General features: G+C 46.1%; 114 protein-coding genes and 10 tRNA genes (1 of these 124 running past the window's edge). 67 read left to right on the top strand and 57 right to left on the bottom strand.

What is annotated here, in order from left to right:
* Positions 1-220 carry the final stretch of a molecular chaperone DnaK gene (dnaK, locus tag L5M28_RS01650; RefSeq protein WP_105251655.1) on the top strand. The gene continues 1,700 nt to the left of window position 1, outside the view, so 220 of the gene's 1,920 nt are visible here — the last part of the coding sequence; its start codon lies beyond the left edge, outside the window; its stop codon occupies positions 218-220.
* A 110-nt stretch (positions 221-330) separates the two neighbouring features.
* On the top strand, positions 331-1,467 hold the full coding sequence (dnaJ, locus tag L5M28_RS01645; RefSeq protein ID WP_113941183.1) for a molecular chaperone DnaJ: 1,137 nt from the start codon (positions 331-333) through the stop codon (positions 1,465-1,467).
* A gap of 1,245 nt (positions 1,468-2,712) precedes the next feature.
* Here dnaJ and L5M28_RS01640 read toward each other — a convergent pair.
* Entirely contained in the window at positions 2,713-2,991 is a 279-nt protein-coding gene (locus tag L5M28_RS01640) for a DNA polymerase III subunit epsilon (RefSeq protein WP_263172723.1), read from the bottom strand.
* Positions 2,992-3,533: 542 nt separating this feature from the next.
* Between L5M28_RS01640 and L5M28_RS01635 the strand changes: the two genes are divergently transcribed.
* The 8 genes from L5M28_RS01635 to L5M28_RS01600 all read left to right on the top strand — a co-directional run bounded on the left by L5M28_RS01635 (position 3,534) and on the right by L5M28_RS01600 (position 13,751).
* Positions 3,534-4,865, top strand: coding sequence for a DEAD/DEAH box helicase (locus L5M28_RS01635; protein WP_263172721.1), 1,332 nt, complete (start codon positions 3,534-3,536; stop codon positions 4,863-4,865).
* Positions 4,866-5,002: 137 nt separating this feature from the next.
* Positions 5,003-5,587 carry a GNAT family N-acetyltransferase gene (locus L5M28_RS01630; protein ID WP_263197286.1) on the top strand — a complete coding sequence of 195 codons (585 nt, stop codon included), beginning with the start codon at positions 5,003-5,005 and terminating at the stop codon, positions 5,585-5,587.
* Positions 5,588-5,736: 149 nt separating this feature from the next.
* The gene (locus L5M28_RS01625) at positions 5,737-6,546 is read left to right on the top strand and encodes a M48 family metallopeptidase (protein ID WP_168822741.1); all 810 of its coding nucleotides are present in this window, start codon (positions 5,737-5,739) and stop codon (positions 6,544-6,546) included.
* Positions 6,547-6,764: 218 nt separating this feature from the next.
* Positions 6,765-7,382 (top strand): FKBP-type peptidyl-prolyl cis-trans isomerase, encoded by a 618-nt coding sequence (locus L5M28_RS01620; protein ID WP_006083907.1) that lies wholly within the window; start codon positions 6,765-6,767, stop codon positions 7,380-7,382.
* Positions 7,383-7,453: 71 nt separating this feature from the next.
* Positions 7,454-8,266 (top strand): 4-hydroxy-tetrahydrodipicolinate reductase, encoded by an 813-nt coding sequence (gene dapB / locus L5M28_RS01615; RefSeq protein ID WP_006082785.1) that lies wholly within the window; start codon positions 7,454-7,456, stop codon positions 8,264-8,266.
* Positions 8,267-8,434: 168 nt separating this feature from the next.
* Positions 8,435-9,595, top strand: a complete 1,161-nt coding sequence (gene carA, locus L5M28_RS01610; RefSeq protein WP_113941188.1) for a glutamine-hydrolyzing carbamoyl-phosphate synthase small subunit — start codon at positions 8,435-8,437, stop codon at positions 9,593-9,595.
* Between the two features lie 27 nt (positions 9,596-9,622).
* The gene (gene carB, locus L5M28_RS01605) at positions 9,623-12,847 is read left to right on the top strand and encodes a carbamoyl-phosphate synthase large subunit (protein WP_105251663.1); all 3,225 of its coding nucleotides are present in this window, start codon (positions 9,623-9,625) and stop codon (positions 12,845-12,847) included.
* Between the two features lie 172 nt (positions 12,848-13,019).
* Positions 13,020-13,751 carry an RluA family pseudouridine synthase gene (locus tag L5M28_RS01600; RefSeq protein WP_263202232.1) on the top strand — a complete coding sequence of 244 codons (732 nt, stop codon included), beginning with the start codon at positions 13,020-13,022 and terminating at the stop codon, positions 13,749-13,751.
* 66 nt (positions 13,752-13,817) lie between these two features.
* Here L5M28_RS01600 and L5M28_RS01595 read toward each other — a convergent pair whose 3' ends face one another.
* The 4 genes from L5M28_RS01595 to L5M28_RS01580 all read right to left on the bottom strand — a co-directional run bounded on the left by L5M28_RS01595 (position 13,818) and on the right by L5M28_RS01580 (position 18,262).
* Positions 13,818-14,591, bottom strand: a complete 774-nt coding sequence (locus L5M28_RS01595) for a substrate-binding periplasmic protein (RefSeq protein WP_263202230.1) — start codon at positions 14,589-14,591, stop codon at positions 13,818-13,820.
* A gap of 216 nt (positions 14,592-14,807) precedes the next feature.
* A complete protein-coding gene (locus L5M28_RS01590; RefSeq protein WP_263140021.1) occupies positions 14,808-15,896 on the bottom strand; it encodes a methyl-accepting chemotaxis protein in 1,089 nt (362 codons plus the stop codon).
* 265 nt (positions 15,897-16,161) lie between these two features.
* Complete coding sequence (mgtE, locus tag L5M28_RS01585) at positions 16,162-17,535, bottom strand: magnesium transporter (RefSeq protein ID WP_263202228.1); 1,374 nt, start codon at positions 17,533-17,535, stop codon at positions 16,162-16,164.
* Between the two features lie 19 nt (positions 17,536-17,554).
* Positions 17,555-18,262, bottom strand: a complete 708-nt coding sequence (locus L5M28_RS01580) for a hypothetical protein (protein ID WP_263202226.1) — start codon at positions 18,260-18,262, stop codon at positions 17,555-17,557.
* A 784-nt stretch (positions 18,263-19,046) separates the two neighbouring features.
* Between L5M28_RS01580 and L5M28_RS01575 the strand changes: the two genes are divergently transcribed.
* Entirely contained in the window at positions 19,047-20,237 is a 1,191-nt protein-coding gene (locus L5M28_RS01575; RefSeq protein WP_263202224.1) for an endonuclease/exonuclease/phosphatase family protein, read from the top strand.
* A gap of 301 nt (positions 20,238-20,538) precedes the next feature.
* On the top strand, positions 20,539-21,729 hold the full coding sequence (locus L5M28_RS01570) for a class I SAM-dependent rRNA methyltransferase (protein ID WP_263202222.1): 1,191 nt from the start codon (positions 20,539-20,541) through the stop codon (positions 21,727-21,729).
* Positions 21,730-21,926: 197 nt separating this feature from the next.
* On the opposite strand, the gene rpiA is transcribed toward L5M28_RS01570, so the two are convergent.
* Entirely contained in the window at positions 21,927-22,589 is a 663-nt protein-coding gene (gene rpiA, locus L5M28_RS01565) for a ribose-5-phosphate isomerase RpiA (protein ID WP_028761507.1), read from the bottom strand.
* 250 nt (positions 22,590-22,839) lie between these two features.
* On the opposite strand from rpiA, the gene L5M28_RS01560 reads away from it, so the two are divergent.
* From L5M28_RS01560 to L5M28_RS01545, 4 genes are read left to right on the top strand one after another with little or no spacing between them, the layout of a single operon-like run.
* On the top strand, positions 22,840-23,772 hold the full coding sequence (locus tag L5M28_RS01560; RefSeq protein WP_105251669.1) for a DUF808 domain-containing protein: 933 nt from the start codon (positions 22,840-22,842) through the stop codon (positions 23,770-23,772).
* Between the two features lie 35 nt (positions 23,773-23,807).
* The gene (locus L5M28_RS01555) at positions 23,808-24,740 is read left to right on the top strand and encodes a 3'-5' exonuclease (protein ID WP_263202221.1); all 933 of its coding nucleotides are present in this window, start codon (positions 23,808-23,810) and stop codon (positions 24,738-24,740) included.
* On the top strand, positions 24,737-24,895 hold the full coding sequence (locus L5M28_RS01550; RefSeq protein WP_173497483.1) for a hypothetical protein: 159 nt from the start codon (positions 24,737-24,739) through the stop codon (positions 24,893-24,895). The genes L5M28_RS01555 and L5M28_RS01550 overlap by 4 nt, the downstream gene beginning before the upstream one ends.
* Positions 24,896-24,935: 40 nt before the next feature.
* A complete protein-coding gene (locus L5M28_RS01545) occupies positions 24,936-25,880 on the top strand; it encodes a hypothetical protein (RefSeq protein WP_263202220.1) in 945 nt (314 codons plus the stop codon).
* A gap of 108 nt (positions 25,881-25,988) precedes the next feature.
* Here the strand turns inward: L5M28_RS01545 and L5M28_RS01540 are convergent, their stop codons facing one another.
* Positions 25,989-26,327 carry a PBPRA1643 family SWIM/SEC-C metal-binding motif protein gene (locus L5M28_RS01540; protein WP_263178946.1) on the bottom strand — a complete coding sequence of 113 codons (339 nt, stop codon included), beginning with the start codon at positions 26,325-26,327 and terminating at the stop codon, positions 25,989-25,991.
* A 381-nt stretch (positions 26,328-26,708) separates the two neighbouring features.
* Here L5M28_RS01540 and L5M28_RS01535 point away from each other — a divergent pair.
* From L5M28_RS01535 to L5M28_RS01525, 3 genes are all read left to right on the top strand, one after another.
* Positions 26,709-26,785: transfer RNA gene (locus L5M28_RS01535), tRNA-Trp, on the top strand.
* 671 nt (positions 26,786-27,456) lie between these two features.
* Positions 27,457-28,668 carry an NnrS family protein gene (locus L5M28_RS01530; protein ID WP_263202218.1) on the top strand — a complete coding sequence of 404 codons (1,212 nt, stop codon included), beginning with the start codon at positions 27,457-27,459 and terminating at the stop codon, positions 28,666-28,668.
* Positions 28,652-30,061 carry an ammonia-forming cytochrome c nitrite reductase subunit c552 gene (locus tag L5M28_RS01525; protein WP_263202216.1) on the top strand — a complete coding sequence of 470 codons (1,410 nt, stop codon included), beginning with the start codon at positions 28,652-28,654 and terminating at the stop codon, positions 30,059-30,061. Before L5M28_RS01530 ends, L5M28_RS01525 begins: the two co-directional genes overlap by 17 nt.
* Positions 30,062-30,347: 286 nt before the next feature.
* Here the strand turns inward: L5M28_RS01525 and L5M28_RS01520 are convergent, their stop codons facing one another.
* On the bottom strand, positions 30,348-31,925 hold the full coding sequence (locus L5M28_RS01520) for an ATP-binding cassette domain-containing protein (protein ID WP_263202214.1): 1,578 nt from the start codon (positions 31,923-31,925) through the stop codon (positions 30,348-30,350).
* A complete protein-coding gene (locus L5M28_RS01515) occupies positions 31,922-33,523 on the bottom strand; it encodes an ATP-binding cassette domain-containing protein (protein WP_263202212.1) in 1,602 nt (533 codons plus the stop codon). Before L5M28_RS01515 ends, L5M28_RS01520 begins: the two co-directional genes overlap by 4 nt.
* A gap of 319 nt (positions 33,524-33,842) precedes the next feature.
* On the opposite strand from L5M28_RS01515, the gene L5M28_RS01510 reads away from it, so the two are divergent.
* The 9 genes from L5M28_RS01510 (at position 33,843) to L5M28_RS01470 (ending at position 44,449) form a co-directional block, all read left to right on the top strand.
* Positions 33,843-35,960 (top strand): TonB-dependent receptor, encoded by a 2,118-nt coding sequence (locus L5M28_RS01510; protein ID WP_263202210.1) that lies wholly within the window; start codon positions 33,843-33,845, stop codon positions 35,958-35,960.
* A 92-nt stretch (positions 35,961-36,052) separates the two neighbouring features.
* Complete coding sequence (locus tag L5M28_RS01505) at positions 36,053-36,763, top strand: TetR/AcrR family transcriptional regulator (RefSeq protein WP_263185616.1); 711 nt, start codon at positions 36,053-36,055, stop codon at positions 36,761-36,763.
* Between the two features lie 72 nt (positions 36,764-36,835).
* Complete coding sequence (locus tag L5M28_RS01500) at positions 36,836-37,777, top strand: ABC transporter permease (RefSeq protein ID WP_317629991.1); 942 nt, start codon at positions 36,836-36,838, stop codon at positions 37,775-37,777.
* A complete protein-coding gene (locus tag L5M28_RS01495) occupies positions 37,774-38,724 on the top strand; it encodes an iron chelate uptake ABC transporter family permease subunit (protein WP_263172689.1) in 951 nt (316 codons plus the stop codon). Before L5M28_RS01500 ends, L5M28_RS01495 begins: the two co-directional genes overlap by 4 nt.
* A complete protein-coding gene (locus L5M28_RS01490) occupies positions 38,721-39,503 on the top strand; it encodes an ABC transporter ATP-binding protein (RefSeq protein WP_014611499.1) in 783 nt (260 codons plus the stop codon). Before L5M28_RS01495 ends, L5M28_RS01490 begins: the two co-directional genes overlap by 4 nt.
* Positions 39,500-40,501 (top strand): siderophore ABC transporter substrate-binding protein, encoded by a 1,002-nt coding sequence (locus L5M28_RS01485; protein ID WP_131523219.1) that lies wholly within the window; start codon positions 39,500-39,502, stop codon positions 40,499-40,501. Before L5M28_RS01490 ends, L5M28_RS01485 begins: the two co-directional genes overlap by 4 nt.
* Positions 40,502-40,655: 154 nt before the next feature.
* Positions 40,656-40,946, top strand: a complete 291-nt coding sequence (locus tag L5M28_RS01480; RefSeq protein WP_028761491.1) for a DUF2607 family protein — start codon at positions 40,656-40,658, stop codon at positions 40,944-40,946.
* Between the two features lie 85 nt (positions 40,947-41,031).
* Complete coding sequence (locus tag L5M28_RS01475) at positions 41,032-43,203, top strand: TonB-dependent siderophore receptor (RefSeq protein WP_263202208.1); 2,172 nt, start codon at positions 41,032-41,034, stop codon at positions 43,201-43,203.
* Positions 43,193-44,449: a DUF1624 domain-containing protein gene (locus L5M28_RS01470; RefSeq protein WP_263202207.1), complete on the top strand. Its 1,257-nt coding sequence runs from the start codon at positions 43,193-43,195 to the stop codon at positions 44,447-44,449. The genes L5M28_RS01475 and L5M28_RS01470 overlap by 11 nt, the downstream gene beginning before the upstream one ends.
* Before the next feature lie 93 nt (positions 44,450-44,542).
* Here L5M28_RS01470 and dpsA read toward each other — a convergent pair whose 3' ends face one another.
* Positions 44,543-45,010 (bottom strand): DNA starvation/stationary phase protection protein DpsA, encoded by a 468-nt coding sequence (gene dpsA, locus L5M28_RS01465; RefSeq protein ID WP_028761488.1) that lies wholly within the window; start codon positions 45,008-45,010, stop codon positions 44,543-44,545.
* Between the two features lie 243 nt (positions 45,011-45,253).
* Here dpsA and L5M28_RS01460 point away from each other — a divergent pair, with 243 nt between their 5' ends.
* The gene (locus tag L5M28_RS01460) at positions 45,254-45,619 is read left to right on the top strand and encodes a hypothetical protein (protein ID WP_028761487.1); all 366 of its coding nucleotides are present in this window, start codon (positions 45,254-45,256) and stop codon (positions 45,617-45,619) included.
* 47 nt (positions 45,620-45,666) lie between these two features.
* A complete protein-coding gene (locus L5M28_RS01455) occupies positions 45,667-46,254 on the top strand; it encodes a GNAT family N-acetyltransferase (RefSeq protein ID WP_411569164.1) in 588 nt (195 codons plus the stop codon).
* A gap of 207 nt (positions 46,255-46,461) precedes the next feature.
* Here L5M28_RS01455 and lipA read toward each other — a convergent pair whose 3' ends face one another.
* The 14 genes from lipA to leuS form a co-directional block, all read right to left on the bottom strand.
* Positions 46,462-47,427 carry a lipoyl synthase gene (gene lipA, locus L5M28_RS01450; RefSeq protein ID WP_028761485.1) on the bottom strand — a complete coding sequence of 322 codons (966 nt, stop codon included), beginning with the start codon at positions 47,425-47,427 and terminating at the stop codon, positions 46,462-46,464.
* Entirely contained in the window at positions 47,424-48,077 is a 654-nt protein-coding gene (lipB, locus tag L5M28_RS01445; RefSeq protein WP_028761484.1) for a lipoyl(octanoyl) transferase LipB, read from the bottom strand. The genes lipA and lipB overlap by 4 nt, the downstream gene beginning before the upstream one ends.
* Before the next feature lie 93 nt (positions 48,078-48,170).
* The gene (gene ybeD, locus L5M28_RS01440) at positions 48,171-48,437 is read right to left on the bottom strand and encodes a DUF493 family protein YbeD (protein WP_006082758.1); all 267 of its coding nucleotides are present in this window, start codon (positions 48,435-48,437) and stop codon (positions 48,171-48,173) included.
* 121 nt (positions 48,438-48,558) lie between these two features.
* Positions 48,559-49,734 (bottom strand): serine hydrolase, encoded by a 1,176-nt coding sequence (locus L5M28_RS01435; RefSeq protein WP_028761483.1) that lies wholly within the window; start codon positions 49,732-49,734, stop codon positions 48,559-48,561.
* Between the two features lie 141 nt (positions 49,735-49,875).
* Positions 49,876-50,721 (bottom strand): septal ring lytic transglycosylase RlpA family protein, encoded by an 846-nt coding sequence (locus L5M28_RS01430; protein WP_263202205.1) that lies wholly within the window; start codon positions 50,719-50,721, stop codon positions 49,876-49,878.
* Entirely contained in the window at positions 50,705-51,781 is a 1,077-nt protein-coding gene (gene mltB / locus L5M28_RS01425; protein WP_263202203.1) for a lytic murein transglycosylase B, read from the bottom strand. Before mltB ends, L5M28_RS01430 begins: the two co-directional genes overlap by 17 nt.
* Before the next feature lie 16 nt (positions 51,782-51,797).
* Positions 51,798-52,904, bottom strand: a complete 1,107-nt coding sequence (gene rodA, locus L5M28_RS01420; RefSeq protein ID WP_028761480.1) for a rod shape-determining protein RodA — start codon at positions 52,902-52,904, stop codon at positions 51,798-51,800.
* On the bottom strand, positions 52,901-54,757 hold the full coding sequence (gene mrdA / locus L5M28_RS01415; protein ID WP_263185626.1) for a penicillin-binding protein 2: 1,857 nt from the start codon (positions 54,755-54,757) through the stop codon (positions 52,901-52,903). Before mrdA ends, rodA begins: the two co-directional genes overlap by 4 nt.
* A 61-nt stretch (positions 54,758-54,818) precedes the next feature.
* Positions 54,819-55,289, bottom strand: a complete 471-nt coding sequence (rlmH, locus tag L5M28_RS01410; RefSeq protein ID WP_006082752.1) for a 23S rRNA (pseudouridine(1915)-N(3))-methyltransferase RlmH — start codon at positions 55,287-55,289, stop codon at positions 54,819-54,821.
* Positions 55,289-55,618, bottom strand: a complete 330-nt coding sequence (rsfS, locus tag L5M28_RS01405) for a ribosome silencing factor (protein ID WP_006082751.1) — start codon at positions 55,616-55,618, stop codon at positions 55,289-55,291. Before rsfS ends, rlmH begins: the two co-directional genes overlap by 1 nt.
* A gap of 107 nt (positions 55,619-55,725) precedes the next feature.
* The gene (nadD, locus tag L5M28_RS01400; protein WP_263195659.1) at positions 55,726-56,376 is read right to left on the bottom strand and encodes a nicotinate-nucleotide adenylyltransferase; all 651 of its coding nucleotides are present in this window, start codon (positions 56,374-56,376) and stop codon (positions 55,726-55,728) included.
* Positions 56,377-56,400: 24 nt separating this feature from the next.
* On the bottom strand, positions 56,401-57,432 hold the full coding sequence (gene holA / locus L5M28_RS01395) for a DNA polymerase III subunit delta (RefSeq protein ID WP_028761477.1): 1,032 nt from the start codon (positions 57,430-57,432) through the stop codon (positions 56,401-56,403).
* Positions 57,433-57,449: 17 nt separating this feature from the next.
* A complete protein-coding gene (gene lptE / locus L5M28_RS01390) occupies positions 57,450-57,944 on the bottom strand; it encodes an LPS assembly lipoprotein LptE (RefSeq protein WP_115334065.1) in 495 nt (164 codons plus the stop codon).
* A gap of 100 nt (positions 57,945-58,044) precedes the next feature.
* A complete protein-coding gene (gene leuS, locus L5M28_RS01385; RefSeq protein WP_263202300.1) occupies positions 58,045-60,624 on the bottom strand; it encodes a leucine--tRNA ligase in 2,580 nt (859 codons plus the stop codon).
* 121 nt (positions 60,625-60,745) lie between these two features.
* Here leuS and L5M28_RS01380 point away from each other — a divergent pair, with 121 nt between their 5' ends.
* Entirely contained in the window at positions 60,746-61,246 is a 501-nt protein-coding gene (locus tag L5M28_RS01380; RefSeq protein ID WP_173497496.1) for a zinc ribbon-containing protein, read from the top strand.
* A 101-nt stretch (positions 61,247-61,347) separates the two neighbouring features.
* Here the strand turns inward: L5M28_RS01380 and L5M28_RS01375 are convergent, their stop codons facing one another.
* The 7 genes from L5M28_RS01375 to miaB form a co-directional block, all read right to left on the bottom strand.
* The gene (locus tag L5M28_RS01375) at positions 61,348-62,007 is read right to left on the bottom strand and encodes a class I SAM-dependent methyltransferase (RefSeq protein ID WP_263166991.1); all 660 of its coding nucleotides are present in this window, start codon (positions 62,005-62,007) and stop codon (positions 61,348-61,350) included.
* Positions 62,008-62,195: 188 nt separating this feature from the next.
* Positions 62,196-62,699, bottom strand: coding sequence for a type II secretion system protein (locus L5M28_RS01370; protein WP_263202200.1), 504 nt, complete (start codon positions 62,697-62,699; stop codon positions 62,196-62,198).
* Between the two features lie 10 nt (positions 62,700-62,709).
* A complete protein-coding gene (gene lnt / locus L5M28_RS01365; RefSeq protein ID WP_263202198.1) occupies positions 62,710-64,284 on the bottom strand; it encodes an apolipoprotein N-acyltransferase in 1,575 nt (524 codons plus the stop codon).
* Between the two features lie 6 nt (positions 64,285-64,290).
* Entirely contained in the window at positions 64,291-65,166 is an 876-nt protein-coding gene (corC, locus tag L5M28_RS01360; RefSeq protein WP_006082742.1) for a CNNM family magnesium/cobalt transport protein CorC, read from the bottom strand.
* Between the two features lie 40 nt (positions 65,167-65,206).
* Positions 65,207-65,668, bottom strand: coding sequence for an rRNA maturation RNase YbeY (gene ybeY / locus L5M28_RS01355; protein WP_105251690.1), 462 nt, complete (start codon positions 65,666-65,668; stop codon positions 65,207-65,209).
* Complete coding sequence (locus L5M28_RS01350) at positions 65,658-66,707, bottom strand: PhoH family protein (protein ID WP_028761469.1); 1,050 nt, start codon at positions 66,705-66,707, stop codon at positions 65,658-65,660. Before L5M28_RS01350 ends, ybeY begins: the two co-directional genes overlap by 11 nt.
* Positions 66,708-66,921: 214 nt before the next feature.
* Positions 66,922-68,346, bottom strand: a complete 1,425-nt coding sequence (gene miaB, locus L5M28_RS01345) for a tRNA (N6-isopentenyl adenosine(37)-C2)-methylthiotransferase MiaB (protein ID WP_006082739.1) — start codon at positions 68,344-68,346, stop codon at positions 66,922-66,924.
* Between the two features lie 365 nt (positions 68,347-68,711).
* Between miaB and L5M28_RS01340 the strand changes: the two genes are divergently transcribed.
* The 10 genes from L5M28_RS01340 to L5M28_RS01295 all read left to right on the top strand — a co-directional run bounded on the left by L5M28_RS01340 (position 68,712) and on the right by L5M28_RS01295 (position 73,015).
* A complete protein-coding gene (locus L5M28_RS01340; RefSeq protein ID WP_263202196.1) occupies positions 68,712-69,989 on the top strand; it encodes an FAD-dependent monooxygenase in 1,278 nt (425 codons plus the stop codon).
* A gap of 165 nt (positions 69,990-70,154) precedes the next feature.
* Positions 70,155-70,742: an aminoacyl-tRNA hydrolase gene (pth, locus tag L5M28_RS01335; protein ID WP_028761467.1), complete on the top strand. Its 588-nt coding sequence runs from the start codon at positions 70,155-70,157 to the stop codon at positions 70,740-70,742.
* 130 nt (positions 70,743-70,872) lie between these two features.
* Positions 70,873-71,964, top strand: a complete 1,092-nt coding sequence (gene ychF / locus L5M28_RS01330; RefSeq protein ID WP_028761466.1) for a redox-regulated ATPase YchF — start codon at positions 70,873-70,875, stop codon at positions 71,962-71,964.
* A gap of 208 nt (positions 71,965-72,172) precedes the next feature.
* Positions 72,173-72,249 (top strand) — tRNA-Met (locus L5M28_RS01325).
* Between the two features lie 94 nt (positions 72,250-72,343).
* Positions 72,344-72,428: transfer RNA gene (locus tag L5M28_RS01320), tRNA-Leu, on the top strand.
* 60 nt (positions 72,429-72,488) lie between these two features.
* Positions 72,489-72,563 (top strand) — tRNA-Gln (locus L5M28_RS01315).
* 23 nt (positions 72,564-72,586) lie between these two features.
* Positions 72,587-72,661, top strand: a tRNA-Gln gene (locus tag L5M28_RS01310).
* A 2-nt stretch (positions 72,662-72,663) separates the two neighbouring features.
* Positions 72,664-72,740 (top strand) — tRNA-Met (locus L5M28_RS01305).
* A gap of 75 nt (positions 72,741-72,815) precedes the next feature.
* A tRNA-Leu gene (locus tag L5M28_RS01300) sits at positions 72,816-72,900 on the top strand.
* A gap of 40 nt (positions 72,901-72,940) precedes the next feature.
* A tRNA-Gln gene (locus L5M28_RS01295) sits at positions 72,941-73,015 on the top strand.
* Between the two features lie 201 nt (positions 73,016-73,216).
* Here L5M28_RS01295 and L5M28_RS01290 read toward each other — a convergent pair.
* Positions 73,217-73,933 (bottom strand): hypothetical protein, encoded by a 717-nt coding sequence (locus tag L5M28_RS01290; RefSeq protein WP_263195730.1) that lies wholly within the window; start codon positions 73,931-73,933, stop codon positions 73,217-73,219.
* 470 nt (positions 73,934-74,403) lie between these two features.
* Here L5M28_RS01290 and L5M28_RS01285 point away from each other — a divergent pair, with 470 nt between their 5' ends.
* The 7 genes from L5M28_RS01285 (at position 74,404) to secF (ending at position 81,125) form a co-directional block, all read left to right on the top strand.
* Positions 74,404-75,000 carry a PepSY-associated TM helix domain-containing protein gene (locus L5M28_RS01285; RefSeq protein WP_263202195.1) on the top strand — a complete coding sequence of 199 codons (597 nt, stop codon included), beginning with the start codon at positions 74,404-74,406 and terminating at the stop codon, positions 74,998-75,000.
* Positions 75,001-75,016: 16 nt separating this feature from the next.
* Entirely contained in the window at positions 75,017-75,529 is a 513-nt protein-coding gene (locus L5M28_RS01280) for a DUF2271 domain-containing protein (RefSeq protein WP_263195665.1), read from the top strand.
* Positions 75,530-75,584: 55 nt separating this feature from the next.
* On the top strand, positions 75,585-76,403 hold the full coding sequence (locus tag L5M28_RS01275) for a DUF4198 domain-containing protein (RefSeq protein WP_263195666.1): 819 nt from the start codon (positions 75,585-75,587) through the stop codon (positions 76,401-76,403).
* Between the two features lie 299 nt (positions 76,404-76,702).
* Entirely contained in the window at positions 76,703-77,179 is a 477-nt protein-coding gene (gene greA, locus L5M28_RS01270; RefSeq protein ID WP_028761461.1) for a transcription elongation factor GreA, read from the top strand.
* A gap of 385 nt (positions 77,180-77,564) precedes the next feature.
* On the top strand, positions 77,565-78,179 hold the full coding sequence (locus tag L5M28_RS01265) for a hypothetical protein (protein ID WP_263195667.1): 615 nt from the start codon (positions 77,565-77,567) through the stop codon (positions 78,177-78,179).
* Between the two features lie 226 nt (positions 78,180-78,405).
* Entirely contained in the window at positions 78,406-80,220 is a 1,815-nt protein-coding gene (secD, locus tag L5M28_RS01260) for a protein translocase subunit SecD (RefSeq protein ID WP_105251696.1), read from the top strand.
* Positions 80,221-80,222: 2 nt separating this feature from the next.
* Positions 80,223-81,125 (top strand): protein translocase subunit SecF, encoded by a 903-nt coding sequence (gene secF, locus L5M28_RS01255; RefSeq protein ID WP_263185638.1) that lies wholly within the window; start codon positions 80,223-80,225, stop codon positions 81,123-81,125.
* An 88-nt stretch (positions 81,126-81,213) separates the two neighbouring features.
* Here secF and yhbY read toward each other — a convergent pair whose 3' ends face one another.
* The gene (gene yhbY / locus L5M28_RS01250) at positions 81,214-81,513 is read right to left on the bottom strand and encodes a ribosome assembly RNA-binding protein YhbY (protein WP_006082725.1); all 300 of its coding nucleotides are present in this window, start codon (positions 81,511-81,513) and stop codon (positions 81,214-81,216) included.
* Positions 81,514-81,603: 90 nt separating this feature from the next.
* On the opposite strand from yhbY, the gene rlmE reads away from it, so the two are divergent.
* The 14 genes from rlmE (at position 81,604) to rpsO (ending at position 94,996) form a co-directional block, all read left to right on the top strand.
* Positions 81,604-82,233, top strand: coding sequence for a 23S rRNA (uridine(2552)-2'-O)-methyltransferase RlmE (gene rlmE, locus L5M28_RS01245; protein ID WP_006082724.1), 630 nt, complete (start codon positions 81,604-81,606; stop codon positions 82,231-82,233).
* Between the two features lie 29 nt (positions 82,234-82,262).
* Positions 82,263-84,236: an ATP-dependent zinc metalloprotease FtsH gene (gene ftsH, locus L5M28_RS01240; protein ID WP_263202193.1), complete on the top strand. Its 1,974-nt coding sequence runs from the start codon at positions 82,263-82,265 to the stop codon at positions 84,234-84,236.
* 212 nt (positions 84,237-84,448) lie between these two features.
* Positions 84,449-85,282 (top strand): dihydropteroate synthase, encoded by an 834-nt coding sequence (folP, locus tag L5M28_RS01235; RefSeq protein WP_263202192.1) that lies wholly within the window; start codon positions 84,449-84,451, stop codon positions 85,280-85,282.
* Positions 85,283-85,362: 80 nt separating this feature from the next.
* Entirely contained in the window at positions 85,363-86,700 is a 1,338-nt protein-coding gene (gene glmM / locus L5M28_RS01230; RefSeq protein ID WP_028761454.1) for a phosphoglucosamine mutase, read from the top strand.
* A 194-nt stretch (positions 86,701-86,894) separates the two neighbouring features.
* Positions 86,895-87,677, top strand: a complete 783-nt coding sequence (tpiA, locus tag L5M28_RS01225) for a triose-phosphate isomerase (RefSeq protein ID WP_242325959.1) — start codon at positions 86,895-86,897, stop codon at positions 87,675-87,677.
* 1 nt (position 87,678) lies between these two features.
* Positions 87,679-88,014, top strand: a complete 336-nt coding sequence (gene secG, locus L5M28_RS01220; protein WP_028761453.1) for a preprotein translocase subunit SecG — start codon at positions 87,679-87,681, stop codon at positions 88,012-88,014.
* Positions 88,015-88,025: 11 nt separating this feature from the next.
* A tRNA-Leu gene (locus L5M28_RS01215) sits at positions 88,026-88,112 on the top strand.
* Positions 88,113-88,194: 82 nt separating this feature from the next.
* Positions 88,195-88,271, top strand: a tRNA-Met gene (locus tag L5M28_RS01210).
* Positions 88,272-88,444: 173 nt separating this feature from the next.
* Positions 88,445-88,900, top strand: coding sequence for a ribosome maturation factor RimP (gene rimP / locus L5M28_RS01205; protein WP_006082718.1), 456 nt, complete (start codon positions 88,445-88,447; stop codon positions 88,898-88,900).
* Positions 88,901-88,929: 29 nt separating this feature from the next.
* Entirely contained in the window at positions 88,930-90,429 is a 1,500-nt protein-coding gene (nusA, locus tag L5M28_RS01200; RefSeq protein WP_028761452.1) for a transcription termination factor NusA, read from the top strand.
* Positions 90,430-90,454: 25 nt separating this feature from the next.
* Positions 90,455-93,097 (top strand): translation initiation factor IF-2, encoded by a 2,643-nt coding sequence (gene infB, locus L5M28_RS01195; RefSeq protein ID WP_173497503.1) that lies wholly within the window; start codon positions 90,455-90,457, stop codon positions 93,095-93,097.
* A 57-nt stretch (positions 93,098-93,154) separates the two neighbouring features.
* Positions 93,155-93,613: a 30S ribosome-binding factor RbfA gene (gene rbfA, locus L5M28_RS01190; RefSeq protein WP_105251700.1), complete on the top strand. Its 459-nt coding sequence runs from the start codon at positions 93,155-93,157 to the stop codon at positions 93,611-93,613.
* On the top strand, positions 93,613-94,578 hold the full coding sequence (gene truB / locus L5M28_RS01185) for a tRNA pseudouridine(55) synthase TruB (protein ID WP_263178963.1): 966 nt from the start codon (positions 93,613-93,615) through the stop codon (positions 94,576-94,578). The genes rbfA and truB overlap by 1 nt, the downstream gene beginning before the upstream one ends.
* A 148-nt stretch (positions 94,579-94,726) precedes the next feature.
* Positions 94,727-94,996, top strand: a complete 270-nt coding sequence (rpsO, locus tag L5M28_RS01180; RefSeq protein ID WP_028761447.1) for a 30S ribosomal protein S15 — start codon at positions 94,727-94,729, stop codon at positions 94,994-94,996.
* A 191-nt stretch (positions 94,997-95,187) separates the two neighbouring features.
* Here the strand turns inward: rpsO and L5M28_RS01175 are convergent, their stop codons facing one another.
* Entirely contained in the window at positions 95,188-97,242 is a 2,055-nt protein-coding gene (locus tag L5M28_RS01175; RefSeq protein ID WP_263202187.1) for a putative bifunctional diguanylate cyclase/phosphodiesterase, read from the bottom strand.
* A gap of 195 nt (positions 97,243-97,437) precedes the next feature.
* Between L5M28_RS01175 and pnp the strand changes: the two genes are divergently transcribed.
* From pnp to L5M28_RS01160, 3 genes are all read left to right on the top strand, one after another.
* Positions 97,438-99,537 carry a polyribonucleotide nucleotidyltransferase gene (gene pnp, locus L5M28_RS01170; RefSeq protein ID WP_105251702.1) on the top strand — a complete coding sequence of 700 codons (2,100 nt, stop codon included), beginning with the start codon at positions 97,438-97,440 and terminating at the stop codon, positions 99,535-99,537.
* A gap of 192 nt (positions 99,538-99,729) precedes the next feature.
* Complete coding sequence (gene nlpI / locus L5M28_RS01165) at positions 99,730-100,632, top strand: lipoprotein NlpI (protein WP_173243270.1); 903 nt, start codon at positions 99,730-99,732, stop codon at positions 100,630-100,632.
* Positions 100,633-100,994: 362 nt separating this feature from the next.
* Positions 100,995-102,203 carry a tyrosine-type recombinase/integrase gene (locus L5M28_RS01160; protein WP_263202186.1) on the top strand — a complete coding sequence of 403 codons (1,209 nt, stop codon included), beginning with the start codon at positions 100,995-100,997 and terminating at the stop codon, positions 102,201-102,203.
* Here the strand turns inward: L5M28_RS01160 and L5M28_RS01155 are convergent.
* The 23 genes from L5M28_RS01155 to L5M28_RS01045 form a co-directional block, all read right to left on the bottom strand.
* The gene (locus L5M28_RS01155; protein WP_263202184.1) at positions 102,200-102,412 is read right to left on the bottom strand and encodes a helix-turn-helix transcriptional regulator; all 213 of its coding nucleotides are present in this window, start codon (positions 102,410-102,412) and stop codon (positions 102,200-102,202) included. The genes L5M28_RS01160 and L5M28_RS01155 overlap by 4 nt on opposite strands.
* Entirely contained in the window at positions 102,409-102,585 is a 177-nt protein-coding gene (locus L5M28_RS01150; protein ID WP_263202182.1) for a hypothetical protein, read from the bottom strand. Before L5M28_RS01150 ends, L5M28_RS01155 begins: the two co-directional genes overlap by 4 nt.
* Positions 102,582-102,830 (bottom strand): hypothetical protein, encoded by a 249-nt coding sequence (locus L5M28_RS01145; protein ID WP_263202181.1) that lies wholly within the window; start codon positions 102,828-102,830, stop codon positions 102,582-102,584. The genes L5M28_RS01150 and L5M28_RS01145 overlap by 4 nt, the downstream gene beginning before the upstream one ends.
* Positions 102,827-103,099: a hypothetical protein gene (locus L5M28_RS01140; protein WP_263202179.1), complete on the bottom strand. Its 273-nt coding sequence runs from the start codon at positions 103,097-103,099 to the stop codon at positions 102,827-102,829. The genes L5M28_RS01145 and L5M28_RS01140 overlap by 4 nt, the downstream gene beginning before the upstream one ends.
* Entirely contained in the window at positions 103,099-103,566 is a 468-nt protein-coding gene (locus L5M28_RS01135) for a hypothetical protein (RefSeq protein ID WP_263202178.1), read from the bottom strand. Before L5M28_RS01135 ends, L5M28_RS01140 begins: the two co-directional genes overlap by 1 nt.
* Positions 103,567-103,575: 9 nt before the next feature.
* Positions 103,576-104,145, bottom strand: coding sequence for a hypothetical protein (locus L5M28_RS01130; RefSeq protein WP_263202176.1), 570 nt, complete (start codon positions 104,143-104,145; stop codon positions 103,576-103,578).
* Positions 104,142-104,603 carry a hypothetical protein gene (locus L5M28_RS01125; RefSeq protein ID WP_263202175.1) on the bottom strand — a complete coding sequence of 154 codons (462 nt, stop codon included), beginning with the start codon at positions 104,601-104,603 and terminating at the stop codon, positions 104,142-104,144. Before L5M28_RS01125 ends, L5M28_RS01130 begins: the two co-directional genes overlap by 4 nt.
* 109 nt (positions 104,604-104,712) lie before the next feature.
* Positions 104,713-104,877: a hypothetical protein gene (locus tag L5M28_RS01120; protein ID WP_263202174.1), complete on the bottom strand. Its 165-nt coding sequence runs from the start codon at positions 104,875-104,877 to the stop codon at positions 104,713-104,715.
* Complete coding sequence (locus L5M28_RS01115; protein ID WP_263202173.1) at positions 104,874-105,518, bottom strand: phage N-6-adenine-methyltransferase; 645 nt, start codon at positions 105,516-105,518, stop codon at positions 104,874-104,876. The genes L5M28_RS01120 and L5M28_RS01115 overlap by 4 nt, the downstream gene beginning before the upstream one ends.
* Positions 105,519-105,585: 67 nt before the next feature.
* Complete coding sequence (locus L5M28_RS01110) at positions 105,586-105,903, bottom strand: hypothetical protein (protein WP_263202172.1); 318 nt, start codon at positions 105,901-105,903, stop codon at positions 105,586-105,588.
* Positions 105,900-106,379, bottom strand: a complete 480-nt coding sequence (locus tag L5M28_RS01105) for a DUF3268 family zinc-finger domain-containing protein (RefSeq protein ID WP_263202171.1) — start codon at positions 106,377-106,379, stop codon at positions 105,900-105,902. Before L5M28_RS01105 ends, L5M28_RS01110 begins: the two co-directional genes overlap by 4 nt.
* Positions 106,380-106,382: 3 nt before the next feature.
* A complete protein-coding gene (locus L5M28_RS01100; RefSeq protein ID WP_263202170.1) occupies positions 106,383-106,598 on the bottom strand; it encodes a hypothetical protein in 216 nt (71 codons plus the stop codon).
* 56 nt (positions 106,599-106,654) lie between these two features.
* Complete coding sequence (locus L5M28_RS01095; protein WP_263202169.1) at positions 106,655-107,767, bottom strand: hypothetical protein; 1,113 nt, start codon at positions 107,765-107,767, stop codon at positions 106,655-106,657.
* 85 nt (positions 107,768-107,852) lie between these two features.
* A complete protein-coding gene (locus L5M28_RS01090) occupies positions 107,853-108,443 on the bottom strand; it encodes a 3'-5' exonuclease (RefSeq protein WP_263198976.1) in 591 nt (196 codons plus the stop codon).
* Between the two features lie 63 nt (positions 108,444-108,506).
* Positions 108,507-109,379: a hypothetical protein gene (locus L5M28_RS01085; protein ID WP_263202167.1), complete on the bottom strand. Its 873-nt coding sequence runs from the start codon at positions 109,377-109,379 to the stop codon at positions 108,507-108,509.
* On the bottom strand, positions 109,354-109,755 hold the full coding sequence (locus tag L5M28_RS01080) for a hypothetical protein (RefSeq protein ID WP_263202165.1): 402 nt from the start codon (positions 109,753-109,755) through the stop codon (positions 109,354-109,356). Before L5M28_RS01080 ends, L5M28_RS01085 begins: the two co-directional genes overlap by 26 nt.
* Positions 109,752-111,029, bottom strand: coding sequence for a PD-(D/E)XK nuclease-like domain-containing protein (locus L5M28_RS01075; protein ID WP_263202163.1), 1,278 nt, complete (start codon positions 111,027-111,029; stop codon positions 109,752-109,754). Before L5M28_RS01075 ends, L5M28_RS01080 begins: the two co-directional genes overlap by 4 nt.
* Positions 111,026-111,361, bottom strand: coding sequence for a hypothetical protein (locus tag L5M28_RS01070; protein ID WP_263202162.1), 336 nt, complete (start codon positions 111,359-111,361; stop codon positions 111,026-111,028). The genes L5M28_RS01075 and L5M28_RS01070 overlap by 4 nt, the downstream gene beginning before the upstream one ends.
* Positions 111,340-111,750, bottom strand: a complete 411-nt coding sequence (locus L5M28_RS01065; protein ID WP_263202160.1) for a hypothetical protein — start codon at positions 111,748-111,750, stop codon at positions 111,340-111,342. Before L5M28_RS01065 ends, L5M28_RS01070 begins: the two co-directional genes overlap by 22 nt.
* 67 nt (positions 111,751-111,817) lie before the next feature.
* Positions 111,818-112,174 carry a hypothetical protein gene (locus L5M28_RS01060; protein WP_263202159.1) on the bottom strand — a complete coding sequence of 119 codons (357 nt, stop codon included), beginning with the start codon at positions 112,172-112,174 and terminating at the stop codon, positions 111,818-111,820.
* A gap of 150 nt (positions 112,175-112,324) precedes the next feature.
* Entirely contained in the window at positions 112,325-112,570 is a 246-nt protein-coding gene (locus tag L5M28_RS01055) for a hypothetical protein (protein ID WP_263202157.1), read from the bottom strand.
* Between the two features lie 690 nt (positions 112,571-113,260).
* Positions 113,261-113,749 carry a hypothetical protein gene (locus L5M28_RS01050; RefSeq protein WP_263202156.1) on the bottom strand — a complete coding sequence of 163 codons (489 nt, stop codon included), beginning with the start codon at positions 113,747-113,749 and terminating at the stop codon, positions 113,261-113,263.
* Between the two features lie 38 nt (positions 113,750-113,787).
* The gene (locus tag L5M28_RS01045) at positions 113,788-114,492 is read right to left on the bottom strand and encodes a S24 family peptidase (protein ID WP_263202155.1); all 705 of its coding nucleotides are present in this window, start codon (positions 114,490-114,492) and stop codon (positions 113,788-113,790) included.
* A 108-nt stretch (positions 114,493-114,600) separates the two neighbouring features.
* On the opposite strand from L5M28_RS01045, the gene L5M28_RS01040 reads away from it, so the two are divergent.
* Both L5M28_RS01040 and L5M28_RS01035 read left to right on the top strand, forming a co-directional pair.
* Positions 114,601-114,789 carry a Cro/CI family transcriptional regulator gene (locus tag L5M28_RS01040; protein WP_263202154.1) on the top strand — a complete coding sequence of 63 codons (189 nt, stop codon included), beginning with the start codon at positions 114,601-114,603 and terminating at the stop codon, positions 114,787-114,789.
* Positions 114,790-114,799: 10 nt separating this feature from the next.
* Positions 114,800-115,034: phage regulatory CII family protein (locus L5M28_RS01035; RefSeq protein WP_263202153.1), on the top strand; the 235-nt coding region annotated here is incomplete at its 3' end.

The raw sequence follows: 115,034 nt of genomic DNA, 5'->3' as shown, positions 1-115,034 counted from the left end.
TATGGCCGCTGTTGACACTGCCAGCAAAGGCAATGACAAAGAAGCCATTGAAAAGGCAACTCAAAACTTGATCGAAGCATCTGCTAAGCTGATGGAAATCGCTCAAGCTAAGTCTCAAGCTCAAGGCGGCGACAATGCCGACGCGGGCAAACAGGCTAACGCTGCTGCCGATGACGTTGTCGATGCTGAATTCGAAGAAGTGAAAGACGACAAGAAATAATGACTTGTTTTCAATCAAATAGATTGATTTCAAAGCGTTAATTTCTAGGCGGGCGTTACGGGGCAACCCTAACGCCCGTTTGTTCAACACCAGCTGAGAAGCATGAGATTATGTCAAAGCGAGATTATTACGAAGTATTAGGTGTCAGTCGTGACACCAGCGAACGTGAAATTAAAAAGGCCTACAAACGTCTGGCCATGAAATTTCACCCAGATCGCAACCCAGGCGACAAAACCGCAGAAGCTAACTTTAAAGAAATTAAAGAAGCCTACGAGATCCTAACCGACGCCGACAAAAAAGCGGCCTACGACCAATTTGGTCATGCGGGTGTGGATCCTAATCGCGGTGGCGGTGGTTACGGTGGTGGTCAAGGCGATTTCGGTGATATTTTCGGTGATGTCTTTGGCGATATTTTCGGCGGTGGACGTCGTGGTGGCGGTCAACGCCAAGCGGCCCGCGGCTCAGATTTACGTTACAACCTAGAGTTATCACTGGAAGAAGCCGTTAAAGGCTTAACCAAAGAACTGCGTATCCCAACGCTGGCGACTTGCGATCTATGTGAAGGCAGCGGCGCTAAAAAAGGCACCTCTGCAACCACTTGTGGCACCTGTCATGGTCAAGGCCAAGTCCAAATGCGCCAAGGTTTCTTTGCGGTGCAGCAGCCTTGTCCAACCTGTCATGGCCGCGGTAAGATCATCAAAGATCCTTGCACTAAGTGTCATGGCGATGGCCGTGTTGAAAAGAGCAAAACCTTATCGGTTAAGATCCCAGCCGGCGTTGATACGGGCGACCGTATTCGTTTAGCGGGTGAAGGCGAAGCGGGTGAGTTTGGTGCGCCTCCAGGGGATTTATACGTTCAGGTCAGCGTGCGTGAGCATGCGATTTTCGTCCGTGATGGCAACAACCTTTACTGCGAAGTGCCGATATCCTTCAGTAAAGCGGCCCTAGGCGGTGAGATTGAAGTGCCAACACTGGATGGTAAAGTCAGCCTGAAGATCCCAGCCGAAACGCAAACGGGCCGTATGTTCCGTTTACGTGGCAAAGGCGTCAAGTCGGTTCGCAGCCATGCGGTAGGCGACTTGCTCTGCAAAGTGGTTATGGAAACCCCAGTTAACTTAAACGATCGTCAAAAAGAACTGTTACGCGAATTTGAAGCCACCTTAACTGGTGAGTCGAAAAAACACAGCCCAAAGGCTGAGGGCTTTTTCGATGGCGTGAAAAAGTTCTTTCAAGATCTGAATAGCTAACTTGGTTTCGCTGCTAATGATATTAGTAGCGCGCTAGATGAATAAAGCCCTGCAATGGTTAACCTTGCAGGGCTTTTTTATGTCACAAATCTAGTTTGATATTTCGATTCTTTTTAAAAGAAAAGTCAAAGTCGTGGGGCTTCACCCCACACCCGACCAAGGAGGACTGCTCGTCCTATCCTCCTTGGATGCTCCATGACGCCCCTAACGGAGTTGAAAGCCCCTTGTGCTCATTGTCAAATTTGCTATCGCTTCCGAAGGATGCGTCCCTGCACCTGCGAAAGCTAGCTTGCCATCCATGGCAAGACTCACGCAATTTGTCTATTCGCCCTGCGGCAACTCCGAGGGGATGGTGTATTCCTTGGATCTTGGTGTTATTTAACGATGGCTTGTTGAATTTAATGATGAGGTTAGCTTCTCAATCAGTAATGAATCTCTGTAGTAAATTGAGGCGGCACTAAATAAGGCATCCCAATTTTCATATATAGTGTTTAGTTTGATGTGGTTATTCCACTCTGTAGACTTTAGAGCGTCAGCGTTAAAGTTTGGGATTTTCGCTGCAATTACTAGCTCTTCAAATGTTAAGAAGTTAGAACAACCTTTAAGGAATTCTGAAGTAAGGATATTTGAGAGCATACAACTCATAGGCTTATCTTTGTCGAGACGAATTTGATTAATGCAGGGGTTACATATAAGAAATAAATCCTGCCGAATTACAATAAAGTTCTTTCTATCGTAAGAGGAAAATGACCTCTTGCAGTGTTGACATTGGTGTGAAAATTCACCTAGTGGTGAGACGACTAACCCGATTTCATTAAGTATTGACTGACAAGAGTTGCATACAAAACCTGAGTGTCCTAGAAGGTCAACTTTAAATTTTTCTGATTGATAGTTGATAAATGTATTACATCTTGCACAGATACAATTGGACTTTGAGGAGTAGTGAAAAATTATCCAGATAAGTGTAATTAATGGGCCTACTATGGTTAATAGTGTTGTTAGCACATTATTCATCTATTTGACCTAATATGACAAAATATCTGATATATCGATAAGCATACCCTATGGTGGGAAATAGAAGAAATCTTATATCTTATGAGCCGAAGACATTTTTATTGGCTATCGAATAATATCGTGGGTGATGCCCCACGACGTTGATTTTGATTTGGATTTAAAAATCCAAACGAAGTTTGGAGATAGGGTATGCGTGAGCCATCAATGATGATCAATGGCTCTTTTGAGAAGTTACTCTTCTGTATTAGTAAATGCGGCTTCTACTTTCTCTAACTCTTGCTCGGTTTTCAGCTGAAACGCTTGCTGCTTTTTAAGTTTGGCTTCTTCTTCAAGAGCGGCTTCTCTTTGTTTAAATTCGTGTCTCTCTGGTTTAGTTAGAAACTTAAACGCGAGCTTGTTGCCCAGCACGTAGGCGACCACGTCTTCGCCTTTTGTGCGGCGTTCATCGACGCGTTGTGAAAAACGGGCGTTATCGCGGGCTTTACGTTCTTCGGCATTTAACTTACTCATAATCTTTTCTCCTCATTTAGTTAATCACGGTAGTGTTCCACTACGTTCAGTTAAACAAATGAGTTGTGTTGCACATTCATAAAGCTGATTGGGCGGGATTCTACCATAAGCGCTCACGAAAGCTGTGGGATTAAAATCTACCATCCCATCACCTGCGTTAACTTTGCGCACATAAGAAAGATGCGGCTAGAGTCTCTTTTAAGATAAACCATGAACACCGAAGTGACAGGCATTCACCTATTCCTGCGAACTGGCCGTTAGACATGAACCTTGTCGGCAGGGGAGATCCAAGAGGAGATTGCAGTTGATTCTCTTTAGGTCGGCTATTGATTTGACCTTTGGTTTAGAAATTCAAACGAAGTTTCAAACTAGACTTTCTTAGTGGCGTAACGCAAATGCCGTAACTGTATTGTTGCAAACCGTACCGTTACAAACCGTACCGTTGCAAACTGGTCAAGGCTTGCGTAAAAGCCGAAACAACATTGGTATTCAAAGGCAACTCTCAGTAAACTTTCGCTCCCATGTTTTGATCCGGTGCTGTGATGACCTTTCCCGAGCTTTCTTCTTCCCCTGAGTCGTTAACTTTTGCTGAGCTTGGCATAAATTCGGCGTTACTAAAGGCCTTGCCTGCAAGTCTTAAACATCCGACAAAGGTGCAGCAACTCTCGATTCCGGCCATTCTTGCAGGACGGGATTTGTTAGCCTTAGCACAAACTGGTAGCGGGAAAACCTTAGCCTTTGGTTTGCCACTCCTACAACAAATTTTGTTGCAACAGCAAACACAGTTGCAGGGCACAAAGTCTGTACAGCCTCCAAATGCACTGGCGTTAGTGCTGGTGCCAACACGGGAATTAGCGCTGCAAGTGACTGAGGCGCTGCAAACAGTGGCGAGTCAGTTATCGACTTCGTTGAACATTCAGCTTCTGTGTGGTGGAGTCGCGCTGGAAGACCAATTAGCCGAACTTGCAGCCAAGCCGCAGGTGTTAGTGGCAACCCCTGGACGTTTACTGGACTTATGCAAACAGTCCCACGTCAGCCTCGATTCGATAAAACATCTTGTGCTGGATGAGGCTGACCGTCTGTTGGAAATGGGGTTTTGGCCCGATGTGCAAAAGCTGATGGCGTTTATGCCTAAGCTTAAGCAAACCTCGTTGTTTTCTGCCACCTTGCCCGAGGCTTTGGATACATTGGCGGGCAAGCTACTGGTGAATAAGCCGCTGCGGGTCGAAGCTCACAAGGTGAATTCAGTGGCTGGTGAAATCGAAGAACAACTCTATTTAGTCAACAAGGGCAGCAAAGCACAGGCATTGATTGCTCTGTTAAAACAGTATCAATGGCCGCAGGTGTTGGTGTTTATCAGCGCCCGCGATGATGCCGATGCCGTCGCTAAACGGCTCGCTAAAGCGGGGATGAAAGTTGCCGCGCTGCACGGTGAAAAAGAGCAAACCGTTCGCAGCCAAACCTTGGCCGACTTTAAAGCCAATCGTATCCAAGTATTAGTGGCGACAGATTTGATGGCGCGCGGCATTCATGTTGATGCCTTGCCTGTCGTCATCAATTTGGATTTGCCCATGAGTGCGCCTGTATACGTGCACCGCATTGGCCGCACCGCGCGCGCTGGCGAAAAAGGGCTGGCGATTTCCCTCGTGTGCCACGGTGAAATGGCGACCTTAACGGCGATCCGTAGTTTAACCGCGCGGGAGTTACCGCTGGCATTATTGGCTGACTTTCCGGTAACGGATAAGCCGAGTGAAAATACCAGTGATGGCACCACTGAGAGCAAAGTTGAGCGTAAGCGACCACCACGGGATAAACAGGCGAATCGCCGTAGCATCAATAAGCACAGCGCCAAAGAGTTTAAAGGTAAGCGCTGAGCTTGAAGCTATTCATAGCGTTCAAGTTTGGCGTGCCACAATCACTAAACAGATAACAGAATAAAGCGCATTGGCCGCTGTTATCACTTTCGCTCTGGGTGTAACTTAGTGACTTATTTACATTAAGGAGCTAAGTCATGGGATCGACATTGGCGTTAAGCAAAGCACTTCATAAAGTGGTGAATAACGGTTTAACGACCGAGCACTTTGTACTTAGGCCATTCCAGCGAGCGGATCTTGAGGCTTTTACCGCCTATCGAGCCGACCCTAAGGTCGCCAAATATCAAAGCTGGACGGATTACCGCTATAGCGATGCACTCGCGTTGTTCGAGAAGATGGATTATGCACAATTTGGTGCGGTTGATACTTGGTTTCAGCTTGCGATTGTTACTGGCGCGTTGGGAACAACACCGACCCAATTAGTTGGCGATCTGGCGCTGCACTTTATTGATGAGCAGCAGGTAGAAATCGGCTTTACGATTGCGCCTGAACATCAAGGTAAACATGTTGCTTTTGAGGCCGTCAGCGCATTGCTGGATTACCTCTTTATTGAATTGCATCAGCATAGAGTTATTGCCATCACCGATGCACAAAATCTTGCCTGCTGTCGCTTACTCGAAAAACTCCGCTTTAGGCGCGAAGCCCATTATGTGAAAAACATCTTCTTTAAAGGCGCGTGGGGCGATGAGTTCGTCTATGCCTTGTTAAAGGAAGAGTATTAATTCCTTTTAGGTGCAAAGTATCGCTAACGCGCGCCGCCAGTGTTTCTCTATTTGGCTTATCTTGTCTATCTCAGTAAAATCTTGCCATTAGTTGAGCCCGTGTTGGCTCAAAGATCTTCACGCCCGTCATGGGATTTAAGGAGTGCCACATGAAATCAATGCGTTTAGGCTTAGTGGGTATGGCGGTCGTGCTCGGATTATCGGCCTGTGCGACCACGCAATCGCCAACGGGGCGAGGGCAGACCTTGTTGTATTCAGCGGCGCAAATGCAGCAGATGGGCGATTCCTCCTTCGAGGAAATGAAAAAACAGCAAAAAGTGAGTAGTGATAAAAAGCTGACGCAATACGTCAATTGTGTCGCTAATCGTATTACTGCAGTGCTGCCGGACCAAACCCAGCGCTGGGATGTGGTTTTGTTTGACTCAGAACAAGTCAACGCTTTTGCTCTGCCGGGTGGGCATATTGGGGTTTATACCGGATTGCTAAAGGTTGCTAAGGGGCCAGATCAGCTTGCCACGGTGCTCGGTCACGAAGTCGCGCATGTGTTGGCGCAACATGGTAACGAGCAGGTTTCCCGTGGGCAGCTAACGGGCGTTGGAATGCAGATTGCCGATGCGGCGCTAGGGGCGAGTGGTGTGTCGAATCGCGACTTATATATGTCGGCGTTAGGACTCGGTGCTCAGGTGGGGGTTATTCTGCCTTTTGGTCGCGCCCAAGAGAGCGAAGCCGATATCATGGGCGTAGAGTTAATGGCTCGAGCGGGTTTCAATCCGGCTCAGAGTGTTGAGTTATGGCAGAATATGTCGAAGGTGGGCGGTAGCCAAGGGCCGGAGTTATTATCGACCCATCCATCAAACAGTAATCGCATTGCTCAGCTGCAACAATTGCAAGCACAGATGCAGCCACTTTATGCCAGTGCTAAAGCGCAGGTGAAGAATCAATGTGTGGCGCCGAAATAAGCTGAAGTCTATTAAGATCTAAGTGCCCGTTTGGTGAGTGTTCGCTGTCGTTTGCGCAGAGATATGTGTCCTTAACCTATTTATGCTTTTGGATAAATACGCAATAAGTGTGTAAAAAAGCCTCCTTAGTTAAATAAGCAGTCAGTTTATCAGCATAGCTCGCTGAACTATGGTAAACTGGCGCGCAAAATTCCACTGATAATTGAGAGTCGTTAATTATGTCTGATAAATTCAGTACTGTTGAACAGCAAGCAAGCTACGGTGTAGGCCGTCAAATGGGTGAGCAACTGGCCGCCAATTCTTTTGATGGCGTGGATATTCCAGCCGTTCAAGCGGGTTTAGCCGATGCGTTTGCCGGTTTAGAAAGTGCTGTGTCTATGCAAGATCTGCAAGTTGCTTTCACTGAAATTAGCGGTCGTATTCAAGCTGCTCAAGAGCAAGCTGCTGCTGCTGCGTCTGCTGAAGGCGATGCTTTCTTAGCTGAAAATGCTAAGCGTGATGGCGTGACTGTGACTGACTCTGGTCTGCAGTTCGAAGTATTAGTCCAAGGTGACGGTGCTACTCCAACTTACGAAGATACTGTTCGTACTCACTACCATGGTTCTTTCATCAATGGTGATGTGTTTGACAGCTCTGTAGTTCGTGGCCAACCTGCTGAGTTCCCAGTTTCTGGTGTTATCGCTGGCTGGACTGAAGCACTGCAACTGATGCCAGTAGGCACTAAGTTGAAATTATTTGTGCCACATCACTTAGCTTACGGTGAGCGCGGCGCGGGGGCATCGATTCCTCCTTATTCAACTTTGGTATTCGAAGTTGAATTATTAGATATCATCTAATATTGAAAAAACGCCTAAGCCTGTCTTAGGCGTTTTCTTATGGAATACAAAGAAAGATTGAGGAGATTGAAATGAGTGGACAAGTGAGAGTGGCAATCGTCGGTGCCGGTGGTCGTATGGGACGCACTCTTATTGAAGCGGCCTACAATCACGACCATATTTTACTGGGTGCCGCCATTGAGCGCGCTGGCTCTAGTTTAGTGGGCGTGGATGCGGGTGAGCTAGCTGGTGTGGGTAAATTAAAGGTCATGATCATGGATTCGCTGGATTACGCGACCGATGATTTTGATGTTTTGATTGATTTCACTGCGCCAGACGCCAGTATTGTCCATTTAGATTGGTGTGTGCGCCATAAGAAAGCCATGGTGATCGGCACAACCGGTTTCAATCATGCTCAAAAAGAACAGATCAATGCCTTTGCCGAGCAAACGCCGGTAGTGATGGCGCCGAATATGTCTGTGGGTGTCAACCTGATGTGGAAATTGCTCGAACTGGCTGCCGAAGTCATGGGTGATTACACGGATATCGAAATTATCGAAGGTCACCACAGACACAAAAAAGATGCGCCGTCGGGTACAGCCCTGAAAATGGGTGAAGTGATTGCTAAGACCTTAGGTCGCGATCTTGAGAAATGTGCAGTGTATGGCCGCGAGGGGATCACAGGTGAACGTGACCGTGAAACTATCGGTTTTGCGACTATTCGTGCCGGTGACTTAGTCGGTGAACATACGGCCATGTTTGCCGATATCGGTGAGCGTTTAGAGATCACCCATAAAGCCTCGAGCCGTATGACCTTTGCTAACGGCGCTATGCGCGCCGCCCACTGGCTCGTGGAGCAAAAGCCGGGCTTGTATGATATGCAGCAGGTTTTAGGTTTGCATTAATATTAAAAACGCCGATATGGCGTTTTTTTTTGCACCCAGTTACCAGTGGGTGGACGGTTTCGCGTTTTTACTGTAAACTCGCTGGAATTTGTCAAAATTTCGTAAATTAGCGGAAATTGGTATCTTAACATAACATAAAAACATTATATTTCAGTGGCTTGGCTCTTTATGGAGGTCGCGTTGACAAAGTCTGCCTTACTCGTACTCGAAGATGGAACTGTATTCTCTGGCACAGCAATTGGTGCCGATGGTCTCTCTGTTGGTGAAGTTGTTTTTAACACTTCCATGACAGGATACCAAGAAATTTTAACTGATCCATCCTACTCACGCCAGATTGTAACATTAACCTACCCACACATAGGCAACACTGGTACCAATGATGAAGATATTGAATCCGATGGGGTTCACGCTTGTGGTCTTATCATTCGTGATCTTCCGCTCATCGCAAGTAGTTTCCGTAATCAACAAAGCTTAAGTGATTATCTCAAAGCGAACAATGTCGTTGGCATAGCAGATATCGATACCCGCAAGTTAACTCGTATTCTCCGTGAAAAAGGTGCTCAAGCCGGTTGTATTATGGCAGGTGCAGACTTAGACGAAGCAAAAGCGCTCGCCGCTGCCAAAGCTTTCCCCGGTTTAAAAGGCATGGATCTCGCTAAAGAAGTCACGACTAAAACTGCCTATCCATGGCGTAAAGGTAGTTGGCGTTTAGTGGGCGGCTTACCAGAAGATACGCCAGCAAATGAGCTTAAATACAAAGTAGTAGCCTACGACTACGGCGTTAAGCAAAACATTCTGCGTATGTTAGTGGATCGCGGTTGTGACGTTACCGTAGTGCCAGCTAAAACTTCAGCTGCCGAAGTGTTAGCGATGAATCCCGATGGTGTGTTCCTTTCGAACGGCCCTGGCGATCCAGAGCCATGCGATTACGCGATTGAAGCGATTCAACAAATTCTGAAAACCGACACGCCGATTTTCGGTATCTGTTTAGGTCATCAGCTACTCGCACTGGCCTCAGGTGCAAAAACCTTGAAGATGAAGTTTGGTCACCACGGTGCAAACCACCCAGTGAGCAATATCGAGAAAGGTAACGTGATGATCACCAGCCAAAACCACGGTTTTGCTGCCGATGAAACGACCTTACCAGCCAACATTAAGGTGACGCATAAGTCGCTGTTTGATGGTTCACTCCAAGGTATCCATCTCACGGACAAGCCCGCGTTCAGCTTCCAAGGTCATCCTGAAGCGAGCCCTGGCCCGAACGATGCCGCCCCGCTGTTCGATCACTTTATCGAGCTAATCGACATATACCGTCAGAACGCCAAGTAGTACGCTAGCTAGGAGAAGAGAGAAGCAATGCCAAAACGTACAGATATAAAGAGTATTCTTATCCTAGGCGCCGGCCCAATCGTGATTGGTCAGGCATGTGAATTTGACTATTCTGGCGCACAAGCGTGTAAAGCGCTGCGTGAAGAAGGCTACCGTGTCATTCTGGTGAACTCTAACCCTGCCACCATTATGACTGATCCAGAAATGGCCGATGCCACTTATATCGAGCCGATTCACTGGGAAGTGGTCCGTAACATTATTGCTAAAGAACGCCCAGATGCGATTCTGCCAACCATGGGCGGCCAAACCGCACTGAACTGCGCATTAGAACTTGAAGCCAAAGGCGTACTGAAGGAATTTAACGTCGAGATGATTGGCGCGACTGCCGATGCTATCGATAAAGCTGAAGACCGTAGCCGCTTTGATAAAGCGATGAAAAGTATTGGTCTTGATTGTCCGCGCGCGGGCATTGCCCACAATATGGACGAAGCTTATGGCGTACTTGATCAAGTGGGTTTCCCTTGCATTATCCGCCCATCTTTTACTATGGGTGGCTCGGGTGGCGGTATCGCTTACAACAGGGAAGAGTTCGAAGAGATCTGTTCACAGGGCTTAGAGTTATCGCCAACGAGTGAACTGCTGATCGACGAATCACTGATCGGTTGGAAAGAATACGAGATGGAAGTGGTCCGCGATCGCAACGATAACTGCATTATCGTCTGCGCCATCGAAAACTTCGATCCTATGGGTGTGCACACGGGCGACTCTATTACAGTTGCACCCGCGCAAACCCTGACTGATAAAGAATACCAAATCATGCGTAACGCCTCTATGGCCGTACTGCGTGAGATTGGTGTTGAGACCGGCGGTTCGAACGTACAGTTTGGTATTAACCCGAAAGATGGCCGTATGGTTATCATCGAGATGAACCCACGTGTATCGCGCTCTTCAGCATTAGCATCAAAAGCAACGGGTTTCCCAATTGCGAAAATCGCTGCTAAGTTAGCAGTTGGTTTCACTCTTGATGAGCTGATGAACGACATCACTGGCGGTCGCACGCCAGCGTCATTCGAGCCTGCTATCGATTACGTTGTGACTAAAGTGCCACGCTTTAACTTTGAAAAGTTTGCCGGCGCGAATGATCGCTTAACAACCCAGATGAAGTCTGTGGGTGAAGTGATGGCGATTGGCCGTACTTTCCAAGAGTCACTACAAAAAGCCTTACGTGGTTTAGAGGTTAGCCGTAACGGTCTAGATCCTGTCACAGATATGTCTAAACCTGAGGCGATGTCGCGTATTCGCCACGAGCTGAAAGAGCCTGGTTGCGACCGTATTTGGTACATAGCCGATGCGATGCGTGCGGGGCTGAGCTTAGATGAAATCTTTAAACTGACCAATATCGACCCTTGGTTCCTCGTGCAAATCGAAGAGCTGGTTCAGCTCGAAGGTGTTGTCGCTGAAGCGGGTCTGGCGGGTCTGGATATCGACTTACTGCGTAAGCTGAAACGTAAAGGTTTTGCCGATGCGCGTTTGGCCGATGTATTAGGCGTGAACGAAGCCGAAGTGCGTAAGCTGCGTGATAAGTTCGACCTGCACCCAGTCTATAAGCGTGTGGATACCTGTGCGGCAGAGTTTGCGACAGACACAGCTTACATGTACTCAACGTATGAAGAAGAATGTGAAGCTAACCCATCGACCCGTGACAAAATCATGGTGTTAGGTGGCGGGCCAAACCGTATCGGTCAAGGTATTGAGTTCGATTATTGCTGTGTGCACGCGGCGTTAGCGCTACGTGAAGACGGCTATGAAACCATCATGGTGAACTGTAACCCTGAAACCGTTTCAACCGACTACGACACTTCAGACCGTCTGTACTTCGAACCCGTCACACTGGAAGACGTATTAGAAATCGTCCGTATCGAGAAGCCAAAGGGCGTTATCGTGCAGTACGGTGGTCAAACGCCATTGAAATTGGCCCGTGCCTTAGAAGCCGCTGGCGTACCTGTCATTGGTACTAGCCCAGATGCCATCGACCGCGCCGAAGACCGTGAGCGTTTCCAGCAAGCTATTCAACGCTTAGAGATGAAGCAGCCTGAAAATGATACCGTGACTACGGTTGAAGGTGCTGTGATTGCCGCTGAGCGTATCGGTTATCCGCTAGTTGTGCGTCCATCCTATGTACTGGGCGGCCGCGCGATGGAAATCGTCTATGATAAGCAAGATTTGCTACGTTACTTCAACGAAGCCGTGAGCGTATCGAACGCGTCGCCAGTATTGCTCGATCGTTTCTTAGATGATGCGATTGAAGTGGATATCGACGCAGTATGTGACGGTGAAATCGTGGTGATTGGCGCGATTATGGAGCATATAGAACAAGCGGGTGTTCACTCAGGTGACTCAGGTTGTTCGCTGCCGCCATACACGCTAAGCCAAGAAATCCAAGATCGTATGCGCGTTCAAGTCGGCAAGTTGGCGATGGAACTCGGTGTTGTCGGCCTGATGAACGTACAGTTCGCCGTGAAAGATAACGAAATCTATATGATTGAAGTTAACCCACGTGCTGCCCGTACTGTGCCATTCGTGTCCAAAGCGACCGGTGTGCCTTTAGCTAAGATCGCCGCGCGTGTGATGGCGGGTCAAAGCTTAACGTCGCAAAACTTCACTAAAGAAGTGATCCCACCTTTCTACTCAGTGAAAGAAGTGGTGTTGCCCTTTAATAAGTTCCCGGGTGTTGACCCACTGTTAGGCCCTGAAATGCGCTCTACCGGTGAAGTTATGGGTGTGGGCGATACGTTCGCCGAAGCCTATGCTAAGGCGCAGTTAGGTGCGACTTCTGAGGTGCCTAAGTCGGGTCGTGCATTATTGTCTGTGCGTAACAGCGATAAGAAACGCGTTGCCGATTTAGCGGCTAAGTTAATTGAGCTCGGTTACCAAATCGATGCGACTCATGGTACTGCGGTTATCCTAGGCGAAGCGGGTATCAACCCACGTTTAGTGAACAAAGTGCACGAAGGGCGTCCACACATTCTCGATCGCATCAAGAATGGTGAATACACTTATATCGTGAACACTACCGAAGGTCGCCAAGCGATTGAAGATTCTCGTCAATTGCGCCGCGGTGCACTGCGTTACAAAGTTAACTACACGACGACCATGAATGCTGCATTCGCCACTTGTATGGCCCATGCCGCCGATGATCGTACTAACGTGACTTCAGTACAAGAACTGCATCTGCGCGTATTGGCTAAATAAGCCACAGCGTTAATGTCGTTAATTAGAGGGCCGCATAACTTAGGTTATGCGGCCTTATTATTTAGGCTATATCTGTTTTGCTAAGTTTATTAGTCTGTTTTACTGAATGGTTTAGCTTGTTGTGATCGCCCATTGATCTACTTTTCACCTACTTATGTTGCCTGAGAAAATTATGTCAGCGCCAGCCGATAGCCTTGCCAAAGTCGATACTTTTATTGCGCCGCCTTGCCTCGGGCAAATACGCGTGCTCTATCAAGATAGCGATATTCTACTGATTGATAAGCCGAGCGGATTATTGAGTCTGTCGGGAAAGAATCCGCTTAATCTCGACTCAGTGCATTATCGTTTAGTGCAGGATTTCCCGACGGCCACTTTGCTGCACAGGCTCGATTTTGGCACTTCCGGTATCATGCTGGTGGCGCTGAATAAAAGCGTGAATGGTTTGCTGACAAAACAGTTTCAGGCGCGCACGGTTGAAAAGTGTTATACCGCCTTGCTGCACGGGCATTTAGCCGCTGACAGCGGGGTGATTAATCTGCCGATCGCTAAAGATGTTGAGCATTTCCCACTGCAGAAGATCTGCCATAGCACAGGCAAAGTTGCGATCAGTGAATATCAGGTGCTGGAACGATTAACCGAACCTTTCGCCACGCGGGTCGAATTTATCCCTGTTTCTGGCCGAACCCATCAACTGCGGATCCACAGTCAGCAATTGGGTCACTCAATACTGGGGTGCGATCTCTACGGCGGCGTGGGTGAGTGCGTGACTGATAAGGCTGATGCAGATGAAGCTGATATCACTAATACGACGAGCAGCAGATTAATGCTGCATGCGACCTGCTTAGCGTTTAATCATCCTATCACGGGTGAGCGTATCGACTGGGTTTGTGAGTGTCCTTTTTAAGCGCTTTTAAAAGAGCAATAGAGTTTAGCTCTCAGCATTCAGCACTTAGAATTTAGATCAATGTGTTTAGTTGCTAAACCCGATACGTTCGGTTTGCATGGGCGGCGCATCGTTGGGGAGCCAAGTACGGTAAATCGTTGCGAAGGTGCCATCTGCTTTTATCGCTTCTAGGCTGTTTTTCCACTGTTCGATCACATCATTGGGCGTGCCTTGTGAGAAGGCAATGTAAAGATGATTAGCACTAATCGTGAAGAGTGACTCTACATCATCAATGCTCGCGCCTGCATCCGACAGAATACTCGGCGCGGTGAGATTGGCATTACACCAAAGATCGACACGTTGCTTCATCAATTGTTTTGCACTCAATAAGGGCTCGGATGAGGCCGCAACATTCGTAAATCCCAGTTCGAGCAATAGGCGTTCTTCCACCGAGGCACGATAGACACCAATTGCCTTAGCTGTCTTTGCATCCTCTATAGTGGTTATTTTTATACCGCTATTTTTTAAGGCATAAAAATTAGTCGTGCCGACAGCAACAGGCCCAATCATAGTAAACATTTGCTCCCTTTCTGCTGTGCGCGTCATAGTAAACAACACAGTATTAGGTTGCTCGGTCAGCATTTTCCAGCCGCGAGCCCAAGGTACGACCTTGATTGGCTCTGGGTTGTTTATGCGCTTTTGAATTTCTTGTACTACCTGTACAGCTAAACCATCGGGTTTGCCATCGACAGAAAAGCTGATTGGTGACCATTCTTCGGTATAGATGTTGAGCGGCTGCGCGCGAAGAGAAAATGCGCTGCTAAGGGTGAGTGATAGGAATAAACTTGTGACTAATTTCATTAATAACCCTAAAAATTAGAATGTTATAATTGAGTCTCACTGCTTGCTCTTGAAACGATTAAAGATGAAGGCTGTGCTCAAATCAAGTATAGCTAGGGGTTCATTTTCTAAGATTAAATTTACTATACCGTTTTGAACGATAAAAAAAGAGCGCGAGTATGGCGCTCTTAGGTAGGCTTATTTATGGGTGATAGCTTATCTTTCTGTGCCTATATATCACGCTCGATATACATCTCGCATAAGGTTATCAATGCAATGCACAACACGCATACTGGCGTCTTCCATTGAGTGCAGTTGTTTGACCATCTCAGGCAAATTACCTTTTTGTCTCGCATTGAGCGCTGCCTTTCCTGCCTCGTGTACCGCTTTATGTGGTGCATCTAATGCTTTGAAGTTACTTAAATGCTGATAATTCTCGGCACCAAATCCTTTGAAATACCATTGCCCTAGGCGGCACTCAGTGTGTGAGTTCACATTGTGGTTATGCTGTGGTTTTTCAATTAATTGATAAACGCTACTTTTCCAGACTGCGTGGTCGAGCTTAGTGGTATTCAAGAATGACGCTGTGGCTGCGTTATGGATAACGTGCTGCATTTGTTTTGAGCGTTGCAGGACATCTTCAACGACTTGGCCAATTTGGGTTGATGAGGTGGCTACATCAACGGCACTGCTTTGATTATTATGAACAATTTCTTTAATCTCAGCCGCTTGCGCGACGATTTGTTTCACGAGCTTTTCAATATGGCTACTGGCTTCATGGGCTTTGCTTGCAAGCTGGCGCACTTCATCGGCCACCACGGCAAACCCCCGTCCCGCTTCGCCTGCACGGGCGGCTTCAATGGCGGCGTTCAATGCCAGCAAGTTTGTTTGTTCTGAAATTCCTTGAATTGCCGCGACAAATTGATTGATTGAAGAGGTCGTAGCATCGAGTTCTGTGACAGCTTTCATGCTGTTCGATGCTTGATCATTAATATAAGTCGCTCTAGTGCCTAAATTGGCAATGGCCACACGGGTTTGGTCAAAAACGTGATTGAGTTCAGACAGTGATTCTTGTTCTGCTGAGAGTAATTCGGCACTGCTGGCTAAGCCTTCGCGCACGGCATTAAGCATATCTCCGCCTAGGTTTTGGCAGGCGATCACTTCAGTGTAGTGGTCTGCATTTTGGCGAGACTGTTGCTGCATGGTCTCATTTTCACGGATCATGCCACGCAGTTCATCTATTTCATTTTGGTGTTGGCGTTCTAGTTGGATGAGTCGCTCTTTAAGCGCCTGATTTTCAGCTTTGAGCTGGGAATTAAACCACATATAAAACCTCTCAAGTCGCTAGGACTATCACTATTGCTTATCGACTTACTGTGACTGGGCTCAGCGGTAAATACTGCAATGTTAATAAAAAGTAAAACGATTCAGGTATGGAAATATTAACTGATCTTTAAGCTTTATTCTTAATTTTTTTAAGGTTATTGAAGCTTTTATGCTTTGCCATAAATGGGTTAGTACTATCGAATGATAAGTGAACCACGCTAAGGTTAACTTAGCTTGGTTCACTTTGAGGTCTTAGGTCTTAGGCCTATGGCATTGGTAAGTCGAGCACCATAGTGGCGATACTGAAGTACACGATTACACCTATGATATCGGCGATGGAGGTGATGAGTGGCGCGCTCGCGGCCGCAGGATCCATCTTTAATTTGCTCAGTAAGAAAGGCAGAGACATACCAATCAAGCTGCCAATAATCACCACAATTTGCATTGTGAGTGCCACAACCAGTGCGATTTCAGGTCCGCCGCGCCAAAAGCCTAGCAAGGACACTGCCGCTGCCATGCTGGCTCCTAATAATCCGGCGACAAATAATTCACGCCCTAGCATAGATAACCAGTCTTTGATTTTAACTTCTCCAGTGGCTAGACCGCGTACCATTAAGGTGGCTGATTGCGAGCCTGCATTACCACCGCTATCGATAAGTAGTGGTAGGAAGAAGACTAAAGAGACATAACTGGCAATGGTGTCTTCGAAGAAGGCGATCCCCGCTCCCGAGAAAATATTACCAAAAACCAAGATTACCAGCCAAACCACGCGCTTACGGTAAAGTAAGCCTATGCTGGCTGTCTTGAGGTTATGGTCAATATTGCCGATGGCCGCAGTTTTTGTGAACTCAAGATCCGCCTGTGAGCTGGCGATATCCATAGCATCATCATAGGTGACGATACCGACGAGCTGACCTTTGCCATTGACTACTGGCAGCGCCATTAAGTCGTAATGGGCGATCATCTGCACCGCTTCTTCGCGAAAGGCATTGGCATCGAGCGCGACAGGATCGGGTTTCATAAAGTCGACCACTCGCTCGTGCGGCTGCGCCAGCAATAGCTGCCTTAAAGATACAGTTCCTATTAAGCGGCCTAACATATCCACCACATAGGTTTGATAAATCGTTTCTTTATCTGCCGCTTCAGTACGTAGGGTAGCGATGGCTTCTGCCGCAGTATGGCGGCTATTCAGTAATGTGTAATCCGAGGTCATGACCGCGCCGACTTTAGCTTTATCATAGGCGGCGAGGGTGCGCATATCTTCCCGTTTGGCCAATGCTAGCGCAGGTAAAATCGCCGCTTGCTGGGTTTCATCGAGCAGATTATAGAGGTCGGCACGTTCATCTGCTGCCATGTGAACCAGTAGCGCAGATAGCGTGGTTTTATCTAATTGCTGTACTAAGCTGGCTTGCAATTCATCGGTCAGATAGCGAAACAAATTGGCGCAAACCTTAGGTGAGGCCAGTTGCAATAATAGGACTTGTTGAGCTTGATTAAAGACGTTAAATACGGCTGCAATATCGGCAGGGTGGCGTTTTTCGGCTAATTCAGCCATGGCGCTGGCACTGCGTTGCTCGATAATCATTTGCAGGTTATGGATGATTTTTTTAGTGTTGTTTGTGCTGTTATTCATGTTCATAGTTCATTCTCTCAACGATCTAGTGACCAAAGTAAAAAGTGATGTCTGCGCCAAGTTGCAGCGCGTTGCCACGAAGGGCATTGCCTAAGCTCAATTCCAGCTGTAGCTGTTGTTGCGGTGTGTGTTGATAAGCGAACTGATAGGTAGTCTCGCTCAATTCTTTTTGATAAATCTCGGCTATCACGCGATGGTGACTACTGAGTTCATACGCTGCCGCGATACCCACAAGTAATTGGGTTGATTGATTAAATTCATGGGTAAAACCTAAATTGGCATAGAGACTGACATCAGAATCGCCTAAGGTTTTGCCAAAAATGCCGAAGACTTCGGTGGCTAATTCGTTACTGGCATCGAGGTTTTTCTGCAAGTTGATTACCAGTGCGCTGTGCCAATCATCCTGTTGCTGCTCTGGATCTGAGAGGGAGTTTACGTTGAGCGGCAGCTTAATGCCGACTTCAGCTTGCTCCCCACGATTATCGTCATTGGCATTGGACGCTAATCCTAAATGCCATTCCCATTGATTGCGGCTGCAAGTCGTGGCCGCGTTTAATTGTGGACGAGCATGATCCGACCTAGGTTGTTGCCAGCCCATTTCTAATTCACAGCGCTCTGCGAGGGCAGGATCATCCACTTCGAGATGGGATGCCGCCGCACTCATGCTGTAGTACAAGCTGATACTTGCGCAGGATAAAGATCGCAAAATTGATGTGTTGTTTATGTAAGCCATATTTAGGCTCCTCAGATGTAAACCCATAGATGTAAATCCATAGAGAAAACGAAGTCCACTGAGGCAAAAAACTTGCTTTGAGATGCAATAAATACACATAACTGAACCCCAGCAAAATGCTGGAATTGCTAAAGCGCAGCCATAGGCTCAGGCTTATTGTCTGTGATTGATATTTTGGGGGAGGCTGAGTGAAGAATGGTTCACACTACTACCCTGCTTAGCAGGTAGCAGCAAATATTGCGGGCTAGTGCTAGGCGTTAAATCCTGTCTTTTGGACAGGGCATCTACTGTCGCTTATGTGTGTGCCCACAGTGGGTCTCCGCAATGATTAAAGTCGCCACATTCTAAGGGACTGAAATGTAAAGTCAACCGCACATGTTATTACATATGTTTTTGTTTGAATTTACACTTTAAGTAAAAGTTAGTTTTATGATCATTCTTGGGCTTGCGTGATTTTGTTGGGAGTGCTGGTGGATTTGCGTGCCAATCATTGCTGTGTGATTGTTTGTTTTTTGGATGGTAGCGGTTAATTTTTGTTGTCGGATTTAACTCTGATATTGAATTGTGGTTTTTAACGGTATGACTTATTTCAGTAAGCTGTATTTGAGTCGCCAGAGATGAGTTAGCACTTTATCCATAATGGGGATTTGGCATTAGTGCACTTCGGGTATACCCTTGTCGTGCCTGCGGTGAGTCATTGTGCTCACTCAGATTAAGTCAGATTAAGTCAGATTAAGTCAGATTAAGATAGTTTGCTGTATTCAGATTTTGGGGGTATTAAGCTGTGGCACACAATATCGATGAGTTGGAATCAATGGCTGCACCTATCGATCATAAATGCACCGCGAATATCAAGATCGCCAGTATCAATCTGTTTAACTTTATTGAGCCGCCTTTGGCTTACTATGATTTTGAAAATATCTATAGCCATGGGCAATGGCAGAAAAAGTGTCAGTGGTTGAGTGAGTTTCTCGCACATCGCCAGCCCGATATTGTGGGATTTCAAGAAGTGTTTAGCCCTGAACCGCTCAAACGAATCGCTCGCGAGCAAGGTCTAGGGTATTTTGCGGTCGTTGATGAGCCAACTCTTATCAGTGATTACATTTATCGCAGCCCTGTGGTCGCGCTTGCCTCCCGGTATCCCATAGTGGAAATCAGCAGTGTCGAACCTGATGTGCGTTTAGTGGCAGCCATGGGATTATCGAGTGAATTTGCCTTTAGCCGTAAGGTGCTGCGCGCAACCGTTGAAGTGCCACACATCGGCAAGTGTGACTATTATGTGGTGCACTTTAAGTCAAAACGCGCCGGATTAGCACTTGAACCTAAGCTATTTGAACATCAACCTCTCGGACATCAGCCACTTAGTTTAGATAATTTAGCGCCCGCAGCGAGCATGAAACTGCATTCAGAAACCCAATTACTGACAGAGCAAGCCTTAGGCCGCTGGGCATCTACCATGCAGCGTGGCGCAGAAGCAGCATTATTATTCAATGGCATATTGGTACGCAGGCAAGAATCTAAACATCCCGTTATCGTGATGGGAGACTTTAATGACAGTCTGACAATGGGCGCCTTAGATGCGTTAACGATACAGGGCGAGAGTATCCACAGTAATGACATTAAAGCCGCTGGCCTTGGGCATTTATCGGATGCTGCATTAGCGGCGGTGTTTGCTCAGTATCAACTTAAGGATGCCTATGAGTTATTTATTGAAGCGAACTTGAGGGACAGTTTGACTGGCAATACCGCTTACCATAGGGAACACAGAGCGGCGACCCATTACTATGGTCCTAAAGGTTCAGTGCTGGATTATATTTTGCTTTCGAGTGAGTTTGATGCGAGCAATGGCCGCAGTTTAGCGCAAGTCGTAGATTATCAGACCTGCGATAGACACTTAGTCAGACCTGAATATGAACGCGACGCCTACAGTACTGACCATGCGCCCGTCATTGTTGAGTTAGCGCTACGTAGCTAAGTTCTCGTGTTTACTGATTAATTCGTTTTATTTCAATCATGTCAGTTGTCTTTATCGCGCAGACATCTTCTCGCTACGGTTTTGTTATCGTTGTTTCATTAACCATTCCAACATCATTTCGCATGAATATCATTCAGAATTAACCGTTAAAATAAGGTATGATCGGCCACCCGTGGATGATGGAAAATAAGCGCTGCGGCGTGTTCGGTACTCGCACTTAGGTGGCATTGGGTATATCATCCGTTTCCCATTTTTAGACAGCAGCCCTTTTTTAGTGGCGGCCCTATTTTTAAAGGCAACTATGGCTATCAGAATCAAACTTAAACCCGGCCGCGAGAAGTCACTCGAGCGTCGCCATCCTTGGGTATTTTCCAATGCTATTCATAACATTAAGGGAAAACCTGAAGCGGGTGAGACAGTCGATGTGGTCGCGCATGATGGTCATTGGTTAGGTCGTGGTGCTTGGTCGCCTGAGTCGCAAATTCAAGTGCGGATTTGGACTTTCAATCGCGAAGAAGAAATTGATCGCGCGTTTTTTGCCAGACGTTTACAGCGGGCGCAAATCGGCCGTAACGATTTAATCCGCGAGCAAGGCTTAACGGGTTACCGTTTAGTGGCTGCTGAGTCCGATGGTTTACCTGGGATCACCATCGACAGATATGCCAATGTGTTGGTGTGCCAGTTACTGAGCACAGGTGCTGATTTATGGCGCGATACCTTAGTCGAGCTATTGGCTGAGCAATATCCTGATTGCGCTATTTATGAGCGTTCCGATGTGGATTCCCGTAAGAAAGAAGGCCTGCTGCCAGTTACCGGTTTACTGCATGGCACTCTGCCAGAAATGCCAGTGATTATCGAAGAAAACGGCATCAAGATCGCCGTCGATGTGATTAAAGGCCATAAGACAGGTTTCTATCTCGATCAACGTGATAACCGCGCGATTGCCGCCCGTTTTGTCAAAGATAAATCGGTATTGAACTGTTTTTGCTACACGGGGACTTTTGGTCTGTACGCTGCGAAAGCAGGCGCTGCCAGTATTGAAAACGTCGATGTGTCTTCTTTAGCCTTGGCGACAGCGCGCCTCAATATGCAAGTGAACGGTTTGAGTGATGACAATGTGCATTACAACGAAGCCGATGTGTTCAAGTTGCTGCGCCAGTACCGTGATGAAGGCAAGACCTTTGATGTGATTGTGCTCGACCCGCCTAAGTTTGCCGATAACAAGGCGCAGTTAAACGGGGCTTGCCGTGGTTATAAAGACATCAACATGATTGCATTGCAGTTATTGAATCCGGGAGGCGTGTTATTGACCTTCTCTTGCTCAGGATTAATGCCTGCGGATCTGTTCCAAAAAATCGTGGCCGATGCCGCGCTCGATGCGAAACGTGAAATCCAGTTTATTGAACGCTTAAGCCAAGCGAGCGATCACCCTATCGGTAGCGCCTTCCCAGAAGGATTCTACTTAAAAGGTCTAGTCGCCAGAGCTTGGTAAGCCAAGCGTTTGATATAAGCTGTCTGCGATGGGCAGCTGAGTCAGATAACATTGAACTATAAAAAAGAGCTATAAAAAGAACCATAAAAAATGCCAGCCCTTTGAAAAAGTGGCTGGCATTTTTACAGCGTATTTTTTACTGTGCATTTTTACAATCAGCAGCCTTGTGACTGCGATGGATTCTTTAAACGCAGAACTTATTTGGCGGTAAAGGTTTTTACGCCATCAGGGGTGCCAACGAGTAACACATCCGCACCGCGTTTGGCAAACAGACCGTTAGTCACTACACCGACTATCTCATTGATCTGACTTTCTAATTCTTTTGGATTAAGGATCTTAAGATTGTATACATCGAGGATCACGTTGCCGTTATCGGTCACAACGCCTTCACGGTACACAGGATCGCCGCCAAGTTTAACGAGTTGACGCGCCACATAAGATCGTGCCATCGGAATGACTTCTACGGGTAGTGGAAATTCGCCTAGTATGTCGACTTGCTTAGTGTTATCCACGATACAGATAAACTTCTCAGCCACTGCCGCGACAATTTTCTCGCGAGTTAATGCAGCGCCGCCGCCTTTAATCATATCCATACGGTCGTTGATTTCATCGGCTCCGTCCACATAGACAGATAAACGATCGACGCTGTTTAAGTCATAAACGGGAATACCCAGCGCTTTCATTTTCTGAGTTGATGCCTCAGAGCTAGAGACTGCACCTTCGATATCGGCTTTCATGGTCGCCAGTGCATCGATAAAGTGATTCACAGTCGAACCCGTACCAACACCAACAATGCTGTCTTTTTCAACGTACTTAAGTGCGGCCCAACCGGCAGCTTTTTTCATTTCATCTTGAGTCATGTTGACATCCTGTAACGGCAAATGAGTAAAAATTCTGGGCTTAGTATACTCTTTTCCGATAAATAATGTGGCGCAATTCCACCGTGGGTGTGATCTAGATTGCTGGCATTTTCACATTAGCAAGCAGTCCCAATAACGTAAGTAACTTAAGCAGTTAAGTTGGAAAGCATTTCGCTATACGCAACTAATCTAACTAAGCTACTATGGCAAAAGCAGAATGGTTTATAGATGATTTGTAGAGGGATTTAGCATGGCAGGCGCGAGTTTATTAACCTTACTCGACGATATCGCATCGATTTTGGATGACGTAGCGGTAATGAGTAAAGTGGCGGCAAAGAAAACAGCGGGTGTATTGGGGGATGATTTAGCCCTCAATGCCCAGCAAGTGACGGGCGTAAGCGCCGATCGTGAATTACCCGTCGTGTGGGCGGTGGCCAAGGGATCATTCCGTAATAAGTTGATTTTAGTGCCAGCAGCAATGCTTATCAGCGCTTTTATTCCCTGGGCTGTCACCCCTTTATTAATGTTTGGTGGACTGTTTTTATGCTACGAAGGGTTTGAAAAACTGCATCACAGCTATAGCCATAGAAAAGGCCAGCAACAACACGAAACCCAAGTAGAGAATGAGTTACCTGAGATTAAAGATTTCGCCGCCTACGAGGCCGAAAAAGTCAAAGGGGCGATTCGTACCGACTTTGTGTTATCGGCGGAAATTATTGCCATTACCCTTGGTATCGTGGCGGACAAATCCCTATCGACACAGTTTTTTACGTTAGCTGTCATTGGGATAGTCATGACCATAGGCGTGTATGGCTTAGTGGCGGCAATTGTGAAAATGGATGATGCGGGTTTGTACTTGAGTCAACGTGAAGGCGCCTCTGTATTAACTCAAATGAACCGTAAATTAGGTTTTGGTTTATTGAGCGCAGCTCCCGTATTAATGAAAAGTTTAACGATTATTGGCACGGCAGCCATGTTTATGGTGGGTGGTGGGATTTTAACTCATGGCCTACACCTAGTCGGCGAGCAAATCCACCATGCTGAACAAGCGGTTGCTGCCATTGGTGTTGTTGGACCTGTGTTTGCTGTGCTGACGCCAAGTATTCTTAATGGCTTATTTGGTGTCGTTGCTGGCGCTGTTGCACTTATTGCGATGACAGGAATACAGAAATTGCGTAGTTAACTAGCTGCGCGCATCAACCATCAAGGATGAGCACAATGAAGTTAATGAAGTACTGTGTCTCCCCGAGTAAGCTGGCTTGGTTACGTAAAGAGTTTGGCAAAGATGCCGATGGGTTAATGGCGGCAATGGATGCTGCTGGCACGGCTTATCTTGATAACCTCAATGCCTCGACCGAGCCGCTGAAAAGTGAGCGGGTATCGGCCGAGGCTGAAAATGCGATTAAAGCTAAAACTCAGCTTCAAGCGCAGCGTCAGTGGGCATATTTGTGGCTGCAGCAACGTATCGCTTTGACTACACGTATTGATGATATTGAACTTGCAGCGTTAGCTGCTTTTGAATTTCAACATGTCCGCATCGAGGTAGTTGAGCCGTCGGAGTTTAATGCAGTATTAGCACTATTACAGGCTGAGCAAGTCTTAGGTTTTGATACTGAAACCCGTGCAAGCTTTGAGCGCGGCGTGCAACATCCCTTGAGTCTTATTCAAATCGCGACAGTGGATACCTGTTATTTATTTCAGCATGCCATTTTGGGTGAGCAATTCACCCAGTTAAAAGCCTTATTAGAAGATGAAACCATACTCAAAGTCGGGGTTGGTTTACGCAGTGATGCACACGCTCTCAGGCGGCAATGGGGCATTAATGTCGCCTCAACATTAGATTTAAATTGGGCACTGGCTCAACTTGGAGCGGAGAAGGAAATGGGGACGCGCCAATTAGTTGCGGCGCTTTTGGGTGTACGTATCGACAAACCTAAAAAAGTCACCTTATCGAATTGGCAGCACGTGCCTTTATCCAGTGCGCAAATTCATTATGCCGCCGCCGATGTTTTGGCCGCACTCAAATGCTTCAACGCGCTAATCACTCAACTGACACCCTTTTATCATGCATCAAGTGCCGCAAAAGCCGCATTATTAATTCCTTCAAGTTTGATAGTGCCATTGGCGAAATATTTTAAGGATGCAGAATGAAACATAAAACCCAAGATGCCGCAAAAGTTAAAATCATGCCATTACATTCGGATGCGAGCTCGCAAGGCACCAGTACTTTAGGTTTGATTTACCGCGTACTTGGCATGTTGCTTCTGTTAAGTGTTATCACTTTTGGGATTAATGCTTGGGCATAGATAGCGGTATTGCCAGCAGTCGAAAATAAAGGACAACACTATGTTAGATGCTATTTGTGAACTCGAAACAGAGGATCATTTAATTGCGAGAACGACTTATAGTGTTTTTAAGTTTCAACAATTACCCGATGAGGATATCGAGCGTTTGCGGCAATGGTTAATTTGCCCCGCCTGCGGTGGTAAAGCATATTTCCGTAAATCCTCAAAAGACGGTAAAGCCGCTTGTTTTGGCTCGCGATATCACCAAGCCGATTGCATTGAATTTAAACCTTCAGCACAAAAGTCCCGTGAGGAGCAAGATGCCATTGAAGTGCAGCAACAGCTGGTGGACGCCGATGCCTTAATGATCGACTTTAGCCGTAAACCTCGTCGCCATTCACCTGCAAACAAAGTTTCGACTGCACAGGTATTAACCAGCAAGACTGAGCCAACGCCTAAATTGTCCTCTATGCCTGAGCCATCGAAAGTGTCTATTGCATCGTCAGTGGATGATCGAATACAAGAGTCGAAAACAGGCTACCAAGTTAACACCGCTGAACATACCACTGAAAAACGAGTGCCCAGCCAAGGGCTCGAAAAGTTACTCCACAGTTTATTGCGCGGCACAGATTTGGCGAAATCGGATCTCTGGGTATACACAGACGCTGAGCGAAAATACCGTTGGCGGGCGAAGAACCTGTTTGTCAATTTTGCCGATGCGGACCCAAGCGACAATAAACCCCACATGTATTGGGGCACGATATCCCACACTGACCCGACGATGAGCTGGCTTAACCCCGCCGACAGTAAAGATATCGGCATTCCTATCGATGGGATAAAGCAACCATTATTAGCGCAATTTGAAATAGAAGATAAACGCTGCTTTGAAGGCGCTGGTTTAATTTTATTTGGGAAATGTTTTTGGAATAAAGAAAAGACCCGCAAAATTATTCAGCTATGGAATAACGATTTGCAGCGGATTTTTATCTCAAAGTTGGAAGATTAATTGGCTTTGGGGAGAGAAACTAAAAAGAGGGGGGAGAAAAGGGGCGATTCCCGACGCACAAAAGCGTTACAGCAAAAGTCCCTATCTATATCACGCTGATGAAAGCGCTTACTTGCCGCAGCACTTCTTGAATTTTTGACCGCTACCACAAGCGCAAGGCTCGTTACGATTCGGTTTTTTCTCGAAAGTCGTGGTCTTAGGCTTATTTAATAAACCGTCTAATTCAACAATATCTTCAGCGACGTCGGCATTGACTTCGATATTGGCGAACAGCTGGTGTTCGGCAACAATCGCGGCAACTTCGAGTTTACGCGCTTCGTCGGCAACAATTAATTGTAATGGTAATGCTTCTGTACCCGGTTTAGCGGCACGCTTAGTGTTGTAGCCATAGCTTTCGTGCTTCGGCTTGGGGGTTTTACGACCCTTGAAGAAAAATTTGTCAGACATGAGTGGTTCCGTCGAGCTGTGTATGAAATTGACGATGCTTATACTATAAAACGCCGATTTTATAAATCGAACTCAGATCTTTTTTCGATAAATGCGCGTCTTTAACCCTTAAGCACCTCAAAATGGCCGAAACGGCACACTTATTCGACGTCATCAAACTGATTTGTTGTGGGATCATTTAGTCTAGTTACCTTTAATCTATGGGCTTTAAACTAAGTATCTACTACGCCATTAAGCTAATATGCGATGGCTTTTTAATCTCAGTGGCAGTTAAATCAACAGCAATAGCCTAACTTGTTTGAAAAACCTTCAGTTAATGAGTTTTGCCATAAAAAGTACTTTACCTTTGGAAGTGCTTTTAGCATAATGCCCCACGTCAACAGGGGTGTAGTTCCAATTGGTAGAACAGCGGTCTCCAAAACCGATGGTTGCGGGTTCGAGTCCTGCCACCCCTGCCAAATAAAACAACGGCTTGCATAGAAATATGCGAGCCGTTTTATTTTGTGTAGCATAAAGCGTAAAAAATGATTTTGCTTGGATTGAATAACTCGCCATTTTTTAACGCTACCCATTGTCGGTACTATTTCCATTTTTTTGTCGTAACCCTCCACATAACTGCGACTTATAGGCTATTTACTGTCAATGCTTGTTAATCAAATAGGTTGTTGGCGAAGTCACTAATCCGCCAGTTTCTAGCCTGATAATCGATGCTAAAGCGAGTTACCACATAATCATCTGCAACTGTTATCGCCGTTATGAATTGAGCTGCCTGTGCTATCAAAGTCTTGGCTGTGTTCGAAATAAGATAGGCCAATCAAAGCCACGGTTATTTAAATCAAAACGGTATTTCTCCCATCTAAAATTTACCAACGTGTGACTGTTTGTGCCGTTACCTGTGTAAAAGTCTGCATTGAACCTTTGTCCGTCATGAGCCCGTAGTACATTGATCAAGCCTATTAGCCGTCAGAAATGAGTATTCCACGACACTTTATTTTTTGTTCATCTTTGGGATCTTAGTTCCAAAATCTAAGATTTAGTTTGAATTGAAGGTCATAACAGCACAATATAAGGGTCATATTGAATGCATCTTAAGTGTGTTCATCATCGTTCTGCTACTCGGCTAACAACTATGCTAAATATTGATGATCCTACACAAACCGAACGTACTCACGCGTTATGGCGCTTAGGCTTTAGACCTTTTTTCCTTGGGGGAGCAATATTAGCTGAGCTATATATCCCTTTGTGGCTATTAACTTGGTTTACTCCCCAATATAGCTTTTTCCCTACATCCTTTTGGAGTCAAATATTGCCGCTATGGTGGCATCCACATGAAATGTTGTTCGGTTTCGCTATGGCAATTGTGTGTGGATTTTTGCTGACAGCCGTTCAAAATTGGACCAACCAACCCACATTAAAGGGATGGCCACTCGCATTGACCTTTAGCTGCTGGTTACTGGCACGATTATTACTCTTACTCCCAATGCAAGTTCCGCTCATTTTGCCTGCCTTGTTTGATTCATTGTTCCTTGGTATGGCAAGCCTTACTTTATGGCGCTGCATTTATAAGGTGAAGCAATGGCGCAATATTGGTTTTCCGATCATGTTGTTTGCCGCACTCGTGATTAACAATGTCAGCTATTACGCTTTATTTGAACGCGACTTTATTCTTGCCAACCAGATCTGGCAGGCGATGTTATGGTGGTTAGCCTTACTTATCACAATAGTCGGTGGGCGTGTGATTCCATTTTTTACCGCGATGCGCATTAAGGCCACTAAACCAGATCCCTTAACTTGGATTGAATACCCGCTGATCCTGACGATGATCTTGCTCGTCATTCAATCACTCATCCACCTTATACCTCTGGAAGTCGAGCGAGGCTTACTGCTCATTGCGGGGCTCTTGCAGCTGGTCCGATTTGCACGCTGGTTACCCCATAAAACACTGAAAGAACCTATGCTGTGGTCCTTGCATCTTGCCTATTTAATGTTGCCACTCAGCCTGTTAGCCATGAGTTGGTATCTCGATAATGAATATGCCTATCGCAGTTTGCTTCACCTATTTGCTATTGGTTGTATGGCTACCCTGTGTCTTTCGATGATATCCAGAGTGTCACTCGGGCACACAAGTCGAAATATTTATGAGGGCCCTAAGATGATCTTGGCATTTATTTGCCTACCGTTAGCGGCACTGCTCAGGGCACTGATGCCCATCTGGTTTCCGGCCCACACCCAAGTCTGGTTATGGTTGGCTGGCAGTTGCTGGTTTATCGCATTTGCACTGTTTGTATGGCATTACTTGCCGATACTCTCTCGCCCCCGTATCGATGGGCGCCCAGGTTAATATTGATGTTAGGACAAAAGGATACAAAGTGAAAATTTATTTAAAAACAGTTACATTGCTAAAAATGATTTGCTTGCTCGTCATAACTATATGTACATCTGTAGCGGCTTCCGATACTAGCAATCAACAAAAATATCCTAACCAATATCAATCTTGGCAAGCCACCTCTGAACAAGTTGAACGCGAGGATATGCTCGCCAATTATCCCGCCAGCATCATACTCTGGGCAGGATCTTCCTATGCCAAAGAGTACCATAGCCCACGTGGACACCATTTTGCCGTTGCTGATGTGACGCATACTTTACGTACGGGTGTCCCCCCTAAAGCAGGAGAGAAAGGATTATCCGCCAGTTGTTGGACCTGCAAGACACCGGATGCCCCTAGATTGATTGAACAACTGGGATTTGAAGGATACTCCGCTAAAAACTTTACCGATCTGGGCAAAGAGATCCAAAGCGTAGTGTATTGCAGTGATTGCCATGAATCTGGCACTAATAAGTTAACTTTACCTCGTCCTCATGCCCAAGAGGCTATGGCTAAAATTCACCTGCCATTCGATAAACAAGATACCAATATGCAAGGTGCGCAGGTATGTGGTCAATGTCATGTCACTTACTATTTCCGTCCGGAAAAAAGTAATGTTGTAAATATTCCTTGGATTTTTGGCAGCACCGCCGATGATATTGAAAAATATTATGACACTCGCCGCTTCTTCGAATGGATCCATCCTCTTTCGAAAACGCCCATACTCAAAGCACGTCATCCTGAGTTTGAACACTGGAGTCGCAGTAAACATGCCGAAGTCGGTGTCACTTGCATTACCTGCCATATGCCTACCCAGCAGGATGCAAAAGGTGTTGAATTTACTAGCCATAAAGTTGATAAAGCCTTACCGCATTTTGATAACAGTTGCAGTGGCTGCCATAGCAGTAAAACCAAAATTGAAACCAAGCTCGCGGACAATAAATTAACGATTGAGACCAAAGCTCGCGAAGTTGAAGCTCTGCTCGTCAAAGCCCACTATGAAGCCAAAGCGGCATGGGATGCAGGTGCTAAATGGGAGAATATGAATGAGCCAATTATGGCGATACGACACAGTCAGTGGCGCTGGGACTTTGCCATGTCTTCACATGGTTTGTATGCACATAATCCACAAGAAGGTAAGCAGCTTTTAGATAAAGCCATCGAACAAGCGAACGAAGCACGTCATCTGCTCGCTGGAATATTGAAGCAACTTAACGTTACTCAAGTTAGCTATCCAGATATCAGTACTAAGGAAAAAGCCCATCAAGCGATAGGGTTAATTGAATCGGATTTAATCAAAGAAAAACAAAAGTTTATTGAAGAGGATGTTAATAAAAATTGGCACCCTGTCGCAAAATATGGTTACTAGTTTATTAACGGGTAGCTGATAATTTGAGGGATTTTAAAGCTCAAAAACGAGAGGAAGCTCGAGTATTTATGCTTTGATTCAGTGAGCGTTATGCCAACAAGGCTTGGTCGGTTCTACAGCAATGCTCATCTTCCTTTGCACGAGCAATAACTGCAGTCGAAATGATTCATGTCATTTCGGCTGCAGTACATAACTCATTGAGATGTTGGTCTGTAACGACAAATTAATCACTGTAATCTGTGTCAGATATCTGTAATTCAGTTTTTTAATGCGCAGAAAGCCGATCTTACTTTGAGGAAAATGATGGATGAAATTCTATTATCTTGGTTGGCTGCCAAAGTGATTGGTTTCGGTGCGAAACTAAAACCAATGTACAACTCTGTTCGCAAATAGCCTTGGCTACGTGCTTTTCTGTCTCCTCATCCAATGCCGAGGTGGCCTCATCCATTATCAGAATCGGCGCATTTTTGATAAGCGCGCGTGCTAAGGCAAGCCTTTGGCGTTCCCCTCCCGATAACCCTGCGCCTTGCAGGCCGACTTCTTGGTAAATGCCCAGTTCTGATCTGTCTAATACTTCATCCAAGGCCATTTGACGTGCCGTTTTATCTACGGCTTGATCGTCGGCATCAGGGTTACCAATACGAATGTTACTGGCAATGGTGCCGGTAAAGATGAGTGGATCCTGTGGCACATAGGCGAAAAAGCGGGCAAGTTCAGCGGCGGGGATTGACGTGAGTGACACCTTGCCCAAAGTGATCAGGCCTAGAGTGGGATCATCAAAGCGCATCAATAACTTAAGTAAGCTGGTTTTACCTGAACCGCTCGGGCCACAAATCAGCACGCGTTCACCTGGCTCGATAGTGGCATTGATATTTTGCACCGCAGGGGGAAATGTTACGTTATTCAATTCGATTGTATGATTGTTCGGTGTCTTTTGTTGCGCTTGGCTTGGCTCTTTGAGCGTTGGCGCATGAGTCGCTTGTCGATAGTGTTTAATAGCCGCTAACTGATCATTAATGCTTATTGCCGCCACGGCGAGAGTTTCAAGTGGCGCCGCCGCGCGCATGGTCAACATCAAAACAGCGAGCAGCATTGTCGTATTGTTTATACCGGATAGCACCAGATAGAGTGCCATGCCTGCAATAGGTAAAAAGCTGGCGATAGCCGACAGTAATGTTGCTATAGCTGCGGCGCGATTAGTTCGTTCCAGTGCGATTTCTTGTGTTTGCCAGTTTTGCTCCACCCGTGTTGTTGCGCCGCTATATCCTGCTGCTGTGCGCAGTAACTCTAAGTGGTCGATCAGTTCAAGGGTTGACTGATCTGCTGCTAATTCAGTGTTGTTTCGGTCCATATCTGCGCGGGCAAGGGCTCGTTGCACCATACTCTGAATCACAAATGACACGAGCAACAAGCTAGCCAACATCAGTACCAGTGGTATGCCACCGATCAATCCTATGCCAAAGGTAATGCAGAGCGGAATAAGCGGTGCATTAATAAATACCTGAAATTGATGTGCCGGAATACTCATAAAGCCAGGAATGCTCCGAGAGACAGTTTCTATGAGTAGTGTCCTGACACTCGGTGTAAACCAAGAGAGTTTAGCTTGTTGCATGGTCGTGCCTAATGCACTGTAGAGCGCATTGGCCAGCCTTGCGCCAGCCCAAAAACCTGAACGCGAAGCCAGTATTGTGGTGAGTATGGTTATTGCGGCAATCGATAGCAGTTTTTGCGGTGATTGCTGCTGAGTCATGGCTAAAGCCAGTTGAATGTAGCATGCCGCTTCCAATATGGCCGCCACAGCCCAACCGCAGGCAACAGGTATTAAGTGCTTTATGGCTGCGTAATCTTGGGGACGATTTATCATTGGCCTTCTCCTTCCCTGTGATGATGTTTGAGTGCGAGCTTGTCATCCGCCAGCTCGGCAAGCGTTAAGTCATGGGTGACCATCACAATCGTTTTGTGGTTTGTTTTTGCGTGATGGCGTAGTGCTGTGAACACGTTAAACGCCGTTTCGCTGTCTAGGGCCGATGTGGGTTCATCAAGCAATATCACCCTAGCGGGTGAAAGAAACACACGGGCAAGGTTGACGCGCTGTATTTCACCGCCAGACAGTGTGCTTGCATGAGTAGTTAAGGATTTATCCAATTGCGCGCAGTGTAATGCTGCTAAGTAATCGTCATCCGTGGCACAAGGTGCGGTGAGCGCGAGATTGTCGGCGATGGAGGTTGCCAGTAGTCCCGCACTTTGCGGTAATAGCATGATCGCGCGATTAATCGAGGCTTCATCCATCTCTTTGAGTGCCATACCAGCGAGTCGAATATCTCCGGCATGTAGCGGCTCCATGCCAGCTAATAAGCGCAGTAATGTGGATTTGCCAACACCACTGATCCCTGTAACTGCCGTCACTCTGTCAGATCTAAATTGATAGTTAATGGGCACAGATTGATTGCTTGTAGACAGTGAAGGCACAACATTCGTGAGGGTGAGCGGCATAGGTGTATTAAGCTCAATATTGCCGTTACCAACAGGAACTCTCGATTGCTCAAGAAAATCCGTTAGCCGCTGAGCGGCAGCGCGACCCGTGGCAAGATAATCAAGCCCATGCCCGAGCTTTAGGGCTGGCGTGACTATGGCCAGACTGAAGAACAAGGCTGCAGCAAGGTTTTCAGGGGGCCATTCATACCCGATGGCATAGACAATGGCAAAAGTACAGACAGCCTGTAGTAGTGATGTGGCCACGGCGACTGAAGTGGATACCTTGCTTACCCGCTCAAGAATATCCCCAATAAAATGTGTCGTTGCCTTTTGGTAATCGGCCATAGCACCAGTTTGTGCGCCATAAATGCGAAATACAGGCGCACCACGGGCGTAGTCATCTACTGCTGCAGTGATATTTCCCATCACATTGACTCGTGCTTCCCCCTGTTTTGCTGCAAGCCTTGGGATCACCACCAAATAGAAAAGCGCTGCGACTAGACCTGGGATAAGGGCAAGTAATGCCACTAAGCCCGCGCTTAAGATCAGCAAGCCGATAGTGATGGCAGGGACAATAATAAAGGTCGCTAGCTCAGAGGGTAAATGCGCGATCATATGATGCAATGACGCTATGTCATCGACCATTAATCGCTTTAACTTTTCGCCCTTATATTTTGCCAAAGTACTTGGTGGCAGCCTGACAAGATGCGCTGCAACCTGACGCCTTAATCTTCCAGAAAATTGCGCCTCAGCATTGTGATTAATCCAAGAGGCGCTACCAGAAAGCAGTGCCGACAATATCCAAAATATGAGCGCACCCGCTAACCAAAATGAATGATGTCCAGCAATAAGCTGTATTACGCACCAGAGTGCACTTAGTGCCATCACGCCGGTACCAGCCGCTAGTAATGTTCCGAAAGTGAGTGCGGGAATCGCCGGACGTAGGGCGAAGGCTAATGTTGAAGTGGGACTGAAAAGTCGCTGCATTTTAATGTTCACCTAAAAAATCGAAGTGGAACAGGCTGGGCTTCGATCTGGAAAGTGTGATTAACACAAGGCCAATGAAGCGATGAAGTCTTGATATTGCAGAGTAAAAAATAGTCTGAGTGCCAGAGTTTATGGGCAAATGAACATCCACGAGCCAAATTCCTTGTTTCATAAAAATTGAACCGCCATGAGATGGCGACCATATTAAGCGGTCATTTTTATTTATCAACAAAGTGTTGATAAATGTTTTGAACGGCGATAATATAATTGATAACTATTCTCATTGGCAACAAATCTTTCGTATAAGGAGTTATTACACATGCCCCGATTTGGTAAGTTTTACCCACAATCAAAGTGGGTTATCGGTTCTCTTGCGCTGGGGCTTAGCGCTATTTCCGGCTCAACTATTGCTGACAGTGGAACTGCTCCGGATAAGCAATCCAAGCAACAAGATGCAGCGGGAAATATTGAAGTCATCACAGTTTACGGTCAGAAAATCGAGCGCACGCTGAAGGAAACGGCTAGCTCAGTGACAGTGATCACTGAAGAACAGTTGAGGAAAAATGCCGACCAATCAACGATTTCTGAAATTCTCGGCGGTACGCCAAACTTAATTTATGCCGGAAATACCGATGCGCCCATTATCCGCGGAACAGATACTAAAGGGCCTGTTGCAGCGGGTAATGCCTACTTATCTAAGCCTGTGCCTGGGGCAACTATCAGTGTTGATGGTAAATATCTGAGCCCCGCAGAACTGGATTTAGGTGCCGCAGGCGTGTGGGATGTGTCGTCTATTGAAGTTTACCGTGGTCCGCAAACGACCAGTCAAGGAGCCAACAGTATTGCTGGCGCTGTAGTGATCCATACCCATAACCCCACTTATACGCCAGAATTTGCAGCACAAGCACTTTATGGCAGTCGGAATAAGCAGCGTTTTTCGGTTATGGCGTCCGGTGCGCTCAGTAATGACTTTGCCGCAAGAATTAGCGCAGATTACAGTGCTAGAGATACCTTTGTTGATTACGTTAACCCAGATTTTACTGCCCATGATTTGGATTTTGAGTTTAAAAACCAAAATCTACGGGCGAAGTTGCTATGGGAACCCGAAAAATACAGCAACTTTTCCGCCATGCTGACTTATTCCTCCACTGAGGCTAAACGTCCCAGAAACGAGGTGGTATCAGAACCCTATGATGACTTAGAAAATCGTTCAATTTTTCAGGACAATCAAGAAGTCAGCAATCATGTTGGAATTTTTGATCTTGAATATGTGTTCGACAATGGGATGAAGTTGCATAACCAACTGCAGTATTCAGAAGGGCAGTTTGATTATCGGTTCGCAGCACCTTATCAAGGGATCGCAAAACGAGATAATGAAAACTTTTCGAATGATATAAGGCTGAACTTTGGTGACAAGAGTTCAGAGTTTAGTGGGGTTGCCGGTGTCTTCTACTGGGATGATAAAACCAATAACAAGCTGAACAACGTATTTGGTAATGCCGACGCCGATCTGAGGCATACCAGTTTTGCCCCCTACGGTGAAGTCATATGGCGCTTCTCACCTAAGTGGGCATTCACCAGCGCTCTTCGTTATCAGTCTGATGAAATTAGCCACGATGGTATTGCCAGCTACATCCCAGGTGTGCGCCATCAATATGAAGAAACGTTTACGGCTTTATTACCTAAGGTTGCCCTGTCCTATGATCTGACAGATAACGTCTTAGTCGGCGCTATGATCAGTGAAGGTAACATTCCAGGGGGCACAGGTATTAACTTCCGCGGCGGCGAATATTATACCTTTGATGCCGAATCGGCATGGAACTATGAACTTTTTACCCGTATCGATCTGCTTGAACAACGCTTAATCATAAATAGCAATCTCTTCTACACCCGCTTTAAGGATTCACAACGTTCAGTTACTGACTACCTCGATGGACGTCCCTTTGGTTCTGTCATTATTAATGCCGATGAAGCGCAAAGCTATGGGATTGAATTAGATTGGAACTTTAAAGTGGTCGATAGTTTTAGCCTATATGGTGGGCTGGGTTTACTTGAAACTGAGATAAGTGAATTTAATGACTACCGTGGCGAGGAGTTTGTCGGCAACGAGTTTAGTAAAGCGCCAGGATATATGTTCAATCTTGGGTTTGACTATGCGATCACAGACGCCTTTAAAGTGAGCGGTGATGTGCGTCATACGGATGGATACTTTTCAACGGATACCAATGAGCCTGAGTTAAGAGTGGGGTCTTACACAACGGTAAACCTGAATTCTTCCTATCAAATCAATCAATATTTTGAAGCCTTTGTTTATGCACGCAATTTACTGGATGAACGTGCTCCTGTGGCAAAAATGGCTGACAGAAGTACCGGAGGCGTGGATGCATATTTACTTGAACCACGAGAAATAGGCGTGGGCGTTAGGGCGAAGTTTTAGCGGCTAGCTTCTACCCGCTGTATTGGGTATTGCCATGCAGCGGGTAGCAAGAGCGGTTAGAATGGCATTTTTGCCTTGGAAACCTTATCGATATGACACAAGTACCGGATCAACCGACTCAAAAACGCCAGCGAGGCAGACCTAGCCGTATTTCCCGTGAGGCTATCGCCAGAGCTGCGTTGGAGATTGGGGTTGATCAAGCGACCATCCCAGCTATAGCGGCGCATTTAAAGGTCGATCATTCTTCCCTCTACCATCACGTAGCAGGTCGAAATGACGTTATCTCCATTGCTGCTGAGCTTGCAATTAATGAGCTGGACTGGCGAGCGCCAGCAGCCACCGATTGGCGGAGTGAATTGATCATATTGACCGATGCCATTTGGGCACTCTATGAGCGTCATCCTGGCCTCGCTGAGTCTATCCATCAGGCCAGTGTTACGCCGTCATCGGGTATACGTTCTTTTGCTGAATCGGTCGAAAAGCTGCAACAAAAAGGCTTCTCCCTTGATGAAGCAGTGCTTGCCGTTGATATCTTAGTTGACATGGTGGGGGAGTGCTTTTTGGGATGGTGGTCAACCACTAAACCAGAAGCCGATGGTCGGACACGTAAAGAGCGAATTATCGCAATTTGGGAAGATGAAGCCACCAAGCTCCCTGATAAAGCTGAGCAGATAAATGCGATGGTAGACATCATGAAGGTGGGCGCCCGCAAATGGTGGGAGCGAAAACGTGACTTAGTGTTAGCGGGGATTGCCGTTACCCATGCCCAAAAGGCTGGGGGATCCGATAAGGCTCAAACATAGCGCGTCGATATGAAAACTTCATAGCGGCTGCAGATTAGTACAAGATTTATTACGTATAGGAAGTATCAGTTTGTGAAGGTGGTTTATGCACTGACGTGCTTTTTTGTGCTTTGTTTTGCCTCATTGCTGCTAGGCGCAAAGTATGCCTCTGTGACGCAGATGCTGACGTTATCGGATGATGTCTGGTTGGTGTTATCTGCGAGTCGTCTGCCGCGGCTCTTTGCCTTGATTTGCTCAGGTGTCGGGCTCGCAGTCTGTGGCGTGATATTGCAGCAGATTGTGCAAAACAAGTTTGTTGAACCTGCTACTTGTGGCGGGCTTGATGCCGCCAAACTAGGGATATTAATTTCAATCATTCATGCCCCGAGTATGGGTGTCACCGCCAGAATGTTGGGGGCTTTGGTTTTTTGCTTGCTTGCGAGCTTAGCTTTTATTCTGATTATTCGTGGTATTCGGTATAAGAGTCCGGTGCTCATTCCAATTATTGGGATTATGTTTGGCAGTGTACTCAGTGCGATAGCGGAACTTTATGCTTATCAAAACAATATGATGCAAAATATGCAGGGATGGATGCTGGGTGATTTTTCAAAAATCGTGCAGGGTAACTACGAAATCATCTATCTGATCCTTCCCGTAGTCATACTGACCTACCTTTATGCACAGCGCTTTACCATTGTAGGAATGGGCGAAGGCTTAGCTACCACACTAGGCCTGAGTTATTTCAACCTAGTTATCTTAGGGTTAGTGCTGGTTTCCCTGACCATAGCGACCACAGTTATCACAGTCGGGAGCATTCCATTTATTGGTTTGATTATTCCTAATCTTGTCGCTATGCGTTACGGCGATAATTTAAAACGTACCTTGCCTATTATCGCCTTTGCTGGCGCAACACTACTGATTATCTGCGACTTACTTGGTCGGCTTGTTTTGTATCCCTTTGAAATTCCTATAGGTCTAACGGCAAGCTGTTTAGGTGGACTCATATTTTTAGTTATCGTTTGGAAAATCAAATGAAAGACAGTGCATGGCGTTTTTTGAGCTGGGGGCTGCCTATTATGTTGGCAGTCACATTTTTATTGATGGGCTCAGGCTTTGATTTTGACTATGTCATACCGAATCGATTGGTGCGTTTGGGCACTATTTGCCTTGGTGGTGTCTGTATTGCGTTTTCTTCGATACTGTTTCAGACCTTAGCCGGAAATCGCATTTTAACGCCATCTATCATGGGGTATGAAGGGGTTTACTTGATTTTGCAGGCTCTGTTGATCCTTATCTTAGGGACGGGCAGCAGTATTCTGATCACCGCTAACAGCAATTTCTTTGTCTCAGTCGTGGTGATGTTGCTTTACTCAACGGCGATTCACCGCTGGCTATTTAGTGGAGATCGACATGATGTGTTCTTCCTACTGCTTGTGGGCTTAGTGCTCACTGTGGTGTTAGGCAGTTTTACTCAGTTAATCCAATATTCTATCAGTCCCGGTGAGTTTTCTATTTTCCAGAGCTATAGCTTAGCGTCGTTCAACCGCGCTCAACCAGAGCAATTGCTTATCTCTCTAGTGCTTGTCAGTGCCGTGTGTATTGCCGCTTGGAGAGTGCGCGCTGTACTTGATGTATTACTGATGGGGCGGGAGCAAGCTATCTCTCTTGGTATTGATTATCAAAAAGTGGTGCGCCTGCTATTGGGTCTTATCGCGGTATTGGTCGCAATATCAACCAGTTTAGTGGGGCCGACTGCTTTTATGGGGATATTTGTCGCGAACATGGCCTATGCACTGGCAAGGCATCCGTCGCACTCATTTACTTTGATAACAGGATGCGCCGTTGCTATCTCGGTTTTTCTGATCGCGCAAATGCTCGTTGAGCATCTGTTTAATTATCAAACCAGTGTTGGGCTGTTAATTAATCTATTTTGTGGCGCCTATTTCTTTGTCTTAATTCTTAAACCTCGGAGCGCAGTGTGATAACCGTCAATAACTTATATCAGTCTTATGGCGCGAAACCTGTGCTAAAAAATGTCACTGCACAATTTCCCGAACATCAGATGACTTCTCTTATCGGCCCTAACGGTGCTGGCAAAAGTACCTTACTGATGTCGATTGGCCGGTTACTGAATATCCAGCAGGGCGAGGTATTACTCAAAGGTACTGCTATCCACAATATTCCCTTGAAGGATTATGCCAAGCAAGTTGCAACCATGCGTCAGTTTAACAGCCTCAATTTACGCCTGACGGTCAGGGAGTTAGTGGCATTTGGTCGTTTTCCCTATAGCCAAGGGGCACTCACAAAGGAAGATCATCGCGCCATTGATGAAGCGCTGTCGTTTTTAGCTTTACAGTCATTAGCCAATGTATTTATTGATGAACTTAGCGGCGGACAACGCCAAATGGCTTTTCTGGCAATGGCGATTGCGCAGCAAACGGATTATTTATTGTTAGATGAACCGCTCAACAATCTGGATATGAAACATGCCGTTAGCATCATGCGGGCACTTCGCCATCTGTGTGACGATTACAAACGAACGGTAGTGTTAGTGGTTCACGATATCAATTTTGCGGCTAACTACTCCGACTATATTGTCGGTATGAAGCAAGGCGTTGTGCACTGCGCTGGACCCGTAGAAGAGGTCGTCACAGCACAAAGGTTAAAAGCACTGTACGAACTGGATCTTGAGGTGCTGAAAACGAACCAAGGAACAGTATGTAACTATTTCAACTTCAACTTACAAGGAGAATACAAGTGACGTCGAAATGTAGAAGTGGGACTAAAGTGATAGCGATTCTGTTATTTAGCTCGGCTTTTTTGCTGGCCTGCGACAATAAAACTGAATCAGTACAACTTGCATCATCGGATACGAGTGCTTCAACGGCTGAGTTGGATTTTGCCCCGATAGAGGTAGAGCATAAGCTGGGCACTACAGTTATTACAAAACGGCCAGTGCGTGTTGCGGCCCTAGATATGAATGAAGTCGACTATCTCGAACAGTTGGGTATTCCCATTGTCGGTATGCCAAAGGATTTTGTTCCTTACTACCTGAAAGACTACAGCAACAATAGTGATATCGTTGATTTAGGTGCTATCGTTCAACCCAATATGGAACGTATTTATGCACTTAAACCCGATTTGGTGCTGATGTCATCCGTTCAAGCTAGTCATTATCAAGCGCTTTCCAATTTGGCACCAACCATTCATTTGGATATTGATTACCAAGACAGCAACAGCGATTACTTTGATATAGTCACAAAACACTTATTGATGCTGGGTAAATTATTCGATAAGCAAACCTTGGCAAAACATAAAGTGGATGAACTGGAAAGTAAGATCCAAGCCGCCAGAATGGTGATTAAAGACAGGCCAGAAAAAGCCTTGGTGGTGCTACATAATAATGGTGCTTTTCGATTTTTAGGTATTCGTTCTCGCTATGGGTTTATTTACAGTGCGCTAGGGGTTAAACCTGCCAGCTTATCAGAGCAGATGGGATTGCACGGTCAACCTGTATCAAGCGAGTTTATTCTTGAAAACAATCCCGACATCATTTACGTGGTTGACAGAACCGCAGTAATGGAGCGAAGCCCCGTATTGGATAAACAATCTATTGATAATCCTCTTTTGCGTGAAACTAACGCTTGGAAGACGGGGAACATTATTTTTGTGGATCCCGAGGCTTGGTATATAACTGGGGCGGGCATAACATCCCTTAATATCATGATTGATGATGTGTTAAAGGGTTACGTAAAGTAGCAGGCTGCAAATAGTCTATGGACGGCATAGCTAATGACTCATGAGATAAGTTACCTCTTGTAACATTTAAGCCCTACGGCTTAGGTAAATCGGTTTGCAACTTTAGTAGTGCTTAACATACAATCGCCTGCCAAATTATCTGAGGAAGTAGGGTTTGAATAGTGTGATACAAACAAGACGCACCCTAGCAATATGGCTTGCTGCCATATTGGTGCTATTGTCTGTTGCCATTGCTGTTCACAGTGTTTCCCATGCTAGTGAAGACTCTAAGGCCAATTGCTCGCTGTGCTTACATCAGCACCAGTTGCAACATGCGCTAACCAGTACACCCTTTCATTTTCAACTCGCTCAGCAGGGTTATATCTCGGTTGAGTTTCAGGCCGTTTCCTTTAAGCGACCTTTTAGTCGTTTCTTCAATAGTCGTGCTCCGCCCATAACAGCATAAGTTACTGTTTATTCAATTTATCTTAATTAACTTTGAGCGCCTTGGCTTAGCTAAGGCGCCCATGCTGTTTATTTTCGGAGTGAAAATGACTTCTTTTTATGCCCCTAAGCGCACTGCGCTGTTGCTGGGCGCTTTGTTTGTGCTCAATCCTATTTCAATGTTGTTGGCCGCAGAAAGCAGCCAATCGAGTTCACAAGCTATTGATACTGTGAGTGACGCAGTGCTTGACACTGATATTGAACGTTTAAGTATCCACTATCGCCAAGCCTATCGTGGCAATGTGTCCTCAACTGAACTTCCCCAAGCGATCAGTGTGTTAGACGAGCAATTGATAAAAGATGCGGGGCTGACGCGGTTTCAAGATGTACTGGACTATTCTGCCAGTGTGGCGCGGCAAAATAATGGCGGCGGCTTATGGGATAGTTTTTCCCTACGAGGCTTTCCGGGCAACGAAAACATGCCATCGGGGTATTTAATCAATGGCTTTAATGGTGGCCGAGGTTTTAGTGGTCATAGAGATTTATCAAACGTTGCCTATGTCGAGATTTTAAAAGGCCCAGGTTCGGCACTTTATGGCCGCTCGGAACCCGGTGGCACAGTCAATATTGTGACTAAGAAACCTCAGTATCAAACCAGTGGTTATTTAAAAGCATCGGCTGGGAGTTTCGACCAATATCGGTTAGAAGGTGATGTAACCTCAAGTTTAACCGATAATTTGGCATTTCGGATTAATGGCGCTTGGCAGGAACACGATAGTTTTCGTGATTATGTGTTTAGCGATAAAAAAATCGTTACGCCGTCTGTGCGTTGGCAGATTTCCGAAAAAGCTTCCTTGCTGTATGAAATGGAATACCTCAAGCAGGAACAGCTATTCGATCGCGGCATTATTGTGCTCAATAACGATATTAATACCGTTCCCCGCTCGCGCTATTTAGGTGAGCCTAATGATGGCGCAACGGAGGTGAATGCCACAGGGCATCAGCTGACCTATGACTATGAATTAAATGATGATTGGTCATTAACTGCTGGCTATAACTACCGAGACTCTAGCTTGAAGGGGTATTCGTCTGATGCCGAGTTAGCAAAGGGGCGGCAATCGCTATTTGATGATGGTCGCACGCTGACTAGGCAGCACAGATATCGTGACTACGCCTCTGAGGATAATTCACTGCGTCTAGAGTTAAGTGGTCATGTGGATACGGGTTTTATTCGTCATAACTTGCTGCTTGGTGCCGATGCCTATCACTACAATTTGAAGACGGGACTGTATCGTTATCGGGGCAAAAAAGGTGAATACGCCATCGATATCTATACCCCTCAATACGGTGGGCCTCAGCCAGAGGTGAGTTTGTTGTATGAGAATAACGAGACTCAAAAGGCGTGGGGGACCTATCTGCAAGATCAAATGGATTTAACTGAAAAGTGGAAGTTGCACCTTGGGCTAAGGTTCGATAGTTATCAGCAAGATATCAGTGAAGTCGCGAAAGATACTCTGTCAGAGCAAACCGATAGTCGAGTCAGCCCCAAGGTGGGTCTGGTGTATTTATGGTCCGATGCCTTAAGTTTCTATAGCTCTTATTCTGAAGGCTTTTTACCGCTTTCTGGAACTGACTTTGCGGGTAAGCCATTCGAAGCGGAAGAGAGTCAGTCGGTTGAACTGGGGATGAAGTTTAATGGTACTTGGTTAAACGATCTTCCTATAAACGGTAGTTTAGCCGTGTTCGATGCCCAAAAGAGCAATATCTTGACCTCAGATCCTATCAATGTTGGTTTTTCTGCCACCTTAGGTAAAGCTAAAAGTAGCGGGGTTGAACTCGATTTAGCCGCCGAACTGACGGAGGATTTACAAGCAAAATTATCCTATGCCTATCTTAATACCCGTACCGCCAATGACAGCTTGAATCCTGATTGGGGCGTGCTCATTCCTGCAGGCAGTCCACTGGTGAATGTGCCAAAGCATACCGCGAGCGTGATTCTGAAACAGGATTTGAATAGGCTTTCTATTGATGGTCATCTAGGGCTTAGCTGGCGTTATGTGGATTCGCGCCTCGGCGATTCTGCCGATCCGAGTTTTCAATTGCCTTCTTATCAGTTACTTGGGTTGTTTATGAACACCCACTTAAGCGACAACTTAAGCCTTGGAGTGAATCTGGATAACTTACTGGATGAACATTATATCGCGAGTAGCTATTCCGCTCTTTGGGCCGTGCCGGGTGAACCACGTAGCATTAAAGTGAGTGTCAGCTATGAATTCTAATATCAGTGCTAACCCAGCGTTATCTTCAGGTTTTGCCGAGCAAGAACTGGGTCGTTCTATTGGCCGCACCCGGATCAATAGTATCGATATGATGCGCGGCGCCGTGATGCTTATCATGTTACTCGACCATGTGCGGGAGCGGTTTTTCTTTCACATGCAGGTGAGCGATCCTATGGATTTGAGTTCGACCTCTTGGGGGCTTTTTGTGAGTCGCTTTGCCGCCCATTTTTGTGCGCCAGTCTTTGTGTTTTTAACTGGGGTTTCTGCATGGCTTTATGCCAATCGTAGCCATGGCGAGCCACGTTCAGCACGTATGTTTTTGATTAAACGCGGGCTGTTTTTAATCGCGCTGGAAATTTTAGTGATTAACGTCTCTAACCTCTCTTGGATGGTCAGCTATTACACCCTCTGGTTACAGGTGATTTGGGTGATTGGCCTGAGTATGTTAGCGCTCGCTGCGATGATAAACCTGCCTAGACCTTGGATGGCCCTTTTAGGATTTGCGATTGTTTTTGGCCATAATCTGTTGACGCCAATTGGTTTTCAGCCCAATGAGTGGGCTTACGGTCTGTGGACCATATTGCACGACCGCGGTTATCTCGTCAGCGAAGGTGCGCTTAGGGTTAAGGTGAGTTATCCCGTGCTGCCTTGGATTGGGGTGATTTTACTGGGTTATGTTGCAGGGCCACTTTTTAGTAATAAACCGAATGGAAGCCATCTTGATGCATCGGCTCGCCAGCAAAAGCTGTTGTTTTTAGGGATCAGCTGTTGGGTACTTTTTGCGGTGCTACGTGGGTTTAACCTTTATGGCGAAACCTTGCCTTGGCAGTCGGGGGCACATTTGGGGGAAACCTTGATGTCGGCATTTAACTTAACGAAATACCCGCCATCATTAAGCTTTTTACTGGTGACCTTAGGCGGCATGTTCTTTTGCTTAGTGGCCTTTGAGCGGTATTTTGCATCAAGTGGGAAAGTGGATGGGAGATTAGCACGAGTCGGCCATGGGTTGTCTGTGTTTGGCTCAGTGCCTATGTTCTTCTATATCTTGCATTTGTACGTGCTGTTACTGCTGTATACTTTAGCGAAATTCATCTTTGGCGCAAACCATGGTGAGTACTTTGGCGTGAACAATATAGGATGGGTTTGGTTTATCGCGGGCGTTTTAGCTATCGCATTGTATTATCCCGTTAAGCGGTTTAGCGAGTATAAAAAACACAGCACTCAGGCTTGGATTAAGTACCTCTAATCTATTCTGTGTATCAAGCTTTAAAGGCAAAAGTCGCCAAGTGTTTACTTGGCGACTTTTTTGCTTTGGTTAGATCAACAATCTATTTAGCGATTATTCTGCGAGTAAGCTGCGTAACATCCAGGCATTTTTCTCATGCAGTTGGATGCGCTGGGTGAGCAAGTCTGCAGTCGCCTCATCATTCGCTTGGTTCACCAGCGGATACAAGGCTCTGGCATTGCGGATCACTAGCTCCTGATCGCTTAACAGTTCGCGGATCATGGTTTCGGCTTGAGTGACACCTTGATCTTCTTTTATCTCGGTCAGCGCGGCATAGGCTGAATATGAGCCGAGTGCTCTGGCGCCTAATGCACGTACACGCTCTGCGATAAGGTCGACCGCAAGGGCAAGCTCGGTATATTGCTGTTCAAATAGCAAGTGTAAGCTAGTGAACATGGGTCCAGTAACGTTCCAGTGAAAGCTATGGGTCTTAAGATAAAGACTGTAGCTGTCGGCCAATAGTTGGTTTAGCCCTGCGGCGATTTCTTCTCTGTGAGCTTGATTGATACCTATGTTAATCATGGCGTTTTCCTTCTATTGTCTTACTGAGTGTGTTTAGTCTAATCTTCTGATATTAAATGTAAAATGAGTAAATTAGATTTTGTAAATCTATAAATTCGATTGAACTTTCGAGTGTTAAATCTCGTAAGCGATAAAGCCAGATATCATCTCCTTTCGCCGTGCTGTAGTAACAATGCCATGGCAGAACTGCTATTCTAGCGGCATATTGTGAGTCGATACTTTAATTGAATAAAACTGACCCTAATGAATAAATCAGCCTATTTAACCGCCATGAATGTGACAACTTGGCGAGTGCGCGACACTAAGGTGAAACCTTATTTAGTGATTTGGGATGAAAATGGTGAGTTACCAGAAGCAGAGCCGCTTATTGACGCTGTGCTAACGCTTATCGACATAAAGCGGGACGAATGTGATTTTGACTGTGAGCCCCATACGGGTAAACAGATCGTTTGGGATCTGCGACGTCACAAAGTCAGGCCACGTACCGCATGGTTAGTGTCTGAGCCGTTGGCTGATTTATTGGTGGGTTGGCAGGCTAAAAGCGCGCTCTGGCAGCAGATTTACCAATGGCGCGACCAAGTTAGCGGCCAAGCGCCAAGCAAGTCTTAAGCCCTACACGTAAACACATTAATAACCAATACTTTGGAATACCGGCGTTGAACATCCCACCAGTAGATAGTCTATTCACAACACCATTCGCAGCACAATTGACAGCAGGTTTGCCTGTTGAGCTTGTGGCTCTCACGCTTGAAGATGTTCCCCAAATGGCGCAGCTTGAATCCTTGGCCCATAGCCATCCCATGAGCGAGGGGAATCTTGCCGATTGTTTTGGTCACTTGTATCGTGTCCTAGGTTTAAAGCTGAGTGCTCACTTAGATGGAGATGCAAATACTGAGGCAAATATTGACGTCGTTTCGGATTCAGATACTGATCACGTCGAAGGACTCTTAGGGTTTGCGATAGTTCAGCAAATTATCGATGAAGTGACTTTATTGGATATTTGCCTATTACCGAGTCAGCAGGGCAAAGGTTACGGTAAGTTATTACTTAAGGCTGTGATGGCATCGGCCAAGGTATCGGGCGCTGTGGTGCTTATGTTAGAAGTGCGAGAGTCTAATCTCGGCGCCCGTGCTTTATATCAACAGGCTGGCTTTATTGAATCGGGACGTCGCAAAGGTTACTACCCGATAGAGGGCGGTAAAGAAGATGCTATCTTGATGGATTTAGCGATAACCCAAGAATGAGTCGAGCATTAGCGTTCATGTCGTATAACGACAGCTATACGAACCACTCTTCATAAACAACAGTCATAAATAACAGTCATAAAAACAGCCAATAAAAAACAGCGCCTAAGCGCTGTTTTTCTATTTTAATAACCCTGAACTCTATATCACTAAAACTCAGCATCATCTGAAGTTTGCATCAAGGTTATCCGCATCTAAGCAAGAAGGTTATTTCACTTCTTTACCTTGGGCTTGCAGGTCCGCATGGTAGCTTGAGCGCACTAATGGGCCACAGGCTGCATGGGTAAAACCTAACTCATCGGCTAAGGCTTTAAGCTCATCAAACTCGGCTGGTGGCACATAACGTTCAACCGGCAAATGGAACTTAGACGGCTGTAGGTATTGGCCTAAGGTCAGCATTTCAACTTTATGTTCTCGCAGATCACGCAGTACTTGAGCGATCTCTTCGTTGGTTTCACCCAGCCCCATCATCAGGCCTGATTTAGTGGGCACATTTGGATGACGTTCTTTAAAACGTTTTAGCAGATCGAGCGACCATTGGTAATTCGCACCTGGGCGCGCTTTACGATAATGCATGGGCGCCGTTTCTAAGTTGTGGTTAAACACATCAGGCGGCTCAGTCGATAAAATATCTAAGGCAGCATCGATACGACCACGGAAATCAGGCACTAAGGTTTCGATCTTGATGTCCGGATTAAGCTTGCGGATCTCACGGATACAATCGGCAAAATGCTGGGCGCCACCATCACGTAAATCGTCACGATCTACAGAGGTAATCACCACATATTTCAGCTTCATATCGCGGATAGTTTGCGCCAATTTAACTGGCTCTTCAGCATCAGGCTTAAGCGGACGACCATGGGCCACGTCGCAGAATGGGCAACGACGAGTACAAATCGCACCCAAAATCATAAAGGTTGCTGTGCCGTGGTTGAAGCATTCCGCGAGGTTAGGGCAAGAGGCTTCTTCACAGACCGAGTGCAGGCCATTTTTACGCAGCGCTTGCTTGATGTCTAAAATGCGTTGATTCGATGCCGGCAGTTTAACCCGTAACCAATCGGGTTTACGCAACATAGTGTCGCGCTCTGATGGGACGATTTTGACCGGAATACGAGACACTTTATCGGCATCTCTTAGTTTTACTCCGGGTTGTAAACGTTCAGGCCTATTCATGACGCTGCTAATCCTTGATGATGAACTAGGTGTTGATAGCCCAGTAATTGGCTAAAAGTAATAGTAAGTTGCTCGCCCGCTTCAATCACGGTTTGTGGTCCGCCAAGTGCTTTGCATTGCACCATTTCAAGACCGGCATAACCACAAGGGTTGATGCGGCGAAATGGTGCTAAATCCATATCGACATTAAGGGCTAATCCATGGAATGAACAGCCTTTACGGATGCGTAATCCGAGGGAGGCAATTTTACGTTCATCCACATATACGCCCGGCGCATCGGCCTTGGCATAAGCGTTAATGTCGTACTTGGCGAGCATATCGACAATGCTTTGCTCTATATGAGTAACGAGTTGACGCACGCCGACTTTACTACGTTTTATGTCGAGAAGAGGATATACCACTAGTTGTCCAGGGCCGTGGTAAGTGACTTGGCCACCACGGTCCACTTGGATCACAGGAATATCGCCAGCATTCAAAATATGCTCGCTTTTACCAGCTTGGCCTTGGGTAAACACGGGTGGGTGTTCTACTATCCACAGCTCATCTGGGCTCTCACTATTACGCGTGTCAGTGTAGTGCTGCATGGCATGCCACACTGATTCGTAATCTTGTTTTCCAAGATGCCGAATGTGCAAAGTCGTGTCTTGCAAGGGCAACCTCTCCCCTTAGAATTGAGTGGCGCTATTATACGCCTCTTGACCATAAATGTAAGACAGATCACATTTCATGGCCTTGAGGAATATTTATAGTACGCGGCGTACGCCTTCGATAGCGGCAAGTTCAGTGTACAAAATTTCGATATGGTCTTTGCTTGTCACTGTCACGCGGATAGTAATGGAGTGATAGCTACCTTTGCTCGACGTTTTTGTCGAAGGTGAATAATCACCCGGTGCATGTTTTTGTACCACAGCCACGACTTTGTCAGTTAGCGTTTCGTGGGCTTCACCGACGACCTTAAAAGGAAATGCGCAAGGGAAATCCATCAGTTCATCAAATTTAGTGTCTAACATACTCAGTACTCTTAGCGGCTATATTGGGATATATATGGTGGCGATTATACCCGATTCAAGGGCGATGCACTCCCCAAAAAAATAAAGCCACCCTAAGGTGGCTTTATTTATGGGACTTAGCTTAGCTAAACCATCCAGAAAACATCTGCTTAAAGTAATCGACTAATTTACTAAACCAGCTACCTTCGTTGACTTCTTGCAACGTCACCAGTGGGAATTGGGCAATGTCTTTACCATCAAGTTGGAAGAATAGACGGCCTACAGTTTCACCTTTTTTCAACGGTGCATCTAATGGCTTAGTCAACTCGAAGTTTGCTTTCAAGTCTTTACCGCGGCCACGGCTGATTGTAATAGGTGTATCAGTTGCGACGCCTAAATCAACTGTGCTCTTATCACCGTACCATATCTGTTGGGTTGTGAAGCTATCACCCGCTTTGTAAGGCGTGACAGTTTCAAAGAAACGGAAGCCATAGGTCAGTAACTTTTTACTTTCAGCTTTACGGGCTGATTCACTTTGAGTACCCAGAACCACAGAAATCAAACGCATGCCGTCTTTGGTTGCAGATGCGACTAAGTTGTAACCTGCACCAGAGGTGTGGCCTGTCTTGATACCGTCCACGCTCATGCTGTTATCCCACAACAAACCATTACGGTTATATTGTTTGATACCGTTGAAGGTATAAAATTTTTCGCTATAGATGCGGTATTCTTCTGGAACGTCGCGGATTAAGGCTGCACCTAACAATGCCATATCATAGGCGGTTGTTTTGTGGTTTTCTGAGTCTAATCCATGGGAGTTTTCGAAGTAGCTATCACGCATACCCAGCTGTTTTGTCCATGAGTTCATCATGTCAACGAAGGCGCCTTCGGTGCCAGCGATATGCTCTGCCATAGCCACACACGCATCGTTACCCGATTGGATGATGATACCGCGGTTTAAATCCCCGACTTTAACGGTAGTTCCAACTTCAATGAACATCTTCGATGAGTCAGAGAAGTTTTTAGACCAGGCATTTTTACTGATAGTCACATCATCATCGACCGAGACATTGCCCGCTTTGATTTCTTGACCTATGACATAGCTGGTCATCATTTTAGTTAGGCTGGCTGGGTTAAGGCTTTCATAAGCGTTACTCTCAGCGATAATCTGACCCGAATTATAATCCATCAAGACGAAAGCCTTGGCGGCCACTGCTGGTGCATCAGGTGTAATAATAGGCTGCGCAGCATAAACGGGGAGAGACACACTGGAAATTAGCAGCAATGTTTTAATGGGACTTTTTACAAAATTCATCATTAACTTGGCACGTCTTTTGGTTGTATTAAATGGAAAGGATTCGAGAAGATCTCCAACAGTGTACCACTTTCTGACTGTGGGTTTTAGTGAAGGTTCCTTCATCTCTATTTTTAAATCAATTCTGGTCCGAACAAACAGTCATTACTCATGGACTATATAGCCCTCAGGAAACCCATTTTGCTGGACGTTATTGAGCAGTTTGTCTGCTAATTCAGGTTGGCCTATGGGGCCGAGCTGTAGTCTAAACATATTGTTTGCGGCTTGTACACGGGTCTTTACCTGATATTTTCGCTCCAGATTTTTCGCCATGGTATTGAGTTTGGCTTTATCTTTCGATGCGACTAACTGAATGTAATGATTACCTGTATCTTGCGCGCTGGCAATAGCCGAATTAGTGGCCGCGACACTGCCGACATACACCACATCGAGTTTGATCCGCGCGGTTCCTTTGCCGAGCATGCCGAGTTTATAGGCGGCGGCGTAGGAGACGTCGAGAATACGGTCTGAGTGGAATGGCCCGCGATCGTTGATACGAATGATCACTTGCTTATTGTTATCTAAGTTAGTGATCCGAGCATAACTTGGCAGTGGTAGCGTTTTATGGGCACCTGACATGGAATACATGTCATAGGGTTCGCCATTGGATGTCTCATAGCCATGAAATTTTTCACCGTACCATGAGGCACGGCCTGTTTCACTAAAACCTTGGCCTGTGTTCATCACAGTGTAAGACTCGCCGTAAACAGTATAGGGCTTGTTACCGCGGCGACTATAGGGCTCGTACTTAGGCGTGGCATTTGGCACATGATCCACATTGGGTGGATTGAGTGGCAGCTTGTCATTCTTTAGCGAATAGCGCCCCTTGTTGGGGTCCATATTTTTTTTGTTTGTGCTGGAGCTAGCTTGGTTTGGGCTCGAAGAACACGCAACAAGTGTGAAGCTCGCAACCAAAACGACAAGCTGTAAAAGATTATTTTTTAGCGGCATGCTGTTCCTTTAATTGTTGGCTAAATTGATAAACGGCCATTGAATACAAAGGACTGCGATTATAGCGAGTGATTACATAAAAATTGTTTAAGCCAAGCCAGTAATCATCGTGATCGGCTTGTTCCAGTTTAATGAGTAAGGCTTTTTGCGAGACATCTAAGTCCCTCGCATCAGCCAAGGACAAGGTTGGCGTTAGAATATTGGCGACTTTATAATTGAGCTTTTCGCCTGCCCATACTTTCGCTTTTGGCGCTGTTTGGCTGCTATTGACCAGCGGCAAAGCAACGGGTGCATTGGCTTGCCAACCGTGTTCATGGAAATAATTGGCGACACTGCCAATCGCATCCTCTGGGCTTTGCAATAAATCGCGGTTACCACTGTTATCGAAATCGACGGCGTAATGGCGGTAACTTGAGGGAATAAACTGCCCATAACCCATGGCACCCGCATAGGAGCCTTTGAGGGTATTGATATCTAAGTGTTCTTCTTTGACTAATTTCATCAACTCACCAAATTCCTTGCGGAAAAAGGTGGCGCGAGGCGGATAGTGAAAACCTAAGGTATAGAGGGAATCAATCACAGGGTAATTACCAGTGAACTGGCCGTAGAAGGTTTCAATTCCAATAATGGCGACAATAATCTGTGGGTCGACTTGGTACTTAGCCGCCGCTTTAGCAATGGTTTTCTCGTGTTTTTTCCAAAAAGCGAGCCCTGCATCAAGACGTTTTTCTGTTAAAAAAATCGGGTAATACACATGCCAAGGTTTTGCTTCCCATGGACGGGTCATCGCATCGATAACCCCTTGGTTGTATTTTGCTTTGTCGAGAAAAGCGAGCACTTCTGTCCGAGTAAAACCTTGTTTTACTTGAGCTTGGATAAACTCTTCTTTGAGTTCAGAGGGAGTGGCGGGTACTAGTACTTTATCCACTGCTGGAGCCACTGGCGTGCTTGAAGCGGGTGCCTGCGCGGGTGTCGGTTCATTTGCCGTGGTGCATGCGACTAAGCATGAACTTAAACACAGTAAACCGAGTGGAGCCAAATAAGCTCGGAGAGTAGGCATAAAAAAGTCCCTAAAATTATCTATCTACGAAACGTCTATGGGTATGAATGCTCATAAGAATGCCAAACCCTGTCATCAATGTCAGCATGGAGGTTCCACCATAACTGACAAGGGGCAGTGGTACACCTACCACGGGCAGGATACCTGAAACCATACCAATATTCACAAAAACATAAACGAAAAACGTCAGCGTGATACTGCCAGCCAGTAGACGAGCGAAACTGGTTTGTGCGCGGGAGGCGATGACTAACCCACGGCCTATGATGTAAAGGTACATAATTAACAGTAAGATACTGCCAATTAAGCCAAATTCTTCACCGATCACCGCAAAGATAAAATCGGTATGGCGCTCGGGAATAAACTCAAGCTGTGATTGAGTGCCTTCGAGCCAACCTTTGCCCCAAAGCCCACCTGAGCCGATGGCGATTTTCGACTGGATAATGTGATAACCCGCGCCGAGGGGATCTTGCTCTGGATCGAGCAAGGTTAATACCCGCGTTCTTTGGTAATCGTGCATCAAGAAATACCAAAGGATAGGCAGGAAGGCGAGTACTGCTGCGATAAAGCTGCCAACAATAATCCAGCTCATGCCCGATAAAAACAGCACGAAAATCCCCGATGCAGCCACCAAAATTGAGGTGCCTAAGTCGGGTTGTTTAGCGATCAATAGGGTTGGTACGAGTAAAATCACTCCTGCGCCAGCGAGGTAACGTTTCTTGGGGGGAAGAGGGAACTTACTGATATACCAAGCCATTGTGATGGGGAAGGCGAGTTTAATAAGCTCTGAGGGTTGGAACTCCATAAAGCCTAAGTTCAACCAGCGCTGCGCGCCTTTATTTATTTCACCGAAAAAGTGTACCCCAAGCAGCAAGACAACCCCCGCAAGATAAATGGGTAATGCCCAACGTTTAAGCGCTTCAGGATTGATTTGTGCCATGGTAAACATGATGCCTAGCGACAACACCATACGGAATAGTTGTCGTTCCATCATTTCTAAATCTGCACCGCTGGCAGAATAGATGACAAACAGGCCAAAGCCCATCACAGCTAATAGTCCGAGCAATAATGGCAAGTCTATGTGCAAGCGTTGCCAGATGTTTTGATATTGGCTATGGGTACTCATGGTATGGGTTTCCAAGTATCTCTAAGCATATATTCATCGAGCATAGCTCGAGCGACTGGGCCAGCATTTGCGCCGCCCCAACCTGCGTTTTCCATCACGACGGCGAGGACAATTTTAGGATCCTCGAAGGGCGCATAGGCCACAACTAAGGCATTATCGCGGAAATGTTCGGCAATTTTATTGGCATCGTATTTAGTATTTTCCGCCACGCCGATGACCTGTGCAGTACCGGTTTTCATTGCGGCAGTGTAAGTGGCATCGGTAAAGCGTGACTTATTTGCAGTTTGGCGCATAGCTTCGTTGATGATATTCCAGTTACGGGGATTTTTAAGTTCAATTGGCGGTAACTCATTAATCGGTGAGTCAATTTTGGCAGTATTGTCTTTAATGGATCTCAGCAGATGTGGCGGGAGACGGCGGCCTTTGTTGGCCATAATCCCAACGGCATTAGCGAGTTGTAATGGCGTTGCCGTCCAATAACCTTGGCCAATACCCACGGAAATAGTGTCGCCTATATACCAAGCTTGATTGTACTTTAAGCGTTTCCATTCCTTGGATGGCATGTTGCCAGCCGATTCTTCAAAGATATCAATCCCTGTATTTTGGCCAAAGCCAAATTGTTCCATAAAGCGGGCGATATGATCGACACCGACCTTATAGGCTAACTCATAGAAAAAGGTATCGCAGGATTCTACAATCGCGCTATAAACGTTGACCCAGCCATGTCCCCAGCGTTTCCAGTCGCGGTATTTACGTTCAACACCGGGAATTTGCCAAAAACCGGGATCCCACACTCGGGTACTCTCGCTAATGGCTTTCTCATCAAGGCCTAACAGTGCGAGGTGAGGCTTGATGGTAGACGCAGGAGCATACTGACCTTGAGTCGCACGGTTGATCAAAGGGCGAGATTTATCATTGAGTAAGGCACTGTAATCTTTGCTATTAATGCCTTGTACAAACTGGTTTGGATCATAGCTTGGGCTCGATACCATAGCTAATACTCCACCGTCACGGGGATCGATGGCAACAATAGAACCACGCAGACCTGTGAGTAGTTCCACCGCTTTTTGTTGCAGCTTGAGATCTAAGGTGAGGTAAATATCTTGCCCCGGCTCTGGCGGCACAATTTTTAAGGTGCGAATGGCGCGGCCGCGGTTGTTCACTTCTTCTTCTAAGTGTCCGGGTTTACCATGCAGCAAAGATTCATAAAATTTTTCAATGCCTTGCTTACCAATGTCTTTGGTCGCCGCATAGTTTTTCCACAGATCGCTGCGTTCAAGTTGGGCGCGATCTCGCGTGTTAATTTTGCCTACATAGCCCAGCACATGAGTGATTTGCGCGCCGTAGGGATAGTTACGTTTAAGACCCGCTTCGACCGAAATACCCGGAAATCTGTGTTGGTTAACACTGAAAATGGCCACTTGTTCTTCGGTGAGCTGGTTTTTCAGTGTTAGCGGTTTGAAACGGCGATGAAATTTCAGGGCGTCAGTAAAGGTTTCGCGCTCGTCATCGCTGATCTCAATTAACTTGCCGAGTTCATCTAAGGTCTCTGACATGTTACTGATTTTTTCGGGCACGAGATCGAGGGAATAAAAGGGTAAATTTTCAGCTAAAAGTATGCCGTTGCGATCGTAAATGAGACCACGACTAGGGGCAATTGGAACAACACGGATGCGATTATCATTTGAGCGAGTTGCATAATCTTTATAGGATTCAACCTGTAAATGATAAAGGTTGGTGACTAATACGCAAAATAGTGCGAAAACGCAAAAAAAAGTGAAAAGCGCCCTGCGCTTAAAAAGAGACGCCTCGGCGGCGTGATCATGCATTGTTATCCGCTTTTTTGGCGACACTTATGCTATCTCCGGCTGATCCCATGACGGGTGGTTGACACTCGTTAACATCAAGATCCCGCTATTCTCTATGGTAGGGGTGATTCGTGTTCACGCTCCACGCGCGGTACAAACTTTCGGCAACCACCACCCGTACGAGTGGGTGAGGTAAGGTTAATGCCGAAAGACACCAACTTTGGTTTGCCGCTTCTTTGCAAGCTGGCGCTAATCCTTCAGGTCCACCAATCAGTAAACTGACGTCGCGACCATCGAGTTGCCATTTAGTCAGCGCGGTTGCTAGCTCGGGGGTCGTCCAGTTTTTGCCGGGGAGATCTAAGCTAACAATATGATTGCCTTTGGGAATGGCCGCCAACATTTGTTCGCCTTCTTTTTGAAGTATCCGGACAATGTCGGCATTTTTCCCCCGCTTTCCAGCGGGTATTTCGATAAGCTCCAGCGCCATATCACGGGGAAAACGGCGCTGGTATTCTTCGAAACCACGGGTAACCCAATCGGGCATCCGTGTTCCTACTGCGATGAGCTGTAACTTCATCAGTCTTGCTTTTCTGACCAGAGCTTTTCAAGCTGGTAGAAATCACGGGTTTGATCTTGCATAACGTGCAGGATCACATCGCCCATGTCCACAAGAACCCATTCGCTGCTTTCGCGGCCTTCAACACCTAAAGGTGGAATACCGGCTTTTTTCGCTTCAACCACAAGGTTTTCGGCGATAGCTTTAACGTGAGTCTTTGATGTACCTGAACATATGACCATGTAGTCAGTGATGTTAGATTGCTTGCTGACATCCAGAACAACAACGTCTCTGGCTTTCAAGTCGTCGATCTTGTCGACAACAAACTGTTTTAATTCCGCGCTCTGCACGCTGGCGTACCTCATTAATTTTAAATAGCGCGGTAGTATACCAGTGTTGCTGCTGGGAATACATTGTCATTGGCAGTTGAGTTGGCGATATCTGCTTACGGTTCGAGCTAAGGTAAGTAAAGTCGTTGATTTTTGATGTAATCTAGCGTGACGGGCATAAGTAAATCGGTGGGCATTTCGCCTTTTGCCAGTTGTTCGCGGATTTGAGTTGAGGAAATATCCTGTGGCGTAATTGTCACAGGGAAAATCTGCCCATAGTTTTTATGGAGACTGCTAGTACGACCTTCCACTGTCCCTTGTGGCGCTTGACTGCGGGCCGTCAATATCTGCTGCATAGGATGCTCTGTATCGAGCTGCCAACCCGGGCGCTGACAGACAACGAGATGGGCAAAGTCGAATAGGCGTTGCCACTCATACCAGCTTTTTAATTGGAGGAAAGAGTCCATCCCCATGATAAAAAACAGCTCGTCTTCAGGATGTAAGGCTTTCAGTTGCTCAAGGGTGACCACTGTGTAGGAAGGCGTGTCGCGTTTGGCTTCGATGTCGCACAGTGCAAAGCCGTCAAGCTGCGAGCAGACATCGGCAACCATGTTAAGCCGCTGCGCCGTGGTTAAGTTGGGCTGCTGTTTATGGGGCGGAATATGGTTCGGCATTAGCAGGATTTTATCCAAGGCTAATGCGTGTTTCACTTCAATCGCCGGACGGATATGACCATAGTGTATCGGGTCGAAGGTGCCGCCTAAAATACCAATACGCATATCAAGCCTTTGGTTAACCTATGATTAGTCTATGGCTATATGTGCCAGATGCCGATGGGCTCTAGGATCAAATAACAGACACAGGTGGCTCAGACCAGTCCAATCCTCTTTCCCCTGTTGCTTTAAGTTGAGCTCAAGTTTCGAGGCGAGGGCGAGCATATGTTCGAGTTGTTCAAGGCTGAGTCGTTGCAGCGCCGCTTGATACAGTGGTTTACGTTTATCCCAAATTCGATGTTTACCCCAGAGTGCACTGAGCGCAACGCCTTGGGCTTGCTCGCATTTCAAATTGAATAACAAACCGAGTTCTTTAAACAAGGCCCACAGCAGGATAGGTAAGGCAGTGCCTTCGCCATTGAGTTGGGCCAGCATGTGCTGCGCGCTATCCTGTTTATTATTCAATAATGCATCCGTGAGTTGGAATACGGTGAAGCGCGACTGATCTTCAAAATAGTGGCCCAGTTCGTCGGCACTGACGGGTTTTGCTGGGCTCAGGAGTTGCAGCAACTGCATGGCTTGATCGGCAGCCAGTAAATTCCCTTCATACAGAGAATGCAACATAGCACGGGCATCAGGCTGTAGATTGAGCTTAAAGTGCTTGATGCGGCCATCGAGCCAGCGCATAAACTGCTCGCCCTCTGGCGTGGCGCAGGGCAGATACATGCCATGGGCATCTAAGGTCTTAAACCATTTACTGTTGGTTTGCTCTGTGGCGAGCTTTGGCCCTTCGATAATTAACAGCATATCGGGATTGGGCGTCTGCAATAGGGCTTGCAGTGTGCTTGAGCCTTCGGCACCGGGCTTAGCTTGGGGAAGGGTTAGCTCAATCAAGCGTTTACTGGAAAACAGGCTCATGGCCTGCCATTCCTGAGTCAGATCGTTCCAATTAAAGCCCGTCTCTTGAATGAGTTGGACTTTTTCATCGAATCCCTGACGCTTGGCGAATTGGCGGATCTGATCTTTGGTGGTTTCAATCAACCAAGGATCATCCCCAAAAATCAGATAACAAGGAAATAACTGGTTAAGGTGGCGGGAGAGTTGGTCTGGATAGACTCTCATTTAATGATAGCCCCGCATTAATTCACCTCAGTACTGGCCATTGCCTGCAGAATACGATCGGCAGCTTGGATACGCATTTCCTTCGTCAGCAATTCCATTTCACGGCTCTTTGCCAATGCGGTACGTGGATCGTCTAAGTAGTCGCGGCGAATTTCAACCTTGAAAGGCTGCGCTTCTTTGCCCGGCAGTGCCACAGCAAATTCGACTAAATAAATTAGCTCATACTCGGCGACGTTACCTGTGGGGTACAAAGATAAGGTCGAGCGTTCAAGGGAGTCGGTGATTAGCCTTAATACTGGAACGTCATCGGCGGCGTCAACAACTTGGATATTGTTCAAGCGCAGGCGTTCACGCACCAAACGGGTGAGTTCACTGTATTCATCCGCGCTGCTCAAACTCAAATGGTTGAGGGCATCAGGGATCTGATAACTGCGTTGAAGCTTAAAACCGCAACCAGCGCTGGTCATAATGACCAGTGCCATGATTGCGAAGCATATGCGTTTAATTAGCATAGATTTCGCGGTTTCCTATTCGTGGTATACCCTGCAGGCTTGAAGTTGCAGCTATGCTGCAACTTCATTGGCTTTGAGTATAGCGAGTTATTAGCAGCCGTTAATTGGCCACTATGCTGAGCAGTTTGCCCGGCACATAGATCACTTTACTTACTGTCAGGCCGTCTAGGTATTTGATCACGTGTTCATCACTCATGCCTAAGGCTTCTACTGATTCTTTATCAGCGTCGGCGGCTACTGTGATTTTTGCGCGAACTTTACCGTTGACTTGCACAACGATGAGCTTGCTGTCTTCAACTAGCGCAGCTTCATCAACGACTGGCCATTGGCTATCTTCGATGTTGCTCGCATTACCTAGCTCGTTCCACAGGTTAAAGCTCACATGCGGAATGATAGGGTACAGCAAACGTACGATGGCGGATAAGGCTTCGCCAATAATGGCGTTGTCTTGACCTGTGGTTTGTGGTGCTTTTTGCAGATGGTTCATCAGTTCCATCACGGCGGCAACCGCAGTGTTGAACATTTGACGACGGCCGATATCGTCGGTTACTTTGGCGATAGTCTTGTGGACTTCACGGCGCAGCGCTTTTTGATCGGCAGTTAACTTGCTGACATCTAAGGCTTCGCTGTTATCTTGGTTCACATGCTCGTTTGCAAGCTTCCACAGACGTTTAATGAAGCGGTGTGCGCCTTCAACGCCAGATTCTTGCCATTCCAGAGTTAATTCTGGTGGTGAGGCGAACATCATAAATAGGCGAACGGTATCGGCGCCGTATTTTTCGACCATGACTTGAGGATCGATACCATTGTTTTTCGACTTAGACATCTTGCACATGCCGGTATAAACCAGCTCGTTGCCGTCTTTGTCGATAGCCTTAGTAATACGGCCCTTGTCGTCTTTTTCTGTGGTCGCTACATCTAAAGGCGAAACCCATACACGGGCGCCTTTTTCGTTGATGTAGTAGAAAGCATCAGCCAACACCATGCCTTGGGTCAGCAATTGTTTGGCTGGCTCGTTAGAGTTAACCAGACCTGCATCACGCAGCAACTTGTGGAAGAAGCGGAAATATAACAAATGCATACAAGCGTGTTCGATACCGCCAATGTATTGATCCACAGGTAGCCAGTAGTTGGCTTTAGCGGGATCTAACATTTCGTCTGCATGCGGGCTGCAGTAACGGGCGTAATACCAAGAGGATTCCATAAAGGTATCGAAGGTATCGGTTTCGCGCAGCGCATCTTGGCCATTAACTTGGGTTTTTGCCCATTCTTTATCGGCCTTGATTGGGCTTTGAATACCGTCCATTACTACATCTTCTGGCAGTAATACTGGCAGTTGATCTGCAGGCGTTGGGATCACAGTGCCGTCGGCTAAGGTCACCATAGGAATAGGTGCGCCCCAGTAACGCTGACGTGAAACACCCCAATCACGTAGACGATAGTTGACTTGGCGCTTGCCTTTACCTTCGGCAACTAACTTATTAGCGATGGCATTAAAGCCTGCTTCAAAGTCTAAACCGTCGAACTCACCCGAGTTAAACAGTACGCCTTTTTCGGTATAAGCGGCTTCGCTAATGTCCACTTCGCCATCAACTGGCTTGATCACAGCCTCAATTGCTAGACCATATTTTTTTGCAAATTCAAAGTCACGTTGGTCGTGGCCTGGAACTGACATCACAGCGCCTGTGCCATAGTTCATCAACACAAAGTTAGCTGCCCAAATCGGGACTTGCTTACCAGTGATAGGATGAATGGCGAAAAGCCCTGTAGCGACACCGCGTTTTTCCATTGTCGCGAGTTCGGCTTCAGATGTTGTGCTGTTTTTGCACTCATCGATAAAGGCGGCAAGCTCAGGATTGGTTTGCGCGGCGATTTCAGCTAATGGATGACCTGCGGCAATCGCCACATAGGTCACACCCATTAAGGTATCTGGACGTGTGGTATAGATATCGAAGGTTTTATCGTGACCTGCGACGCCGAAGGTCATTTCTACACCTTCGCTGCGACCAATCCAGTTGCGCTGCATGGTCTTAACCTGTTCAGGCCAGCCATCTAAGGTATCGATATCGTTTAACAATTCTTCTGCATAGGCAGTGATCTTAATAAACCACTGTGGAATTTCTTTTTGTTCCACAGGGGTATCACAGCGCCAGCAGCAACCGTCTTGAACTTGCTCGTTCGCCAGTACGGTTTCATCGTTTGGACACCAGTTGACTGAAGCTGTCTTTTTATAGACTAGGCCCTTCTCGTACAACTTAGTGAAGAACCATTGTTCCCAGCGATAATATTCAGGGGTACAAGTGGCGATTTCACGGCTCCAATCGTAACCAAAACCCAGCAATTTCAGCTGGTTCTTCATGTATTCTATGTTTTCATAGGTCCATGGCGCAGGCGCAGTCTTGTTGTTAATCGCGGCATTTTCTGCGGGTAAACCAAAGGAGTCCCAACCAATAGGCTGGAGCACGTTTTTGCCTTGAAGACGTTGAAAGCGTGCAACTACGTCACCTATGGTATAGTTGCGTACGTGTCCCATGTGGAGTCTGCCAGAAGGGTACGGAAACATCGAAAGGCAATAAAACTTTTCTTTGTTTGCGTCTTCAGTGACTTCGAAGGTTTTGTTGTCATGCCAGTGCTTTTGCACTAAGGCTTCAATTTCTGAGGGATTATATTGCTCTTGCATCACTCTATTTCCGGCAGTGCCGCCTATTATTGGATCTAACGCCATATCAGCGCGAGTAAGATCTGCATAGAATAAACTAGAAGCGATGCATTAAAAAGGTTCGTATGAAGGAGTATTGGTTATGAATGATAGAAGTAACGCGTTACTAGGACTGTATCAAGCCTTAATTACCGAAGTGAAATCTCAATTTTCAGAAGATAACACTATGACTGTAAAGAACTTATTCAATTCTGTCACTCAAGGTAAGGAGTATTTACGTCTTAAAGAACAGGCAGGGGAAGATGAACTCGCTTTAGTCGAACAATTCTTAAAGCGTGATATTACGAGTTTTCTCCGTGAGCAGAACGCGGATAGTTTGAGTCATAGCCCAACCGTGATTACTTTAGAGAATACGCTTTGGCATTGGCTCAGTGAAATCACCGACCGCAGCCAAGTAGAATGGCATGAGTTAACGCAAGATTTTAAGCACCAAGGCTACTACAAGAGTGGTGATATTGTGAATCAGGGCATCATGGTGTGCACTAACTGTGGTAATGAAATGAGTATTGAATTTCCAAGTCCCATCCCTGACTGTCCTGAATGTGACCATGAAGAATTTACCCGCGAGCCGCTAACGCCTTAATCAAGGTGGTGATGTTATGCAGCTAAAACGACGCCTCAGCGTCGTTTTTTTTTGAGTTCTATTAGACCTAAATGGCTCATATTTGCATTAATTAGGCTGTATCAACTGTTGGTACGAGAGTAGTTGAGGATTTGACCGCCAAAGGGCGCTAATAAAAATTCAGTGTGAATGGGTTTATGTTGCGTGTGTTCGTAACCTAAGGTGACCATACGTTTACTGAATTTGGCATGATTACCACGACCGGGATCGACTAAGACTACATCACAAATTGGTTTAGCATGCTGCTCAATAAATTGTGATAAGAGATCGGCATGTTCTTGTTCGTACAAGAGATCGCTGCCGATAATGAGGTCAAATAAACCTAAATTAGTTTGTGCATCTGCCCACCCTGTTCGAACAAACGGAATCGCACGACCATGATTTAAATCGACATTCTGTTTAAGGAAATTCTCCGACTCAGGGTGATAGTCGGTTGCTGTGATGTCGGCATGTCTGTGGTTTAGCACTAGACTTGCCAGCCCTATACCGCAGCCAACTTCAAGAATGCGTTTATTATCAATTTGATAATCGGCCATATGATGGGATAGCACTTGGCTAGACGGCCAAACTATGCCAAATAATGGCCAAGTTGCGGAGGAAATACCGAGCTTTTCAGCTTCGCCATCTAGGTCTTCAAATTCTTGGTTATTTCTTAGGGTTCTGACATGAATGTCGAGATCCCCAAATTCGTGGGTTTGGTAGCGCACGCGAAGCTGTGCCATAGAGTTGCCTTGACTATGTACCTTGGTTAAGGAACGAGGTAATGGTACCAATCATATTGGCTATGCAGACACAGTCACTGTGATTGGTATAAGGCCACGTCTAATCGTTCACCTTAACGTGGAACGCGCAATCAGCCTAATGTATTCGCAGACAATTGCGGGATAACACAGGTCAACTGAGTGTCAGCCTAACAACCTTGGGTGCTGATATCATATTGCGGCGCAGTGTTGGCATCGCTGGCTTGGGTGTAGCGGAAATAGCATTGGTCATCATTCACTAAGGAATTGTTGTTAAGATCGTAACCTATATAAGTGATATCAATGCCTTGATATTGAATGATAAGTTTATCATCTGAGGTGATCCATTTTTCCACATCAGTATTATCGAGGTAACCCCATTTTAATCGTGTATCTGGCGTGCCATCACCATTGAGGTCGATATCAATAATATCATCGCGCCCAGCTACCGCTTGGCTCAGTAGGCTAGGCATTTGGGTTTTTGAGTAAGCTAGCATATTGGCTGTTTTAACGCCGGCCTGTACTTGGTTTAAGGTTTGTACCCGCGCTTCTTTACTTAAACCGATAAATTTAGGCGCGGCGATCACAGCCAAGATCCCAAGCACAATAATCACAACGACAAGTTCAATTAAGGTAAAACCTGCCACATCTTGTTTATTGACTTGGTAATGCATGGCCTCAATCCTATTGCGCTTTAAAACGTCGGGCAAGACCGAATAGAACGATTAAACCACAGAGTATCAGTAGGGGCATTTGGCCTAATTTTGCAAACCAAGTTTGTCCTGTGACTAATGGAATAGTTGCACTTAGCACGCCTATTTCAAACTGTGGTAATGACGCTGTGATATTGCCATGCTCATCGACTATGGCTGTCACGCCATTGTTGGTTGAGCGTAATAGAGGCCGACCCAATTCAACCGCGCGCATTTGAGCGATTTCCATATGCTGTAATGGCCCATTTGAGCTACCAAACCATGCATCGTTAGAGACAGTTAATAGTATATCTGTCCCTTGATTAACGTTGTCGCGCAACTGTTCCGGAAAGGCTATTTCATAACAAATCGCGGGCGCGATTTTATGGCCTAGGGCGCTGAGGTTCGGCTGTTGATATTCGCCTCGTGTAAAGGACGACATGGGCAAATTAAAGAAAGGTGCTATCGGGCGCAGCAGCGTTTCAAAGGGGACAAACTCGCCAATTGGCAACAGATGGTGTTTCTTAAATTGATTGCTACCATCGCCCTCATAGTCAGGGCCTGCTTGTTGTTTCTGATTATGATTACCGAGCACAATCAATGAATTATAGAACTCATTGTTTTGATGGCTAATAATGCCTGTGATAATTGAGGTATGGTTTAGATTGGCGACTTTATTGGCGTTATCTAAAAAGTCCTGCACCATAGATTCTGGCGCTGGAATTGCTGCTTCTGGCCAAATAATGATATCGGCATCCAGATGTTCGCGGGATAAATCCATGTATTTTAACAGCGTCGGCCACAGGGCATCGGGTTCCCACTTCATGCTTTGGGGAATATTGCCTTGTACCAGTGCCACTTTAACATTTTCACCCGTAGGATGAATGTCCCAAAGTTTAGGCGCAGCCCACACGGCCAGAATGCTGAGCGGCAGTAAAAGCAGTAAGCTCTTATAACGCTTAGTAAAACAAAGCGCTAATGCACCAGCGAGCATGGCCAATACAAAACTTATTCCCAGTGTGCCTATGATACTGGCAAGGGGTTTTAGCGGCCCTTGAGTTTGCGAGTAACCCGCCCATAACCAAGGGAAGCCTGTCATTACCCAGCCTCGAGCCCATTCGGTCAAGGTCCATAACGCGGGGAATAGGGCGAGATTACGCCAAAGACCAAATCGAGTTTCACCATCATGGCTCAGCGTTTTAGTTAACCAAACCAGCGCTAAACCAGTTAGCGCGGGATATAAGGCTAAATACAAGGCTAACAAGGCCATTAACCCAACGGAGGCAATGAGCGGCATCCCACCAAAGGTATCCATACTCACGTGAACCCAGCTGATCCCTACGGCAAAACAGCCAAATCCAAAGCTTAACCAATAGTAAAAGCTTGCCTTAGCGCTCAGCGTTCGGCTGTGCCAGAGGGCAATCGCCATGGCAAACGGATAGATTATCCAAATGGAATAAGGCGCAAATGAAAGCGCCGTACTGGCGCCAAGGGCAAATGCCAGTACGAGTCTCACAGCACTAGGTTGGGACTGTTGTTGGGCAAAAGCCCGGATTTTTTTTAGCACGAGTGATTATTCTACGTCTTCGCCAGTATTAGGATCGGGGAGTTTAACTCTGAGTTGGATTAAACGCCTAGTGTCAGCATTGATGACTTTAAATTCTATGCCTTCAATGATGATGCTCTCGTTACGTTCTGGCAGATGGCCAAAGGCGTGTGAGACTAAGCCACCGACGGTATCAAACTCTTCATCGCTGAATTCAGTGTTGAATTCTTCGTTGAAATCTTCGATTGGCGTCAAGGCTTTAACCATATAAACCGTGTTACCGACTTTGCGGATTTCGGTTTCTTCAGTGCTATCGTGGTCGAATTCGTCTTCAATCTCGCCGACAATTTCTTCCAGAATATCTTCGATAGTCACGAGTCCCGATACGCCGCCGTACTCATCAACCACAATCGCCATATGGTAGCGTTGAGAGCGGAATTCTTTTAGCAGAACATCGACGCGTTTGCTTTCGGGCACAACCACGGCGGGACGGATCACGCGATCCAGTGAGAAGGGCTCATCACTGTTGGAGAAACCGTAAGGGATCAAATCTTTGGCAAGCAATATGCCTTCGATATGGTCTTTATCTTCGTTAACGACGGGGAAGCGCGAGTGACCTGAACCAATCACAGTCGCAAGTAACTCTTCGACCGAGTTGTCTATCTGGAGGGCGACAATTTGAGCTCTTGGGATCATGATATCCCGAACACGCATATCAGAAACGTCTAATACACCTTTTATCATCTCGCGGGTGTCTTGGGTGATCAAATCGCGCTGCTCGGCACCATCAATCACATCGACTAGATCTTCGCGATTTTGAGGTTCGCCCTGAAATAGCTGACTTACTCTATCAAACCAACCTTTCTTGTGGGCGTTCGTACTAGGGGGGATATCGTCACTCATAGTTTTCTCATTAGCTTTTGATAGGGATTATCTTAGCTAATTATTGTTCCTTATATGGGTCAGTAAAACCTAAGCTTTCAATGAGTTGAGTCTCTAATGACTCCATCTCTTCGGCTTCTTCATCGTCGATGTGATCATACCCTAGCAGATGCAAGCAACCATGTACAACCATGTGTGCCCAGTGCGCTTCTAGTGGTTTTTGTTGTTCACGGGCTTCATTTTCAACGACTGCCGCGCAAATGACAAGATCTCCGAGTAAAGGAAGTTCAATTTCTGGTGGTGCTTCAAAGGGAAATGACAGTACATTGGTCGGTTTGTCTTTACCGCGATAGGTATTGTTGAGCATTTGGCTCTCGCGGCTATCGACGATACGTATGGTTAATTCAGCTTCATCCATGCTATTGCCAATTGCGGTAGTGACCCAAAGGGCGAATTGTTCGTCCGTTGGTAGCCACTCACTGGTGCTGGCATGTTGAATATCTAAGGCTAACTCAAGACTCATGTGTTGCGGCTTCCTGCTGTTGCTTTTGGTACTGGCTTTCTTTTTTGGCTTTTAAGGTTTGCTCTTTTAACTCGAAGGCTTCATAGGCTTCAACGATACGGGCAACCACAGGATGGCGCACTACATCTTGGGAGACAAAAAAATTAAAGCTGATTTCTTCGACTTGGCTTAACACTTCAATCGCGTGACGTAGCCCTGACTTTTGATGTTTAGGTAAGTCGGTTTGAGTGATGTCGCCTGTGATCACCGCACGGGAATTGAAACCGATACGGGTTAGGAACATCTTCATCTGCTCGATTGTGGTGTTTTGGCTTTCATCGAGAATAATAAAGGCATCGTTCAGGGTACGACCGCGCATATAGGCAAGCGGCGCCACTTCAATCACGTTTTTTTCGATTAAGCGTTCCACTTTTTCAAAGCCAAGCATTTCGAACAGGGCATCGTAGAGGGGGCGTAGATAAGGGTCGACCTTTTGACTTAAGTCACCGGGTAAGAAACCGAGTTTTTCACCCGCTTCAACTGCAGGGCGAGTCAGCAGAATGCGGCGCACTTCTTGGCGCTCTAACGCATCTACTGCCGCTGCTACGGCAAGGTAGGTTTTGCCCGTTCCAGCAGGACCAATACCGAAGGTAATATCGTGACGCGTAATATTGGCCACATACAAGCTTTGATTCGGATTGCGTGGCTTAATGACACCGCGGCGGGTTTTGATATTAATACCGCTGTCGTCGTTAGCGTCTGCTTGCTCTAGGGCAATGGCTGCTTGAATAGCGATATGGACTTGCTCAGGCTCAAGATCGGGCGTGCTGCCTTTAACCGTTTGGGTCTCGATGTAGAGTTCTTTTAGTAAGTTGTTGGCGCTTAAACAATTGCGTGGCAGTCCGGTGATCTGGAAATGATTGTTCTTACGGACGATTTCAACGCCAACGCGACGTTCTATCTGCTTGATATTGTCATCGAATGGACCGCACAGTGAAGCCAAACGGCGTGTTTCTGCGGGTTCGAGATACAGATTCATGGTAGTTAATTTACTGGACAAATAGCACTCCCAATAGCGAATAAGAAAGCAAGGTACGAGGTTGGTTAACCATCGCAAGATAATTTTAGTTTACGAGCCATAGCCGATAATTGCTAACGGAAAATAGCAATTGCCTCGGTAGACTTAAATAAAAGTGCGTTAAAGCAAAAGGGCGACTAAGTCGCCCTTCTTTATATAGGTACTGATATCGGTACTGTTTAAGCCGATTTAACGCTTATGGCTTAAATTGAGTCACACCCAGTTCATCATCTTGCTTGCGCTTGGCCAGAATTTCTGCCGGCCGCAGGCTACGACGTAGATCCATTTCATCTTCGCCGCGGATAAAGACACCGCGCAGTGAGTTAGTGTAAACGTCGACGATTTCGACATCCACGAAAGTACCGATGTGTTTTGGTTGACCTTCGAAGTTCACCACTCGGTTGTTCTCAGTACGGCCGCGCAGTTCCATAGGATTTTTCACCGATGGTCCTTCAACCAGAATACGTTGCACTGTGCCCATCATGTGGCGGCTGTAGCGCATGGCTTGCTGGGTGATGCGGTCTTGCAGAATCGCCAGACGTTGTTTTTTCTCTTCCATATCGACGTTATCGGGTAAATCAGCCGCTGGCGTGCCCGGACGTGCGCTATAGATAAAGCTGAAGCTGTGGTCGAAACCTATGTCTTCAATCAACTTCATGGTATCGGCAAAGTCTTCCTTGGTTTCGCCTGGGAAGCCAATGATAAAGTCTGAGCTGATTTGAATGCCTTCACGGGCTTTACGCAGGCGGCGGATGATTGACTTATATTCAATCGCCATGTGGCCGCGTTTCATCGCTGTGAGAATACGGTCAGAACCCGATTGCACTGGCAAGTGCAAGAAGCTTACAAGCTCAGGGGTATCTTCGTAAACGTCGATGATATCTTGTGTAAATTCAATTGGATGACTGGTCGTGAAGCGGATACGGTCGATACCGTCGATGGCTGCCACGAAGCGCAGCAATTCCGCAAAAGTACAAATTGCGCCATCGTGAGTTGCGCCGCGATAGGCATTCACGTTTTGGCCGAGCAAGTTTACTTCGCGCACACCTTGCTCCGCCAATTGGGCGATTTCAAGGATAATATCGTCCGATGGACGGCTGACTTCTTCGCCGCGAGTATAAGGTACAACACAGAACGAGCAGTATTTGCTGCAACCTTCCATGATAGACACAAACGCGGTTGGGCCTTCGGCGCGTGGCTCTGGCAGACGGTCGAATTTTTCGATTTCAGGGAAGCTGATATCGATAACCGCTTTGTCGCCACGGCGCACTTGCTCGATCATCTCGGGCAGACGGTGCAAGGTTTGTGGTCCGAAAATAATGTCGACACATTGGGCTCTGTCTTTAATGGCTTTGCCTTCTTGTGAGGCAACGCAGCCGCCCACGCCAATAATCAAATTGGGATTTTTATCTTTAAGCGTCTTCCAGCGTCCTAGCTGATGGAACACTTTTTCTTGCGCTTTTTCGCGGATAGAACAAGTGTTGAGCAGGAGAATGTCTGCCTCAGACGCTTCTTCAGTCAAGGTATAACCTTGGTATTCGCCTAACAGATCAGCCATCTTGGATGAGTCATACTCATTCATTTGACAGCCCCAAGTCTTGATATGGAGTTTCTTACTCATCAGTTGTGTCGCCCTAAGATGACCAATAAAAATAGCGCGACATTTTACCTGCTGTTACGGCTGCTGACCAGCTTTGTCCACACTTTTAGCTGTTGGCTTTTGACAAGGGTGATACCCTCACAAATGCTAGGTTTTTATTGTTCGGCTGCATTTGGGCAAGATTAATATTGTTAACAGGCTGAGCTTTCATTATTTCCAGCAAACTATTCGGGCTTGAATGCCTATGTCTTCACGGATTTCGAATCGAAATGCGCTCAACATTTCCGTGGTATCTTGATATAAGGCATAATCAAGCGGGTTTGTGAAAAGTCGCTTGGGCAGAAATACAGAAGGGCTTAAAGGTGGTAACTAAGGTGGTAAGTAGGATGAGCCAGATTGAAGAGACACATGCACAGATGATACCCGACACCACAGATTCTAACGTGACTCATTCTGACGTCACTCATGCAGAAGGCACTCATGCTGAAAGTACTGAGTTCGATGTCATTCTTGTCGGCGGCGGCATGGTTGGTGCGGCGACGGCAATTGGATTAGCCCAACAGGGTTTGCAAGTGGCGGTGATTGAATCTTTTGCGCCAGAGGCTTATCAAGCCGAACAGCCATTAGATGTGCGAGTCTCGGCCATCAGTGTGGCTTCTGAAACGCTGCTTGAACGTCTTGGCGCCTTGGACTCATTGCTCAAGATGCGTAATGTGCCTTATTTGGGCTTAGAAACTTGGGAGCTCGATGGCTGCATCACCCAATTCCACTGTTCACAAATTGGCGCCAGCCATTTAGGCCATATAGTCGAAAACCGTTTAATCCAACTTGCCCTGTGGCAACAGATGACACAATTGGCAGGCATCACCTTATATTGTCCCGATAAAGTGGTGGCATTTACCCGCGATAGCGATGGCGTGAGTGTGCACTTACAATCGAATAGTAAACTCATCGCTAAGTTGTTGGTTGGCGCCGATGGTGCTCACTCGCAGGTACGCCAATGGGCGGGAATTGGCATTTCGGGTTGGGATTACGCTCAATCGGCCATGTTGATTAATATCAACACCGCACAGGGACAACAGGATGTGACTTGGCAGCAGTTTACGCCCAAAGGGCCACGTTCCTTATTACCTTTACCTGGCAATAACGCTTCGCTGGTGTGGTACGACGACGCCAATCGAATAAAACAGTTAATGCAGCTTAATCACAAACAGTTGGCCGAGCAGATACGTTTGCATTTCCCTGCGCGCTTAGATGCCGATTTCACCGTTGAGAATAAAGGCAGTTTTGGCCTCACTCGTCGGCATGCCCAGCGCTACTATAGTCATAATGTGGTGATTTTAGGCGATGCCGCTCACACCATTAATCCCCTCGCAGGCCAAGGGGTGAATCTTGGATTTAAGGATGTCGAAGCATTTTTGGCGGTAATAAAGGAGGCATTAACTCAAAATAACCTCTGGTGGTCGAATGAGGTGCTTGCCCAATATCAGCGCAAACGTTATCGCGATAATCAATTGATGATGACGGCGATGGATTTGTTTTACGCCGGTTTTAGCAACGATATTCTGCCGCTAAAGCTGCTGCGTAATGGCGCGTTAAAGTTGGCAAACATCAATTCCCCGCTCAAAAAGACTGTCCTTAAATATGCTATGGGGCTTAATTAACGCTGAGTTGTTCTGTGTTCTGACCTTGTGTTCTGCTCCTGTGCGATGACGTGGCATTTGTTGACTTGGGGTTTGAGTGCTAAAATGCCGCGTTTTTAGCTGGTATGGTCAGTTCAGTCGGCACTTTGCGCGGCTGTCATCGACGAAATAACGATATTGAGTGTCATGAGCGAAATAAAATTAATAGTTGGTCTGGCTAATCCAGGTGCTGAATATGCACACACTCGCCATAATGCGGGGGCTTGGTACGTTCTTGAGTTAGCGAGAATTTGCGGCGTGACTTTAGTGGCCGACAGTAAGTATTTTGGCTTGACCGCCAGAGCAGTATTGCACGGTAAAGATGTCCGCTTATTGATCCCGACGACTTATATGAATTTAAGCGGTAAAGCGGTTGGCGCTTTGGCGAATTTTTTTCGTATCACGCCGGAAGAGATTCTGGTCGCTCACGATGAACTCGATCTGCCGCCCGGTGTGGCTAAGTTTAAGCTCGGTGGCGGTCATGGCGGCCACAATGGTCTGAAAGATATTATTGCTAAACTGGCTAACGATAAAAACTTCTACCGTTTACGCTTAGGTATCGGTCATCCTGGTGATAAAAACCAAGTGAGTGGTTACGTACTGGGAAAAGCACCTGCTAAAGAGCAAGAACTTATCGAGGCGGCGATAGATGAAGCTGTGCGTTCTACCGAAATTTTGTTTAAACAAGACATGGTGAAAGCCATGAACAGATTACACTCCTTTAAAGCGGAGTAGGTTTTGCCTTTGGCGAGACTCAAGTGTTAAGTGATTTAATTATTCAGTAATGTGCTGCCATAGGGCAGGACGACTAAACCTCGCTGATGAGTGTGACTTGTCAGCCAATAATCGAGAGAAAGGTAAGCATATGGGTTTTAAATGCGGCATTGTTGGTCTTCCTAACGTAGGTAAATCAACGCTTTTTAATGCGTTAACTAAGGCTGGCATCGAAGCGGCTAACTTCCCGTTTTGTACCATTGAACCTAACACTGGTGTTGTACCTGTGCCGGATCCACGTCTGGATGCGTTAGCTGCGATTGTGAATCCACAACGTGTGTTACCTACTACCATGGAATTCGTGGATATTGCGGGTCTTGTGGCTGGCGCATCTAAAGGCGAGGGCTTAGGTAACAAGTTCCTCGCTAACATTCGTGAAACCGATGCTATTGGTCATGTAGTACGTTGTTTTGATGATGACAACATTGTTCACGTTGCTAACAAGGTTGACCCAGCTGGCGATATTGAAGTCATCAACACTGAATTAGCGTTAGCTGACTTAGACAGTTTAGAGCGTGCGGTTCAGCGTCAGCAGAAACGTGCTAAAGGTGGCGATAAAGACGCTAAGTTTGAAGTGGAAGTATTAGAAAAAATGCGCCCCATTTTAGACGAAGCTAAAATGTTGCGTTCAATGGATTTATCGAAAGAAGAGCTGGAAGCAGTGGCTTACCTGAACTTCTTAACCTTAAAACCGACCATGTATATTGCTAACGTTGCGGAAGATGGTTTTGAAAATAACCCGCACTTAGATGCCGTTCGCGCCATTGCTGCGACAGAAAACGCTATCGTTGTTGCCGTATGTGCGGCGATTGAATCTGAACTGGCCGAGATGGAAATCGAGGAGCGCGATGAGTTTATGGCGGATCTGGGTATCGAAGAACCAGGTTTAGATCGTGTGATCCGCGCAGGTTATGAATTACTGAATCTGCAAACCTATTTCACCGCAGGCGTGAAAGAAGTGCGTGCTTGGACTGTGCCTGTGGGGGCGAGTGCTCCGCAAGCGGCGGGCGTTATCCATACCGATTTTGAACGCGGTTTTATCCGTGCCCAAGTGATGGCATTTGACGACTTTATTGCCCACAAAGGTGAAGCTGGCGCGAAAGAAGCCGGTAAGTTACGCGTGGAAGGTAAAACCTATATCGTTAAAGATGGCGATGTGATGCATTTCCTGTTTAACGTATAACAAAGCTTATTCACGCTGTAAGTCTCGATAAATTAAGCTAAGTATGAGCAACAAGGTGTTATTTAGCACATCTGTTGCTCAGTTTGGTGAAGTAATAGCCGAACAGCTTAACCTAAGGGAAATAGCGAAAAAAAGCTGTTGACCTAGATACCTCGAATAAGCATAATACGCCCCGTTCCTCGCTGAGAGAGGCGCGTAATATCGATGTGGCAATGTAGCTCAGCTGGTTAGAGCACAGCACTCATAATGCTGGGGTCGCAGGTTCAAGTCCCGCCATTGCTACCATTTTATTTAAGATAAATTTCTTATATAAAATGAATCACGATTTTACTCTAGCATTGATTGCTAGCATCTCTTCACGATGTAAACATGAAGCTGTGCGGGAATGGTGAAATTGGTAGACACGCCAGATTTAGGTTCTGGTGCCGCAAGGTGTGAGAGTTCAAGTCTCTCTTCCCGTACCATTTTTTAGATATATGAATTTAGAAACATCGGCGATAGCGGATGTTTGAAACAGAGTTAGTTGGGGTATCGCCAAGTGGTAAGGCACCGGGTTTTGATCTCGGCATTCCAAGGTTCGAATCCTTGTACCCCAGCCATTTTTCTCAGTTTCCAAGTTGATTGGGGTATCGCCAAGTGGTAAGGCACCGGGTTTTGATCTCGGCATTCCAAGGTTCGAATCCTTGTACCCCAGCCATTGGCAATGTAGCTCAGCTGGTTAGAGCACAGCACTCATAATGCTGGGGTCGCAGGTTCAAGTCCCGCCATTGCTACCATATTTAACTCTGTTAAAGTGATTTATCAGAGAAAAATCCAAAAATGTTGAATAGACAATTTTGGTACATTTTGATGCGGGAATGGTGAAATTGGTAGACACGCCAGATTTAGGTTCTGGTGCCGCGAGGTGTGAGAGTTCAAGTCTCTCTTCCCGTACCATCAAAATGCAATCTTCGATAGAAGATTAAACACAGTTTATTGGGGTATCGCCAAGTGGTAAGGCACCGGGTTTTGATCTCGGCATCCCAAGGTTCGAATCCTTGTACCCCAGCCAAAAAGTTAAAAAGCCTGTCTTCGGACAGGCTTTTTTCTTTTTAACTTTTTTCAACTTAGCGTTATTTTGCTTTCAGTTTCCCTTCAATATTAGCCCTTCCAGCCTTTCCCTTGTCTCTATAATTCCCGTTGGTTGTGGCAATTCAGCTATTTTCAAAGTTAATCCACAGTGCCATTTGAGCTGGCACTGTGGTGATCCGTTTTATTGCTTTTTGACTTCAGGAGTAACAGGTGGCGATTTTATTTCTGCTGGAGCCGCTGGAACGGCGACTTTTGCAGCCGCTTCAGTGATATTGATTGGCATTGCAGCATTCTTAATGACGGCATTCTCTGTGACCGCACTATCAATAACGGCACCTTGGGCCGCTTTAACATCACTTGTTGCAACGGCTTTGACAGCATCAGGTATTGCTAATTGTTGCTGTACTTGATTTGCGCCCGCTTCTAAGGCTTTTTGTTGTAACTTCTGTGGATCGGTATAGTCGGCTAATTCCTTCGGCCAACTTGGGACCCGTTTTTCTACCTGATTACTGAATTGCTCAGAGAACACTGAGGGCGCGCCGCCTTTCATTAGCATGACTGCCATTTGGTTGGTGTCTGAGTTCCAAACTAGACCCGCTTTTTCAGCCATTTCGGGGACAGGGGTGTAAGTCGACACTAAGTAGATGAGTGGACCTTCCTGTTGGATCTTGTCGGCCGTTTTGAGCAGGGACAGGGTGGTATCGTAATTTTTACCCAGCAATTCCTGCATACGGTTTTTGATGAGCGGTTGTTCGAATAATCCGACATCGTTCGGGTCTAAACCGACAAGGGGTTTAAGCAGGGCCCACATGAGCTGGCCTTGAGGTGACATTAATAATAGTGGTGCAACGCAGGCGTTGAGCATTAATGCGAGCCACATAATATGCAGGCAGCGCATTTTTTTGAGCAGAGATGTACTCAAGATGATATTTCCTTGGAAGTACCAGCAAGTCGCCGGCGGCGGATTGTAGCTGATTGGCATAAGGTAAACGAGAGGGTGGCAAAGTAAATTTTAAGCAAAAAAATTAGCCCAAATGTTGGATTTTATCCTCCTGAATTTGAAAGGTATTTACAGGTGATACAATAAATCATTTGCTGCTAATTTAATCGAAGGTAATGGTTTTTGAGTGCTAAAAACAGATTTACCCCTAAGTGCTTTATTTTTAGCACTTATTTTTCTTCTTACTTTTTAACTTCTTTTTCAGTATTGAATATGTAAAGTTTGTAAACTTTGTTCTGTTTGATAATCGATCTCATTTAATCTCGGCGCATTAAATTAGTTGAATGCAGCTCATTTCTATCTTTAGCTGCATAGGGAAAGCAGACTCTGGAGGTATTTCTCTTCGGTTTGTTTTTGAGAGTGCATCATTGAAATTAAGAGTCAGTAAGTCGTCTTTGTCCTTTGCCCGCATTATTCATGTTTATGTGTCTATGGCTTTATTGTTGCTGATGCTGTTTTTTGCGGTGACAGGTATAACGTTAAATCATCCTAATTGGTTTTCTCAAGCTGATCAGGAACCTAAGCGGGAACAAGTGCCAATCCCTGCCTATTTGTTACCCGTTAATGCCCAAGACTCACAATGGCGTCTGGCTGCGGGTCATTGGTTGAAAAGTGAATGGGCTATGGATATGGCGAGTGCCGATATCGATGAAGATGAAATTAGTTTAGTCAACAAAGGGCCCGGCACTTACCGCAGCCTGACATTGGACTTGCTCGACGGGCAAGCCTATGTCGAAACCTTAGATTACGGTGTCGTTGCCGTAGTGAATGATTTGCATAAGGGCCGTAACACAGGCACAGCTTGGGCTTGGATACTCGATCTCAGCGCTGTGCTTATCATTTTATTTTCGCTCACTGGGGCTTATTTGTTGCTGCCTCAAACCAAGCGCCTCAAAAAGTCATTGTTATACATGGTACTCGTCAGCAGTAGTTGCGGGCTTGTGTATGTTTATTTTGTTCCATAAGGAGTGTAGACCGAGTATGCGTCATCTTATTCGTACCATTGCGGTGAGTGCTTTGTTTGTGAGTTCAGCTGCGTTTGCTGCACCACAAATGACAGTCGATTTAACCTTGCCGGAAATTACCGAAGGCCAATACCATAGACCTTATGTGGCTGTATGGGTTGAGGATGCCCAAGGACAACCGGTAAAAACCTTAAGCCTTTGGGTTTGGGATGAAGGTCATAAATGGCTTAAAGACATCCGTCGTTGGTGGCGTAAAGCCGGACGCGAAGATATGAGCTTTGTTGACGGTATTGCATCTGCGACACGTCCCGCGGGTCATTACAAAATCGATTGGGATTTAAAAGATGAGGCGGGAAAAGTGCTTGAACCTGCCACTTACACTGTATTTATTGAAGTGGTGCGTGAACACGGTGGTCGCGATCTTGTACGACAAAATATCGATTTAGCTGCGGGAGATTTCTCTGTGCAGTTGCCCGCCACGACAGAAACTGGCGTTATCGACATACGCTTAAGCGGCATGGCTCGTTGAGTCAATCCATTAAATATTTAGCCCGTATATTAATCGTTAAACTTAAGGAAAAGGCATGAAATTACGTCTTATTACATTACTTGGCACACTTTGTATTAGCCCATTGGCAAGTAGCCACGACAGATGGATTTTACCTAGCCACTTCAACGTTTCGGCTGAAAGTGAAGAAATTGTGTGGATTACTTCAGATGTGTCTGCCAGCAATCAAGTGTTTATGATGGATAAACCTTTTAGTGCCAGTGATGTGCGTGTGTTACAGCCAAATGGAAAACCAACGTCTCCAAGCTCAAGTTACACGGGCGGACGTAAGTCGGTGTTTGATGTGCAACTGATGCAAGATGGCACTTATAAGTTTGAAAAAGAAGTTTCACCTCGTTATTTTTCTCAATATAAAGTTAAAGGAAAAGAAGGGGTTGTACGCAGCCGTATGGATAAAAAAGCCACAACTGCTGCTATGCCAAAGGGAGCCTATGATCTTGAAAGTTCTTTAAATGTGTCGCGGGTTGAAACCTATGTCACACGTAATAAGCCAACTGAGGAAGTGTTAAAGCCTAAGGGGGAATATTTAGAACTAGTGCCTGTGACTCATCCTGCAGATATTGTTGAGAACGAAGCTGCTACCCTGCAATTTGTTTTTGATGGTAAGCCCGTTGAAGGCGTTAAAGTCGCCATTATGAAAGACGGTAGCTTATATCGTAACAAACCAGAGGAAATCGAATTTACCTCAGATAAAGACGGTAAAGTTTCAATGATCTTACCTTCAGCAGGACGTTATCTCTTACATGCGGCAATTGAGCGCCCTAATTCAGATAAATCCCTTGCTGATAAAACGGTTAGCGAAATCTTTTTGACCTTTGAGGCTGGGCTTGAATAAGTGAGTTAACCTCTAATTTGAGGTTTTTGCTTTGAGTCCTAATGCCCACGGTCTAAATGGCGAGTGGGCATTTTTGTATTCATTTCGAGCTAAAACTTGTGCGAAATTTCCTTAGGTATACAGATTTGAATTTGATTACTGGTAACTCTGCTTAAGGTTGGGTAAGCTGCGTCAATGCATTGTTCTTGGTGCATCAAAAGCGCATAACGATTAGAATAGCGCAATTCCACCCTCATTTGACTGTGTTGACCTTAGCGTTGGCACGGGTTGCTTTTGTTTTAAAGGAGACGAAAGAAGTTATGACTAAGGTTCCTATGACAGTTGTCGGTGCAGAGCAGCTGCGTAAAGAGTTAGATATTCTCAAGTTTGACCGTCGCCCTAAAATCACTGAAGCAATTGCTTCAGCGAGAGAGTTAGGCGACTTGAAAGAAAACGCGGAATACCATGCGGCTCGTGAGGAACAAGGTATTTGTGAAGCACGTATCCGTGATATTGAGGGTAAGTTATCTAACGCGCAAATTATCGACGTCACTAAGATGGTGAATAACGGTCGTATCATTTTTGGCGCCACTGTGACTATTTTAAATCTCGATACCGATGTTGAAGTGACTTATCGCATAGTCGGCGATGACGAAGCGAATATTAAAGAAAACCTGATTTCAGTGAATTCACCAATAGCCCGCGGTTTAGTCGGCAAAAATGAAGGTGATGAAGTGTCTATTACTACACCAGGTGGTATGACAGATTACGAAATCATCTCAGTACAGTATTTATAATCTGCTTATATTACTTTGCTTATAGTGTTGTGAGCGTGACTCATGCGATATCGCTAAAACCGTCCTAGGGCGGTTTTTTGTTATCCGCGAATTAAGTTTGTTTACGGCTTGAGTTTACGGCTTTAGCCAAGGATATCGATCGCGCTTCAGCGTTGAATTCGGGGTAAGATGGACAAAGTTTAATTTGTCTCTTTGTAGGTTTTTACCTAAGCTGCCATCCTAGCAAAATCAACATTGGCGAAATGTGTATGTTGTTTTTTTGCGCGAGTTTCACATTATGGACCCACAGTTAAGCATCAAAAGCGAACAGTGAATAGGTTCATCTTTAGTTTGATAATGTTTTATAAGAGGGCACGCTTTGGTCAAACATTGGCGTACAGGATTGATGTTAGTTTGCGTGGCGATCATGTTGATTGCGCACTCGGCTAGCTATGCGCCAAAACCCTCAGTACAGCGCAGTGATGCAACTCGACATTATGTTCAGATGCATATGGGTCAGAAACACACTGCTCTGAAACAAACGGCTCAGATGCATACTGTGAGTCTTGATAGCTCGACTCCCCATACAAAACTAAGCGCTGAGCCTCAAAGCTTGCCCGATGCCGATGTTATCGCCCAATCTAATGCACAGTCTGATGCGCAAACCGTTGAAAGCTGCGGCTCACCGAATAGTCATGATACCGATCTAGTCAGTTCAGACTCAGAATCACAGCCAGCACCTTGTCCGAGCTCTGACTATGTAAGTCATTCTGATGACTTAGATTTTGCCCCGATAAATTCGCCGCGATTTATCAGTCTTGCCCAGCACGATGTGCGTGAGGTCAAGCCAGTATATGTACTCGCTGTAGACTTTACTGCCGAACCGACATCCAATGTCGTTGAACCCACCGATCTTGATATCACATCAGATTGGACGCTTTCTGCTGTTTCTTCCCCCGCCCGAATTTCGGGTTGGAAAGTCTCAAATCTTCAATATCGATTTAGCCAACAAGCCGCTTAACTCGCCTATTTAGGCATGACGTTGATAGGAGCCTACTCTTATCGATTTTTCATGCTGTTGTCTTTTTGTACTCACCGAAACTTTTTATATCTGCTTAAGTAAGCAGTGATGATTTGAGCCTTACGAGCTTAGCCGCTGGTACTCAATTATGTGTTTCGGACTGATATCAATATGTTCGCTTAGCGATTTGATTCAAATGCTGAGTGTTAAATAGCGAGTTAATCCCATGGAAAGAAAACCCAATCAACGGCTGCTAAATCACTATTCAGCTTGGAAATACTTAGTGCTTATTGTCACTATTATCGTGATGCTATTCAGTGCTTTGCCGACATTTTACGGTGAGGATGCTGCGGTGCAGGTGGGCGCGAAGGCGGGGTTAACGCTCACACCTATTGCCCTTCGAGATAAGCTACAAGCTGAAGGCGTGACGGTAAAACGTATCGACCAAAAAAATGGTGAAACCTTAATTGTCCTCGATGCGGATAACCAACAAACCTTAGTCAAAACTTTAGTCTCTTCTATGGTCGCAGAGCCAAAAGAGTTGACTTTATCCCTTGCCAGTGCGGCGCCAAGTTGGTTACAAAACTTAGGCTTTCAGCCGATTAAACTCGGGCTCGACTTGCGCGGTGGCGTACAGTTCTTACTCGATGTTGATATTGATCCTGTTTATCAAACTCAGGCCGAGACGCTTGTTGATTCGCTACGTCAATTCATCCGTGAGCAGAAAATTCGTGGTGCCAGCGTGCATTTGGACCAAAGTCATCAGTTAAACATGACGTTGCCCGATAATGATGCCCGTGCTGCCGTGCGTCAAATGATGAAAGAGTCCTATCCTAATTGGCAGCTATCCAATGCAGATGGCGCGGGTTTACTGATTAAGTTGAGCCAAGAAGAGCAAACGAAACTGCGTAATTTGACAGTGCAGCAAAACTTACAAGTGATGCGCAGCCGTATTGAAGAACTCGGTATCACTGAAGCTTTAGTGCAGCGTCAAGGGGAGCATCGAATTCGGATTGAATTGCCTGGAGTCCAAGATCCTGCCGCTGCCAAGAATGTTATCGGTGCTACGGCGAGTTTGGCCTTTTTCGAGGTTAAAGAGTCTGGCTCCGTTAATGCTATGGTACTCAATGACAAGTCTGGTAAGCCTATTTATGTGAGCCGCACACCAGTGCTGGGTGGCGATCATATTGTCGATGCGAGGGCGAGTTTAGGCGAGATGGGCATGGCGGAGGTGAACATTAACCTTGACCGTGTGGGCGGGCAGAAAATGTCTGAGTTTTCCCGTACCAATATCGGCAAACCTATGGCGACGTCTTACAGTGAATACAGCCGTGATGAGCAAGGTAAGGCAAAGCAAACACAAGAGATTATCAGTGTTGCGACTATTCAATCCCAACTTGGAGATCGTTTTCGCATTACGGGTGCAGGCTCCTATCAAGAAGCACAACAATTAGCTCTGTTACTGCGAGCGGGCTCTATGACGGCGCCAGTGACTATTGTTGAAGAGCGCACTATTGGCCCGACGCTGGGTGCTGAAAACATTGAAAACGGTTTTGCTGCCCTTGGTTTAGGGATGGGGATTACCTTGCTGTTTATGGCGCTTTGGTATCGCCGTCTCGGTTGGGTGGCGAATATAGCGCTGATCTCCAATATGGTGATCCTGTTTGGTTTACTGGCGCTTATCCCTGGGGCTGTGTTGACCTTACCAGGTATTGCCGGGCTTGTGTTAACAGTCGGTATGGCTGTCGATACCAACGTACTGATTTTCGAGCGAATAAAAGACAAGTTAAAGGAAGGTCGCAGTTTTGCGCTGGCAATTGATACGGGGTTTGATAGCGCGTTTTCTACTATTTTTGACGCCAACTTCACCACTATGATCACTGCAGTGGTGCTTTACTCCATAGGTAATGGTCCAATCCAAGGTTTTGCCTTGACCTTAGGTCTAGGTCTATTGACCAGCATGTTTACCGGTATCTTTGCTTCAAGGGCCTTGATCAACTTAGTTTATGGACGTGATGCTAGCCGTCATGTGAAGGTATAATCATGAAAAATATTAATCTAACTAAATGGCGTTATGTTTCGAGTGCTATCTCAATTTTGTTGATGCTAGTGTCATTAACCATCATCGGCGTGAAAGGTTTTAACTGGGGCTTAGATTTTACTGGCGGTGTCGTCACCGAAGTGCAGATCGATAGAAAAATTACCAGCAGTGAATTGCAACCTTTACTTAATGCCGCTTATCAGCAAGAGGTGAGTGTAGTCTCCGCCAGTGAGCCGGGACGTTGGGTGTTGCGCTATTCCGATATAAAGAATGCCGATACAGAGCAAGGTAATATTGATATTCAGCAGGTATTAGCGCCGCTTAACTCTGAAGTGCAAGTGCTTAACAGCAGTGTTGTCGGGCCGCAGATTGGTCAAGAATTGGCAGAGCAGGGCGGTTTGGCGCTGTTAGTCGCTATGCTGGCGATATTAGGTTATTTAAGTTATCGCTTCGAATGGCGACTCGCATCGGGTGCCCTATTCGCTTTAGTGCATGACGTAGTGTTCGTGCTGGCATTTTTCGCCTTGACTCAGATGGAGTTTAATTTAACGATACTTGCGGCTGTGCTGGCGATTTTAGGTTATTCCTTAAACGATTCGATCATTATCGCTGACCGTATTCGTGAATTATTGATTGCTAAGCCAAAGCTTGCGATTCAAGACATTAACAACCAAGCAATTGTGGCGACGTTTTCTCGTACTATGGTGACATCAGGGACAACCTTAATGACGGTCGGTGCGCTGTGGATCATGGGCGGTGGACCGCTGGAAGGATTTTCGATTGCAATGTTTATCGGTATATTAACTGGCACATTCTCTTCGATTTCGGTTGGTACCTCATTGCCTGAGTTATTAGGCTTAACGCCTGAGCATTATAAGGAACAAGTGATTTCTGAAACACCTTAGGGCTATGCTAATCACTTAAATTAACAGCGAAAACAAAAAGGCCACTCGATTGAATGGCCTTTTTGTTAACACGATAAAATCAAGAAAATTATTTTGCCTTTGGCAAAGCAATTTTCATTTCTGGTGATTGACGATAAATCACCAGAATATGACCAATAAGTTGCACTTTTGCGGATTGAGTTTCACGTACTATGGCATCAACGATGGCATTTTTTAGCTCTCTGTCGGCAGAGGCTACTTTCACTTTAATCAGTTCATGATAAGCGAGTGCGCTTTCAATTTCAGCGAGTACACCTTCAGTCAATCCATTGGCACCAAGCAGCACCACTGGCTTTAGCGGATGCGCTAGACCTTTTAAATGCTGTTTTTGTTTGGTTGTTAAGTTCATTTCTACCAACTTTTGCTGAGTTACTGTTGAAAAACGGCTATTCTACCCTTATATAGCCTTTGTGTAACTCTCAATTGTTGCGGATTTTAAATGTCAGGTATAAAACGTACGGCCAGTTCTAATCGCTGGATGCTAGAACACTTTGATGATCACTATGTCAAACTCGCCCAAAAAATGGGCTTGCGATCTCGCGCTGCGTTTAAGCTTGAGGAGATCCAGCAAAAGGATCAACTAATTCGCCCAGGCATGACTGTGGTTGATCTCGGTGCTGCTCCGGGAGGTTGGTCTCAAGTGGCAGTTAAATTAGCGGGAGATAGAGGTAAAGTCATCGCCTGTGACATTTTGCCTATGGATCCCATCGTCGGCGTCGATTTTTTGCAAGGGGATTTTCGTGAAGATAAAGTCCTTCAAGCATTACTTACTCGCGTCGGTGATGCTAAAGTTGACGTTGTGTTGTCTGATATGGCGCCCAACATGAGTGGTTCAGATAGTGTTGATCAGCCCCGTGCCATGTATTTAGTGGAATTGGCGTTAGATATGTGCCATCAAGTATTGGCTCCTAATGGCTGTTTTGCGGTAAAAGTCTTTCAGGGGGAGGGCTTTGACGAATACATGAAAGCGGTAAAAGCAGTGTTTAAAGTCGTTAAAACACGTAAACCAGACTCTTCACGGGCTCGTTCCCGCGAAGTCTATCTTGTGGCGACTGGGTACAAGTTGTAGTAACCTAGCGTTAATAATCGCAAGACTTAATGAGGTCTAGTAATTTGAGTGACATGGCAAAAAATCTAATACTCTGGGTTGTCATCGCCGTTGTGCTGATGTCAGTGTTTCAGGGTTACTCCCCCTCTTCTTCGTCATCGCAGAAGATGGATTATTCTACCTTCTTAGATAATGTCCGTGATGGACAGGTCGCAACTGTTGAAGTTAAGAGCGACCAACGTACTATTGAAGGTGCTAAACGAACTGGTGAAAAATTCACTACTATCATGCCGTTATATGACCAAGATTTAATTAATGATCTTGATCGTAAAGGCATCACTATGAAGGGCCAAGAAGCCGAAGAGTCAGGGTTCCTTACCCAAATCTTCATCTCTTGGTTCCCGATGTTATTGCTTATCGGAGTATGGATTTTCTTCATGCGCCAGATGCAAGGCGGCGGTGGCAAAGGCGCTATGTCCTTTGGTAAGAGCAAAGCCAAGCTGATGAGCGAAGATCAGATTAAAACTACTTTTGCCGATGTTGCTGGTTGTGATGAAGCAAAAGAAGAAGTGAAAGAGCTGGTTGATTACCTGCGTGACCCAACTAAATTCCAAAAATTGGGCGGCCGAATTCCAACGGGCGTACTGATGGTGGGTCCTCCAGGTACAGGTAAAACCTTGCTGGCGAAAGCCATTGCGGGTGAATCTAAAGTCCCTTTCTTCACTATTTCAGGTTCTGATTTCGTGGAAATGTTTGTTGGTGTCGGTGCATCCCGTGTGCGTGACATGTTTGAACAAGCGAAAAAGTCGGCACCTTGTATTATCTTCATCGATGAAATCGATGCTGTCGGTCGTCAACGTGGCGCGGGTTTAGGTGGTGGTCATGATGAACGTGAGCAAACACTGAACCAAATGCTGGTTGAGATGGATGGCTTCGAAGGTAATGAAGGCGTTATTGTTATCGCGGCAACTAACCGTCCAGACGTACTCGATTCTGCGTTATTACGTCCGGGTCGTTTTGACCGTCAAGTGGTCGTTGGTTTACCAGACGTTCGTGGTCGTGAGCAGATTTTGAAAGTGCATATGCGTAAAGTGCCGCTTTCTGAAGATGTGAAGGCGAGTGTGATTGCTCGTGGTACGCCAGGTTTCTCGGGTGCTGATTTAGCTAACTTAGTGAACGAAGCTGCCTTGTTTGCGGCTCGCGGAAATCGCCGAGTTGTAGGCATGGAAGAATTTGAGCGTGCAAAAGATAAAATCATGATGGGTGCTGAGCGCCGCTCTATGGTGATGTCTGAAGCTGAAAAAGAAATGACTGCTTACCATGAAGCGGGCCATGCGATTGTGGGTTGTTTAGTGCCAGAGCACGATCCTGTGCATAAGGTGACTATCATTCCTCGCGGCCGTGCGCTGGGTGTTACTTTCTTCTTACCTGAAGCTGACTCAGTGAGCCAGAGCCGTCGTAAGTTAGAAAGCCAAATTTCGGTCGCCTACGGTGGTCGTTTAGCAGAAGAGCTTATCTACGGTACTGAGAAAGTGTCGACTGGCGCATCACAGGACATCAAATACGCGACATCTATTGCGCGTAACATGGTGACTCAGTGGGGCTTCTCGGACAAGTTAGGTCCATTGCTGTATGCAGAAGAAGATGGTGAAGTCTTCTTAGGTCGCAGCATGGGTAAAGCCAAAGCCATGTCCGATGAAACTGCAACTATCATCGACGCTGAAGTGAAAGTCTTTATCGACAAGAACTACGCGAGAGCGAGACAGATATTGACCGATAACCTCGATATTCTGCACTCGATGAAAGAAGCCTTAATGAAGTATGAAACCATTGATTCACTTCAAATTGACGATTTAATGAAGCGTCGTGAAGTACGTCAACCTGCCGATTGGCAAGTGGATGACCATGGTTCTAACGACAAAGGCAGCGGTCATGGTGAGCCAGCTGAAAAAGCTGAAGATACTGTGACTACAGCGTCTGCTGAGCCAGAACTGAAAGATCCTGATGAATCTCCAGCTAAGTAATGTGTTGTGAAACCAAAGAAAACCCCGTAAAGGGGTTTTCTTGTTTTACCTTGTTAGCAATTTGACTGCGCTGTCATTGATACTCTCGGCCACCATTGATATTTATCTTCTGACAGTTAGTCATTTCGGATAGAAAATGAAGGCTTGAAATTAATGACGCAAGTTATGCCAGTGAGTAAAATCGTAAGTGTTCGTATTACAGGAGTAAATGCGTGTTTGAACTGATTGCTGGCACTAAACGCCTCGCGTTATCTTCACCCATTGTGATGGGGATACTTAATGTCACTCCCGATTCTTTTTCCGACGGTGGTCAATATTCTTCCTATGAGCTTGCCTGTCAGCATGCAGATGACATGGTGGCTCAAGGCGCGGGAATGATAGACATTGGCGGTGAGTCGACAAGACCTGGCGCTGCAGAGGTGAGCTTAGCCGATGAACTTGCGCGGGTGATCCCGTTGGTGAAATATGTTGCGGCGCACCATGATGTGTGGATTTCGGTCGATACCAGTAAACCTGAAGTCATGCGTCAAGCTGTTGCTGCGGGCGCACATTTGATTAACGATGTGCGCGCCCTGATGGAACCCGGTGCGCTTGAAGCTGCTGCAGAGTTGCAAGTCCCCATATGCTTAATGCATATGCAAGGTGAACCCAAAAGCATGCAATTTGCACCGACTTACCATAATGTTATTGAAGAAGTTTCTGCCTTTTTAACTGAGCGGATTGAAGCTTGCTTGCGAGCAGGGATCCCCCGTGAATTATTAATACTCGATCCGGGATTTGGTTTTGGTAAAAGCTTAGGGCATAACTATGAATTACTGGCGAAGCTCGACTGTTTTGCCCAGTTTGATTTACCAATATTGATAGGATTGTCTCGTAAGAGCATGATAGGAAACCTCTTAGCAAAACCGACCTCAGAACGTCTTGCTGGGAGCCTTGCTGGCGCTATGATAGCGGCCCAAAAGGGCGCTCATATCATTCGTGTGCATGATGTTACTGAAACTGTGGATATGCTCAAGGTGTTACAAGCGACACAAGCGTATTTTTAAGCATCGTTATGCTCTCGTTAAGCATTTAATTAATATTATGATCCCAAATCATTGGGACACATTTGAGTTTGTGGAGCGATATGAAAGAACGTAAATTTTTTGGAACTGACGGTATTCGGGGAAAAGTCGGTTCAGGTCAAATGACGCCTGAGCTTGCGCTTAAGTTAGGTTGGGCGGCGGGGCGCGTGTTATCCCGCAGTGGTACCAAAAAGGTGATTATAGGGAAAGATACCCGTATTTCGGGCTATATGTTTGAGTCAGCATTAGAAGCTGGCCTCTCTGCTGCAGGCCTTAATGTGATGTTAATGGGACCTATGCCAACGCCAGCTGTAGCCTATTTGACGCGTACGTTTCGCGCCGAAGCTGGGGTGGTGATCAGCGCGTCACACAATCCGTATTACGATAACGGTATTAAGTTTTTTTCCACCGACGGCAGTAAGTTAGACGATAACCTAGAGTTAGAAATTGAAGCAGAGCTTGAAAAGCCCCTCGTTTGTGTTGAGTCGCATCTATTGGGGAAGGTATCGCGTATTGAAGATGCCCGTGGCCGTTATATTGAGTATTGCAAAGGTAATTTTCCTGCAGAACACACGTTAACTGGGCTAAAAATTGTGGTTGATTGTGCCCATGGCGCAACTTATCACATAGCGCCAGCTGTGTTTCGTGAGTTAGGCGCCGAGGTGATTGCCATTGGTGATAAACCCAACGGGATGAACATCAATGATAAAGTGGGCGCGACGTCCATGGGCAAAATTTGTGAAACCGTTCTAGCCGAAAGTGCCGATTTAGGTATTGCACTCGACGGTGACGGTGACCGTATTATGATGGTCAACAGCAAAGGCGAAGTGATCGACGGCGATCAAATTTTATATATTCTGGCCTGTGATGCGAAATCCCGTGGCGTATTACGCGGTGGTGTAGTTGGTACGTTAATGTCAAACCTTGGGCTTGATCTCGCCTTGCAAGCATTAGACATCCCCTTTGCGCGTTCGAAAGTGGGCGACCGTTATGTGATGGAACTACTTAAAGAACTCGATTGGCGCATCGGCGGTGAAAATTCAGGGCATATCCTCAATCTTGATCACGGCACAACTGGTGATGGCATAGTTGCGGGGATTTTAGTGTTAGCGGCTATGCGTCGTCAGAATGCCACGCTAGAAGAACTGACTTCTGCGATGGAAATGTTGCCGCAGGTGTTAGTCAATGTGCGCTTTGAAGGCGAGCATGACCCTCTTAAGTCAGATAAAGTTAAAGCGGCGCAGGCACAGGTTGAATCTCAACTGGGCGTGCGTGGCCGAGTATTATTACGTAAGTCAGGTACTGAACCTTTGATCCGTGTCATGGTTGAAGGTGACGATCATAGTGCAGTATTGGCGCACGCAAATTTGATTGCGGATGCGGTAAAATCGGCAAGCTAATATTTACTAATTTTGTAATGAGTGCGGCTGATACCAATTTAAAATTAAGGTGTTAGCTGCACAAATGAACAGAAAACAGCTTTGGCGTGTAAAAAATAAGCATTCCAACCTGATATCTGAAAAAATTCGAATTTAGCTATTGTAACTTAATAAGTGGTTCGCTATTATTCACGCCGCTTTCAGAGGAGACAGTGATGGCACTCAGACGTCCTATGGTAGCTGGCAATTGGAAGATGAACGGCAGTGCGGCATTAGCCCAAGAGTTGTTCAAAAAATTTGCCTATAAGCTCCAAAATGATTCAGCTGAAGTGGTTTTATGCCCGCCTTCTATCTATCTAGAGAGCGTTAGGCAACTGCTAGAAGCAAACAAGGAAGCGTTAGACGGTTCACTTGTTAGGATGGGCGCACAAAACCTAAGTCAACATGACTTTGGCGCTTATACCGGAGAAGTTTCAGGTCAGATGCTCAAAGATTCAGGATGTCGATATGTAATTATCGGGCATTCAGAACGTCGCCGTATGTACGGAGAGACGAGTAATATCGTAGCGGAGAAATTCGCCGCTGCACAAAAGCATGGCTTAACCCCAATTTTATGTGTGGGTGAGTCAGGTCCAGCACGTGAAGCAAGACGCACCTTTGAGGTGATTGCTGAAGAGTTGGATATAGTGATCCAGAAAAATGGCACTATGGCTTTTGATAACGCTATTATCGCCTACGAGCCGCTTTGGGCTGTAGGAACAGGTAAAAGTGCTACACCAGAGCAGGCACAAGAAGTTCATGCGTTTATTCGCAAACGCCTCTCTGAAGTGTCTCCGTTTATCGGAGAAAATATCAGGATTCTCTACGGTGGTAGTGTGACACCGAGTAATGCTGCAGATTTATTTGCCCAACCTGATGTTGATGGTGGACTGATTGGCGGTGCTAGCTTAAACTCTAGCGAGTTTTTAAGTCTGTGTACCATAGCGATGAGCGCATAATATGTATGAAGTTCTAGTAGTTATTTACTTGTTGGTTGCATTAGGTCTAATAGGCTTAGTATTAATTCAGCAAGGTAAGGGAGCTGACATGGGGGCCTCTTTTGGCGCCGGTGCATCAGGTACTCTTTTTGGTTCAAGCGGTTCAGGTAATTTCCTGACACGCAGTACGGCGATTCTTGCCATTGCGTTTTTCACTTTAAGTCTGCTTATTGGTAACTTAAGTGCAAATCACGCAAAAAATGAAGATTCATGGAAAGATTTAGGTTCAGACACTGAACAGGTTACCCAACCCGTTGAGCAAGGAACCCAAAAGTCAGAAACGAAAATTCCTGACTAGTAAAAGGTGTCGCCGAGGTGGCGAAATTGGTAGACGCGCAGCCTTGAGGTGGCTGTGACCTAACGGTCGTGCGGGTTCAAGTCCCGCTCTCGGCACCAAATATAACTAAGATAGACGAGATAAGTTCTCTCTTAGTTATTGCAAGAAATGACGATAGTCAATATACTTGCACACAGTTGACGCGGGGTGGAGCAGCATGGTAGCTCGTCGGGCTCATAACCCGAAGGTCGTCGGTTCAAATCCGGCCCCCGCAACCAGCTCCTAGTAACGAATAGTGTTTGAATTCGTTATGGTTTACAGGTTCTTGAAATTAATGACCTCGTGATTACGGGGTTTTTTGTTATCTGGGACTTTTAAATTTGTCGCATGCTTCGTATGTGGCGTTGTACTAGGGCTATTAAGCCCTTTTTTGTTTTTTCGGGGGTCAATCTTGGCAACGTTAGAATTCAGACTGGCAGAAATGCTCAAAGTACCTGTGGAAGCATTAGGCTTTCAGCTATGGGGCATTGAATATGTTCAAGCGGGTAAGCATTCCACACTGCGAGTGTTCATTGATGGTGAGAATGGTATCAATATTGAAGATTGTGCCAATGCAAGTCGCCAAGTCAGTGCTGTACTCGATGTTGAAGATCCTATTTCTACAGAATATACCCTAGAGGTTTCTTCGCCAGGCGTAGATAGACCCTTATTTACTGCTGAGCAGTACGCGGGCTATGTAGGCGAGGATGTAAAGCTTCAATTGACTATGCCAGTTGACGGCAGTCGTAATTTAAAAGGCGCCATCACTGCGGTCGACGGGCAAATGCTCTCGCTGAAAGTGAATGGTAAAGAGTTAGTTGTCGCATTGGATAATATCCGCAAAGGCAACTTAATCGCTAAGTTTTGATGGTTTCAAGGTGAACGAGGCAAGACGAGATGAATAAAGAGATTCTGCTAGTCGCTGAGGCGGTTTCAAATGAAAAGGCCGTTCCACGCGAGAAAATTTTTGAAGCGCTAGAGATTGCTCTGGCCACAGCAACCAAGAAAAAGTACGAAGGTGATATTGACGTTCGTGTTGCTATCGACCGTAAAACCGGTGGTTATGATACTTTCCGTCGTTGGATGGTAGTTGATGATCACGGTGAAGCGTTAGAAAACCCTTATCGTGAAATCACGTTAGAAGCGGCACGTTACGAAAATCCGGACATCCAACCTGGCGAGTTTATCGAAGACGATATCGAGTCAGTGGTGTTTGACCGTATTACCACTCAAACCGCTAAGCAAGTGATCGTACAGAAAGTACGTGAAGCTGAACGTGCACAAGTGGTTGAGCAGTTCCAAGATCAAGAAGGTGAGTTAATCACTGGTGTGGTCAAAAAAGCGACTCGCGAGAGCGTAGTGGTTGACTTAGGTAATAACGCTGACGGCGTATTGTTCCGTGAAGACTTAATTTCACGCGAATCTTTCCGTCCAGGTGACCGTGTGCGTGCATTATTGTACTCAGTACGTCCAGAAGCTCGTGGTGCACAGTTATTCTTAAGCCGTACTAAACCTGAAATGCTGATCGAGCTTTTCCGTGTTGAAGTGCCTGAAATCGCTGACGAACTGATTGAAATCATGGGCGCTGCTCGTGATCCAGGCGCTCGCGCTAAGATCGCCGTTAAGTCGAATGATCGCCGTATCGATCCTATCGGTGCGTGTGTGGGGATGCGCGGTGCGCGTGTACAAGCCGTTTCGAATGAACTGGGTGGCGAACGTGTTGATATCGTGTTGTGGGATGATAATCCAGCACAATACGTGATCAATGCCATGGCGCCAGCCGATGTTGCCTCTATCATTGTCGACGAAGATAACCATTCTATGGATATCGCTGTTGAAGCCGATAGTTTGGCACAAGCCATTGGACGTAATGGCCAGAACGTACGTTTAGCAACACAACTGACTGGTTGGGTTCTGAACGTTATGACAGTGGAAGATATGAATAAGAAACATCAGGCAGAAAGTGCCAAGGTGGTTGATTTATTTGTTAACTCACTGGATGTCGATGAAGATTTTGCACAAGTACTGGCAGATGAGGGCTTTACGTCGCTCGAAGAAGTTGCCTATGTGCCTGTGTCTGAACTATTGGCGATTGACGGTTTTGACGAAGATCTCGTCGAAGCTTTACGTGAACGTGCAAAAGCGGCGATCTCAACTCGAGCTCTCGCTACTGAAGAAGCACTGGATGGTGTGGAGCCAAGTGAAGAGTTGCTAGCACTTGAAGGTGTTGAAAGACACTTAGCCTATGTTTTCGCTAGCAAAGGTATTGTGACTCTAGAAGACTTGGCTGAACAAGGCATTGATGATTTGATCGAAATTGAAGAATTGACAGAAGAAAAAGCAGGTGAGCTCATCATGGCAGCCCGCAATATCTGTTGGTTTGGCGAAGAAGCATAAGTCGATCAACAGGGGGATTTAACTGATGGCAGATACTACCGTAGAGAAATTGGCCACGGAAGTGGGTAAAAGTGTTGAACGTCTGATTGAGCAATTCTCTCAGGCTGGAATTAAGAAAGGCCAAGCTGATAAAGTGACTGAAGCTGAAAAGCAGCAGTTACTGGATTATCTGAAAAAGCAGCACGGTGGCGAAAATGCGCCAACGAAAATGACGCTGCAGCGTAAAACCGTATCGACCCTAAGTGTGGCCGGTAATGGTGGTCAATCTAAAGATGTTAAAGTTGAAGTTCGTAAAACACGAACTTTCGTTAAGCGTGATGCTAATGAGGCTACTCTGAAGGCTGAAGAAGAAGCGAAAGCCGAAGCAGAAGCTTTGGCAAAAGCAAAGGCCGAAGCAGAAGCTGCTGCGGTAGCAAAAGTGAAAGCTGAAGCAGATGCTAAGGCAAAAGTGGAAGCAGAAGCCAAGGCGAAAGCTAAAGCAGCAGCCGAAGTGAAAGTGGTTAAAGATATGTCACCAGAAGCAGAAGCGGCTCGTCTAGAAGCTGAACGTTTGAAAGCGGCGCAAGAAGCGGCAACTAAACGTAAGCAAGACGAAGAAGCGGCTAAAGCGGCAGAAACTGCTCGCTTACTCGCTGAAGAACATTCTAAGCGCTGGGCCGAAGAAGAGCGCCAACGTTTAGAAGCCGAGAAAAACGGTGATCATCACATCACGACATCTAAAGTAGCTCGTGCTGCTGAAGATACTTCTGATCTGGATGAAGAAAAACGCGGACGTCGTGCTCGTAACAAGAGCAACGCGAAAAAACGTGGCGGCAAAGATGCCCGTGACGGCCGTGAAAAACACATGCGTAACCGCAGCACTGCACCTGAGTCTATGGCGCATGGCTTCAATAAGCCTGTGGCAGCCGTGAGCCGTGATGTGCGTATCGGTGAAACTGTTACTGTTTCTGAACTTGCGCATTTAATGGCAGTGAAAGCGACTGAAATCATCAAACAGATGATGAAAATGGGTTCTATGGTCACGATCAACCAAGTGTTAGATCAAGAGACTGCCCAGCTAGTTGCTGAAGAAATGGGTCACAAAGTTGTGCTTATCCGTGAAAACGAGCTTGAGCACCAAGTGCTACAAGACCGTGATGATGAAGATGGCATCAAGCTAGAATCTCGTGCACCAGTTGTGACTATCATGGGTCACGTTGACCACGGTAAGACTTCGTTACTCGACTACATTCGCCGCGCTAAAGTGGCTGCTGGCGAAGCCGGTGGTATTACTCAGCATATCGGTGCATACCATGTTGAAACTGAAAATGGCATGATCACTTTCCTTGATACTCCTGGTCACGCCGCGTTTACCGCAATGCGTGCCCGTGGTGCCAAGGCAACGGATATTGTTGTGCTAGTTGTTGCTGCCGATGACGGTGTAATGCCGCAAACAATCGAAGCTATTCAACATGCTAAAGCCGGTAACGTGCCATTAATCGTGGCTGTGAACAAGATGGATAAACCGGAAGCGGATATCGATCGCGTTAAGAGCGAATTGTCACAACACGGTGTTATGTCTGAAGATTGGGGTGGAGACAACATGTTTGCCTTCGTTTCAGCTAAGACAGGTGAAGGCGTTGATGAACTGTTAGAAGGTATCTTACTGCAAGCTGAAGTTCTCGAACTGAAAGCGGTACGTGATGGTATGGCTGCCGGTGTGGTCATTGAATCACAATTGGACAAAGGTCGCGGCCCTGTGGCTACTATTCTGGTTCAAGAAGGTACGCTGCGCCAAGGTGATATCGTTCTGTGTGGTCTTGAGTACGGTAAAATTCGTGCAATGAAAGACGAAAACGGTCGTTCAATCACTGAAGCGGGTCCATCTATTCCTGTTGAAATCCTAGGTCTGTCAGGCGTTCCGTCTGCAGGTGATGAAGCAACAGTTGTACGTGACGAACGTAAAGCTCGCGAAGTTGCCCTGTATCGTCAAGGTAAGTTCCGTGATGTGAAACTGGCACGTCAGCAAAAATCTAAGCTAGAAAACATGTTTGCGAACATGACAGACGGCGAAGTGAAAGAACTGAACATCGTTCTTAAAGCAGACGTACAAGGTTCACTCGAAGCGATTACTGATTCGTTAACAGGTTTGTCTACCGACGAAGTGAAAGTGAACATCATCGCTCGCGGTGTGGGTGCACTGACTGAAACGGATGCAACCTTAGCGGCTGCCTCTAACGCTATCATGGTTGGCTTTAACGTACGTGCCGATGCACAAGCCCGTAAGACTATAGAAAGTGAAAGTGTTGATTTACGTTACTACAGCGTTATCTATAATTTGATTGATGAAGTGCGCGCAGCGATGACAGGTATGCTGTCTCCTGTGTTCAAACAACAAATTATCGGTCTGGCTGAAGTTCGTGATGTGTTCAAGTCACCTAAGCTCGGTGCAATTGCTGGCTGTATGGTGACCGAAGGTACCATCAAGCGTAGCGCGCCAATTCGCGTACTACGTGATAACGTTGTTATCTACGAAGGTGAACTCGAATCGCTACGTCGCTTCAAAGACGACGTTGCTGAAGTTCGCAATGGTATGGAATGTGGTATTGGCGTTAAGAACTACAACGATGTTCGCGTAGGCGACCAAATCGAAGTATTCGAAACCGTCGAGATTGCTCGTACTCTGTAACGATAATAAGGGCGGCTTTAGCCGCCCTTATCAATTTAAGCTATGGTAAGAAATATTATGGCAAAAGAATTCAGTCGTACTCGTCGAATCGCTCAGCAGCTTCAGCAAGAACTTGCTCAAGTGCTACAGCGCGACATGAAAGATCCTCGTATTGGCTTTGTGACTGTGAATGACGTCGACGTCTCTCGCGATCTCAGCTATGCCAAAGTGTTTGTGACTTTTTTCGAAGAAGACAAAGCTGTCGTTCAAGAAAAGCTAAACGCTTTGATCAGCGCAGCTCCTTATATCCGCACTTTAGTGGCGGGTCGTATGAAGCTGCGTGTCATGCCTGAACTGCGTTTTATCTACGATAGCTCGCTGGTTGAAGGTATGCGCATGTCTAATTTAGTTAGCCAAGTGATCAACCAAGACAAAGCGAAGCAACAGCAATTTGGCAGCGAAGACGCATCGGTTGAAGATGAAGTCTTAGGTGATGATATTGCTGATGACGCAGATGAAACTGAAGGTAAAGATTAATGGCTCGTCGTCCAAAAGGTCGTTTTATCGATGGGATAGTGCTGCTGGATAAATCCACTGGCATGAGTTCTAACTTTGCATTGCAAAGGGTAAAGCGCTTTTTTAATGCGAATAAAGCTGGGCATACGGGGGCACTCGATCCGTTAGCGACAGGTATGTTACCAGTATGCTTAGGCGAAGGGACTAAGTTTTCTCAGCATCTATTGGATGCCGATAAACGCTATTTAGTCACTGCAAAACTTGGCGAACGGACAGATACCAGTGATTCCGATGGTGAAGTGGTGCAAACCCGTGCCATTGATTTTACCGAGGCGCAGCTATTAACCGCGCTTGATTTCTTTCGTGGTGAAACTCAGCAAGTGCCTTCTATGTATTCCGCGCTGAAATATCAGGGTCAACCCCTGTATAAATATGCTCGTGAAGGCATAGAAGTGCCGCGTGAATCTCGCCCTATTACGGTATTTGAGCTAAATTTCATCGGTCTTGAAGGCGATGAGCTGACCTTAGACATTCATTGTTCTAAGGGCACTTATATTCGCACTATCATAGACGATCTCGGTGAGATGCTCGGTTGTGGCGCCCATGTGATTATGCTGCGCCGCACCCAAGTTGCGCAGTATCCCTATGCCAGAATGGTCACTTTAGAACAACTTGAAGCGCTAGTTGCTCAAGCACATGAACAACAGATAGATCCGAGCGTATTACTCGACCCTCTGTTATTGCCTATGGACACGGCCGTGGCCGATTTCCCAGAGGTGAATGTGCCGGATGCGATAGCTCCTTACTTAATGCAAGGTCAAGTGGTTCGGGTACCGGTTAATGCAGAATTGAAAACCGATGAGTTGGTACGTATCACTTTAGGTGACATTCGCCGATTTGTGGGGATTGGCACAATGAACGAAGATGGCTTATTAGCGCCGAAACGACTCATTGTTATCCATGACGAACCTGCAGAAACGCATTAGCCCGCTATCCATCGACAAATGATTAAATTAGTTGATGCATTAGTCCCTGCCTTTTATTGCGCTAGGGTGGGTTTATGGGTAAAATAGCGCGCCCTCTGGCTGAGTTAGTGATCGGCTAGAGATTCATATTATTTATTTGGAGATATACATGTCACTAAGTCCTGAAGCAAAAGCAAAAATTTTGGCTGATTTTGGCCGTTGTGAAAACGACACTGGTTCAACTGAAGTTCAAGTTGCTTTGTTAACTGCGCAAATCAACCATTTGCAAGATCACTTCAAAGAGCACATTCATGATCACCACTCACGTCGTGGTCTGTTACGTATGGTTAGCTCACGTCGTAAGTTAACTGCTTACCTGAAACGTACTGATTTAGCACGTTACACTGCTCTGATCCAAAAGTTAGGTCTACGTCGTTAATTTCGCGTCGACTAACGTGAAAAAGGAGGCTTAGCCTCCTTTTTTATTGTCTAAAATTCAACAGAATATTTATTGTGTAAACGAGAGATATAAAGAATTTACAGTCAAAATCAGTCTAATGTTTAGGTCCGTTATGCTTAGCTTGATGTGATTAAGCATCGAATCGATACTTAAGTGCCAATGTAAATATCCTAAGCCCCACGTAAACCATCAAGACTGCTTATTGTTGCTGTTTGTGTTGCTATATACAGCGCTTCAAATTCTGCTTGGGGTAGAGGTTGACTAAAATAGAAACCTTGGCCGACTTGGCACTGATTTTCTTTCAACCAATCCAATTGCTGCTCATTTTCAATGCCTTCGGCCACAATGGTCAAATTAAGCTGCTTTCCCAACATTAAAATGGTCGATGCAATTGCGCTATCCCCTGGTAGATCGGAAACGAAACAACGATCGATTTTCATGGTAGTGATAGGCAAATGGCGCAGGTAACAGAGTGAAGAATACCCTGTGCCAAAGTCATCGACTGCAATACCAAATCCGGCTGATTTCAATTGTTCAAGCTTAGCGATAGCGAGTTCAATGTCGTTCATCAACGAGGTTTCAGTGATTTCAATTTCCAGTAATTCGGGTTGGATTTGATAGCGTAATGCCATCTGTTTGATATCGGGAACTAAACTAGCATCGGCAAATTGCTGTGAGGCAACATTAATTGCAATTGGGATGGCATAGTTATATTTTTTCTGCCATTCCCTAAGTACTTTACAGCTTTGCTCTATCACCCAACGACCTATAGGAATGATGATACCTGTCTCTTCCGCCATGGGAATAAAGGAAATGGGGCTGATGAGTCGTCCGTCTTTTTGCCAACGGATCAAGGCTTCACAGGCGATGACTTTGCCTGTTTGCAGATCAAGTTTCGGTTGGAAATACAGTAAAAATTCATTGTTTTTTAATGCATCATGTAAAGATGCTTCAGTGCGTAAACGAACTGCTGCTCGCTCAGTCATCTGTTGTTTGAAGAAGGCCCATTGATTCGAGCCTGCAGCTTTCGCGCTGTACATGGCAATGTCAGCGTGACGGATCAAATCTTCAGCGCTGTTACCGTCTTCGGGATAAATAGAAATCCCAATCGATGCCGCAGGATGAATTGCATGTTCATTTAATTGAATCGGGACATTGAGCTGGAGCAGTAGCTTATCTACAAAATCTGCTGCTTGGTCTGGGGTGTGAACTGTATCGGCCAGAATAACAAATTCATCGCCACCTAAGCGGGAAACTGTGCCTTTATCACCAACGAAGCGTTCGAGAATGCGGGCGATACGAGCGAGGAATTGATCGCCTAATGCGTGGCCAAGGGAATCGTTGATATTCTTAAAACGGTCTAAGTCGATAAACATCAATGCAAAGCTGCGTTTGTGTACTCGCGAGCGTTGGATAGTGACTGCAATGGTTTCAAGCAATAGTGTGCGGTTCGGTAAGCCTGTTAGCGGATCTCGGGTCGCCATTTTGCGCAGTTTGGATTGGGTTTGGCTAAATTGGATAAGAATTTGGTTGAATTTCGAGGTCACTAGGCCGAGTTCATCATCCTTGTGTGCGTTGGACATAGGTAAGAGATTTTCATCCGGAGAGTCGGGTTCGATCTTATCGATGGCCTCACTGATGCGTGCGATAGGCTGAGTCAGGAAGCGATGGAATACCACGGAAAGCACTAAGGTGAGTAAGAGTGCACGAGCGAGAGTGGCAAAAAAACTAAATCTTAACTGCGAGAAGAGAGTGTTTGTTAGTTCTTGGGTATCGTAGAAAACCGTTAATGTACCAATGAGTTGCTGTTGTTGGGTACCTTCAAAATAAAAAGGCCTATACAAAGGGCGAGAAATTTCTTTGAGATCATCAAATAATTTATTACATAAACTGATAAAAGTCTGTGAGTTATTCTGCTTATTATTACTGACAGAAACAAACATTGAGCCATCGTCTAGCTCAATCACCGCCGAGCCAACATGTTCGACTTTGATGGCACCCTCTAAAGTTTGACGGGCTAAATTATCATCTAATGCCCATACAGCATTTGCTGCAGGTTGTTCAACTGAATCAAGGAGTTCTTGCTGAGTGGTCGTGAGTTGTTGTTTGGTTGATACGACGACTAAAGCGATTTCAACAATAAAAATGGCAATGGCAAAAAATAGGGCAGTAAATACGACTAGGTTAGTTTGTTTCCACGTCAGTGACTTAAAACGGCCTGTCATCGGGCGCATCCTTCATGATAATTATTCACCATCGGCGAGATTTTCCGTATCAATATAAACCGCAACTCTTTGTTGATTTAACCACTTTAGTGAAAAGTTACGTATTTGTCATCATTATCTGCTCTTTATCTATTGATCCGAATTGCAGTATACTTACGCGCGTAATTCAAGGTCATTAATTAAGGAATGGGTCACGTGAATCCTATTGTAAAGAGTTTTGAGTATGGTCAACATACAGTCACCCTGGAAACAGGTGTTATAGCGCGTCAAGCTGATGCAGCCGTTTTAGCGAGTATGGGTGACACGACAGTGTTAGTCACTGTTGTCGGTAAAAAAGATGCAGATGCAGGCCGTGACTTTTTCCCTCTGACTGTTAACTATCAAGAAAAAACCTACGCAGCGGGTAAAATTCCTGGTGGTTTCTTTAAGCGTGAAGGCCGTCCTTCAGAAGATGAGACATTAATCGCTCGTCTGATTGACCGTCCAATTCGCCCTCTTTTCCCTAATGGTTTCAAAAACGAAGTTCAAGTTATCATTACCGTAGTATCTGTCGATCCACAAATCGAGCCAGATATCATTTCCATGATCGGTACTTCTGCGGCACTGGCTATTTCTGGTATTCCATTCAGCGGTCCTTTAGGTGCTGCACGTGTGGGTTACATTGATGGCGAATACGTGTTGAACCCAAGTGTTGCACAACTTGCAACCAGCCAACTTAACTTAGTGGTTGCTGGTACTGCTGGTGCAGTATTAATGGTGGAATCAGAAGCCCAAGCATTACCAGAAGAAGTGATGTTAGGTTCTGTAGTTTACGGTCACGATCAACAACAAGTGGTTATCAAGGCGATTGCTGAATTTAAAGCAGAAGCCGGTAAACCAACTTGGGATTGGACTGCACCAACGCAAGATGCCGATTTAGTTGCCCAAATCAAAGAGCTTGCTGAAGCTGGTTTAGGTGATGCGTATAAAATCCAAGTTAAACAAGATCGTTATGCTCAAGTTTCTGTTGTTAAAGCAGCAGCAAAAGAAGCTTTGTTAGCGAGCAATCCAAGCGTTGATTTACGTGAAGTTGACAACTTACTGGGTAGCTTAGAGAAGAAAGTGGTTCGTGGTCGCATCATCCGTGGCGAGCCACGTATCGATGGTCGTGAACCAGACATGATCCGTGCATTGAGTGTGTTAGCGGGCGTATTGCCACGTACTCACGGTAGCGCATTGTTCACTCGTGGCGAAACTCAAGCGTTAGTCACTTGTACTTTAGGTACTGAACGTGATGCACAGAAGATCGACAGCATCATGGGCGAGCGCACTAACCGTTTCATGCTGCACTATAACTTCCCTCCATACTCTGTTGGTGAAACAGGCATGGTGGGATCACCTAAGCGCCGCGAAATCGGTCATGGTAAGTTAGCTTGGCGCGGTATTAACGCTGTTATGCCTTCAGCGGCTGAATTCCCATACAGCGTACGCGTTGTATCTGAAATCACTGAATCTAACGGTTCAAGCTCTATGGCGTCAGTATGTGGTACTTCTCTCGCGCTGATGGATGCCGGTGTACCTATCAAGACTTCTGTAGCGGGTATCGCTATGGGTCTAGTGAAAGAAGGCGATGATTTCGTTGTTCTTTCTGACATCTTAGGTGATGAAGATCATTTAGGTGACATGGACTTTAAAGTTGCTGGTACGCGTGATGGTATTACTGCATTGCAGATGGATATCAAGATCGAAGGTATCACTAAAGAAATCATGGATATCGCACTGCAACAAGCCTATGGCGCACGTGTGCATATCCTGAATGTGATGGATCAAGCGATTGGTTCACACCGTGATGATATTTCTGATCACGCTCCACGTATCACTGTTATCAAGATCAACCCAGAAAAAATCCGTGACGTTATCGGTAAAGGTGGCGCAGTTATCCGTGCTCTGACCGAAGAAACGGGCACTACGATTGAACTGGAAGATGATGGTACTGTGAAGATCGCTTCTTCAAACGGCGAAGCAACTAAAGAAGCTATCCGTCGTATCGAAGAAATCACATCAGAAGTTGAAGTGGGTCGTATCTACAATGGTAAGGTTATCCGTATCGTTGATTTCGGCGCATTCGTGAATATTCTGCCGGGCAAAGACGGTTTAGTACACATTTCACAAATCAGTGATGAACGTGTTGCTAACGTGTCTGATCACCTTGAGCTGAACCAAGAAGTTGCCGTTAAGGTGATGGAAGTGGATCGTCAAGGCCGCGTACGTCTGTCAATTAAAGAAGCACAAACGAAAGAAGCTGCTGCTGAATAATGAGTCTTTGACTTATTTATAGGCACACACTTTTTAAGTGATTGCATCAAAAGGAGATCAAATGATCTCCTTTTTTGTTTTGGCATTAAGAAAGTCAGTATTAATCTTAATTCCCTAATAGCGGTCCTGTGGTGGGATTGCTATCATGAAGATTCTTCTGCGTATGTTGGGAATCTAAAAAGGTAGAAATGGATGAGTCTTAAAATTAGAACCGCTGTCGTTGCTGTGCTGGCGAGTGCCAGTCTGTTGTTAGCCGGATGCGCAACCACCCAGTCTCCTTTAGATAACCATAATGATGTTGAAGGTAAATTGGTTGTCGCGCCGGTTATGCCTGATTATAAAGTCGAAGTGACACTGGCAAAACTCAACGAGATTTTGGCTACGGTCGAACTGACGAATGAACAGAGAGCCAGATTTCATTACGATCGTGGTGTGATTTACGACAGTGTGGGCTTAAGACTGCTCGCACGGATTGATTTTATGCAGGCGTTAAAACTTCAGCCTGATCTCGCTGATGCCTATAATTTCCTTGGAATTTATTACACCCAAGAAGGTGAATTCGACAGCGCCTATGAAGCCTTCGATGGCGTATTAGAGTTAGCACCTAATTATGATTATGCCTATTTGAATCGCGGCATTGCTTTGTACTATGGCGACCGCATTGATTTAGCGACTAAAGATATGCAGGCGTTTTATGCAGGCGATAATAAAGACGGTTATCGGGCATTATGGCTGTATTTGATTGATTTGAAAGCTGACTCCGTTGAAGCTAAAAAACAGTTAGCGCAGCATCGTCAGAATTTAGAAAATGATGCTTGGGCGACCGTTATCGTCGATTATTATTTAGGTAAAAAAAGCCGTGATGAGGTGTTTTCAGCTGCTAAAGTAGGCTTAACATATCCGAAAGAATATGCTGAACGTTTATGCGAAGCTTATTTTTACCTTGCAAAAATGGCGATAGAAACTAAGCAATATCAAGATGCGGCAAACTATTTTCGCTTAGCATTGGCAACCAATATCTATGATTTTGTCGAACATAGATATGCGCGTATTGAACTCGCCAAAGTCAAAGGTTTGCTCGAAGCCACAAAATAACCTCTCTCAGCCCGAGTTCATCTCGGGCTTTGCCTAGCCAAGCTCGAACTGAGGCGCTATAATTTGCGCCTTTTTAGCGATACAAGTGCATAGGTTAACATGTCAGGCAATAAAGTAGAGGTCGATAAACGTCGCACCTTCGCGATCATATCGCACCCAAATGACATGCTTAAAGTCATACACTGACAACCTGCGACATAAAACAAATTTAAACCATTAAGAATCAACATTTAACAACCTCTACTTGTGACAACCTGCGACACTTTTCGCCCTCCTGAGACAAGCAAAACTTGTACAAATCTGAGTACAAACTTACACTATGTACATTCGTATCGGAAAACTTTGTACACAGTGAGCTATAAATGTCTTTATCTGACTCATGGTTAAAAGCTAACGTATCTAAAGATCACCCTAAGGCTTTCGAGCGCGCAGACCGCGACGGCTTAAGCGTTCGCGTATCGCCAAAGGGTAAGCTCACCTTTCAAATCAGGTATAGGTATAGCGGCAAACCCTCTAGGGTTGATTTGGGCTCATATCCGCTCATGTCACTTAAGGATGCTAGAAGTGAGTGCGTGCGCTTGCGTGCAGAGCTTGAGCAAGGCAATAACCCTAAGACGGTTAAGCAGCTTGAGTTCACAGCAGTATCAACTGCGCTTACCATGTTTGATCTGTTTACTCAGTGGTATGAAGGTTACTGCATACCAAACAAGACAAGTCACATCGAAATACTTAGAACATTTCAATTACACGTACTGCCAGAAATCGGCCACTTGCCAGCAGATAAAGTTAGCTTGCATGCTTGGCTTAAGATTATTGAGAGCAAAGCTAAGACCTCTCCGGGCATTGCCGACCGAATACTGACTAACGCCAAGCAGATTTTAAAATGGGGCGTCAAGAGGCGTGTGCTAACGTCAAATGCATTGGTTGATATCAGCGCTAAAAGCGACTTTCAGATCACTAAGAACGTCGGTATTCGCTCGTTGGATGAAAGCGAAATAAAGCTGTTCTGGACGGCGGTTGAAGGTTCGCGCATTGCGTACAAGAATAAGATTTTTTTAAAGCTAAATTTGATTTATGGGTGTCGTAACGGTGAGCTGAGATTAAGTAAAAAGTCACACTTTGACTTTGATACTTTGGTTTGGACTGTGCCTATTGAAAACCATAAAACAGGCAAGATAACTAAGAAGCCATTGCTCAGGCCAATAATACCTGAGACAAGGGCTTTGATTGAAGAAGCGATGCTTCTGAGTGAAGGGGATTTTTTATTTAATAACACGGGGACCGATAAGCCAATGGGCAGATCGTCGTCTGTGGCGCTGCCATACAATATTAACCAATGGCTGCGTAAGAACATGAATTATGAAATGGAACACTGGTCGATACATGACTTGCGTAAAACAGCGAGAACTAACTTTTCAACACTCACTGATCCGCATATTGCTGAAATCATGTTAGGCCATAAACTACCAGGTCAATGGCAGGTTTATGACCACCATGAATATTTAGAGGAACAATCTAAGGCATATAGTGCGTGGGTTAAGCGGTTAAGTGTTATCACAGCGCAACCTTAGGCTGCATGCTGTGACAGCTGCGCTTGCTCTGCTTCCCATTGTTCAACATCGTTTATCGACCAAAGGTTATTGCTGCCAGACGCAATAATCTTTGGCGCTGGAAACGGGTGTTTGTCTCGTTTCATCCAGCGAAAGATAGTGCGACTTGAACAGTTGTAACGCTCAGTTAATTTCTTAGTGTTCCAATAGCCTTTAATTTGACTGCTCATGCTGCACCTGCCTTTTCAATTAAATGCAAATCACTATCTAACAGCTCGCACCAAATAACTCCGACTTCGCCTTTAAGCTCAAATTGATGCCAGCTGCCGTAGTCACCAACATAAATAATCTGTTCACGACCACCTTTAAATTGGTACGTATCGCCTAGAATCAGAGCCATCATGCACCTGCCTTATTGCTACGTTCGTCAACGGTAATCACTCGGGTTTTATCGTCTAGCACTAACACCTTGCAGGTTTTAGTGATTGCGAATACTGAAAACCAAGATGAACTAAAACAGATTCCCCAAATAAACATGGAGATAAGCGGCGGTGTATCGGTGTAAAAGTTAAATACCCCGACGATAATCAGCGTCATTAACAGTGATACAACCAAGCAGGTAAGCACTGCGGTTATTGTGGTTTTCATTGCTCACCACCCTTAGTTTGTTTCAACTGCATTTTCGATAACTGTTCGTTACTAAATCCTTGTGAAATAGTCATTAGTAAATCAATACGCTCAGCAGCGTATTGTCTAACTTCATCGGTCATACTCCATGAGTAAGCAGTCGTTGCAAAACCAACTACCTTTTTTCCGACTGTCATTCTTACAGTGCATCCTTTAAATCCACATTGTTCAAAAGTAGCGTTATCGATCTGCTTGGTTTCACTTACCTTTCTATTTTTATGATCCACCATTACTCACCACCCTTATTCGCTTCTTCTAGCCACTCGTCGCGCCACTGCTCAAGCCATTGGCAATCAGGAAAACTCAGTTGCCCCGTTTCGTTGGTGTCGCTTACGAATTGACGTATAGCCTTGGCGCGGATATCAGCAAGGCATTTAACAGGTGCCATTTTTACTAATTCTTCAGCGTCTGTTATTGCGCTATCTATCCCTAAACACTGAGGATAATCAGTACTTAATACCAATAAGTTAGGTATTGCTTGTTGTGATATAAATGATTTAAGCATTTCAACCTGTGTCGCCAGCTGGTCGCGTTCTGCGGTAATTGCTTCGAGCTTTTCACATGCAGAAACCAGTGCATCTAGCGTTTTGTCGAACAAAGCTGGCAGCTTTTCAGCGTCAGTTTCTTTCTTAAGCTGTGCTGCTTTGGCCTGCGCGATGATCATATCTAAGGTGAAATCTTCTATATCGATATCCATAATTCACCCCTATTCTTGGACTAATTCAATTACACCATCAGAATCAGAAAGAATGGCGCCAGTAACTTGCCAGTTACCGAACATCACTCTATACCCTTGGTTTTCACACGCTTGTATTGAGTCACGTAAGGCTTCTAGTTTATTGCCTGCTGTAGCGTTTAAATTTCCGATAGCATCAACCAACAGGCTTGGCGACTCTTTGCGTTGGTGCAGCATCATGGCGAAGTTCGCAATGTCCTCGAATGTGCCGGCATTACCTTTGCTTAAATGTTCAACCAATGCCGCGGCTAATTGCTCGCCTGAGCACAGCGCTTGATCATTCCAACCGCTGCGACCTTTTGATCTGGCATAGGCCATTTTTAGGCGCATCGCATTGGTAAATCTGTCGATGCCGATATCATCGATATGCGTTGAACGTTCCAACTGCATCGCGTTTACTTGGTCCTTTAATTGCTGAATCTCGGTACCCAGTTTTTGTTTAACATCGAGCAGGTCGGTGGCAGGAACATAAGCACCAAGACCTTCAACATTGATTTGGCTTGAGCCATTGCCGTCTAAAAACACTCTGCGTTTTGTCATGCTGCACCTCGTAAACCTTGCTTGCTAAAGTGGTGGTTGAGGTACGCTAGGCACTGCTCAACCATGGTGTTGTAGTTTTGAAGCTCGACGCAGCGCATGCAGTTATGCTCACGGTCGTAGCCTGTGGGCACCCCATGATCAAGCCACCATTGGCGCGCGAGCTGGTAGGCTTCGCGCGCTTCGTGTTTGTCAATGCGAAATGCGCCTCTATCTATTTTGATTAGCTTTTGACGGGCCAAATCGCGCAAACGGAATAGCAACTGAGACTTGCAGATCACGCTAGTTAAATGCTCACGGTTAAATAACTTCATTGATGAAGCGTACAAAAATTCACTATCACACTTTGCACCACTAACCGCGTATTCATTCCCTACATAGCAATCGAGTACGCCCGTTGTTACCGTGCGCAACTGCATTTGCCAAATACACTGCATGAGTTCTTCATCGGTGATTTTCATAACAACCCCTTAGCGTCAAGCACTGAGTAAATCATTAATAGAAATAGCGTTATTGCGAGACAAACCATTGCCCACGTTCCGCGAGATTCCTCGCTGTCGTCAGGTTCTTTCATTGCAAGTCCTCAATATCTAAACCCAATGATTTAGCAAGTACAAAATCCTCGATTTTTTGACGAGTTTTGTACTTTTCTTTGTTGGGCTTGTTATCTTCTTTTTGGTAGGTGCTGCGCTGCCAGTCAGTCGCACAGTGCTGATAGTTGTTGTATGGCGTCATGTTGCCTCCCGTTTATTCGCCGCCGCTGCAACCATATCGAGCATCACTTGGCCGTCGCGTAGTAGGTCGTCGCGGTTGATGTAGCTCATGCGCTCACCGCGCCACGTTTTATCAAATATGGCAATTGCACAGGCGAATCCGGCGCTTGAGGCTTCCTGTTTTTTGTCTGCTGGAATAAACCACTCTGGCAGGTCAAAGCTAATGCGCCCACGGATGAAGCAAACATGATCCGCATCTTCCGGCCACCACACCTCTGAGGTCGCAGACTTAATCAAGTAAACAAACTGAGCGCCTTTGTCGCGTTCCTCTATGGATTTAGCGATGATGTTGCGCATGCCTGTAATGGCTTGCTTATCTTCGTAGCTGGCGCGGGAATAAGGCGGATTTGCAAACGCCTTGCCGCCTGCCAAGTCCTTAGTCCAGTCTTGGGTTAGGGCGTTATCTTCAACGGTGTAATAGCGTGGGCATTTGGCGTTATCGCCATCGGTGAACAAGTCCAATACAAACGGGCCAAACTTGGCGAATATGCCCCAGTAAAGTGCTGGTGGCGTTTGCCATTGGTCGCCCACTTCTTTTAAGAGGTGAACAGGTTTAGCTTTTTGCGCGCGCAAAGCGTTAGCGTATGTGCAGTTATTGCTCATAGTGAAGGTTCTCAAAGTTTATATGTGGGCGAAAAGCGAAGGTGAAAGAGTTGCTATTTTTTATCGGTTAACTGAGCTGGGGTGATTGAATAAACGCTTCTAGCTCGGCGATGCGCTCATGGGCTGCTGCAAGTTTGGCAAGATGCTTTTCCCAGTCGATTTCTTTGATTGCTTCGACGATTGCGGCGCGTTCTTCTAGCGATTCCATCGCACGGCTGACGTTGCCTGCTTTGGTGTCGTTAGTGATGGCTGCGGTGCCAGACTTTACGCCCTTAACGTAATAATCAAAGAGCGCGGCGCTGATTTGTTCAGATTCAATCTTGGTCAGTTTTAGCAGTAGATCAAAGCGCTGGGCAGATTCGCCGCCTTGGATAAGATGGTTCATGCTGCCTCCTGACAAATCTGAATAATGCGCTGGCACTGAGCGGTATCTGACCAGCCGATGTGACACTTTGATTTTTCGATACCGAGCTGCTTCGCTAGCCAGATATAGCCTTGGTTGCGCGTCATGCGGTGACTTTCCCAATACTGAGTAAATGCCGCTTTAGCTTTGTTGCGCGCTGCGCGGGTTTCAGCGGTAGCCAGTGTGCCAAGCGGAAGGTTGGTAAATGGGTGCATGCCGACGTATGCGTCGCAGTCATTGCAGGCGTAAACCCACGGCCATTCACCAAACTGACGGCCGTTATAGATTTCTTGATGATGCCTGATTTCAACTAATCCTCTGCAGTAATGGCAGGTACAGGGGATTTCCACTCTGTCTTTCACCAGTTTTAACGCTCTACGGCTTGGGTTCCACGGCGTTTTGCCGTGGGTGTCTGCAGTCGTTAATGGCTCGACGCTGTGCTTAAGGTTACGCCTCATAAATCACCCCCTAACCAACATGCGGTCAATGCGCTTTGCGTGTTCTATTGCGCGTGATTTGTTGCTGGTAAAACGTGAGCCGATGAGTGCCCAGCCGTGCTTAAAGGCTTTTACTGTGGCTTGGCCTACTAAGATATCGCCGCGCTTACAGTTTTCAGATTTCGGCGCTTCGATTGCGTCGCCGCCGATACCGCGATTAATGTTTCTACCTCGTCCCATTTTCTTCTCCTAAAAAGAAGCCTATCGCGGCCTAAGCCGCGCATTGTGTTAGCTGATTAGTAGTTGATAACCATCGCGCCAAGTTCGCCATTTACGGCTGCGGTGATGATGGCTTTGCCGAGTTCTTCGCTTGTGCCAAGGGCCATAAGTTGCTGCATAATGGCTTTATTGATTGCGCGGCGATGTTCGACATTAGCGGCTTTGCGGTCGGCTTCTTCTTTTGCCTGGCGTTCTGCGGCTTCTTTGGCTTCCTGCTCTCGCTGAATGCGAGCACGTTCATTGGCGGCAGCTTGCTCTGCTGCTTGTTGCTCGCGTTGTTTTGCTGCTTCTTGCTCACGGATAGCTGCTTGGCGCTGCTGTTCTTCACGCTGTATCGCGGCTTGTTTATCGCGCTCTGCTTGCTCGATTTGTGCTTGCGCTGCAGCTTCCGCATCCGCTTTGGCTTTCGCCGCTGCGTCATCGGCAATCTGTTTTTCACGGGCCTTTTGCGCTTGTTCTGCCAGCTCGTCAGCTTTGCGCTGATTGTCTGATTCAATCAGCGCGGCTTGATACGCGAGTGTCATCTTGCCGATGATTTCGGCTTTGGCGGCTTCGCCAGCTTCCTTCATTGACTCAAAGTCATCGCCAACGGGCTCGGCTTTAATGTCATCAAGCACGGATTTGATAAAGTCTGCGCGCTCATGCAAGTTGCCTGGCATGTTTTCAAGCATGCTTTGGTATTCTTCACCAAAGTAATCCACCTTGGCTTGCAGACGTTGGCGGGTTGCCTCTTGATCCGCTTCCCACTTGGTTAAAGGTTCGCGGGTTTTATCGCGCAAGGCGTCGCAAGCATCGACAAACGTTTTCAGGTTTTGCTCGATAGGCTTAACCACGGCTTTAACGTGTTTCAAGTAAGCACGCCCGGGCTTTTCTATTGCGGTTTTGCTTCGACTTACACTGGCGGCAAGTGAGGCAATACGGTCGCGGCCTTTGGTGGTGGTGAGGTCTGGCACTTCGTTTACGCTGGCTTTGATATGCTCAAGGTAGGGCGTTAATGAGTTTGCTTCGGTGTAAAGCAAGGGACCAAGTTCGACGGCCTTTGCTTCGGTTATTTCTTCAAACGGGACTGGCAGGGTATTTGTTTGCTCTGGTGCGGCTTCTTCAACTTTTTTAGGGGATTTTGCGGCCATGATGTGGATCCTCAGTATTTTTTAGATAAAGCAAAGTCACAGCGCCAGCATTGTGGCGCCGTGAATAATTGTTTGTGGTGGTTAGTTAGGCGGCTTTATTCGCGCCAAGTACGATGGCTTTGTAAACCTCAAAGCAAGCTTTGGTATCTGCCATTGCGTTGTGAGCGTTTTCCAGCTTTTTACCAGTAAAAAATTCGTAGGCTTCTTCTAATTTCGGCGACTTAAAGCCGAAGCGGGTTTTAGGCAGCATCTTCATGATTGGCTTAGCCATTTGCATGGTGCATTCAAAGTTATCTTTATTATCCCAAGCATCTTGCGTTGCCTCATCGCTATAGCGCTTAGTGGCAATGCGAATAATGCGATGATCAAAATTTTTGTTGTGGGCAACACGCAGCGCACCTTGTGACATTTCGAGCAGCTGCGCTAAGGCTTCTTGCTCTGGAATACCTTCATCCATTGCGCGTTCGGTGGTGATGCCGTGGATAGCTGCAACTTTATCTGGGATGATCCAGCCGTTTGGCTTGATGATTACATCCAACTCTTTGATGATTTCAAATTTGTCGTTAACTAATAGCGCGGCTAACTGCACTAGGTGGGGTTGGTGATCTGCTTCGCTTGGGCTTTTCCAATCTGGCAAATCTGTTGTTTCGGTGTCGAATGGCAGAATTAAAGACATGACGATTCCTTTGGCGGCTATGGCGCCGCCATATTGAGTGTTAACAAAGGGAGTGAAGAGGGGTTAGGCGACTTCGCCTGTTTCTGTATTGACTGCGGTAAAGTCGCGCTGCAGCTTGGAGAACAGCTTGCCAAGGTACTGGCGTTGTCCTGCGTCGATTTGACTTGTTCCCACTGCTTTTTTAATGGCTTCACCAACTTCTAACAGTTCGTCAAGATTGCCGCAGTCACGCAGCGACATTTCCAGCTTTTCGCTTAGATTAGGCAGTGCGGCTTGTGCTGGCTGTTCAATGACCGTTTCTTGTCTGGCTGCATTACCGCTTAACACTTGATTTAGCGTTGAGTCGGCGCGCTTCTCAGGCTGTGGGGTAATGTCGCGCTCTGGCGGCAAGTCTTGCGCTTCAACATCTAGCCAGATACCACGCAAGCGGTCGGCGTAGGCATCGCGGCCAGCAAATCCCAGTGCGCGCCATTGTTGCATGCGCTTGGTGTACTGTGTCCAAGGGCCTTGCTTACCGAACAATCCAGCTTGCTTGGCATCTTCAAGACTAAATGAGCCGTTAAACTCCACAACAGCGCCAGACGCTAACTGGCGTTTAATGTGGCAGTGCGCCGTATCGTTTTCGTACCACTCTTTAAACTCGACTAAATCTCGTGCGCCGATAATTAGCGCGCGGAACGCATCACCCCAAACAGATGGTCGACCGTTGATCACCGCGATATTTTGCAGTGATTGCAGTGGCTGAAAGCCAAGTTCAGCACCCATTGCCATAGCGATAACAATGTCATTAGGCTTGCGCTGGTAGTTTTTAGGCACCATTTCAGATTGCGACAGCATTTCAGCAATTTGAAAGGCTTCTTGAAAGTTTGCCGGAACTAGAAAGCGGTTAGGCTGTTCTTGCTCGACCTTTTTAAGCTGAGTGTTGTTGCTGATCATCTGAAAAATCCTCGATTGTCGAAATAAACTGCACACAATGGACCGCTGCGCTACCCATTTGACCGTCGTCTTTTAGGTAAATAGCAACGCTGAAAGGCACGGCTCCGTTTTCAAATTCCTCGTAGTCAGTACCTAGACCTAAGAAGGTTGCTTCAAAAACGGGGTCTTTGCTGAATCCGCTTACTTTGATGCGGTTAGCAAATGGCAGCACCATGCCGATGACTGTCTCACCATACATACCGTTAAAATACTTAATCTTATCTTTGGCTTGCTCTGCGCTCATTAAATAGGACTCAAAACATATTTGCTGACCATCGTTGCGCCCATCGCGTTCACAAACTGGCGTGAACATGGGGAAAACTAGCTTGCTACTCATGCTGCGTGCTCCATTGAGTCGGTGAGTTCGTTTTCGAGCGCTTCTAAATCTTGTTGCTCGAAATGGTTAAGGCCTACAGTTACCGCTAGGTCGGTATATGCAGGCCATACGTTGTGCGTCATACAGCGTTTAAGTTCGCGCATCGCTTTGCGGTACTTGAGATAACCCAAGCGTTTGACGTTGGCATCTAAAATAACTGGCGCGGTGATAACGAATGGGCGGCATGACTCGACGACTAAAAAGGCAAATTCATCGGCACCGGCTACATCGGTATAAAGCGCATCTTGAATGTGATACCCAAGCTTTTTGGCTTTAGGACCAAAGAAGCGAGGATCGGCGCTGGCATCGCTTTTTAAATCGATTATCAACTTGCCGATCATGTAGTCGGGTCGGCACTTAATAATCAGGCCCGTTTCAACGTCGCGGGTAAAGATGCTGCGTTCTGCTACGCCGCCAGTAGTTAGTGCCTTAGCTTTGGCGTTAGACTCAAGTGATTGGCGCAGTATCGGCATGTCATCCCATTGGGCTTGCGTTAGCACGACTTGCCCTGCGGCATCAGCTTTCTCTTTAAACGCATACCAAACCTTACTACTGCGGATTTTGATTTCTTCTGGCTGGCACACATAGCTTGATTCGAATAGCCAAGGCTGTAAGAAAACCGTGTGAATAGCTTTACCAAAATCAAAGTAGGCTTTTTCCGCGTCAGGGATGATTTTTGCGATGTACTTGGCGTAATACTTTTGCGGACACTCAATAAACAGCTTGAGCTTGCTTGAGCTAACGCCGATTGCGCCGTGGTAAATGTCATCGGGCAAGTCATCGATAATCAGGCGTTCACCTGGCGCCAATTGTTCTAAGCGCACATTAAGCGTTTCAATGGTCCATGCTGGTGGCGCGAACGCGGCAAACGGGTCGTCATCAAATGAATCATCATTGACTGAGCTTGGCTTAATATCGTCATTCCAACACTCTGGATCCGCGCAGCTTGGGCCTGCATGATTTCCATCGCACTTAGCCGCTTTAATTGGTTCACTTTTCGTGATTACTTCGGTTTTAACTGGCTCGCTGACGTCTTGCTGTTCGTTCACTAGCGTGCAATGGCTTTCGATATTGCGACGAAAGTGGCGGCGGTTGTAACCCTCTGCGGCTAGATTAGTCTCAGCTTGGCGTTCTGCGTCCGCTAGGCTATCAACCTCGATGCAGTAAGTAATACTGCAAGTGCCTTTTGGCGCGCTCGCCATGGGATTAAAGGTCATTTTAAAGAGCTTGCTCATGCTGCATCCTCCATGCTATCCAAGTGCGCTTGAACTAAGTCAGGCGCTATCGCATTGGCTAAGCGGGTAATTTCGGCATCGATTAACACATTGATGCCGTGCGGATTGCCGTACAGATAGGCGATTTTTAGCGCCTCGTTAATGCCATCGTTATCGAGTACGGTTTCGATAATGGTGTCTAGGTCGTGTCCTTCCACTGCAATACCTCGCTGTAGTTGGTTTTCAATCCACTCAGCCTTAGCGTCAATCGCTTCGGCTTTGGCGTTATCGAGCGCGATTGAGTTTGAAAGTTTGGCGGTCAGGTGATCGCCTATTGAGTTTGCATCAAGCACGGTATGGCACTCCTTATGTCAATTCGGTGAACACCGCGGCGCCGTTCTTTGCGCTCAATGTATTGCTCAGTGCGGTCGGTGGTTTGGATGATGTGGCAAATCGCTGGGCCTATGCGGTAAGTCCGGGCTCGGCCAAATCGGTCAATGCGCAATGTGGCCACTGCTTGGCGCTTATCACCAACAAGGTGGTAAAGGTATCCAGTAAAGTCGCAGAAACTAACGTCAAACTGAAAGCTAGGCTTACCCGTTAAGTAGTGCTGTTCGATAGCTTCAAGGCAGTTTTTAACTGCTGGGTGTTCCATGGTATTGCTACCAAGTGGGCTAGCAAGAAGCGCCACGGTCAGCGCGTATAGCAGTTGGTTTTCATAAACCGTATAGCGGTCGTCCATATATCCTCCTTGATAGGCTTTAGCAAAGCCTCTCAGTGAAAGTAAAAAACTTTGATAAAGCTAATGTTTAACATTGTAATTTTCGGCCAATCTTTGTTATTGCGGCTCTAACATTCCCAAGACGTCTAGATGCTTGCGCAAGCTGTTTCTTTAGTTCTTTATGCCTAACGCAGTGTTCGCAAGGCTCGATTTCATCAAAACACTCATCAAAAGAATAAGGTTCGTGAAATGATGAAATTTCTTCCCTAAGTTCAAAAGCTCGTTGGTAGCAATTTTTCCCAAAGGAGTGAAAATCACGTCCTTCGCCAGCAGTATCAACACCATCACAAGAGTGAAACTCATGTTTAGTATCTTCTTGAAGTTCGCGTTTTTTATCAGCCCAATAAGCATGATTTGCTAATAGCGTTTTTATGTTTTCTTCCATAAGTCCTCCTGTTGGTTTTATCGATGCCACTCGCTCAATCAATCTCGCAAGTGGCAGCTGTAAAACCTTGTTGACCGCTTCTAACGGCTAGTGATTTACATGGGATTGTCCTCTAGTGAGATTGCCTGCTGGTGCCGCAGGTTGGCGTGATTAGTGTGATTTCAAAACCGCTAATTGTTTTGCAAGCAACAAGCAATTGACGCTTTCAATCTGTTCCTTTGTGCCTTCCCAGACATCTAGCAGCGCTTGGCCTGCTTTACGGTATTCAGTGCCGATTTCGCGGCGCTGAATGCACAGCCTTTGTGCGTCACCACGGCTGATATTGAATACAGGGACAACCAGCTCTAGCAGGTTATCCTCGGCAATTTCTAATGAACTTCTGCCATAAGTTTTCATGGCGTTCTCCTTATAAGTCGCATTGGTGAAGCAGTTTGTGTACGGCCTTCCGAGCTTTCGCTGTACACCAGCGCGTTGTAACGCCGTAACTCAGCACGTTGCTCCCAGTGCTATTTAACCGATTGTGCAAACTGCTTCCCAATGCGACCTCGCTGTAAAAGCAAGGTGCATGGTGTTCTTACCTAACCGCCAGAACGGGGCGGGGTTGTGTGCTTAACGGGTCATGCTCGCAGAACGTGAACAATTCACTTAGCCGCCGCGGGGTATTCCCGCGTTTTATCCCTTATCTGGGGGATCTGCTATCCGGTCGCCGCAAGAGGCGCACAAGTCTGTTTACGCGGATTACTATCCTCCGCCGCGTGATCCTCGGAGTAACCTAGTCCGCTCTAGGCGGGTTTAGTTGTTCATGGGCCAGATTGTTAAAGAGCGTTTAGTTTGCAAAACAAAGTTTAGACAAATAAACAAAAGTGTCAATGAGAAAAGTTTAGTCTTTTAAACAAAATGATTTTATGCAGACGTGTTTAACACTGAGATTTATAGATAAGGATATGATTTTTATTAGGTTATTTTTCGCAGAGATTATTTTTAGACGAGGCAATAAAAAAGCCCACAGCGGGCGCTGTAGGCTTGAAATACAAAATAAGTAACCTATAAAATTTAATTAATATAAGTTTTTGTTATTACTGAATATTAGTAGCCTTTAACCGCTATAATTGACCATGAATAATTAGAGCCAGCATCAGCATCTAGTATTGATAATGAAAAGTCTTTGGTAGATAGGGGTTCAACTGTGACGCTGACAGTATATATTTTCGATTCTTTTATATTGGCTTTACTAGCCGTTATTTCGATAACAACTTCTGACATGGTTACTTTTGGATTGCCGTTATAGAAAGTACCATGAAAGTAATTTGCTAAAGATCCATGCTCGCCTCGACCAGTTATCTTAGCTAGTTCTTCTGCCGAAAGGATTCTAGTTGGATGCAAAAAATTAATAGTTGATGGAAATTGATTGCGGCATGATATTGCTATAAATGCCGCAGCCTTATCACTTGTAACTCCTTTCATTCCGTCGAGTATGCACTCATCGTAATTTTTTGGCCCAAAAATACCAGCATAGCTTGTGGGGATTACTGCCACATATGCGAGTATTGAAAATGTGACTATTTTAGTGTTCAAAAAATCCTCCTTGATGGCTAAGCGGTTAGCAATGCTTTTTAATAAAGTACCGACGACCAGAAAACTCTACCGATAACCCTAATGCTGTCCTTTCCAAAAACTAGCGATTCATCAGGAAATTCATCCTGATTGTAACTTCTCAGTCGTAAACCTTGAGGGGTGCGATATAGCAGTTTTACTCTTAACATACCGTTATGATCAACAGCATACATTTTACCGTCGATAATTTGGGTTTGTGATTTATCAATACCAACGGTTGAACCATTAGGCAAAACTGGTTCCATACTATTACCTGAAACCATTACACAAGCCGCAGACTCTGCAGATACTCCACATTTTTTAAGCGTGGATTTAGCAAATCGCAATTTAGCACCATTATTCTCTTTTACCATGGTGGATCCATCACCAGCTGACAACTCTACTTCTCTAAAAAAAGGTATTGCCACTTCATCATCGTCGAGAGGCGTGTCGTTATCCCATAAATCAAACCCACCAAGTATTTCTGTATAGCCAGAACTATCAGAGTTTAGTTTTGAATATGACTCGTCTTTACCTGTAAGTATCCACTCCGGCGAGCATTGAAGTGCGTTACTCAACGCGATGAGATTTTGTCCGCTTGGGGTAGATACACCATTCACCCACTGGCTAACCGTGCCTTTAGAGACACCAGTTAATTTTACAATGTTTACAGCCTTTAGGCCTAAGGCCTGCATCTGCTGTTTGATGCGTTCTGATATGTCCATAGTTAAGCATTCTAAACCCTGAAAAGTTAAAAGTCCTATACTTAAAAAGTTTTGTGAGCTAAACTTTTGTTTGCTTGTTAAACTTTTTGGCAAAGCCTAAGGCATTAAATGAAGACATCTGACGTAATTGCCCACTTCGGGAGCAAGGCAAAAATCGCTAAAGCCCTGAATTTAACCAAAGGTTCTATTTCTCAATGGGGGGAAACAGTACCTGAGTTACGAGCTTTCCAGATTGAAAAAATCACTAATGGAAAGCTCAAAACCAATCATTCACCAAGCGCTGCAAACGGTCAGTAAGGTGGATTATATGTTTTTCAGCAAAACAAACATGCGAAAACCGTCGGCAGTTTCTACAGATCCACTTGCAGCTGCTGCATCACTGACGGATGACCACAACATTTCAGAGGTGGCTAGGTTATTGGGTAAGAGCCCTAAAACCTTGCTGGCCAAGCTGAACAACGATAGCGACTTTCATCAACTGCATTTAGGCGAAGCGGTGGCAATTACCCACATCACACAGGATGCGCGCATTTTAAGCGCGT

Source organism: Shewanella sp. SW32, assembly GCF_025653365.1.
In the GTDB taxonomy this organism is placed as follows: domain Bacteria; phylum Pseudomonadota; class Gammaproteobacteria; order Enterobacterales; family Shewanellaceae; genus Shewanella; species Shewanella oncorhynchi.
The sequence above is the reverse complement of the archived record's forward strand: the minus strand, read 5'-3'. Positions and strand labels throughout refer to the sequence as shown.

What these genes read in the sequence shown, in the direction of transcription:
- dnaJ (WP_113941183.1), top strand. Translation starts at nt 331, where the DNA reads ATGTCAAAGCGAGATTATTACGAAGTATTAGGTGTCAGTCGTGACACC.
- L5M28_RS01640 (WP_263172723.1), bottom strand. Translation starts at nt 2,991, where the DNA reads ATGAGTAAGTTAAATGCCGAAGAACGTAAAGCCCGCGATAACGCCCGT.
- L5M28_RS01635 (WP_263172721.1), top strand. Translation starts at nt 3,534, where the DNA reads ATGACCTTTCCCGAGCTTTCTTCTTCCCCTGAGTCGTTAACTTTTGCT.
- L5M28_RS01630 (WP_263197286.1), top strand. Translation starts at nt 5,003, where the DNA reads ATGGGATCGACATTGGCGTTAAGCAAAGCACTTCATAAAGTGGTGAAT.
- L5M28_RS01625 (WP_168822741.1), top strand. Translation starts at nt 5,737, where the DNA reads ATGAAATCAATGCGTTTAGGCTTAGTGGGTATGGCGGTCGTGCTCGGA.
- L5M28_RS01620 (WP_006083907.1), top strand. Translation starts at nt 6,765, where the DNA reads ATGTCTGATAAATTCAGTACTGTTGAACAGCAAGCAAGCTACGGTGTA.
- dapB (WP_006082785.1), top strand. Translation starts at nt 7,454, where the DNA reads ATGAGTGGACAAGTGAGAGTGGCAATCGTCGGTGCCGGTGGTCGTATG.
- carA (WP_113941188.1), top strand. Translation starts at nt 8,435, where the DNA reads ATGGAGGTCGCGTTGACAAAGTCTGCCTTACTCGTACTCGAAGATGGA.
- carB (WP_105251663.1), top strand. Translation starts at nt 9,623, where the DNA reads ATGCCAAAACGTACAGATATAAAGAGTATTCTTATCCTAGGCGCCGGC.
- L5M28_RS01600 (WP_263202232.1), top strand. Translation starts at nt 13,020, where the DNA reads ATGTCAGCGCCAGCCGATAGCCTTGCCAAAGTCGATACTTTTATTGCG.
- L5M28_RS01595 (WP_263202230.1), bottom strand. Translation starts at nt 14,591, where the DNA reads ATGAAATTAGTCACAAGTTTATTCCTATCACTCACCCTTAGCAGCGCA.
- L5M28_RS01590 (WP_263140021.1), bottom strand. Translation starts at nt 15,896, where the DNA reads ATGTGGTTTAATTCCCAGCTCAAAGCTGAAAATCAGGCGCTTAAAGAG.
- mgtE (WP_263202228.1), bottom strand. Translation starts at nt 17,535, where the DNA reads ATGAACATGAATAACAGCACAAACAACACTAAAAAAATCATCCATAAC.
- L5M28_RS01580 (WP_263202226.1), bottom strand. Translation starts at nt 18,262, where the DNA reads ATGGCTTACATAAACAACACATCAATTTTGCGATCTTTATCCTGCGCA.
- L5M28_RS01570 (WP_263202222.1), top strand. Translation starts at nt 20,539, where the DNA reads ATGGCTATCAGAATCAAACTTAAACCCGGCCGCGAGAAGTCACTCGAG.
- rpiA (WP_028761507.1), bottom strand. Translation starts at nt 22,589, where the DNA reads ATGACTCAAGATGAAATGAAAAAAGCTGCCGGTTGGGCCGCACTTAAG.
- L5M28_RS01560 (WP_105251669.1), top strand. Translation starts at nt 22,840, where the DNA reads ATGGCAGGCGCGAGTTTATTAACCTTACTCGACGATATCGCATCGATT.
- L5M28_RS01555 (WP_263202221.1), top strand. Translation starts at nt 23,808, where the DNA reads ATGAAGTTAATGAAGTACTGTGTCTCCCCGAGTAAGCTGGCTTGGTTA.
- L5M28_RS01550 (WP_173497483.1), top strand. Translation starts at nt 24,737, where the DNA reads ATGAAACATAAAACCCAAGATGCCGCAAAAGTTAAAATCATGCCATTA.
- L5M28_RS01545 (WP_263202220.1), top strand. Translation starts at nt 24,936, where the DNA reads ATGTTAGATGCTATTTGTGAACTCGAAACAGAGGATCATTTAATTGCG.
- L5M28_RS01540 (WP_263178946.1), bottom strand. Translation starts at nt 26,327, where the DNA reads ATGTCTGACAAATTTTTCTTCAAGGGTCGTAAAACCCCCAAGCCGAAG.
- L5M28_RS01530 (WP_263202218.1), top strand. Translation starts at nt 27,457, where the DNA reads ATGCTAAATATTGATGATCCTACACAAACCGAACGTACTCACGCGTTA.
- L5M28_RS01525 (WP_263202216.1), top strand. Translation starts at nt 28,652, where the DNA reads ATGGGCGCCCAGGTTAATATTGATGTTAGGACAAAAGGATACAAAGTG.
- L5M28_RS01520 (WP_263202214.1), bottom strand. Translation starts at nt 31,925, where the DNA reads ATGATAAATCGTCCCCAAGATTACGCAGCCATAAAGCACTTAATACCT.
- L5M28_RS01515 (WP_263202212.1), bottom strand. Translation starts at nt 33,523, where the DNA reads ATGCAGCGACTTTTCAGTCCCACTTCAACATTAGCCTTCGCCCTACGT.
- L5M28_RS01510 (WP_263202210.1), top strand. Translation starts at nt 33,843, where the DNA reads ATGCCCCGATTTGGTAAGTTTTACCCACAATCAAAGTGGGTTATCGGT.
- L5M28_RS01505 (WP_263185616.1), top strand. Translation starts at nt 36,053, where the DNA reads ATGACACAAGTACCGGATCAACCGACTCAAAAACGCCAGCGAGGCAGA.
- L5M28_RS01495 (WP_263172689.1), top strand. Translation starts at nt 37,774, where the DNA reads ATGAAAGACAGTGCATGGCGTTTTTTGAGCTGGGGGCTGCCTATTATG.
- L5M28_RS01475 (WP_263202208.1), top strand. Translation starts at nt 41,032, where the DNA reads ATGACTTCTTTTTATGCCCCTAAGCGCACTGCGCTGTTGCTGGGCGCT.
- L5M28_RS01470 (WP_263202207.1), top strand. Translation starts at nt 43,193, where the DNA reads ATGAATTCTAATATCAGTGCTAACCCAGCGTTATCTTCAGGTTTTGCC.
- dpsA (WP_028761488.1), bottom strand. Translation starts at nt 45,010, where the DNA reads ATGATTAACATAGGTATCAATCAAGCTCACAGAGAAGAAATCGCCGCA.
- L5M28_RS01460 (WP_028761487.1), top strand. Translation starts at nt 45,254, where the DNA reads ATGAATAAATCAGCCTATTTAACCGCCATGAATGTGACAACTTGGCGA.
- lipA (WP_028761485.1), bottom strand. Translation starts at nt 47,427, where the DNA reads ATGAATAGGCCTGAACGTTTACAACCCGGAGTAAAACTAAGAGATGCC.
- ybeD (WP_006082758.1), bottom strand. Translation starts at nt 48,437, where the DNA reads ATGTTAGACACTAAATTTGATGAACTGATGGATTTCCCTTGCGCATTT.
- L5M28_RS01435 (WP_028761483.1), bottom strand. Translation starts at nt 49,734, where the DNA reads ATGATGAATTTTGTAAAAAGTCCCATTAAAACATTGCTGCTAATTTCC.
- L5M28_RS01430 (WP_263202205.1), bottom strand. Translation starts at nt 50,721, where the DNA reads ATGCCGCTAAAAAATAATCTTTTACAGCTTGTCGTTTTGGTTGCGAGC.
- mltB (WP_263202203.1), bottom strand. Translation starts at nt 51,781, where the DNA reads ATGCCTACTCTCCGAGCTTATTTGGCTCCACTCGGTTTACTGTGTTTA.
- rodA (WP_028761480.1), bottom strand. Translation starts at nt 52,904, where the DNA reads ATGAGTACCCATAGCCAATATCAAAACATCTGGCAACGCTTGCACATA.
- rlmH (WP_006082752.1), bottom strand. Translation starts at nt 55,289, where the DNA reads ATGAAGTTACAGCTCATCGCAGTAGGAACACGGATGCCCGATTGGGTT.
- nadD (WP_263195659.1), bottom strand. Translation starts at nt 56,376, where the DNA reads ATGCGTATTGGTATTTTAGGCGGCACCTTCGACCCGATACACTATGGT.
- holA (WP_028761477.1), bottom strand. Translation starts at nt 57,432, where the DNA reads ATGAGAGTCTATCCAGACCAACTCTCCCGCCACCTTAACCAGTTATTT.
- lptE (WP_115334065.1), bottom strand. Translation starts at nt 57,944, where the DNA reads ATGCTAATTAAACGCATATGCTTCGCAATCATGGCACTGGTCATTATG.
- leuS (WP_263202300.1), bottom strand. Translation starts at nt 60,624, where the DNA reads ATGCAAGAGCAATATAATCCCTCAGAAATTGAAGCCTTAGTGCAAAAG.
- L5M28_RS01380 (WP_173497496.1), top strand. Translation starts at nt 60,746, where the DNA reads ATGAATGATAGAAGTAACGCGTTACTAGGACTGTATCAAGCCTTAATT.
- L5M28_RS01375 (WP_263166991.1), bottom strand. Translation starts at nt 62,007, where the DNA reads ATGGCACAGCTTCGCGTGCGCTACCAAACCCACGAATTTGGGGATCTC.
- L5M28_RS01370 (WP_263202200.1), bottom strand. Translation starts at nt 62,699, where the DNA reads ATGCATTACCAAGTCAATAAACAAGATGTGGCAGGTTTTACCTTAATT.
- corC (WP_006082742.1), bottom strand. Translation starts at nt 65,166, where the DNA reads ATGAGTGACGATATCCCCCCTAGTACGAACGCCCACAAGAAAGGTTGG.
- ybeY (WP_105251690.1), bottom strand. Translation starts at nt 65,668, where the DNA reads ATGAGTCTTGAGTTAGCCTTAGATATTCAACATGCCAGCACCAGTGAG.
- miaB (WP_006082739.1), bottom strand. Translation starts at nt 68,346, where the DNA reads ATGAGTAAGAAACTCCATATCAAGACTTGGGGCTGTCAAATGAATGAG.
- L5M28_RS01340 (WP_263202196.1), top strand. Translation starts at nt 68,712, where the DNA reads ATGAGCCAGATTGAAGAGACACATGCACAGATGATACCCGACACCACA.
- pth (WP_028761467.1), top strand. Translation starts at nt 70,155, where the DNA reads ATGAGCGAAATAAAATTAATAGTTGGTCTGGCTAATCCAGGTGCTGAA.
- ychF (WP_028761466.1), top strand. Translation starts at nt 70,873, where the DNA reads ATGGGTTTTAAATGCGGCATTGTTGGTCTTCCTAACGTAGGTAAATCA.
- L5M28_RS01290 (WP_263195730.1), bottom strand. Translation starts at nt 73,933, where the DNA reads ATGCGCTGCCTGCATATTATGTGGCTCGCATTAATGCTCAACGCCTGC.
- L5M28_RS01280 (WP_263195665.1), top strand. Translation starts at nt 75,017, where the DNA reads ATGCGTCATCTTATTCGTACCATTGCGGTGAGTGCTTTGTTTGTGAGT.
- L5M28_RS01275 (WP_263195666.1), top strand. Translation starts at nt 75,585, where the DNA reads ATGAAATTACGTCTTATTACATTACTTGGCACACTTTGTATTAGCCCA.
- greA (WP_028761461.1), top strand. Translation starts at nt 76,703, where the DNA reads ATGACTAAGGTTCCTATGACAGTTGTCGGTGCAGAGCAGCTGCGTAAA.
- L5M28_RS01265 (WP_263195667.1), top strand. Translation starts at nt 77,565, where the DNA reads ATGTTAGTTTGCGTGGCGATCATGTTGATTGCGCACTCGGCTAGCTAT.
- secD (WP_105251696.1), top strand. Translation starts at nt 78,406, where the DNA reads ATGGAAAGAAAACCCAATCAACGGCTGCTAAATCACTATTCAGCTTGG.
- secF (WP_263185638.1), top strand. Translation starts at nt 80,223, where the DNA reads ATGAAAAATATTAATCTAACTAAATGGCGTTATGTTTCGAGTGCTATC.
- yhbY (WP_006082725.1), bottom strand. Translation starts at nt 81,513, where the DNA reads ATGAACTTAACAACCAAACAAAAACAGCATTTAAAAGGTCTAGCGCAT.
- rlmE (WP_006082724.1), top strand. Translation starts at nt 81,604, where the DNA reads ATGTCAGGTATAAAACGTACGGCCAGTTCTAATCGCTGGATGCTAGAA.
- ftsH (WP_263202193.1), top strand. Translation starts at nt 82,263, where the DNA reads ATGAGGTCTAGTAATTTGAGTGACATGGCAAAAAATCTAATACTCTGG.
- glmM (WP_028761454.1), top strand. Translation starts at nt 85,363, where the DNA reads ATGAAAGAACGTAAATTTTTTGGAACTGACGGTATTCGGGGAAAAGTC.
- tpiA (WP_242325959.1), top strand. Translation starts at nt 86,895, where the DNA reads ATGGCACTCAGACGTCCTATGGTAGCTGGCAATTGGAAGATGAACGGC.
- secG (WP_028761453.1), top strand. Translation starts at nt 87,679, where the DNA reads ATGTATGAAGTTCTAGTAGTTATTTACTTGTTGGTTGCATTAGGTCTA.
- nusA (WP_028761452.1), top strand. Translation starts at nt 88,930, where the DNA reads ATGAATAAAGAGATTCTGCTAGTCGCTGAGGCGGTTTCAAATGAAAAG.
- infB (WP_173497503.1), top strand. Translation starts at nt 90,455, where the DNA reads ATGGCAGATACTACCGTAGAGAAATTGGCCACGGAAGTGGGTAAAAGT.
- rbfA (WP_105251700.1), top strand. Translation starts at nt 93,155, where the DNA reads ATGGCAAAAGAATTCAGTCGTACTCGTCGAATCGCTCAGCAGCTTCAG.
- truB (WP_263178963.1), top strand. Translation starts at nt 93,613, where the DNA reads ATGGCTCGTCGTCCAAAAGGTCGTTTTATCGATGGGATAGTGCTGCTG.
- rpsO (WP_028761447.1), top strand. Translation starts at nt 94,727, where the DNA reads ATGTCACTAAGTCCTGAAGCAAAAGCAAAAATTTTGGCTGATTTTGGC.
- L5M28_RS01175 (WP_263202187.1), bottom strand. Translation starts at nt 97,242, where the DNA reads ATGACAGGCCGTTTTAAGTCACTGACGTGGAAACAAACTAACCTAGTC.
- nlpI (WP_173243270.1), top strand. Translation starts at nt 99,730, where the DNA reads ATGAGTCTTAAAATTAGAACCGCTGTCGTTGCTGTGCTGGCGAGTGCC.
- L5M28_RS01160 (WP_263202186.1), top strand. Translation starts at nt 100,995, where the DNA reads ATGTCTTTATCTGACTCATGGTTAAAAGCTAACGTATCTAAAGATCAC.
- L5M28_RS01155 (WP_263202184.1), bottom strand. Translation starts at nt 102,412, where the DNA reads ATGAGCAGTCAAATTAAAGGCTATTGGAACACTAAGAAATTAACTGAG.
- L5M28_RS01150 (WP_263202182.1), bottom strand. Translation starts at nt 102,585, where the DNA reads ATGATGGCTCTGATTCTAGGCGATACGTACCAATTTAAAGGTGGTCGT.
- L5M28_RS01145 (WP_263202181.1), bottom strand. Translation starts at nt 102,830, where the DNA reads ATGAAAACCACAATAACCGCAGTGCTTACCTGCTTGGTTGTATCACTG.
- L5M28_RS01140 (WP_263202179.1), bottom strand. Translation starts at nt 103,099, where the DNA reads ATGGTGGATCATAAAAATAGAAAGGTAAGTGAAACCAAGCAGATCGAT.
- L5M28_RS01135 (WP_263202178.1), bottom strand. Translation starts at nt 103,566, where the DNA reads ATGGATATCGATATAGAAGATTTCACCTTAGATATGATCATCGCGCAG.
- L5M28_RS01130 (WP_263202176.1), bottom strand. Translation starts at nt 104,145, where the DNA reads ATGACAAAACGCAGAGTGTTTTTAGACGGCAATGGCTCAAGCCAAATC.
- L5M28_RS01125 (WP_263202175.1), bottom strand. Translation starts at nt 104,603, where the DNA reads ATGAAAATCACCGATGAAGAACTCATGCAGTGTATTTGGCAAATGCAG.
- L5M28_RS01120 (WP_263202174.1), bottom strand. Translation starts at nt 104,877, where the DNA reads ATGACGCCATACAACAACTATCAGCACTGTGCGACTGACTGGCAGCGC.
- L5M28_RS01115 (WP_263202173.1), bottom strand. Translation starts at nt 105,518, where the DNA reads ATGAGCAATAACTGCACATACGCTAACGCTTTGCGCGCGCAAAAAGCT.
- L5M28_RS01110 (WP_263202172.1), bottom strand. Translation starts at nt 105,903, where the DNA reads ATGAACCATCTTATCCAAGGCGGCGAATCTGCCCAGCGCTTTGATCTA.
- L5M28_RS01105 (WP_263202171.1), bottom strand. Translation starts at nt 106,379, where the DNA reads ATGAGGCGTAACCTTAAGCACAGCGTCGAGCCATTAACGACTGCAGAC.
- L5M28_RS01100 (WP_263202170.1), bottom strand. Translation starts at nt 106,598, where the DNA reads ATGGGACGAGGTAGAAACATTAATCGCGGTATCGGCGGCGACGCAATC.
- L5M28_RS01095 (WP_263202169.1), bottom strand. Translation starts at nt 107,767, where the DNA reads ATGGCCGCAAAATCCCCTAAAAAAGTTGAAGAAGCCGCACCAGAGCAA.
- L5M28_RS01090 (WP_263198976.1), bottom strand. Translation starts at nt 108,443, where the DNA reads ATGTCTTTAATTCTGCCATTCGACACCGAAACAACAGATTTGCCAGAT.
- L5M28_RS01085 (WP_263202167.1), bottom strand. Translation starts at nt 109,379, where the DNA reads ATGATCAGCAACAACACTCAGCTTAAAAAGGTCGAGCAAGAACAGCCT.
- L5M28_RS01080 (WP_263202165.1), bottom strand. Translation starts at nt 109,755, where the DNA reads ATGAGTAGCAAGCTAGTTTTCCCCATGTTCACGCCAGTTTGTGAACGC.
- L5M28_RS01075 (WP_263202163.1), bottom strand. Translation starts at nt 111,029, where the DNA reads ATGAGCAAGCTCTTTAAAATGACCTTTAATCCCATGGCGAGCGCGCCA.
- L5M28_RS01065 (WP_263202160.1), bottom strand. Translation starts at nt 111,750, where the DNA reads ATGGACGACCGCTATACGGTTTATGAAAACCAACTGCTATACGCGCTG.
- L5M28_RS01060 (WP_263202159.1), bottom strand. Translation starts at nt 112,174, where the DNA reads ATGGAAGAAAACATAAAAACGCTATTAGCAAATCATGCTTATTGGGCT.
- L5M28_RS01055 (WP_263202157.1), bottom strand. Translation starts at nt 112,570, where the DNA reads ATGAAAACTTATGGCAGAAGTTCATTAGAAATTGCCGAGGATAACCTG.
- L5M28_RS01045 (WP_263202155.1), bottom strand. Translation starts at nt 114,492, where the DNA reads ATGGACATATCAGAACGCATCAAACAGCAGATGCAGGCCTTAGGCCTA.
- L5M28_RS01040 (WP_263202154.1), top strand. Translation starts at nt 114,601, where the DNA reads ATGAAGACATCTGACGTAATTGCCCACTTCGGGAGCAAGGCAAAAATC.